Annotated in this window: 74 protein-coding genes, 1 tRNA gene and 1 pseudogene (1 of these 76 only partly in view); 36 read left to right on the forward strand and 40 right to left on the reverse strand. The window is 66.6% G+C overall.

From position 1 onward, the window contains the following. Positions 1–407, forward strand: partial view of a Smr/MutS family protein gene (locus ACQR0W_RS09875; protein WP_315716794.1) — the 3' portion only. It extends 169 nt beyond the left edge of the window; 407 of the gene's 576 nt are visible here — the last part of the coding sequence; its start codon lies off the left edge, out of view; the stop codon is at positions 405–407. A 3-nt stretch (positions 408–410) separates the two neighbouring features. On the opposite strand, the gene ACQR0W_RS09880 is transcribed toward ACQR0W_RS09875, so the two are convergent. From ACQR0W_RS09880 to hslV, 4 genes are all read right to left on the reverse strand, one after another. Beyond that, positions 411–1,532 carry a hypothetical protein gene (locus ACQR0W_RS09880; RefSeq protein WP_316169999.1) on the reverse strand — a complete coding sequence of 374 codons (1,122 nt, stop codon included), beginning with the start codon at positions 1,530–1,532 and terminating at the stop codon, positions 411–413. A gap of 234 nt (positions 1,533–1,766) precedes the next feature. Then, a complete protein-coding gene (gene hslU, locus ACQR0W_RS09885) occupies positions 1,767–3,071 on the reverse strand; it encodes an ATP-dependent protease ATPase subunit HslU (protein ID WP_315716792.1) in 1,305 nt (434 codons plus the stop codon). A 27-nt stretch (positions 3,072–3,098) separates the two neighbouring features. After that, positions 3,099–3,596, reverse strand: coding sequence for a GNAT family N-acetyltransferase (locus ACQR0W_RS09890; RefSeq protein WP_315825695.1), 498 nt, complete (start codon positions 3,594–3,596; stop codon positions 3,099–3,101). Then, positions 3,596–4,174 (reverse strand): ATP-dependent protease subunit HslV, encoded by a 579-nt coding sequence (gene hslV, locus ACQR0W_RS09895; protein WP_315825696.1) that lies wholly within the window; start codon positions 4,172–4,174, stop codon positions 3,596–3,598. The genes ACQR0W_RS09890 and hslV overlap by 1 nt, the downstream gene beginning before the upstream one ends. A 195-nt stretch (positions 4,175–4,369) precedes the next feature. Here hslV and hisB point away from each other — a divergent pair, with 195 nt between their 5' ends. From hisB to coaA, 7 genes are all read left to right on the forward strand, one after another. Beyond that, positions 4,370–4,963 (forward strand): imidazoleglycerol-phosphate dehydratase HisB, encoded by a 594-nt coding sequence (gene hisB, locus ACQR0W_RS09900; protein ID WP_315716789.1) that lies wholly within the window; start codon positions 4,370–4,372, stop codon positions 4,961–4,963. Between the two features lie 27 nt (positions 4,964–4,990). Further along, entirely contained in the window at positions 4,991–5,515 is a 525-nt protein-coding gene (locus tag ACQR0W_RS09905) for a DUF2628 domain-containing protein (RefSeq protein ID WP_316169998.1), read from the forward strand. Next, positions 5,512–6,162, forward strand: coding sequence for an imidazole glycerol phosphate synthase subunit HisH (gene hisH / locus ACQR0W_RS09910; RefSeq protein WP_316169997.1), 651 nt, complete (start codon positions 5,512–5,514; stop codon positions 6,160–6,162). Before ACQR0W_RS09905 ends, hisH begins: the two co-directional genes overlap by 4 nt. A 59-nt stretch (positions 6,163–6,221) precedes the next feature. Beyond that, positions 6,222–6,956: a 1-(5-phosphoribosyl)-5-[(5-phosphoribosylamino)methylideneamino]imidazole-4-carboxamide isomerase gene (hisA, locus tag ACQR0W_RS09915; protein ID WP_315716786.1), complete on the forward strand. Its 735-nt coding sequence runs from the start codon at positions 6,222–6,224 to the stop codon at positions 6,954–6,956. Positions 6,957–6,967: 11 nt separating this feature from the next. Then, the gene (gene hisF / locus ACQR0W_RS09920) at positions 6,968–7,744 is read left to right on the forward strand and encodes an imidazole glycerol phosphate synthase subunit HisF (RefSeq protein WP_315716785.1); all 777 of its coding nucleotides are present in this window, start codon (positions 6,968–6,970) and stop codon (positions 7,742–7,744) included. A 77-nt stretch (positions 7,745–7,821) separates the two neighbouring features. Next, positions 7,822–8,145, forward strand: a complete 324-nt coding sequence (locus ACQR0W_RS09925) for a phosphoribosyl-ATP diphosphatase (RefSeq protein WP_315716784.1) — start codon at positions 7,822–7,824, stop codon at positions 8,143–8,145. 33 nt (positions 8,146–8,178) lie between these two features. Continuing rightward, the gene (coaA, locus tag ACQR0W_RS09930; RefSeq protein ID WP_315716783.1) at positions 8,179–9,135 is read left to right on the forward strand and encodes a type I pantothenate kinase; all 957 of its coding nucleotides are present in this window, start codon (positions 8,179–8,181) and stop codon (positions 9,133–9,135) included. 49 nt (positions 9,136–9,184) lie between these two features. Here coaA and ACQR0W_RS09935 read toward each other — a convergent pair whose 3' ends face one another. The 3 genes from ACQR0W_RS09935 to ACQR0W_RS09945 all read right to left on the reverse strand — a co-directional run bounded on the left by ACQR0W_RS09935 (position 9,185) and on the right by ACQR0W_RS09945 (position 13,630). Next, positions 9,185–11,419 carry a PAS domain-containing hybrid sensor histidine kinase/response regulator gene (locus ACQR0W_RS09935; protein ID WP_316169996.1) on the reverse strand — a complete coding sequence of 745 codons (2,235 nt, stop codon included), beginning with the start codon at positions 11,417–11,419 and terminating at the stop codon, positions 9,185–9,187. A gap of 137 nt (positions 11,420–11,556) precedes the next feature. After that, positions 11,557–11,988 carry a hypothetical protein gene (locus ACQR0W_RS09940; protein ID WP_316169995.1) on the reverse strand — a complete coding sequence of 144 codons (432 nt, stop codon included), beginning with the start codon at positions 11,986–11,988 and terminating at the stop codon, positions 11,557–11,559. Positions 11,989–12,091: 103 nt separating this feature from the next. Further along, the gene (locus ACQR0W_RS09945) at positions 12,092–13,630 is read right to left on the reverse strand and encodes a YifB family Mg chelatase-like AAA ATPase (RefSeq protein ID WP_316169994.1); all 1,539 of its coding nucleotides are present in this window, start codon (positions 13,628–13,630) and stop codon (positions 12,092–12,094) included. 233 nt (positions 13,631–13,863) lie between these two features. Between ACQR0W_RS09945 and ACQR0W_RS09950 the strand changes: the two genes are divergently transcribed. Next, the gene (locus ACQR0W_RS09950; RefSeq protein WP_315825700.1) at positions 13,864–14,934 is read left to right on the forward strand and encodes a DUF2336 domain-containing protein; all 1,071 of its coding nucleotides are present in this window, start codon (positions 13,864–13,866) and stop codon (positions 14,932–14,934) included. A gap of 19 nt (positions 14,935–14,953) precedes the next feature. Here ACQR0W_RS09950 and ACQR0W_RS09955 read toward each other — a convergent pair whose 3' ends face one another. The 3 genes from ACQR0W_RS09955 to ACQR0W_RS09965 all read right to left on the reverse strand — a co-directional run bounded on the left by ACQR0W_RS09955 (position 14,954) and on the right by ACQR0W_RS09965 (position 19,609). Beyond that, positions 14,954–15,715 carry an outer membrane lipoprotein carrier protein LolA gene (locus ACQR0W_RS09955; protein WP_315716778.1) on the reverse strand — a complete coding sequence of 254 codons (762 nt, stop codon included), beginning with the start codon at positions 15,713–15,715 and terminating at the stop codon, positions 14,954–14,956. A gap of 196 nt (positions 15,716–15,911) precedes the next feature. After that, positions 15,912–18,383, reverse strand: coding sequence for a DNA translocase FtsK (locus ACQR0W_RS09960; protein WP_315716777.1), 2,472 nt, complete (start codon positions 18,381–18,383; stop codon positions 15,912–15,914). A gap of 11 nt (positions 18,384–18,394) precedes the next feature. Then, positions 18,395–19,609 carry an aminotransferase class I/II-fold pyridoxal phosphate-dependent enzyme gene (locus tag ACQR0W_RS09965; protein WP_315716776.1) on the reverse strand — a complete coding sequence of 405 codons (1,215 nt, stop codon included), beginning with the start codon at positions 19,607–19,609 and terminating at the stop codon, positions 18,395–18,397. A gap of 805 nt (positions 19,610–20,414) precedes the next feature. Here ACQR0W_RS09965 and bamA point away from each other — a divergent pair. Next, complete coding sequence (bamA, locus tag ACQR0W_RS09970; protein WP_316186432.1) at positions 20,415–22,916, forward strand: outer membrane protein assembly factor BamA; 2,502 nt, start codon at positions 20,415–20,417, stop codon at positions 22,914–22,916. 1,162 nt (positions 22,917–24,078) lie between these two features. Here the strand turns inward: bamA and ACQR0W_RS09975 are convergent. Beyond that, the gene (locus ACQR0W_RS09975; protein WP_316186431.1) at positions 24,079–24,837 is read right to left on the reverse strand and encodes an SDR family oxidoreductase; all 759 of its coding nucleotides are present in this window, start codon (positions 24,835–24,837) and stop codon (positions 24,079–24,081) included. A gap of 186 nt (positions 24,838–25,023) precedes the next feature. On the opposite strand from ACQR0W_RS09975, the gene ACQR0W_RS09980 reads away from it, so the two are divergent. After that, positions 25,024–26,550: a malonate--CoA ligase gene (locus tag ACQR0W_RS09980; RefSeq protein WP_316186430.1), complete on the forward strand. Its 1,527-nt coding sequence runs from the start codon at positions 25,024–25,026 to the stop codon at positions 26,548–26,550. A 7-nt stretch (positions 26,551–26,557) separates the two neighbouring features. On the opposite strand, the gene ACQR0W_RS09985 is transcribed toward ACQR0W_RS09980, so the two are convergent. Continuing rightward, the gene (locus ACQR0W_RS09985) at positions 26,558–26,815 is read right to left on the reverse strand and encodes a hypothetical protein (RefSeq protein ID WP_315758639.1); all 258 of its coding nucleotides are present in this window, start codon (positions 26,813–26,815) and stop codon (positions 26,558–26,560) included. Between the two features lie 555 nt (positions 26,816–27,370). Between ACQR0W_RS09985 and sdhC the strand changes: the two genes are divergently transcribed. The 10 genes from sdhC (at position 27,371) to ACQR0W_RS10035 (ending at position 39,319) form a co-directional block, all read left to right on the forward strand. Beyond that, positions 27,371–27,769, forward strand: a complete 399-nt coding sequence (gene sdhC, locus ACQR0W_RS09990; protein ID WP_315716771.1) for a succinate dehydrogenase, cytochrome b556 subunit — start codon at positions 27,371–27,373, stop codon at positions 27,767–27,769. A gap of 20 nt (positions 27,770–27,789) precedes the next feature. Then, entirely contained in the window at positions 27,790–28,164 is a 375-nt protein-coding gene (sdhD, locus tag ACQR0W_RS09995; protein WP_315716954.1) for a succinate dehydrogenase, hydrophobic membrane anchor protein, read from the forward strand. 3 nt (positions 28,165–28,167) lie between these two features. Then, positions 28,168–30,006: a succinate dehydrogenase flavoprotein subunit gene (gene sdhA, locus ACQR0W_RS10000; RefSeq protein ID WP_315716770.1), complete on the forward strand. Its 1,839-nt coding sequence runs from the start codon at positions 28,168–28,170 to the stop codon at positions 30,004–30,006. A 48-nt stretch (positions 30,007–30,054) separates the two neighbouring features. Then, the gene (locus tag ACQR0W_RS10005; protein WP_315716769.1) at positions 30,055–30,837 is read left to right on the forward strand and encodes a succinate dehydrogenase iron-sulfur subunit; all 783 of its coding nucleotides are present in this window, start codon (positions 30,055–30,057) and stop codon (positions 30,835–30,837) included. A gap of 121 nt (positions 30,838–30,958) precedes the next feature. Then, on the forward strand, positions 30,959–33,109 hold the full coding sequence (locus tag ACQR0W_RS10010; protein ID WP_315825705.1) for a hybrid sensor histidine kinase/response regulator: 2,151 nt from the start codon (positions 30,959–30,961) through the stop codon (positions 33,107–33,109). A 64-nt stretch (positions 33,110–33,173) separates the two neighbouring features. Further along, entirely contained in the window at positions 33,174–35,129 is a 1,956-nt protein-coding gene (locus tag ACQR0W_RS10015) for an ABC transporter ATP-binding protein/permease (protein ID WP_315716766.1), read from the forward strand. Positions 35,130–35,247: 118 nt separating this feature from the next. Next, positions 35,248–36,075 carry an FkbM family methyltransferase gene (locus tag ACQR0W_RS10020; RefSeq protein ID WP_315750535.1) on the forward strand — a complete coding sequence of 276 codons (828 nt, stop codon included), beginning with the start codon at positions 35,248–35,250 and terminating at the stop codon, positions 36,073–36,075. An 82-nt stretch (positions 36,076–36,157) separates the two neighbouring features. Next, positions 36,158–36,643 (forward strand): pyridoxamine 5'-phosphate oxidase family protein, encoded by a 486-nt coding sequence (locus ACQR0W_RS10025; RefSeq protein WP_315825706.1) that lies wholly within the window; start codon positions 36,158–36,160, stop codon positions 36,641–36,643. Next, a complete protein-coding gene (locus ACQR0W_RS10030) occupies positions 36,643–36,861 on the forward strand; it encodes a hypothetical protein (RefSeq protein ID WP_316169993.1) in 219 nt (72 codons plus the stop codon). The genes ACQR0W_RS10025 and ACQR0W_RS10030 overlap by 1 nt, the downstream gene beginning before the upstream one ends. A 244-nt stretch (positions 36,862–37,105) precedes the next feature. After that, positions 37,106–39,319 (forward strand): OmpA family protein, encoded by a 2,214-nt coding sequence (locus ACQR0W_RS10035; RefSeq protein ID WP_316169992.1) that lies wholly within the window; start codon positions 37,106–37,108, stop codon positions 39,317–39,319. A 242-nt stretch (positions 39,320–39,561) separates the two neighbouring features. Here the strand turns inward: ACQR0W_RS10035 and argG are convergent, their stop codons facing one another. The 5 genes from argG to ACQR0W_RS10060 form a co-directional block, all read right to left on the reverse strand. Then, a complete protein-coding gene (argG, locus tag ACQR0W_RS10040; protein WP_316169991.1) occupies positions 39,562–40,899 on the reverse strand; it encodes an argininosuccinate synthase in 1,338 nt (445 codons plus the stop codon). 112 nt (positions 40,900–41,011) lie between these two features. Then, a complete protein-coding gene (locus ACQR0W_RS10045; protein WP_315716759.1) occupies positions 41,012–41,791 on the reverse strand; it encodes a phosphatase PAP2 family protein in 780 nt (259 codons plus the stop codon). Positions 41,792–41,837: 46 nt separating this feature from the next. Then, positions 41,838–42,323 (reverse strand): hypothetical protein, encoded by a 486-nt coding sequence (locus ACQR0W_RS10050; protein ID WP_315716758.1) that lies wholly within the window; start codon positions 42,321–42,323, stop codon positions 41,838–41,840. A gap of 156 nt (positions 42,324–42,479) precedes the next feature. After that, on the reverse strand, positions 42,480–43,691 hold the full coding sequence (gene rlmN, locus ACQR0W_RS10055; protein ID WP_315750541.1) for a 23S rRNA (adenine(2503)-C(2))-methyltransferase RlmN: 1,212 nt from the start codon (positions 43,689–43,691) through the stop codon (positions 42,480–42,482). A 115-nt stretch (positions 43,692–43,806) separates the two neighbouring features. Next, positions 43,807–44,418 carry an invasion associated locus B family protein gene (locus ACQR0W_RS10060; RefSeq protein ID WP_315716756.1) on the reverse strand — a complete coding sequence of 204 codons (612 nt, stop codon included), beginning with the start codon at positions 44,416–44,418 and terminating at the stop codon, positions 43,807–43,809. A gap of 262 nt (positions 44,419–44,680) precedes the next feature. On the opposite strand from ACQR0W_RS10060, the gene ACQR0W_RS10065 reads away from it, so the two are divergent. The 3 genes from ACQR0W_RS10065 to ACQR0W_RS10075 all read left to right on the forward strand — a co-directional run bounded on the left by ACQR0W_RS10065 (position 44,681) and on the right by ACQR0W_RS10075 (position 48,512). Then, positions 44,681–45,655, forward strand: coding sequence for an NADPH:quinone oxidoreductase family protein (locus tag ACQR0W_RS10065; RefSeq protein WP_315750543.1), 975 nt, complete (start codon positions 44,681–44,683; stop codon positions 45,653–45,655). A 521-nt stretch (positions 45,656–46,176) separates the two neighbouring features. After that, positions 46,177–47,187, forward strand: coding sequence for a hypothetical protein (locus ACQR0W_RS10070; protein WP_315716754.1), 1,011 nt, complete (start codon positions 46,177–46,179; stop codon positions 47,185–47,187). A 149-nt stretch (positions 47,188–47,336) separates the two neighbouring features. Continuing rightward, complete coding sequence (locus ACQR0W_RS10075; RefSeq protein WP_315716753.1) at positions 47,337–48,512, forward strand: TAXI family TRAP transporter solute-binding subunit; 1,176 nt, start codon at positions 47,337–47,339, stop codon at positions 48,510–48,512. A gap of 119 nt (positions 48,513–48,631) precedes the next feature. Here ACQR0W_RS10075 and ACQR0W_RS10080 read toward each other — a convergent pair whose 3' ends face one another. Beyond that, positions 48,632–49,033 carry a YkvA family protein gene (locus ACQR0W_RS10080; protein ID WP_315716752.1) on the reverse strand — a complete coding sequence of 134 codons (402 nt, stop codon included), beginning with the start codon at positions 49,031–49,033 and terminating at the stop codon, positions 48,632–48,634. A 105-nt stretch (positions 49,034–49,138) separates the two neighbouring features. Beyond that, positions 49,139–49,486, reverse strand: coding sequence for a 4a-hydroxytetrahydrobiopterin dehydratase (locus ACQR0W_RS10085; protein WP_315825711.1), 348 nt, complete (start codon positions 49,484–49,486; stop codon positions 49,139–49,141). Positions 49,487–49,816: 330 nt separating this feature from the next. On the opposite strand from ACQR0W_RS10085, the gene ACQR0W_RS10090 reads away from it, so the two are divergent. Both ACQR0W_RS10090 and ACQR0W_RS10095 read left to right on the forward strand, forming a co-directional pair. Further along, positions 49,817–51,160 carry a TAXI family TRAP transporter solute-binding subunit gene (locus ACQR0W_RS10090; protein ID WP_315750546.1) on the forward strand — a complete coding sequence of 448 codons (1,344 nt, stop codon included), beginning with the start codon at positions 49,817–49,819 and terminating at the stop codon, positions 51,158–51,160. Between the two features lie 139 nt (positions 51,161–51,299). Next, positions 51,300–52,871 (forward strand): alkaline phosphatase D family protein, encoded by a 1,572-nt coding sequence (locus tag ACQR0W_RS10095; protein ID WP_315716748.1) that lies wholly within the window; start codon positions 51,300–51,302, stop codon positions 52,869–52,871. Between the two features lie 45 nt (positions 52,872–52,916). Here the strand turns inward: ACQR0W_RS10095 and ACQR0W_RS10100 are convergent, their stop codons facing one another. Beyond that, positions 52,917–53,291: a response regulator gene (locus tag ACQR0W_RS10100; protein ID WP_316169988.1), complete on the reverse strand. Its 375-nt coding sequence runs from the start codon at positions 53,289–53,291 to the stop codon at positions 52,917–52,919. 167 nt (positions 53,292–53,458) lie between these two features. On the opposite strand from ACQR0W_RS10100, the gene ACQR0W_RS10105 reads away from it, so the two are divergent. The 3 genes from ACQR0W_RS10105 (at position 53,459) to ACQR0W_RS10115 (ending at position 57,821) form a co-directional block, all read left to right on the forward strand. After that, positions 53,459–54,220, forward strand: a complete 762-nt coding sequence (locus tag ACQR0W_RS10105) for a Crp/Fnr family transcriptional regulator (RefSeq protein WP_315716746.1) — start codon at positions 53,459–53,461, stop codon at positions 54,218–54,220. A 403-nt stretch (positions 54,221–54,623) separates the two neighbouring features. Further along, positions 54,624–56,450 (forward strand): translational GTPase TypA, encoded by a 1,827-nt coding sequence (gene typA, locus ACQR0W_RS10110; RefSeq protein ID WP_315716745.1) that lies wholly within the window; start codon positions 54,624–54,626, stop codon positions 56,448–56,450. A gap of 126 nt (positions 56,451–56,576) precedes the next feature. Further along, positions 56,577–57,821, forward strand: coding sequence for a flavin monoamine oxidase family protein (locus tag ACQR0W_RS10115; RefSeq protein ID WP_316169987.1), 1,245 nt, complete (start codon positions 56,577–56,579; stop codon positions 57,819–57,821). Between the two features lie 97 nt (positions 57,822–57,918). On the opposite strand, the gene ACQR0W_RS10120 is transcribed toward ACQR0W_RS10115, so the two are convergent. From ACQR0W_RS10120 to ACQR0W_RS10145, 6 genes are all read right to left on the reverse strand, one after another. After that, positions 57,919–58,803, reverse strand: a complete 885-nt coding sequence (locus ACQR0W_RS10120) for a LysR family transcriptional regulator (protein WP_316169986.1) — start codon at positions 58,801–58,803, stop codon at positions 57,919–57,921. 7 nt (positions 58,804–58,810) lie between these two features. Next, positions 58,811–59,881 (reverse strand): YeiH family protein, encoded by a 1,071-nt coding sequence (locus ACQR0W_RS10125; RefSeq protein WP_409977905.1) that lies wholly within the window; start codon positions 59,879–59,881, stop codon positions 58,811–58,813. 132 nt (positions 59,882–60,013) lie between these two features. Beyond that, entirely contained in the window at positions 60,014–60,424 is a 411-nt protein-coding gene (locus ACQR0W_RS10130) for a thiol-disulfide oxidoreductase DCC family protein (protein WP_315750551.1), read from the reverse strand. After that, a complete protein-coding gene (locus ACQR0W_RS10135) occupies positions 60,424–61,749 on the reverse strand; it encodes an SDR family oxidoreductase (RefSeq protein ID WP_316169985.1) in 1,326 nt (441 codons plus the stop codon). Before ACQR0W_RS10135 ends, ACQR0W_RS10130 begins: the two co-directional genes overlap by 1 nt. A gap of 10 nt (positions 61,750–61,759) precedes the next feature. Continuing rightward, complete coding sequence (locus ACQR0W_RS10140) at positions 61,760–62,227, reverse strand: DUF2269 family protein (RefSeq protein WP_316169984.1); 468 nt, start codon at positions 62,225–62,227, stop codon at positions 61,760–61,762. Positions 62,228–62,236: 9 nt separating this feature from the next. Then, positions 62,237–63,139, reverse strand: a complete 903-nt coding sequence (locus tag ACQR0W_RS10145; RefSeq protein ID WP_316169983.1) for an alpha/beta hydrolase family protein — start codon at positions 63,137–63,139, stop codon at positions 62,237–62,239. A 240-nt stretch (positions 63,140–63,379) separates the two neighbouring features. Here ACQR0W_RS10145 and ACQR0W_RS10150 point away from each other — a divergent pair, with 240 nt between their 5' ends. The 3 genes from ACQR0W_RS10150 (at position 63,380) to ACQR0W_RS10160 (ending at position 66,232) form a co-directional block, all read left to right on the forward strand. Next, positions 63,380–63,889 (forward strand): GNAT family N-acetyltransferase, encoded by a 510-nt coding sequence (locus tag ACQR0W_RS10150; RefSeq protein ID WP_006611902.1) that lies wholly within the window; start codon positions 63,380–63,382, stop codon positions 63,887–63,889. Between the two features lie 198 nt (positions 63,890–64,087). Further along, positions 64,088–64,624: an inorganic diphosphatase gene (gene ppa / locus ACQR0W_RS10155; protein WP_315716738.1), complete on the forward strand. Its 537-nt coding sequence runs from the start codon at positions 64,088–64,090 to the stop codon at positions 64,622–64,624. A gap of 126 nt (positions 64,625–64,750) precedes the next feature. Continuing rightward, on the forward strand, positions 64,751–66,232 hold the full coding sequence (locus ACQR0W_RS10160) for a M20 family peptidase (RefSeq protein ID WP_315825720.1): 1,482 nt from the start codon (positions 64,751–64,753) through the stop codon (positions 66,230–66,232). 3 nt (positions 66,233–66,235) lie between these two features. Here ACQR0W_RS10160 and folD read toward each other — a convergent pair whose 3' ends face one another. From folD to ACQR0W_RS10175, 3 genes are all read right to left on the reverse strand, one after another. Next, the gene (gene folD, locus ACQR0W_RS10165) at positions 66,236–67,120 is read right to left on the reverse strand and encodes a bifunctional methylenetetrahydrofolate dehydrogenase/methenyltetrahydrofolate cyclohydrolase FolD (protein ID WP_315825721.1); all 885 of its coding nucleotides are present in this window, start codon (positions 67,118–67,120) and stop codon (positions 66,236–66,238) included. A 263-nt stretch (positions 67,121–67,383) separates the two neighbouring features. Further along, positions 67,384–67,722: a DUF167 domain-containing protein gene (locus ACQR0W_RS10170; RefSeq protein ID WP_315825722.1), complete on the reverse strand. Its 339-nt coding sequence runs from the start codon at positions 67,720–67,722 to the stop codon at positions 67,384–67,386. A gap of 93 nt (positions 67,723–67,815) precedes the next feature. After that, positions 67,816–68,106, reverse strand: a complete 291-nt coding sequence (locus ACQR0W_RS10175) for a YggT family protein (protein ID WP_315740475.1) — start codon at positions 68,104–68,106, stop codon at positions 67,816–67,818. A 181-nt stretch (positions 68,107–68,287) separates the two neighbouring features. Between ACQR0W_RS10175 and ACQR0W_RS10180 the strand changes: the two genes are divergently transcribed. After that, positions 68,288–68,363, forward strand: a tRNA-Ala gene (locus tag ACQR0W_RS10180). A gap of 149 nt (positions 68,364–68,512) precedes the next feature. Here the strand turns inward: ACQR0W_RS10180 and ACQR0W_RS10185 are convergent. The 6 genes from ACQR0W_RS10185 to ACQR0W_RS10210 all read right to left on the reverse strand — a co-directional run bounded on the left by ACQR0W_RS10185 (position 68,513) and on the right by ACQR0W_RS10210 (position 75,433). Beyond that, a complete protein-coding gene (locus ACQR0W_RS10185) occupies positions 68,513–69,319 on the reverse strand; it encodes a glutamine amidotransferase (RefSeq protein ID WP_315750557.1) in 807 nt (268 codons plus the stop codon). 80 nt (positions 69,320–69,399) lie between these two features. Then, positions 69,400–70,179, reverse strand: a complete 780-nt coding sequence (locus tag ACQR0W_RS10190) for an SDR family NAD(P)-dependent oxidoreductase (protein WP_315716732.1) — start codon at positions 70,177–70,179, stop codon at positions 69,400–69,402. Positions 70,180–70,396: 217 nt separating this feature from the next. After that, entirely contained in the window at positions 70,397–70,864 is a 468-nt protein-coding gene (locus ACQR0W_RS10195; RefSeq protein WP_315716731.1) for a TerB family tellurite resistance protein, read from the reverse strand. 126 nt (positions 70,865–70,990) lie between these two features. Beyond that, complete coding sequence (locus tag ACQR0W_RS10200) at positions 70,991–72,400, reverse strand: adenylate/guanylate cyclase domain-containing protein (protein WP_315750559.1); 1,410 nt, start codon at positions 72,398–72,400, stop codon at positions 70,991–70,993. 69 nt (positions 72,401–72,469) lie between these two features. After that, positions 72,470–73,861, reverse strand: a complete 1,392-nt coding sequence (locus ACQR0W_RS10205) for a cytochrome P450 (RefSeq protein WP_316166437.1) — start codon at positions 73,859–73,861, stop codon at positions 72,470–72,472. 201 nt (positions 73,862–74,062) lie between these two features. Further along, on the reverse strand, positions 74,063–75,433 hold the full coding sequence (locus tag ACQR0W_RS10210; RefSeq protein WP_316169981.1) for a hydrolase: 1,371 nt from the start codon (positions 75,431–75,433) through the stop codon (positions 74,063–74,065). A gap of 177 nt (positions 75,434–75,610) precedes the next feature. On the opposite strand from ACQR0W_RS10210, the gene ACQR0W_RS10215 reads away from it, so the two are divergent. Continuing rightward, on the forward strand, positions 75,611–77,293 hold the full coding sequence (locus tag ACQR0W_RS10215; RefSeq protein ID WP_316169980.1) for an MFS transporter: 1,683 nt from the start codon (positions 75,611–75,613) through the stop codon (positions 77,291–77,293). 28 nt (positions 77,294–77,321) lie between these two features. Here ACQR0W_RS10215 and ACQR0W_RS10220 read toward each other — a convergent pair whose 3' ends face one another. After that, complete coding sequence (locus ACQR0W_RS10220) at positions 77,322–77,537, reverse strand: hypothetical protein (protein ID WP_315716726.1); 216 nt, start codon at positions 77,535–77,537, stop codon at positions 77,322–77,324. Positions 77,538–77,650: 113 nt separating this feature from the next. Then, positions 77,651–77,938, reverse strand: a complete 288-nt coding sequence (locus ACQR0W_RS10225; RefSeq protein WP_316169979.1) for a hypothetical protein — start codon at positions 77,936–77,938, stop codon at positions 77,651–77,653. Positions 77,939–78,259: 321 nt separating this feature from the next. On the opposite strand from ACQR0W_RS10225, the gene ACQR0W_RS10230 reads away from it, so the two are divergent. Next, complete coding sequence (locus tag ACQR0W_RS10230; protein WP_316169978.1) at positions 78,260–79,303, forward strand: polysaccharide deacetylase family protein; 1,044 nt, start codon at positions 78,260–78,262, stop codon at positions 79,301–79,303. A gap of 79 nt (positions 79,304–79,382) precedes the next feature. Here ACQR0W_RS10230 and ACQR0W_RS10235 read toward each other — a convergent pair whose 3' ends face one another. Continuing rightward, positions 79,383–79,784 carry a hypothetical protein gene (locus ACQR0W_RS10235; protein WP_315716723.1) on the reverse strand — a complete coding sequence of 134 codons (402 nt, stop codon included), beginning with the start codon at positions 79,782–79,784 and terminating at the stop codon, positions 79,383–79,385. Positions 79,785–80,209: 425 nt separating this feature from the next. Here ACQR0W_RS10235 and ACQR0W_RS10240 point away from each other — a divergent pair, with 425 nt between their 5' ends. Further along, on the forward strand, positions 80,210–80,788 hold the full coding sequence (locus ACQR0W_RS10240) for a hypothetical protein (RefSeq protein WP_315716722.1): 579 nt from the start codon (positions 80,210–80,212) through the stop codon (positions 80,786–80,788). A 17-nt stretch (positions 80,789–80,805) separates the two neighbouring features. On the opposite strand, the gene ACQR0W_RS10245 is transcribed toward ACQR0W_RS10240, so the two are convergent. Continuing rightward, positions 80,806–82,209: a GSCFA domain-containing protein gene (locus ACQR0W_RS10245; protein ID WP_315716721.1), complete on the reverse strand. Its 1,404-nt coding sequence runs from the start codon at positions 82,207–82,209 to the stop codon at positions 80,806–80,808. 868 nt (positions 82,210–83,077) lie between these two features. Continuing rightward, positions 83,078–83,362: pseudogene (locus ACQR0W_RS10250) on the reverse strand (IS110 family transposase); the annotation flags it as partial. Positions 83,363–83,636: the final 274 nt, after the last annotated feature.

Raw genomic sequence — 83,636 nt, forward strand, 5'->3', positions numbered from 1 at the left:
CGATGATGACACCGCGGCCGGTCGCGCCGGTGGTCGTGCCCAAGCCGGCCCGGCCGGCGATCCCGCCGCTGGTCTCGCTCGGCCGCAAGGAGCGGTCCAAGCTGTCGCGCGGCCGCAGCGAGATCGATGCGCGGCTCGATCTGCACGGCATGACCCAGAGCCGGGCGCATCAGGCGCTGCATCATTTCCTGCATCGCGCCCAGCATGACGGTCTCACCTTCGTGCTGGTCATCACCGGCAAGGGCACCATCGGGGCGGATCCCGAACGCGGCGTGCTCCGGCGGCAGGTGCCGCATTGGCTCAGCCTGCCGGAATTCCGCTCGCTCATCGTCGGCTTCGAGGAGGCTCATGTCGGCCATGGCGGCGCCGGCGCGCTCTATGTCCGGATCAGGCGCGCCCGCGGCTGAGCGTCAGAACGGGCGGATGATCCCGATCCGCGGTACGGCGGTGACGATCCATCCCAGGATCGTCGTCATGCGGTCGTCGGCGTCGATCGGAGTGATCGGCTTGGTCGCAGGAAGCGTCTTCACCGCGTGCAGCATCAGTACCATGCAGACCACCCAGCTCGAGATCCAGCGCGAATAGTCGAACACCATGGCGAACATGACGAGGTAAGCGCAGCTGATCGCGATCAGAGCGGCGATGACGATCTGGCGATGGCGCTTGTCAGCCAAGGCGCCGATGAGATCCTTGAGATTCCGCCACAGCGGCGCGTGCAGCCACGGCAGCAGCGCATAGATGGGCAGGCCCAGCAGGTTCGACGGCAGCCGCGCCCAGGTGTCCTGCACCTCCTTGGCGAGCGGCTGATACCAGACATAGGCGAACTGCAAGAGCTCGGTGCGCGACGGATCGACCATGCGCGAGCGCAAGTAGGACACGAAGTCGGCCTCGGGCAGCGGCATGGTGCCGAGGAATTGCGCCGCGAGGAACAGCGCGCCGAGGCCGAGCAGCGCGCTGGCGCCGACTGCAATATCTAGGCGAGTGCGGGGACGCGTCAGGTAGTAGCGCAGCACGACGATCGCGGTGATGGTCGGCACGTACATCAGCAGATGGATGTGATGAATCAGCACGAGCAGGGCCGAAATCAATGCCGCAAGCAGCACGTAGGCCAGCGTGCGCGCCGGCACCAGCAGCAGGACGATCGCGCCGAGACAGCCATAGATGTCGAAATGGCCGAGCGTGAACAGGAAGTTCTTGAACACGAACGGTGAGCAAGCGGTGAAGATGAACAGCGGCAGCTGCGCGCGATCGAAGCCGAACGTGCGGCGGAAGAGCTGCGCGAACAGCGCGAAGGTGATGAGCCAGACGCAACCGGCCAGCGCGAACACCAGCCAGACCGGCACCTTCGCGGCGAACAGGCCGACCATGGCACCGATCAGCGCGCGCTTGATGAAGCCGAAGTGATAGTCGACCAGCAGATGGATGTACGGAATGTAGGGCGGCAGCGTGAGCTTGTGCAGGAAGACGCCGAGCATCACGGCGGCGTTGACGGCGAGCATCAGGCGCCAGTGTTTGCTGGAGGCGGCGGTCATGCGGCGTCCGAGCGGTGATAGATGGAGACGAGGTCGTCGCCCCGTCCACCACTGTCGCCCCGGCCTTGAGCCGGGACCCATAGCCGCCGCCGTTCGTGGTGAGGCAAGGCTGGAGCCGCCATCGTGAGTCACAATCAGCTTTGGTGGTTATGGGTCCCCGCGTTCGCGGGGACGACAGCGGATTTTGACGCCGCGCCGGAGCGAAGAAGCTCAGCGCTTGCTAGGCGCAGCCGACTACAAAATGAACCGGCTGAGATCCGCGTTCTTGGCGAGGTCGCCGATGTGTTGCTGCACATACGCAGCGTCGACGCGCATGGTTTCGCCGTTACGATCGGACGCCGTGAAGGAGATCTCGTCGAGCACGCGCTCCATCACCGTCTGCAGCCGGCGCGCGCCGATGTTCTCGACCGTCGAATTCACCGCGACCGCGATGTCGGCGAGCGCGTCGATCGCATCGTCGGTGATGTCGAGCGTCACGCCCTCGGTCTGCATCAGCGCGACATATTGCTTGATCAGCGATGCCTCCGGCTCGGTCAGGATGCGCCGCATGTCGTCGCGCGTCAGCGCCTGCAGCTCGACCCGGATCGGCAATCGTCCCTGCAGCTCCGGCAAGAGGTCCGAGGGCTTGGCGATGTGGAACGCGCCGGAGGCAATGAACAGGACGTGGTCGGTCTTGACCGCGCCATGCTTGGTCGAGACCGTCGTGCCCTCGATCAGCGGCAGCAGGTCACGCTGCACGCCCTCGCGCGAGACGTCGCCGCCGGCGCGGTTCTCGCGCACGCAGATCTTGTCGATCTCGTCGAGAAACACGATGCCGTTGTTCTCGACCACGCTGATTGCTTCCTGCACCAGCTGCTCGCTGTCGAGCAGCTTGTCGGATTCTTCCGCGATCAGGATGTCGTGCGAGGCCTCGACCGTCACGCGCCGCGTCTTAGTGCGGCCGCCGAGCTTGCCGAAGATGTCGCCGATCGAGATCGCGCCCATCTGGGCTCCCGGCATGCCGGGGATCTCGAACATCGGCAAGCCGCCGCCGGAGGACTGCGTCTCGATCTCGATCTCCTTGTCGTTGAGCTCGCCGGCGCGCAGCTTGCGGCGGAACGAGTCGCGCGTCGCAGCACTCGCATTGGCGCCGACCAGCGCGTCGAGGACGCGCTCCTCGGCGGCGAGCTGCGCGCGGGCGGCGACGTCCTTGCGCTTGCGCTCCCGGACCTGGGCGATCGCGACCTCGACGAGGTCGCGGATGATCTGCTCGACGTCGCGGCCGACATAGCCGACCTCGGTGAACTTGGTCGCCTCGACCTTGAGGAACGGTGCGCCCGCAAGCTTGGCCAGCCGCCGCGCGATCTCGGTCTTGCCGACGCCGGTCGGCCCGATCATCAGGATGTTCTTCGGCAGCACCTCTTCGCGCAGGCCTGCATCGAGCTGCAGCCGGCGCCAGCGGTTGCGCAAGGCAATGGACACCGCCCGCTTGGCGTCGGCCTGGCCGACGATGTAGCGGTCGAGTTCGGAGACGATTTCGCGGGGTGAAAAGTCGGTCATGGGGCTCTAGCTAGGTTTGGATCGCAATCAGGGCAAGTCGCCGGGCTGGCTCACCATCAGCAGCGCAGAGCCCTCCGGCGTTTCGACGAGCCGATCGCGTCTGAATCCGGCCTTCTCGTAGGCGCGCACGGCACGGGCGTTCGCCGGATCTGGATCGGTCACCACGCGTGGCGCGGCCGATCGCAGCAGGTCTTCGACGAACTGCCGAATGAAACGCGCCCCATGGCCGCGCCCGATCATGTCGGGCTCGCCGATGAACTGATCGATGCCACGCGTGGCGGGCGGTTGAGGCCCGAATCCATGATCCCATGCTGAGAGCGCATAGCACTGGAGATATGCGAACGGCCGGCCATCGATCGCGACGATAAATTGGTCCATGTCAGGATGAGCGAGATCGCCGCTCACCAGCGCATATTGCTCGTCGGGCTCTCCCCACCACCGCATCACGTCCGGCGTGCCAAGCCAACGGCGTATCAAGGGCAGGTCGGCGGCAGCCATTGCGCGGATGGCGTAATCCTGAGCCATTAATCCCGCACCATGGCTGAGCCGCCCTGCAAGGTCTCGATGGTGATGTTGCGGTTGGTGTAGACGCAGATGTCGGCGGCGATGTCGAGCGAGCGCCGCACGATGCTCTCGGCGTCTTTGTCGGTGTCGAGCAGGGCCCGCGCCGCGGCCAACGCGTAATTGCCGCCTGAGCCGATCGCCATCACGCCGGCCTCAGGTTCCAGCACATCGCCGGTGCCGGTCAGGACCAGCGAGACGTCCTTGTCGGCGACGATCATCATGGCTTCGAGCCGCCGCAGATAGCGGTCGGTGCGCCAGTCCTTGGCGAGCTCGACAGCGGCCCGGGTCAACTGCCCCGGATATTGCTCCAGCTTGCTCTCCAGCCGCTCGAACAGGGTGAAGGCGTCGGCGGTGGCGCCGGCGAAGCCGCCGATGACGTCGCCCTTGCCGAGCCTGCGCACCTTGCGGGCGTTGGACTTGATCACGGTCTGGCCGATCGAGACCTGGCCGTCGCCGCCGATCACCACCCTGCCCCCCTTGCGGACGGTCAGGATCGTGGTGCCGTGCCAGACGGTGGGCTCGTTCGCGGATGCGTGCATGGGGGGTCCCTGGTTGATCCTCTGATTTAGGCGTTCAGGCGTCGGGATACAATTACCGGGTCCCTGCCCTGCCCTGGCGGGCCTTGAAATCCGCTCACCATGGCCCGAGATCAAGGCCGAGGGGCGTCATCCCGCAGTAGCTAAGGTGACATCCGCCTGATAAAAGGGCCGCGTTTTCAAGGGAAAGCTGACCCCATGCGTAGCGCGACCATCAAGCGCAAGACCAAAGAGACCGAGATCGAGGTGTCCGTGAACCTCGACGGCACCGGCGTCGTGAACATCGCGACCGGGATCGGCTTCTTCGATCACATGCTGGATCTGCTGGCCCGGCATTCCCGCATCGACATGACCGTCAAGGCGGTCGGCGACCTCCATATCGATTTCCACCACACCACCGAGGATGTCGGCATCGCCCTCGGCCAGGCCGTGCGTCAGGCGCTCGGCGACATGGCCGGCATCACCCGTTACGCCTCGATCCACATGCCGATGGACGAGACCCTGACGCGCGTCGTGATCGACGTATCGGGCCGGCCGATGCTGGTATTCCGCACGACCTTTGCGCGCGACAAGATCGGCGAGTTCGACACCGAGCTGGTGCGCGAGTGGTTCAACGCCTTTGCCATGAACGCCGGCATCACCCTGCATGTCGAGACGCTGTACGGCGAGAACGCCCATCATATCGCCGAATCCTGCTTTAAGGGTCTGGCGCGGGCCCTCCGCGCAGCCCTTGCGATCGATCCTCGCAATCAGGGCGAAGTGCCATCCACCAAGGGTCAGCTCGGCGGCTGACCTCCCTCCTCCCAAGGGATTATCGACATGCCCGTCTATACGGTTCACGCTCCCCTGGCCGCCGGGGTCGATCTGCGTTCGACCGATCGCTTTGTCTTCATCCGCGACGGCTTCCATTTCTGGGCCGCCGTGCTCGGCGCCGTCTGGCTGGCCTGGCATCGTCTCTGGCTTGCGATGCTCGTCTGGGCCGTGCTGATGATCGCGCTCGACGTCGTCCTGGCGCGCGTCGGCGTCAGCGGCGGCGCGATTGCCGGCATCGATCTGTTGCTTGCGATCCTGCTCGGGCTCGAAGCCTCGAGCCTGAAGCGCTGGAGCTACTCGCGCGGCAATTGGCGCCAGATCGACGTCGTCGTCGCCGACGATCTCGATGCCGCCGAGCGCCGCTTCTTCGAGCGCTGGGCCGCCCGGCGCAGCACGCTCGGCTACGACAATCACACCGTCGATCGCGGCGCGGCGCCGCCGACACGCGACAATGGCAATGGGCAGCACCCGCCGCCGCTGCCGCATGCCAGCATCATTGGCTTGTTTCCCGAACCCGGAGGTGGACGATGAGTGTTGCGATCATCGATTACGGCTCTGGCAATCTGCATTCCGCCGCCAAGGCGTTCGAGCGCGCTGCGCGCGGCATGGCGGATCCGCAGAAGGTCGTCGTGACACGCGATCCCGATACGGTCTATCGCGCCGATCGCATCGTGTTGCCCGGCGTCGGCGCCTTCGCCGACTGCCGCCGCGGGCTCGACTCCGTCGACGGCATGCTGGAGGCGATGACCGAAGCCGTACGCCACAAGGCGCGGCCGTTCTTCGGCATCTGCGTCGGCATGCAATTGATGGCAACGCGCGGCAAGGAGCACGTCACCACCGACGGCTTCGACTGGATCTCCGGCGACGTTGAGAAGATCACGCCTCGCGACGAGAGCCTGAAGATCCCGCATATGGGCTGGAACACGCTCGATGCGCTGCAAGAGCATCCGGTGCTGGAGCGGCTGCCGCTCGGACCGAAGGGCCTGCACGCCTATTTCGTGCACTCCTATCACTTGAATGCCGTCGACGAGAGCGACGTTCTGGCACGCGCCGATTACGGCGGACCGGTCACCGCGATCGTCGGCAAGGACACCGCGATCGGCACCCAATTCCATCCCGAGAAGAGCCAGCGTTTCGGTCTCGCCCTCATTTCCAACTTCCTGAAGTGGAAGCCGTGAGCGCAGCGCGCCTGTCCGTCCAAGAGGCGGGCAGGGCGCTTGCCTGAAAGACAGCTCAGATGATTTTGTTTCCTGCCATCGATCTGAAGAACGGCCAGTGCGTGCGCCTGGAGCAGGGCGACATGGCGCGCGCCACCGTGTTCAACCTCGATCCCGCCGCGCAGGCCAAGAGCTTCGCCGACCAGGGGTTCGACTATCTCCACGTCGTGGATCTCGACGGCGCCTTCGCCGGCAAGCCGATGAATGCGCACGCCGTGGAAGCGATGTTGAAAGTCGTCAAGATGCCGGTGCAGCTCGGCGGCGGCATCCGCGATCTCAAGACGGTGGAGGCTTGGCTCAGCAAAGGCATCACCCGTGTCATCATCGGCACCGCGGCGGTGCGCGATCCCGAGCTGGTGAAGACCGCAGCCAAGGCCTTCCCCGGCCGCGTCGCCGTCGGGCTCGATGCGCGCGACGGCAAGGTCGCCGTCGAGGGCTGGGCCGAGACATCCGAAGTGACGGCGCTCGACATCGCCAAGCGATTCGAGGACGCCGGCGTCGCCGCGATCATCTTCACCGACATCGCGCGCGACGGCCTGCTCAAGGGCCTCAACCTCGACGCCACGATCGCGCTCGGCGACGCCATCTCGATTCCCGTGATTGCCTCCGGCGGCCTGGCCTCGATCGAGGACGTCAAGGCGATGCTGACACCGCGGGCGAAAAAGCTCGAAGGCGCCATCGCTGGCCGCGCGCTCTATGACGGCCGCCTCGATCCCGCGGAAGCACTGGCGCTGATCCGCGCGGCGCGTGCGTAGGAGGAAACAGGATGTTCAAGGTCCGTGTCATTCCCTGCCTCGACGTCAAGGACGGACGAGTCGTCAAGGGCGTCAACTTCGTCAATCTGCGCGATGCCGGCGATCCGGTCGAAGCCGCGATCGCCTATGACGCGGCCGGCGCCGACGAGCTGTGCTTCCTCGACATCACCGCCACCCATGAGAACCGCGGCATCATGCTGGACGTCGTCCGGCGCACGGCGGAGGCCTGCTTCATGCCGGTCACGGTCGGCGGCGGCGTGCGCACCATCGACGACATCAAGACCCTGCTGCGTTCCGGCGCCGACAAGGTTTCGATCAATTCGGCCGCGGTGAGCAGGCGCGAATTCGTCAAGGAGGCGGCCGAGAAGTTCGGCGAGCAGTGCATCGTGGTGGCGATCGACGCCAAGTCCGTGTCGCGGCCGGGCGGCGGCAGCCGCTGGGAGATCTTCACCCATGGCGGCCGCAAATCGACCGGCATCGATGCCCTGGAATACGCCCAGGAGGTGGTCGCGCTCGGTGCCGGCGAGATCCTGCTGACCTCGATGGACCGCGACGGCACCCGCCAGGGCTTCGACCTGCCGCTGACCCGGGCGGTCGCCGACAGCGTCCCGGTGCCGGTGATCGCCTCCGGCGGTGTCGGTAATCTCGATCATCTGGTGGACGGCATCCGTGAGGGCCACGCGACCGCGGTGCTGGCGGCGTCGATCTTCCATTTCGGGGAATTTACCATCCGGCAGGCCAAGGAGCACATGGTGCGCCAGGGGCTGCCGATGCGGCTCGATCCCTGACGACATTGCGTCGCAAAAATGTTAGATGAACGCTGGTCCGGCCGCCGTGGTCGGGCAGGCGTTCCGAGTACCGGCTGATGTCCCGCTTCACGCTTCACGACCTGGCTGCCATCATCGACGCGCGCGCCGCGGCGGGCGGCGAGGCGTCCTATACGCGCAAGCTGCTCGACAAGGGTCCGCCGCAATGCGCCAAGAAGATGGGCGAGGAGGCGGTCGAGACGGTCATCGCCGCACTTGGCACCGACCGTGAGCATCTGATCTCCGAAAGCGCCGACCTGCTGTTTCATCTGTTGGTGTTGTTGAAGTCGCGCGACGTCCGGCTCGAGGAGGTCGAGGCGGCGCTCGGCAAGCGGACCGGCCAATCGGGGCTGGAAGAAAAGGCGTCGCGCAAGACGGAGTAGGGCGCGACGGCGGGGGAAACGAAGGGCAGCGTCATGGACATGCGCACCACCGAACAACAATATAATCCGTACCGCGTCTTCACCCGCGAACAATGGGCCGAGCTGCGCAACGACACGCCGATGACCTTGGAGCCCGGCGAGTTCTCCAAGCTGCGGTCGATGCACGATCGTCTCGACCTTCAGGAGGTCGAGGACATCTACCTCCCGCTGTCGCGATTGCTGTCGATGTATGTCGATGCGGCGCAGCGGCTGTACTACGCGCAGCGCCAGTTTCTCGGCATCCGCGACCGCAAGATGCCCTACATCATCGGCGTCGCCGGCTCGGTGGCGGTCGGCAAGTCGACCACTGCGCGCGTGCTGCAGGCGTTGCTGACCCGCTGGTCGCCGCGGCCCAAGGTCGATCTCATCACCACCGACGGCTTCCTGTATCCGAACGCGGTGCTGGAGCGGCAGGGCCTGATGCAGAAGAAGGGCTTTCCGGAAAGCTATGACCTGCCGCGGCTGCTCGGTTTTCTCTCCGACATCAAGGCCGGCCGCCATCCAGTGCGCGCACCGGTGTATTCCCATCTGAGTTACGACATCGTCCCCAATCAGTGGGCCGAGATCGACCAGCCGGACATCCTGATCGTCGAAGGCGTCAACGTGCTGCAGACCGGACCGCTGCCGCGCGATGGCCAGGCAGTACCGGTCGTCTCCGACTTCTTCGACTTCTCGGTCTACATCGACGCCGACGAGGCGATCCTGCGCAAATGGTACGTCAAGCGCTTCCTGTCGCTGCGCGACACGGCGTTCCATGATCCGCGGTCCTACTTCAACCGCTACGCGCTGCTGTCGGACGAGGAGGCCATCGCCACCGCGATCGCGATCTGGGAGCGCACCAACCTGGCCAATCTCGAGGACAACATCCTCCCGACACGGCCGCGTGCGACCTTGATCCTGAAGAAGGGCGCGGATCACGAGATCGAGACGGTGGCGCTGCGGCGGTTGTGAGCGGGGGCCCGCGAGCGCGGCGCCGAGCTGATCCGCTCCAACTGATGACCTACGCTGGCACCTGTCGCGCCGCCGCCAGATTCGCCAGCGCCTCGTCGAGCTTGTCGCGATCGATCGGCTTGACCAGGAACCCATCCATGCCCGCCTCGAAGCAGGCGTAACGATCCTCGACCAGGGCATTGGCCGTGAGCGCCAGGATCGGGGTGCGCCCGCCGGGCTCGCTGGCCTCGATGGCGCGAATGCGCCTGGCGGCGGCAATGCCGTCGAGCTTCGGCATCTGCACGTCCATCAGGATCAGATCATAGGGCGCGCCGGCCGAGCGCGCCGCGAGCCAGGAGTCCAGCGCGGCTTCGCCATGCACGGCGATGTCGGCGTGGTGGCCGAGCTTGCTCAGCAGCGAGCGCATCAGCAGGGCGTTGATGTCGTTGTCCTCGGCGACCAGGATGGACAGTCCCGTGCCGGCCTGGGCCGCGATCGGCGGCGCGATGGTCGGGATCGGATCGTCGGCCATGACCGTGCCGTCGGTGTCGAAGCTCACGCGCGCGGCGAGCGAGGCGGCCCGCAGCGGCTTCACGAGATAGCCGTTGAATGGCGCCCCTGGCGCCAGCTCGTGGCGGCTCGCCGGTGTCACCAGCACGATCAGCCGCGTCGTATGATGTCGCGCGACCCCGCCCACACGCAGCGATTCATCGCCGCCGATGCTGTCGTCGACCAGCACGGCGTGCCAGGCGCGTTCGGGCAGCAGGGCCTCCGCCACCTCGGCCTCGGCGACCAGGCAGGTCTGCGCGCCCCAGTTCTGCAAGCGCCGCTCGATCAGCTCGGCCTGCAGCCCGGCCGGCGCCACCAGCATGATCGACCGTCCTGCGAGATCGGGGCCGCGGAAGCTGTTCTGCTCGCCGCGCTCCAGCGCCGGCGGCAGCGGCACCGACACCTCGAAGGTCGAGCCGGCGCCGAGCGCGCTCTGCAGCGCGATGCGGCCGCCCATCCGCTTGACGATCCGGTCCGAGATCGCAAGGCCAAGCCCGGTGCCGCCGAAGCTGCGCGCCACGCTGTCGTCGGCCTGCTCGAATTCGCGGAAGATGCGCTCCTGCGCGTCGGCTGCGATGCCGATGCCGGTGTCGCACACCTGGAAGCTGATCTCGTTCGGCCAGATGCCGGGCTCGGCGATCAGGGCGACGCCGCCCGTCGCGGTGAACTTGATGGCGTTGCCGGCGAGGTTGAGCAGCACCTGGCGCAGCCGCGCGGCGTCGCCCGTCACCCAGGTCGGCAGCCGCTCGTCGAGATAGGCCGCGATCTCCAGTTGCTTGGCCTGCGCCCGTGGCGCCAGCAGCTCGGTGATCTCCTCGATCAGCGCCGCCAGCGAGAACGGCTGCGCCTCGAGCGCCAGCTTGCCGGCTTCGATCTTGGAATAGTCGAGCAGCTCGTCGATCAGCGACATCAAGGCCTCACCCGAGGTGCGGACCGCCTTGGCGTAGGTCGTCTGCTCCGGCGTCAGCTGCGTCTCGAGCAAGAGTCCGCTCATGCCGAGGATGCCGTTCAGCGGCGTGCGGATCTCATGGCTCGCCATCGCCAGGAACCGCGACTTGGCGCGGTTCGCCGCGTTGGCCTGATCGCGCGCGTCCGCCAGCGCCCGCTCGGTCTCGGTGCGGTCGGTGACGTCGCGGCCGACACATTGCAGCACGGCGGGCTGGCCGGCGTCGGAACGCACCAGCGCCTCGCGCCACGCGATCCAGCGCGGCCCGATCGCGCTCTCGATACGCTGGTCGTGGACGCGCGTGCCGTTCGGCTCCAGCGCACTGTCGCCCTGCTCGATCAGCTCGAAGGTGAACGCGCTGCCGAGCAGGTTGTCGCGATCGAGCCCCGCCATCCGGCAATAGGCGTCGTTGACGAAGATGATGCTGCCGTCGCGCGCGCGCATGACGATGAGATCGCCCTGCTGCTCGAACAGATTGCGGGCGCGCTGCTCGGCTTCCTGCAGCTCCCAGTTCCGGTCGGCCAGCACCTCGTTGTGGAGCGCAATCTTGTGCATCTTCCTGGCGACGAAGCGCAGCCGCATGCTGAGCGTGGCCAGGCCGACGCAGGCGAGCGCGAACAGGAAGCTGGCGCCGATCGCGAACGTGTGCGGGTTATAGCCGGAGTTCTCGGAGATGCTGGCCTTGATGAAGCCGTACGCGCCGCCGAAGCCGGCGGAGAAGATCATCAGCGAGCGCAGGATGGCGAAGATGGTGCGGTGACGGCGCATGAACCGGCGCAGGCGCAGCCTGACGTGAAAAATCCGTCCCATCTCGATCACCCCCGACGATTTCGATCCCAATGTCATGGCCGGCCCGCACCATGCGGCGTCGGTATTGCTGAGACTTTGAAAGGTCATGCACGCGCGATGAAGCCGTGCTGAGATGGTGAACCGGGCGTTAGCCCGACTCACAGAACCGGATCGGCGGGCGGTGAGTCGTGGCCGCGGGCCGAGACGATGAGCGCGGCGGCGTGAGCATCTGCTGCACTGTCCTTGGCGAGATGGATCCGGAGCGCGCCAGGATGCGGATCGGCGGCGATCGCGACGACCGCGGTCGCGGCAGTCATGCCGCAGCCACGATCCTCCTTGGCGAGCACATCGTCGACCACGACGACATCAGCCGTCTCCGGACTGTCGGCCAGCGCCACGCGAACGGTGGCGAGCGCCGGGTCATCGGTGAAGTCGACATGGAGATCGGCGGTAAACGGCGCCGAGCCGAGCGAGATGCTGTCGGCACCGACGGCAATGCAGGGCTGCGGGGAGGGCGCCAATTCGAGTCTGGCGATGACCGCGGCCGCGATCAGCGGCACGGCCGAGACAAGGACCTTGAAACGCAACATGATACGCACCGACGCGGCAGGCCTAATGACGGAACGCGGGCCTTATGGTTGTCGGAGCGTAAAGAGAAGTCGTTACCAGAGTGTTGAGGGGGAGGGGGCGCCCTTACGCCGCGTGGCGATTGTCCTCCGCCAGCGCGCGATACGACAGCGCCTCGGCCAGATGCAGCCGGCCGATCGCATCAGTGTGGTCGAGATCGGCGAGCGTCCGCGCCACGCGCAGCACGCGGTGATAGCCGCGGGCGGACAGCCGCATCGTCTCGGCGGCTTCGCGCAGCAGCTTCTGGCCGGGCGCATCCAGCCTGGCGACCTCGTCGAGCACGGCGGCGGGGGCCTCGGCGTTGGTCCGGATGTGTGGCAGGCCGGCCTTGGCATAGCGCTCGCGCTGCAGGTCGCGTGCGGCGGCGACGCGGGCAGCGACCTCGGCCGAGCCTTCCTTCGACGGCGGCAGGATCAGGTCGGCGGCGGTCACCGCGGGCACCTCGATGCGCAGGTCGATGCGGTCCATCAGCGGGCCGGAGATGCGCATCTGGTAGTCGGCGGTGCAGCGGTCGATGCGGCCGCGCTTGCAAGCATAGCCGGGCTCGAAGGCGTTGCCGCAACGGCACGGATTCATCGCCGCGACCAGCATGAAGCGGGCAGGGTAGGTGACGCGGTGGTTGGCGCGCGAGATCGAGACCTCGCCGTTCTCGAGCGGCTGGCGCAGCGAATCCAGCACGCGCGGATCGAACTCCGGCAGTTCGTCGAGGAACAGCACGCCCTGATGCGCCAGCGAGATCTCGCCGGGTCGGGCGCGCAGGCCGCCGCCGGTCAGCGCCGCCATGCTCGCGGAATGATGCGGGCTGCGGAACGGCCGGCGCGACGTCAGCGCGCCACCCTCGATCTCGCCGGCGACCGAGGCGATCATCGAGACTTCCAAGAGCTCTGCCGGCGACAGCGGCGGCAGGATCGACGGCAGCCGCGCCGCCAGCATCGACTTGCCGGCGCCGGGCGAGCCGATCATCAGCAGATGATGCCCGCCGGCGGCCGCGATCTCGAGCGCGCGCTTGCCGCTCTCCTGGCCCTTGATGTCGCGCAGGTCGAGCAGGCTTGCGGGCGCCTCCTGGATCTTCGGTTGCGGCCGCGACAGCACCTGCGTGCCCTTGAAATGGTTGGCGATCTGGATCAGCGAGCTCGCCGCGATGATCTGCAGGTCCGGGCTCGCCCACGCCGCCTCGGCGCCGCAGGCGGCCGGGCAGATCAATCCTTCCTCGCGCGCATTGGCGCCGATCGCCGCCGGCAGCACGCCGGCGACTGGCGCGATCGAGCCGTCGAGCCCGAGCTCGCCGAGCACGGTGAAGCCGCCGAGCGCATCCGGCGGAATGGCGCCGATCGCGGCCATCAGGCCGAGCGCGATCGGCAGATCGTAATGGCTGCCTTCCTTGGGCACGTCGGCCGGGGCCAGATTGACGGTGATGCGCCGCGCCGGCAGCGCCAGGCCCGAGGCGATCAGCGCCGAGCGCACCCGCTCGCGCGCTTCCGACACCGCCTTGTCCGGCAGGCCAACGATCGCGAAGGCCGGCAGGCCGGGCGCGACCTGGACCTGCACGTCGACCGCGCGGGCCTCGATCCCCTCGAAGGCAACGGTGGAAACGCGCTGGACCATGATGCCCCTCCCGGGCAAGGAGGCTAGCGGAAGCCGGCATCGTTCGCAAGAACAATACGGGAACATTGTCGTTGCCGCGCTCTGTCGCAATCCATTAACGACAGCCGCGTGGGGTTGCAGCTCCGTCCGCTGCGCTTAACGCCCCTTTAGTCCGGCCTTCGCATTCTTCCTCAATTGATGATCGACCCGCGCCTCCGTCACAGCCGGGGGAGGCGCCCAACGAGGGACGTGTGATGCCTCCAGCGCCTGCGGCAGCTCCGACCGCCAAGACGCCCGCCGGTGATGCACGGACGGTGTCCGAGCTCGCCACCGACATGCTACGCCGGACCACCAGCCTGTTCCTGGCCGGTCCGCGGCCGGCGTCGACCGAGCAGCTCGATCTCTACGATCAGATGTTCGCCCGGCTGATGCCGCAGGTCGCGACCGAGCTGCTGGCCGAGCTGAGCATGGCGCTCGCCGGCGTCGAGCGCGCGCCTTACGCGACGGCGCGGATGCTCGCCGTTCACCCCGAATTGCGCGTCGCGGGGCCGATGCTGGCCAAGGCGGCGGTGCTGACCGAGCGCGATCTCGCCGAGTTCATCCGCACCGGCAGCCCGGCGCATCTCGTCGCGATCGCCAGCCGCAGGGGCATCGGCGACAGCCTCACGACGCAGCTAATCGCGCGCGGCTTTCCGGCGGTGCGCATGGCGCTGGCGCAGAATCTTTCCGCGCGGCTGTCCGAGGACGGCTATCGCAGCCTGTTCAAGATCGCCGAGCGCGACGAGGATCTCGCCGAGAAGCTGGCGCTGCGCACCGACCTGCCGGCCAAGCTGTCGCGGGCCTTCGTCGCCGCGGCCAGCGAGGGCGCCCGCGCCCGCTTCATCAAGGCCGCACCGCCGGCGACCCGCGCCACCCTTCAGGCGACGCCGACGCGCTCGCCCGGCGCGGCGATGCGCGCGATATGGGATTATCAGCAGGTCAAGGCCGAGGTTGCCGCCCTCAGCCGGACCGGCAAGCTCGGCGACTCCGCCGTCAACCGCTTCTGCGCCACCGGCGATTTCCCTGCCGTGATCGCAGCGCTGGCGCTGCTCTGCGTCGTTACCATCGAGACGATCGAATCGCTGCTGGAGGAGGATCGCATCACGGACCTGCTGCTGGCCTGCAAGGCCGCGCGGCTCAGCTGGGCGACGACGTCGATGATCCTGCGCGACCGGCCCGGCTGCGACGCGCTTCCGGCCGATGACCTCGAAGAGGCGCGCAAGCGCTTCGAGAAGCTCGCACTGTCAGAAGCGCAATGGAAGGTGCGCGGGCTCGAATCGCGCTGAGCGAGCGCGAGAGGCGGCGTCAGCCCGGCGGCGTGCTCGGATAGGCCGTGAAGTCGATCTTGAACATCGCCGGATCGAGCTTCTTGGTCGTATCCAGATTGTAGACGGCAATCGTGGTGTCGTAGCCCTGCGGATCGGTCACGGTCCACTGCTTGAGCTGGCCGTCCTTGGCGCCGAGCATCAGCATCAGCCGGCTGGTGCCGATCAGGGCCTGCTTCTCCTCGATCGTGATCGTGACGTAGAGGTCGTCGGCGGCGACCGCGATCACGTTGGTGTCCTTCAACAGGTCGATGCGGTCGGACAGCAGATAACGCAGCGGCGTCTGCGACAGCGGATAGACGTCCTGGGTCGCGAGCTTGCGGTCGCGCACCACCAAGGAAGAGCCGTCGGCGATGATGTCGATCGGCGTCGGCGGCTCGTATTCGAAGCGGACCTTGCCCGGCTTCTGGATGTAGAAATCGCCCTTGGTCTTGCTGCCGTCCGGGCCGACCTGGACGAAGTTCCCGACCAGGGTCTGCAGCGACGACAGATAGGCGCTGACCTTGGCCGCCTGCGCCTTCTGGTTGGCGTCGAACGAGGTGAAGATGCTGGCCGGCACGTTGCGCCGGGGATCGGGAATGACCGGGTTGGGCGGGGCCGTCTGGGTGGTCGAGGGGCTCTGGCCGGCCCGCTGCTGGTCGGAGGCGCTGAGCTGGGAGCCGCTCTTCGGGCCTGATTTCGGAGCCGGCGTGCCCTGCGCGGCGGCGTGACCGGACGCACCGGCGACAGAGCATATCGTCACGGCGCAGGCGACCAGCCAAGCGCCGATCCGGCGCCCGCGCCAAGCTGCGTGATACGAAAACGTGCTGTTCAACAAGGAGCTTTTCAAAACGACGTCCTGAGGTTTTACGCGTTCTATCCCGGTTCGGCCGGGCAGCGTGATCGTAATCGCGTGAAGATCGGGCACCGAAGCGGCGTTTCTGCGGCCATCGGGGCCGTCAGAACCCGCCTTCCTCCTCGGGCACCAGGATCTCGCGCTTGCCGGCGTGGTTGGCCTGGCCGACGATGCCTTCCTGTTCCATCCGCTCCATCAGCGAAGCGGCCTTGTTATAGCCGATCTGCAGCCGGCGTTGAATGTAGCTGGTGGAGGCCTTGCGGTCGCGCTTGACCACGGCGACCGCCTGGGAGAACAGGTCGTCGCCGCCGCCACCGCCGCCCATGCCGGTGGCATCGAACACGGCGCCATCCTCCTCGCTCGGCTCCTCGGCGGTGACCGCCTCGAGATATTCCGGCGAGCCCTGTGCCTTGAGATGCTTGACGACCTTCTCGACCTCCTCGTCGGAGCAGAACGGGCCGTGCACGCGGCTGATGCGGCCGCCGCCGGCCATGTAGAGCATGTCGCCCTGGCCGAGCAGTTGCTCGGCGCCCATCTCGCCGAGAATGGTGCGGCTGTCGATCTTGGACGTGACCTGGAAGGAGATGCGGGTCGGGAAGTTCGCCTTGATGGTGCCGGTGATGACGTCGACCGACGGGCGCTGCGTTGCCAGGATGACGTGCAGGCCGGCGGCGCGCGCCATCTGCGCGAGGCGCTGCACCGTGCCCTCGATGTCCTTGCCGGCGACCATCATCAGGTCGGCCATCTCGTCGACGATGATGACGATGTAGGGCAGGGGATCGAGGTCGAGCTTCTCTTCCTCGTAGATCGCTTTGCCGGTCTCCTTGTCGAAGCCGGTATGGACGGTGCGCGTCAGCTCCTCGCCCTTGGCGCGCGCTTCGCCCAGGCGGGCGTTGTAGCCGTCGATGTTGCGCACGCCGAGCTTGGCCATCTTCTTGTAGCGCTCCTCCATCTCGCGCACGGCCCATTTCAGCGCGACGACGGCCTTCTTCGGATCGGTCACGACCGGCGTGAGGAGATGCGGGATGCCGTCATAGACCGACAGTTCGAGCATCTTCGGGTCGACCATGATCAGCCGGCACTGGTCGGGCCTGAGGCGATAGACCAGGCTCAGGATCATGGTGTTGATGGCGACCGATTTGCCCGAGCCGGTGGTGCCGGCGATCAGCATGTGCGGGGTGCGGGCGAGGTCGATGATGATGGATTCGCCGCCGATGTTCTTGCCGAGGCACAGCGGCAGCTTGGCGACGCTCTCGGTCGCCTCCTTGGCGACGAGCAGCTCGCGCAGGTACACCTTCTCGCGGTGCGCGTTGGGCAGCTCGATGCCGATGGCATTGCGGCCGGGCACGACCGCGACGCGCGCCGACAGCGCGCTCATCGAGCGGGCGATGTCGTCGGCAAGACCGATGACGCGGGACGATTTGATGCCCGGCGCCGGCTCCAGCTCGTACAGCGTGACGACCGGGCCGGGATGCGCCTTGACGATCTCGCCGCGCACCCCGAAGTCCTGCAGCACACCTTCCAGCGCGCGCGAATTGGCCTCCAGCTCGCTCTTCGACAGCGGCTGGCGGTCGGAGGATTTCGGCGCCGCCAGCATCGAGACCGAGGGCAGATCGTATTTGTCGTTGGCCTTGCGCGCCGGCGTCTTGGCCGCGGGCTTCTTGCGGGCGCGGGGAGCGGGCTCCTCCTCCTCTTCTTCGTCCTCGCCTTCGTCGGCCTCGTCCTGGTCGCCGCCGTCCTCGTCCATCTCGGGCGCGAGCGTCGGCTTGCCGCGACCCAGGCTCGGCTCCTGCCGGCCTGCGGCGGCGGCGCGCGGCTGCGGGCCGGAGGAGACCAGCGCACGATAGGCCGTGCTCAGGAACCAGACGACCTGGGCCTTGGCGCTCATGATGGCGTGGAACACCCAGCCGAGCCGGATCGCCTTGCGGTCGTCGTCGTCCTCGGGGTCGGCCAGCGGCGTGTCGTCGTCCTCATCCGCGAGCAGGCTCGGATCGGCTTCCTTCGCGCCCATGCCGCCGGCCACCAGCAGGCAGCCGATCATCGCAACCAGAAGAAGGGCGCCGAGCACCAGCCGATAGATCACACCGGGCGGACCGAACACCACGGCCGGTGCGCGCACCAGGGCGTCGCCGACCACGCCGCCGAGACCGGTCGGCAGCGGCCAGGCGTGCGAGCGCGGCCAGCAGCTGGCAAAGCCGGCGGCGATGACGGCGCCGAGAATCCAGGCGCCGAAGCGCAGCGCCTCGCGGTCGAACGGCCGGTGCGTCATCATCCGCCAGCCGCGGATCGAAAGCGGCAGGATCGCCATGATCGAGCCGAGACCGAGGATCTGCATCAGCAGATCGGCGCTGATCGCGCCGGGATAGCCGACGATGTTGCGGATGGCGCGCGAGGTGGCGTGGCTCAGGCTGGGGTCCTGCACCGACCACGTCATCAGCGCCGCCGCGGCCACGCCGCACAGCGCGATCAGGCAGAGGCCCGCGAGCTCGCGCAGCCGTCGCACCAGCGCGTCGCGCAGCGACGTCGGCAGGTGGTTGACCAGGGGGATGACTCGTTCGATCGCCGGCATCTGCATCAGCCCCGCGATTATCCCAGGACCTCGACCAGCCGGTGCAACGCCTCACCGGTGGATCCGGCATCCGCCACCAGCGCCAGCCTGATGTAGCCCAGGCCCGGATTGAACCCGTCGGCTTGCGGCCGCGCCAGGTAGCTGCCGGGCACCACGCGCACGCCGGCGTCGCGATACAGCCGCAACGTCACGTCCTCGTCGCCGCCGCGATCAGCCACGTCGAGCCAGACGCAGAAGCCGCCATCGGGACGCTTGTAGCCATAGCGGTTGCCGATGATCTGGTCGGCGAGATCGAACTTGGCGCGGTACAGCCGCCGGTTCTCCTCGACATGCGCCTCGTCGGCATAGGCGGCGACGGCCACGTGCTGCAGCGGCACCGGCACCTGCGGCGCCGCGACGTTGCGTAGCTCGTGAAAGCCCGCGAGGAATCGGCGGTCGCCGGCGGCGAAGCCGATCCGCATGCCCGGCACGTTGGAGCGCTTCGACAGCGACTGGAACGCGACCACGTTGGTGTAGTCGGGTCCGGCATGCTCGAGCATGCTGCCGGGCGCCGCCTTCGTGTAGATCTCCGAATAGCATTCGTCGCTGAAGATCAGGAAGCCGTAGGCGTTGGCGAGCTGGACCAGCTTGCGCATGTAGTCCGCTGATGCCACCGAGCCTTGCGGGTTGGCCGGCGTCGCGAGGTAGAACGCGATCGTGCGCGCCAGGGTCGCCTCGTCGATCGCATCGAGATCGGGCAGGAAGCCGTTGTCGCGCGTGGTCGGCAGATAGATGGAGTCGCAGCCGGCGGTGCGGGCGCCGACGCCATACACCGGATAGAACGGGTTCGGCATCAGGATCGCGGGCCGTCCGCGGCGCGGGCCGACATGGCGGAGCGCCGCATGGGCGGCGAAGAACAGGCCCTCGCGGCTGCCGTTCAGGACCAGAATCTCGTGCTCGGGATCAACAGCGCGCGGCAGCGCGAATCGCCGCGCCAGCCAGCCGGCGGCCGCCTTGCGGAACGGCTCGATGCCCTTGGCGGCCGGGTAGCGGCCGAACTCGGCGATGTGCTGGGCCAATACAGGCCCGACAAAGTCCGGCACCGGATGCTGCGGCTCGCCAACGGCGAGTGTGATCATCGGCTTGCCCGGCTTGTAAGGGGCGAGCAGCTCGTTCAGCCGCGCAAACGGCGAGCGTTCGCTCTCCGAATGGCTGGCGCCAGCGGGCGCGGGGGATGAAGCGGTCATTGCCATACGTAAAACGCGCGCCAAACCAGTGGAAGCCGCCGATCGCCCATGAACCGGTGCCTGTCTGGTCACCATAGGTGGGGCGAGGTTAAGACGCGATTAACCATCGGCGCTGCCGACTGTTTTGATCGGTTTTCCCGCCCCGATCCAGAGGCAATTTCGCAACAGCGGCGGACATTGTGGTGATTCGGGTGGGGCGGCGGGAACCGTAGGAGGGGCAAGGCGGCCGCCGAAGGCGGCGGCCACCACTGCGCAGCGCATTCGCGCTCAGACCGTGGGCATGGCGCTGCCGCGACCTCGGATGGAGCCGCGGCACGACCGCCTCCGCCCATCCTACGGGCCATCGGCTCGCGCGCGAGGGAAAACGGGCGGCCCGGTGCGCCGGAATATCAATGGGAATCTACGCGCACCGGGCCTTGGCCGAACTACTTGGGGGCTTAGTTCGGATGACGATCAATTAGCACCCTCGTTTTTCCCTCGTATTGCCAATTTCCGAAGATTTGTAGAATTTGATTTCGGAAGCCACCGAATGCGGCGCGGCCGGGCCGATCGCTTAACGGAGATGTCCGTCTCAGCCGTGGCTTTCCGGTCGCAGCGCGGGCGACGCACTTATTAGCTGCTCATGCCCTCTGCCGCTCGGTTGGCCCGAGAATCTTGTCTGACCGGAAACACTCAGTCACATCCAGCATCATCAGACATTTCACGAAACGAGATCGGCGCATCGCGACCATCTTTGACGGGCATCAGCGATTCCGGTGGCGTGCCGACGAACGTCTGCGCGCCGAGGACTCTGACTTTCGAAAGAGCGTCGATGATGCGTCTGAGACTGCTGGGCGTGCTTGCCCTGATGCTGCTGGCCGTGCCCGTTTCCTCGCTGCCCCGCATGGCTGCGGCGGCACCCGCCGTCGCCAGCGCGATCACCGTCGAGGGTAACAGGCGCGTCGAATCCGACACCATCCGCTCCTACTTCAAGCCGGGTCCCGCCGGCACGCTCGATGCCGGCCAGGTCGACGACGGCCTCAAGGCCCTGGTCCAGACCGGCCTGTTCGCCGACGTGAAGATCGACCGGCAGGGCGGCCGGCTGATCGTGCGCGTGGTCGAGAATCCCGTGATCGGCCGTGTCGCCTTCGAGGGCAACAAGAAGGTCAAGGACGAACAGCTCACGGCGGAAGTGCAGTCGAAGCCGCGCGGCACGCTGTCCCGTCCGATGGTGCAGTCGGACGCGCAGCGCATCGCCGAGATCTACCGCCGCTCCGGCCGCTACGACGTCCGCGTCACGCCCGAGATCATCGAGCAGCCCAACAACCGCGTCGACCTCGTCTTCACGATCGAAGAGGGCGTCAAGACCGGTGTGAAATCGATCAGCTTCGTCGGCAACAACGCCTACTCCGCCGCGCGCCTGCGCGACGTCATCAAGACGCACGCAACGAACTGGCTGAGCTTCCTCGGCAACAACGACGTCTACGACCCCGACCGCGTCGAGGCCGATCGCGACCTGATCCGCCGCTTCTATCTGAAGAACGGCTATGCCGACGTTCAGGTCGTCGCGGCGCTCAGCGAATATGACCCGGACCAGAAGGGCTTCCTGGTCACGTTCCAGATCGAGGAGGGCCAGCAATACCGCGTCAGCTCGGTGCAGTTCCAGTCGAGCGTCGCGGCGCTCGACGCCAACACGCTGCGCGGCTATTCGCGCGTCAATGTCGGCGCGCTCTACAACGTCGAGCAGCTCGAGAAGTCGGTCGAGGAGATGCAGATCGAGGCCTCGCGTCGCGGCTTTGCCTTCGCTGTCGTGCGTCCGCGCGGCGACCGCAATCTGGAAGCGCATACGGTCGCGATCGTGTTCCAGGTCGACGAGGGCCCGCGCACCTATATCGAGCGCATCACCATCCGCGGCAACACCCGCACCCGCGAGTACGTGATCCGGCGCGAGTTCGATCTGTCCGAGGGCGACGCCTACAACCGCGCGCTGGTCGACCGCGCCGAGCGCCGGCTGAAGAATCTCGACTTCTTCAAGGACGTGAAGATCGCGGCCGAACCGGGCTCGTCGAGCGACCGCGTCATCCTCGTGGTCAATCTGGAGGAGAAGTCGACCGGCGACCTCTCCGTTTCCGGCGGCTATTCGACGACCGATGGCGCGCTGGGTGAGGTCTCGGTTTCGGAGCGCAACTTCCTCGGCCGCGGTCTGTACGCCAAGGCGTCCGTGAGCTACGGCCAATACAGCAGGGGCGTCTCGCTGTCCTTCGTCGAGCCCTATCTGCTCGACAACCGGATCGCGCTCGGCCTGGATGTCTACTACAAGCAGCAGCTGGCGAATAGCTATACGAGCTATGGTGTGACGACGATCGGCTTCAGCCCGCGGCTTGGCTTCCAGTTGCGCGAAGACCTCTCGCTCCAGTTGCGATACTCGCTGTATCGCCAGGAGATATCGCTGCCGTCCTACTACAAGAACTGCAACAACAACGCCGCCAACAGCCTGCTCGCCTTCAACCCGACCCCGGCCTACATCAAGAGCGTGCTCGGCGGCGTCGATCCGACCAATTCGACCAGCTCGGGCTACTATGGCTGGGGCTGCTACGGCGATGGCGAGTCGAGCCTGCCGGTCCGCAAGGAGCTGAGCGACGGCGCCGCGCTGACCTCTGCGCTCGGCTACACGCTCAGCTACAACACGCTCGACAACAACAAGAACCCGACCGATGGTCTGCTGATCGACTGGAAGCAGGATTTCGCCGGCGTCGGCGGCAATGTCAGCTACCTCAAGTCGGCGGTGGATGCGAAATATTACTCGCCGCTGGTGGCCGACATCGTCGGCATCATCCATCTGCAGGGCGGCATGCTGAACAAGATCGGCGACAAGGATCTGCGGATGCTCGATCACTTCCAGATGGGACCGAGCCTGGTGCGCGGCTTCGCCTCGAACGGAATCGGGGCGCGCGACATCACCTATCGCAGCCTCGGTGCCACCGGCGATGCGCTCGGCGGCACCAAATATTGGGGCGCCTCGGTCGAGCTGCAGATGCCGTTCTGGTTCCTGCCGAAGGAAGTGGGCTTGAAGGGCGCCGTCTATGCCGATGCCGGTTCGCTGTGGGGCTATCAGGGCCCGACCTCCTGGGCGGCGACCGGCGAGGTCAACACCGCGACCTGCAAATGCGGCCTGCTGTACGATGACAGCAAGGTGGTGCGCTCCTCCGTCGGCGTCGGCCTGATCTGGGCCTCGCCGTTCGGCCCGCTGCGCTTCGACTACGCGGTGCCGCTGTCCAAGGGCAAATACGACACCGTCCAGGAGTTCAGGTTCGGCGGCGGCACGTCGTTCTGAGGCGCACAGCGACTGAGCTCCCAGAAGAGGTGCGCTCACCACGCGGGCGGTGCGCTCCCCTCCCCCCTGTGGGGAGCGGGGCGGGTACACGAGTCCGCTCTCAATCGGAGTCCGAGCCCCCCAGCCAATAATCCGTCGATCGTGTTCATCGCACTTTGTTGTTCGAGGTCACGCACGCCACCGAATTCAACGCCCGCGGACCCTCAACCCCTCCGCGCAAGGGGGAGGGAGCAGACTGCTGTCGTGGTAATAGCTCGACCAGAATGATGAGGCGGCTGGGGATCATGCCGGCGGTCGATAGCGTGATGCTCGCCACCGTCATTGCGAGGAGCGAAGCGACGAAGCAATCCAGAGCTCCGGCAGGACTCTGGATTGCTTCGCTTCGCTCGCAATGACAGTGGGGCTGCCAGCATCCCTCCCATGCGCAAATTGCCCGTCGTGTTAGTTTGCCGCAGCAATAAGGCTTGCACCGTCGGGCAAATCACCTGCACATTTCCGCACGTCCCTGGTGCCGCATGAGGGGCGCTTCGCGACCGTCACGAACCGTTGGCAGTGGGATGCGATGGGCGTGTGTCGCCGCAGCGTGGATCAGTCTGCGCGGACGAACGGTGATGCACGCACGGTCAAGTCGCGCGGTCCTGATATCCCGATGCTGATGTCAACTCACGTTGAGGCTTCGCTTCGCGTGGGGATGGTGGCCAACAAGCCCGGCGCACCAGGGAGAACGCGAAGCAGCCGTTAAAACCGTTGCGCGGGGAAGGCCGGGCGTTCTCGGCCAGACTTGTGGTACCTGCCGCCTGCATTTTCTTTCGCAGGCGGGCCACGGGCGCGGCCAGCGCCCGGCCTTCCCTGCGCCCTCTGTTTGAGGGGCGACCAAATTCAGCACAGCTCGGGCGCGGATGCGTCGCGGGGTGAACACACACGTATTCAACTCTGTCTCGAAGGCAACGCTGCCAACGCCAACCTCCGCCGTCGTCCCTGCGAACGCAGGGACCCATAACCACAGGGTTCAGTTGTTTTGCACGGGACTCGCCGCCTGCCTCCTACAACAATCACGCGGTATGGGTCCCTGCGTTCGCAGGGACGACACCGGTAGCTGGGCATCACCTCGATCTTCATGACCCGCGCCGACACGATTGCCGCAACCGATATCCAGCCCCGCTCAATCCCGGTTCCCCGGCGTCTGGATAAATCCCCGATTCCACGTCGGACTGATCAGGATCTCGTTGACGCACACCCGCGGCGGCATGTTCGCCACAAAGGCGATGGTGCGGCCGAGGTCTTCCGGCTGCAGCATCCGCGCCTGCTCCTCGGCGCTCGGCACCACCGGGCGCTGCTCGAGGATCGGCGTGGCGACCTCGCCGGGCATCAGGCAGCAGGCGCGCAGGCCGTTGACGCATTCCTCCATGTTGAACGAGTGCGTCAGCGCCAGCACCGCGTGCTTGGTCGAGGTGTAGGCCGGTCCCGGCATCTTCGAGACATGACGGCCGGCCCAGGACGAGACGTTGATGATGGTGCCGTCCTGCTGCGCCCGCATCGCCGGCAGCACCGCCTTCATGCAGTAGAGCACACCGTTGAGGTTGATCTCGACCAGCTGGTTCCAGCCCTCGATCGTCATGTCGTCCCAGCGCCGCTTCGGCACGTTCACGCCGGCCGAGTTGACCAGCAGATCGATGCAGCCATGCCGCGCCAGGATGGCATCGGCCGCGGCCTGCACGTCGGCGGCCTTGGCAACGTCGAGCGCGACGGCCTCGGCCGTGCCGCCCGCCGCGGCAACCTTGGCCACCACGGCCTGGAGCGCGGCCGTGCGCCGGCCCGAGACGATCACCGTCCAGCCGTCGGCGGCGAGCGCCAGTGCGCCGGCCTCGCCGATTCCGGTGCCGCCGCCGGTGATCCACGCGATCCGTTTTCCCTTGACCATATCCCAGCGTCTCCCGTTGCCTTCGAAAGGGCGTTTTTGCTAGAGCAGCCTCGATCAGAGATGGCGACCGTGGTGATGGCGATGTCACCGGTCTTGTTCGCTGTCCCGGCCCTTTTCGTCTTCGTCGAGCATGATGTTCCGCCGGCTGGCACTGCCGGCCTGCCCATGCTCCCAGGGGAATGTTGCATGAACCAAGCCGCCAACGCCAATCTGTTCTCCCGCCTGTTCGATGGCCTCGACGATCCCAGCCGCCTGGCGATCGAGACCCATGACGGTCAGCGCATCACCTACGGCGACCTGATCGCGCGGGCAGGGCAGATGGCGAATGTGCTGGCGGCTCGCGGCGTCAAGCCGGGCGACCGGGTTGCGGCGCAGACCGAGAAGTCGGTGTCCGGCCTCGTGCTCTATCTCGCCACGGTGCGTGCAGGCGGCGTCTATCTGCCGCTCAACACCGCCTATACGCTCAACGAGCTCGACTATTTCGTCGGCGACGCCGAGCCGACCGTCGTCGTCTGCGATCCGGCCAAGGCCGAGGGCATCGGCGCGCTGGCGGCCAAGGTCGGCGCCAAGGTGGAAACGCTCGATGCGTCGGGCAGGGGCTCGCTGACCGAGGCGGCCGACAAGGCCGACAAGGCGTTCACCACCGTGCCACGTGGCGCCGATGATCTCGCCGCCATTCTCTATACGTCGGGCACCACCGGCCGCTCCAAGGGCGCGATGCTGTCTCACGACAATCTCGCCTCGAACTCGCTGACCCTGATCGACTACTGGCGCTTCACCAAGGACGACGTGCTGATCCACGCGCTGCCGATCTATCACACCCATGGTCTGTTCGTGGCCAGCAACGTCACGCTGTTTGCGCGGGCGTCGATGATCTTCCTGCCCAAGCTCGATCCGGATCTGATCATCGACCTGATGGCGCGCGCCACCGTGCTGATGGGTGTGCCGACGTTCTACACTCGGCTGTTGCAGAACCCGCGGCTGTCGAAGGAGACGACCAGCCACATGCGGCTGTTCATTTCCGGCTCGGCGCCGCTGCTCGCCGATACCCATCGCGAATGGTTCGCGCGGACCGGCCATGCCGTCCTCGAGCGCTACGGCATGACCGAGACCAACATGAACACGTCGAATCCTTACGAGGGCGAGCGCGTGCCCGGCGCGGTCGGCTTCCCGCTGCCCGGAGTCTCGGTGCGCGTCACCGATCCCGAGACGGCCAAGGAGCTCGCGCGCGACGAGATCGGCATGATCGAGGTGAAGGGCCCGAACGTGTTCAAGGGCTATTGGCGGATGCCTGAGAAGACCAAGTCGGAATTCCGCGACGATGGCTTCTTCATCACCGGCGATCTCGGCAAGATCGACAAGCAGGGCTACGTCCACATCGTCGGCCGCGGCAAGGACCTCGTGATCTCCGGCGGCTTCAACGTCTATCCGAAGGAGATCGAGAGCGAGATCGACGCGATGCCGGGCGTGGTCGAGTCCGCCGTTATCGGTGTGCCGCATCCCGATTTCGGCGAAGGTGTCACGGCGGTCGTGGTGCGCCATCCGGGGGCCGATGTCAGCGAGGCCGGCGTGCTCAAGGGTCTCGACGGCCGACTGGCGAAATTCAAGATGCCCAAGCGCGTGTTCGTGGTCGACGAGCTGCCGCGCAATGCGATGAGCAAGGTGCAGAAGAACGTGCTGCGTGATCAGTACAAGGACATCTATACGAAGTGACGGCGGCCTAGCGCCGTCGTCCGATCGCGAGGCCGGCGAGCGCGGCCAGCGGCGGCGCGGCGCAGATCAGCACGAATTCGAGCACGGCGAGCGAGGCAATCTCATGCTGGATGGCCAGCGCGAGACAGGCGGCGAACAGGCCGGCGGCGGTGAAGCCGAGCACGCAGGTCAGGGGCTCCTCGACGGGCTCGTGCGACGACACCTTGCGCGCCGGCAGTGCCGCCGGGCGTTCGGTGGTTGTCGGTCGGACCGTCGGCAGCGGCATCGAGGCTCCCTGCACCGCGTCTGTTGCACCTCGCCTCAGACTAGGCCGCTTCGCCGGGCGGCGACATGCGGCAAAATCGACCGGCGGAGGGGCCCCGTGTGGGCGAGGAACGCGGGAGATCGAGGGAGATTTGCTGCAGCGCAGGCGGTCGCAACGCAGGTTGTTGCTCCGCGAATCGCTCCGGGCAGGTTTGCAGAATCATCAGATGGCGCTGGCGCTTGCCGCGAAACCGGCTTGCTCAGGACCGTAGCTAAGCGGTGAATCAACGCTCGACAGTCGGCGCCATTTGACAGTCTCGCCGCGTTGGTTGTGGCCTTGGTGAGGAGTTAGGAATGAATAATAGTTCGCCGCATCCGGGCGCGATCGGTTTCTGGTATACCACGACGGCCATTGATCCTTTTGCGATCGGTCGCCTAGGACTGAATCCTTGTTCGGATTTGGGCGATTTGTCCGTTGCAACACCTGTTCCTTCTCCGTAAATAAAGCCCGCCTGCCGATCCACACGGCCGCAAGCCCCCCGCGTTCACGGCCCACAAGAAATCATCAAAGCAACCAATGACAGCCAGGATCGAACGACCGCTTTCGCCGCATCTGCAAACCTACCGCTGGACGCTGACGATGATCCTCTCGATCGTCCATCGCGCCACCGGGGTTGCATTATATTTCGGGACGCTGCTGCTGGCCTGGTGGTTGATCGCCGCCGCGTCCGGTCCCAGCGCCTACTCCTACGTCCAGGGCTTCATGGGCAGCTTCCTCGGCCGCCTGATCGTGTTCGGCTACACCTGGGCGCTGCTGCACCACCTGCTGTCCGGCATCCGCCACTTCGTCTGGGACCTCGGCTACGGCTTCAAGGCCAATGAGCGCGAGGCGCTCACCTGGGGCGCCCTGATCGGCGGCATCACCTTGACCGTCCTGGTGTGGATCGTGGCTTACGCAGTGGGAGGCGGCCGATGAGCAACGCACACGCGAAATCGATGCGCACCCCGCTCGGCCGGGTCCGCAACCTCGGCGCAGCGCATTCCGGCACCGGCGACTTCTGGCGCCAGCGGCTCACCGCCGTCGCCATGACCCTGCTGATCGTGCCGGTCGTCGTGGTCGTGATCATGCTGCTCGGCCGCAACCAGGCCGGCGCGGCGCAGATCCTCGGCTCGATTCCGATCGCGGTGATCATGCTGCTGTTCGTGATCGCGAGCTGCTGGCACATGAAGATCGGCATGCAGGTCGTGATCGAGGACTACGTGCACAGCGAGCCGCTCAAGCTCGTCGCGATCATGGCCAACAACTTCTTCGCGGTGACCGTGGCGCTCGCCTCGATCTACGCCCTCATCAAACTGTCCACTGGAGTCTAGCCTATGGCCGGCGGAGCAAATGGCAGCGCGAATGGCGCGCCCGCGACGAACGGAAAAGCCTATCCGATCGAGGACCACACCTATGACGTCGTCGTGGTCGGCGCCGGTGGCGCGGGCCTGCGCGCCGTCGTCGGCTGCAGCGAGGCGGGCCTGCGCACCGCCTGCATCACCAAGGTGTTCCCGACCCGCTCGCATACGGTGGCGGCGCAGGGCGGCATCTCGGCCTCGCTCGGCAACATGCACCAGGACGACTGGCGCTGGCACATGTACGACACCGTCAAGGGGTCGGATTGGCTCGGCGATCAGGACGCGATCGAATACATGGTGCGCAACGCGCCCGACGCCGTCTACGAGCTCGAGCATTGGGGCGTGCCGTTCTCGCGCACCGAGGACGGCAAGATCTACCAGCGGCCGTTCGGCGGCATGACCCTGGACTACGGCAAGGGCCAGGCGCAGCGCACCTGCGCCGCCGCCGACCGCACCGGCCACGCGATGCTGCACACGATGTATGGCCAGTCGCTGCGGCACGCCGCTGAGTTCTTCATCGAGTTCTTCGCCATCGACCTGATCATGGACGACCAGGGGGTCTGCCGTGGCGTCATCGCGCTGAAGCTCGACGACGGCACGCTGCACCGCTTCCGTGCCCAGACCACGATTCTGGCCACCGGCGGCTATGGCCGCGCCTATGCCTCCTGCACCTCGGCGCATACCTGCACCGGCGACGGCGGCGGCATGGCGCTGCGCGCCGGCCTGCCGCTGCAGGACATGGAGTTCGTGCAGTTCCACCCGACCGGCATCTACGGCTCCGGCTGTCTGGTGACCGAAGGCGCGCGCGGCGAAGGCGGCTATCTCGTCAACGCCGAAGGCGAACGCTTCATGGAGCGCTATGCGCCGTCCGCCAAGGACCTCGCCTCGCGCGACGTCGTCTCCCGTGCGATGACCATCGAGATCCGCGAAGGCCGCGGCGTCGGCCGGAAGAAGGACCACATCTTCCTGCATCTCGACCATCTTGATCCGAAGGTGCTGGCCGAGCGTCTGCCCGGCATCTCCGAATCGGCCAAGATCTTCGCCAATGTCGACGTGACGCGCGAGCCGATCCCGATCGTGCCGACCGTGCACTACAACATGGGCGGCATCCCGACCAACTATCACGCCGAGGTGCTGACCAAGAGGGATGGCGACGACAACGCGATCGTCCCCGGCCTGATGGCGGTGGGCGAGGCGGCCTGCGTCTCCGTGCACGGAGCCAACCGGCTCGGCTCGAACTCGCTGATCGACCTCGTGGTGTTCGGCCGCGCCGCCGCGCTGCGGCTGGCCGAGAAGCTGACGCCGAACGGCAAGCAGCCGGACCTACCGAAGGACTCCGCCGACAAGGCGCTGAGCCGGCTCGATCATTATCGCTACGCCTCCGGCGGCACGCCGACCGCGAAGCTGCGCGAGAGCATGCAGAACGTGATGCAGACCAACTGTGCCGTGTTCCGCACCGGCGAGGTGCTGCAGGAAGGCCATAACCTGATCCACAAGGTGTATGGCGGCATCGGCGACATCGCGGTGTCCGACAGATCGCTGGTGTGGAATTCCGACCTGATCGAGACGCTCGAATTCGACAATCTGATCGCGCAGGCAGTCGTGACGATGGACTCGGCCGTCAATCGCACCGAGAGCCGCGGCGCCCATGCGCGCGAGGATTTTCCGGATCGCGACGACAAGGACTGGATGAAGCACACGCTGGCGTGGATCGACAGCAAGGACGGCAAAACCACGATCGATTACCGCCCGGTGCACAACTACACCATGACCAACGACGTGCAGTACATCCCGCCGAAGGCGCGGGTGTACTGATCGCGTGTGACCTGAGCCCGTCCGTCAAACCCAAGAAGGCCTTCCGAAATGGCTGAGTTCGCACTTCCGAAGAATTCTCAGATCACCGGCGGCAAGACCTGGCCCAAGCCGGCCGGCGCCACCGAGGTCCGCGAGTTCAAGGTCTATCGCTGGAATCCGGACGACGGCAAGAATCCGAGCGTCGATACCTTCTACGTCGACGTCAACGATTGCGGCCCGATGGTGCTGGACGGGCTGATCTGGATCAAGAACCACATCGATCCGTCGCTCACCTTCCGCCGCTCCTGCCGCGAGGGCGTGTGCGGCTCCTGCGCGATGAATATCGACGGCCAGAACACGCTGGCCTGCACCAAGTCGATGCACGACGTGAAGGACGGCGCGGTCAAGATCAATCCGCTGCCGCATCAGCCTGTCGTGAAGGACCTGGTGCCGGACCTCACCAATTTCTACGCGCAATACGCCTCGATCGAGCCGTGGCTGAAGACGACCTCGCCGACGCCGCAGAAGGAATGGCGGCAGAGCCACGAGGATCGCGAGAAGCTCGACGGCCTTTACGAGTGCATCCTGTGCGCCTGCTGCTCGACCTCGTGCCCGAGCTACTGGTGGAACAGCGAGCGCTATCTCGGACCCGCCGCTCTGCTGCAGGCGACGCGCTGGGTCAAGGACAGCCGGGACGAAGCCACCGGCGAGCGGCTCGACAATCTCGAGGACCCGTTCCGGCTGTACCGCTGCCACACCATCATGAACTGCGCCAAGGCCTGCCCGAAGGGGCTCAACCCCGCCGAGGCGATCGCGGAACTCAAGTTCAAGCTGGTCGAGCGGCAGATCTAGCCTGACGGGCGGCTTTCGATCTCACCTTCCGCGCCCGATACCGGTGCAAGTTTCGGGCGCGGCTAGTTTGTAGCTGCCGTCGATTGCGTTAAGCTCGTGGCCCTTTGAAGCCGGAGCGACCGTGCAGACCGCACAACGCAAATCGATGACGATGCTGCGCTGGATGATGGTCGCGTCCCTCGCGCTTCCCGTCGCGCTGTTCGTGATCACGGCCTACGTATCCCACGGCACGACGTATGAGGAGGCCGATCGCGAGATCCGCCGCTCGCTCGAAATCGTCCACGAGCACGCGCTGAAGGTGTTCGAGACGATCGAGCGCAGCCTCTCGGAGATCGACGAGGTCGTCCGCGATCTGTCGGATGCCGACATCAAGGCGCGCGAGCAGGTGCTGCATGCCCGGTTGCGACAATTGTCGGACGCGCTGCCGCAGATGAAGTCCGCCTGGGTGTTCGACGCCAATGGCCGGCCGCTGGTCAACAGCATGATCTATCCGGCGCCGGACATGACGTTCCTCGACCGCGACTACTTCAGCGCCCACGTCAAGGACAGCATCGGCACCTTCATCGGCGCGCAGTTGACGCCGCGGCCGCCCTATCAAGGCGCGCCGTTCTTCAGCATCAGCCGCCGCCGCCAGAGCGACGACGGCAGCTTCACCGGTATCATCCAGGCCTCGGTGCTTCCGGATTATTTCGAGCACTTCTATGCCCGGATCGGCCGGGCGCCCGGCAGCTACTTCGCGCTGCGCCGCTTCGATGGTCTCGTTCTGGCGCGCTTCCCGGCCGGCGGGCGAAGCGCGGCTGCGGGGCCCAGCGACATCGCCGCCCGGGCCGCAGATACGGAGCAGCTCGTCACCGAGATCTCGCCGGTCGATGGCGTCGAGCGTCTCGTCGGGTATCAGCGGCTCGGCGGCTATCCCGTCTACGTCTCGGCAGGGCTTGCGACGTCGACCATCCGCAACCGCTGGCTCGGCACGATCGGCCGGCATCTCATCTTCGGCATTCCGGCAACCGCGCTGCTCATCGTCTTCCTGGCCCTTGCCCAGCGGCGGACCGAGCGCCTGCATGTCGAGGCCGCCCGCCGCCTCGAGGCCGAGGATGCGCTCAAGCACGGTCAGCGCATGGAGGCGCTCGGACAATTGACCGGCGGCGTTGCGCACGACTTCAACAATCTGCTGACCGTGATCCGGGCCTCAGCCGACCTGTTGCGCCGGCCGAATCTGGCTGATGAACGGCGGCAGCGCTATATCGACGCGATCTCGGATACGGTGGCGCGCGCATCGAAGCTCACGTCGCAGCTCCTCGCGTTCGCCCGTCGCCAGACGCTGAAGCCGGAGGTCTTCGACATCTGCCGCAGCGTCGTCACCCTGCGCGACATGACCAAGACCCTGGTCGGGTCACGCGTCGAGGTCGCGGTCTCCGTTCCCGACGAGCCGTGCTACGTCAATTCCGACGCTGGCCAGTTCGAGACGGCACTGATCAACCTGGCCGTCAATGCCCGCGATGCGATGGCCGGCCAGGGACGTCTCAGCATCACCGTCGCCCCTGCAGCGGCGCTGCCGACGCCGGCGGCGCCGCACGACCGTCCGCCGCTGGGCTATGTCGCCATCACCGTCCAGGACACCGGCGTCGGCATCCCGTCGGAGCATTTCGGACGCATCTTCGAGCCGTTCTTCACGACCAAGACCATCGGCCAGGGCACCGGCCTCGGTCTCTCGCAGGTCTTCGGCTTCGCGAAGCAGTCCGGCGGCGAAATCGGGGTCATGAGCCAGCCGGGCCGCGGCGCGACGTTCACGCTCTATCTGCCGCGCGTCGCTCCAGCCCAGGTGCAGCGCGGCGAGGACGGCAGCCATGCGGAGCCGATCGACGGTCGAGGCATGTCGGTGCTGGTGGTCGAGGACAACATCGACGTCGGCAGGTCGGCGACCGAAGCGCTGGCCGAGCTCGGCTATCGGACCACGCTGGTCGACAACGCCAGAGACGCGCTGGAGGAGCTGATCAGCGGCACCAGCCGGTTCGACGTCGTCTTCACCGATGTCGTGATGCCCGGCATGACTGGGCTGGAACTTGCCGAGGAAATCAGGCGGCTCGAGCTCAACGTGCCGGTCGTGCTCGCGAGTGGCTACAGCCATGTGCTGGCGCAGCAGGGCACGCATGGCTTCGAGCTGCTGCGCAAACCCTATTCGATCGAGGAATTGTCGCGCGTGCTGAACAAGGTCGTTCCGGTGCCGCTGTATCGCGCCCCACCAATGGCGCCGAACACGCAGGTGCCCTGAATCCGGCGCGCATTGCGCGGGAACCAAGCCGGGAACCTTCTGTTCGCACTGCTGTTATCGCGCGATGGGACAGGTTCAGGACACCGCGCGGCCGCCCGCACAGGCGCCCGAGAAGGCGCCGATCATCGAGATCGCGGCCGAGAATGGCGGCCAGGTTGAGCCGCCGCCGCCCGAACTGGTGGAGCCTGATCCGGAGCTGTCGCCCGAAGAGGCAGAGCAGCTGCGCAAGCGCTATCTGCTGACGCGGTTCTGGATCAGCGCCCGCGGTTATTGGGGCCAGAGCGGCGACCGTCTGGCGTGGGCGTTCACGATCGGGCTGCTGTTCCTGATCGTTGCGACTGTCGGATTTCAGTACGGCATCAACGTCTGGAATCGGTCGATCTTCGATGCGATCGAGAAACGCGATTCGGCGACGGTCTTTCATCTCACCGCGATCTTCTTCCCGCTCGCGATCGGCAGCGTCATTCTCGGCGTCGCCCAGGTCTATGCGCGCATGTCGATCCAGCGGCGCTGGCGGGCGTGGCTGACCAACAGCGTCGTCACCCGCTGGCTGGCCAGCGGGCGCTACTATCAGCTCAATCTCGTCAGCGGCGACCACAAGAATCCGGAATACCGGATCGCCGAGGACCTGCGCATCGCGACGGATTCGCCGGTCGACTTCATCGCCGGCGTGACCTCGGCGCTGCTGTCGGCCGCGACCTTCATCGTCGTGCTCTGGACCATTGGCGGCGCGCTGACGCTGCATCTCGGCGCCACCGAGATCACCATTCCCGGTTTTCTGGTCATTGCCGCGATCGCCTACGCCGCCATCGCCTCGGGCTCGATCATGACGATCGGCCGCCGCTTCGTGCAGGTCTCCGAGGACAAGAACCAGGCCGAGGCCGATTTCCGCTACACCCTGACCCGCGTCCGCGAAAACGGCGAGAGCATCGCCCTGCTCGGCGGCGAGACCGAAGAGCGCGCCGGCATCGACCGGACGTTCGGTAACGTGCTGCAGCAATGGGCGCGGCTCGCCGGCCAGCACATGCGCACCACCCTGGTGTCGCAGGGCTCCAGCCTCATCGCCCCTGTCGTGCCACTGCTGCTGTGCGCGCCGAAATTCCTCGACGGCAGCATGACGCTCGGGCAGGTGATGCAGGCGGCGAGCGCGTTCACGATCGTGCAGACCGCGTTCGGCTGGCTGGTCGACAACTATCCGCGGCTCGCGGATTGGAATGCTTGTGCCCGCCGCATCGCCTCGCTGATGATGTCGCTCGATGCGCTGGAACGTGCCGAGAGAGGCGACGGCATCGGCCGCATCAAGCGCGGCGAGACCACCGGCGACGCGATGCTCAGTCTGAATGATCTGCAGGTGACGCTCGACGACGGCACCGCCGTGGTCGGCGAGACCGAGGTCGTGGTCGATCCCGGCGAGCGCCTGCTCGTCGCGGGCGAATCCGGCACCGGCAAGAGCACGCTCGTGCGCGCCATCGCCGGGCTGTGGCCGTGGGGCGGCGGCAGCATCAACTTCCACCCCGACCGCAAGCTGTTCATGCTGCCGCAGCGACCCTACGTGCCATCGGGCACCCTGCGCCGGGCCGTCGCCTATCCCGGGGCTGCCGAGGATTGGAGCGTGGCGCAGGTCGGCGAAGCCCTGCACAAGGTCGGTCTCGACCATCTCAAGGACAAGATCGAGGAGGACGCGCCCTGGGATCAGACGCTCTCCGGCGGCGAGAAGCAGCGTCTCGCCTTCGCGCGCCTGCTGCTCCACAGCCCCGACATCGTCGTGCTCGATGAAGCCACCTCCGCGCTCGACGAGAAGAGCCAGGACAAGATGATGGAGATGGTGACGAGCGAGCTGCCGAAGGCGACCATCGTCAGCGTGGCGCATCGGGCGGAGCTCGAGGCCTTCCACAGCCGCAAGATCGTGCTCGAACGGCGCAAGGGCGGCGCCAAGCTCGTCAGCGACATCGATCTCATTCCGCGCAAGGGAAAGCGTCGCCTCATCGGCCGCTTCCTGCGTCAGCGCAAGGCGGCCTGAACGGCTCGGACGTTGCCTCAGCGCGGTCCTGGCGACGACACAATGCGGCCACGCCGCCTGCATTGGAGATCGCGGCGAAACCGGCTATCACACGTCGCCCTCAGCCCAGGACGCGACCTTGACGCCCGACAACGATCCTTCTCCGCCCCCCTTTGGTGCCTTTGCTCCGAATGCCGCCCAGGCGCTGGTGATCCGCATGGCGCACGGCTCCGGGCTGAAGCGCGGCGCGTTCCGGCCGATGTTGACGCGTGTCGTCAACATGCTCGGAGCAGGCCCTGTCGACGTCGGCTATCAGGGCGCCAATTTCCGCTTCTACCATCAGGTCAGTGCGACCGAGCGCGGTGCACTGTTCAATCCCGACTACAATCGCGAGGAGCTGGATTTCCTGCGCAGCCACGTTCCGCCGGGCGGCGTGGTGGTGGATGTCGGCGCCAATGTCGGAACGTTCGCCTTGCCGCTTGCCCGTCACGTCGGGCCTGATGGCCTCGTGATCGCAGTGGAGCCGCATCCGGTCACGCATGCGCGGCTGAGCTTCAACCGTGCTGCGTCCGCGCTGCCCCAGGTCAGGCTGCTCGCGGTGGCAGCGGGTGAGAGCGATGGCGAGGTGATGATCGAGACCGATGGGGACAATCTCGGCGCCAGTCACATCGTGACCGGCGAGGCCGGAGCGGAAGCGTTCAAGGTGCCGTCGTTGCGGCTGCAGACCATTCTCGCACAGGCCGGAGCGACCAGGGTTGATGCGCTGAAGATCGACGTGGAAGGTTTTGAGGACCGCGTGCTGACCGGCTTCTTCCGTGACGCGCCTGCCGCGTTATGGCCGCGTGCCGTCGTCATCGAACACCTGTCGCGCGACGAATGGCAGAACGATTGTCTCGCCGACATGCTCGGTCGCGGTTACCGTGAGAGCGGCCGCACGCGCAGCAATACGCTGCTGCTGCGCGGCTGAACGGCGTTCGCTTTCCCCGGGCGCGTCCGGAACATCGGCGCCCCACGCGGCGTTGTCGCCCCTGACATTGAGGGAGCCGACCATGAGCAATGACGACGCGCGCGACCAGGACCGCGTTTGGGACCTGATGAAGAAGATCGGCTTTGCGATGCTGGTCACCCGCGACGGTGACAGGCTGCGGGCACGGCCGATGAGCGCGTATCTCGCGCGCGGCGAGAACATGATCTATTTTCTCACTGACGCGCGGCATCACAAGGACGAGGAGATCGCGCGATCGCCGCAGGTCAATCTGTCGTTCGCGGACGCCGGCAACCAGAAGTACGTGTCGCTCACGGGTACGGCGGCCATTTCCAACGATCGCGGCAAGATCCGGGAGCTGTTCTCGACGCCGGCCAAGGCCTGGTGGGACAGCGCCGAGGATCCGAACATCCGCCTCTTGAAGATCACGCCCGACGACGCCGAATTCTGGGATTCGCCCGGCACGGTCGTGAGCTACGTCAAGATGGCGGCGGCCGCGGTGACAGGCACGCGTCCCGACCTCGGCGACAATCGAAAGGTCGCGATGTGATGCCGATCGAACCGCCAGAGATTCCGCCGGCGACGCCGGGCCGCCCGGTCGAACCGCCGCCGGAGGATCCCGTCGGCAATCCGCAGCCCGACATTCCGCCGCCGGTCTACGAACCCGATGCGCCGGAGCCGCCGCGCGAGCTGCCGGGGCAGACGCCGGACGAAATCCCCGGCCGGGGGCCGCTCGGTCCGACCACACCGAATCCGGCCACGGATTGACCGCGATTGGACGGTCATGATGATCGCCTGCCAGGGGCTTGGTCGCGGGCCGGTCCCGCAGCCCTGCGGCTGCGCCAAGCCCTTGAAAATCAAGGCTGAATAAAACCTGAATGGCGGCCCTGCGGGGGTGGCTTCGCGTCGAAATAAATCCCCCTGCGGATTTGAACTGCGCCACAATCCGGCCTAACGCATACTTGTTGATCTCTCCGTGCTTGAAAAAGATCGTTCCGGGAAAACAAGACACATGAGCAAACTTCGCGTCCTGCTGCTGGCGACGACTGCGCTGTCGGCGATGCAACTAATGAGCTCCGGCTCCCATGCGCAGGGGGCGCCGATGATCGTCGCCCAAGGCCCGGGCGGCGGCGAAGTCGGTCCAGACGGCCGGCCGAAACAGCAGCCGCAGGGGCAGCCGCAGCGACCTGGCCCAGGCGCGCCGCCACCGCATCAGGCTGCGCCTCCGCCGCCTCCCGCGCCGCCGCCGGCCGCTGCTCCACGCCCAGCGCCTCCACCGCCCGCGCCGCCACCGGCAGCGGCCCCGCGTCCCGCACCCCCTCCACCACCGCCTGCTCCGCCGCGGGCCGAGCCGCCGCGTCCGGCGCCCCCACCGCCCCCTCCGCCACGGGCCGAGCCACCACGTCCGGCTGCTCCGCCGCCGCCCCCACCGCCGCCGCGGGCTGAGCCGCCACATTCGGCACCGCCGCCTCCACGGGCTGAGCCGCCTGCACCTCCGCCGGCGCGTCCAGCGCCACCTGTTGCGGCTCCGCCGGTGCATACGCCACCGCCTCCAGCGCCTCCGCCGGGGCCGCCGCGTGAGCCGGCACGTCCTGCGACTCCGCCTGCGCCCCCGCCGACGGCTGCTCCCGCGCGTCCAACGCCGCCCACGCCGCCCGTAGCCACGCCCGCCCCGCCACCTCCGCCGAGTCCGGCACCGAACCTGCGGCCGGGAACGCCGCCGTCAGCCGTGACACCCCCGCCTTCGTCGCCAGCGGCCGGGAACGCGTCGCCGCCTGCGCACTCGCCGGCTCCGTCCGCGGCGCCGTCTCCGCAGCCGACGCCGGCTCCGACTCCTCCGGTTGGCCCCGGGCAGCGGCCGCCGACACAGCCAGGTGCCGGCGCCCCGCCGCCTGGTGCTCCCCAGGGAGCACCCCCGCCACGCGGCGCGCCGACGCCGCCGGCCGGAACCGTCGCGCCTGCTCCGGGAACTCCGCCGGCGCCACCCGCGCCTCCGGCCACCCAGACGCCGTCGCAGCAAGGCACGCCGCCCGCAGCCGGGAGCCCGCCCGGCGGACGTCCGGGGACGCCCCCAGGAGCCCCGGGTGGTCCGCCTCCGGCGGCAGGTCCTGGTGCTGCCGGACCCGGTCCGGGACCCGCCGGCGCGCCGCAGGCCGGTCCTGGCGCTGTGCCGCCCGCCGGCCCCCCGGCCATGTCCAATCGGCCGCCGCCGCAGGTCACTGCGCCCATCCCGGCGCCGCCGCCGCCGACGGCACAGCAGCTCACGCCGATCGCGCCCGGCGCGCCGTTGGCGGGGCCGCAGCGGCTGGACGATTTCCGCGGCCAGCGCCGCGAGGTCCAGGAGGGCGGTCGCACGCTGATCTACGAGCCGGGCCGCGTCATCGTGCGCGATCCGAGCGGTCAGGAGTTCGTGCGTCATGACGAGCTTGAGCGCTTCCGCTACGGCGCGCGGGATATCCGCGTCCAGCAGGAGCGGGGAGAGACGCGCACGGTGGTGATCCGTCCCGACGGTAGCCAGATCGTCACGATCACCGCGCCGGACGGCCGGCTGCTGCGCCGCATCCGCCGCGACATCGGTGGCCGCGAGATCATCATCATCGACAACACCTACCGCGATCCCCAGGCGGTCGGCGGCTTCTACGTCGACCTGCCGCCGCCGGAGATCCGCATCCCCTACAACCGCTACATCGTCGACGCGGATGAGGCCGAGCCGGATGTCATCTACGACACGCTGATCGCGCCGCCGGTGGAACGCGTCCAGCGCCGCTACTCGCTCGACGAGGTCCGCTACTCCCCATCGGTGCGACAGCTGATGCCGTCGATCGATCTCAACACGATTACCTTCGAGACCGGATCGTGGGAGATCAGTCCCGACCAGGTGGCGAAGCTGCAGGTCATCGCCGACGGCCTCAACCAGGCGATCCAGCGCAACCCGCGCGAGGTCTTCCTGATCGAGGGCCACACCGACGCGGTCGGCAACGACACCGACAATCTGTCGCTCTCGGATCGCCGAGCCGAGTCGGCCGCCACCTTGCTCACGCAGCAGTTCGGCGTGCCCGCCGAGAACCTGACCTCGCAGGGTTACGGCGCGCAGTACCTGAAGGAGCAGACGCAGGGGCCGAGCCGCATCAACCGCCGCGTCACGGTCCGCCGCATCACGCCGCTGCTCAATGGCGGCCAGGCCGCCCTGCCGCCGCCACCTCCGGGCGTCGCGCCGCCGCGGTGAGACGCGACTGAGCGAAAATGAAAATGGCCGGGAGCGATCCCGGCCATTTTTGTAAGCGGCAATCCGTTCCGTCCCGTTCGGTGTCGTCCCCGCGAACGCGGGGACCCATACTCACAGGATCCAGTTTTGCGATGGCTGGAGCCGCAGCCGGCTCTCACCGTGTCAGTCGGTGGATATGGGTCCCTGCGTTCGCAGGGACGACAGCGGTGGAGACGGCGCGGATTGCGCTCGACAGCTCCAACTCAGCCCTTGTCGTGGCCGAGCTGGAAGATCTGAGCGCCGTCCGCGCCCGACAGCAGCCCCGTGTCCGAATAGAGCTTCAGCTTGGAGCGGGTGTCGGTGATGTCGAGATTGCGCATCGTCAGCTGGCCGATGCGGTCGGCAGGCGTGAACGCGGCGTCCTCGACCTTCTCCATGCTCAGCCGCTCCGGCTGGTAGGTCAGATTGGGGCTCTCGGTGTTGAGGATCGAGTAGTCGTTGCCGCGGCGCAGCTCCAGGGTCACCTCACCGGTGACGGCGCGCGCCACCCAGCGCTGCGCGGTCTCGCGCAGCATCAGCGCCTGCGAATCGAACCACCGGCCCTGATAGAGCAGGCGACCGAGGCGCATGCCGCTGATGCGGTACTGCTCGATCGTATCCTCGTTGTGGATGCCAGTGACGAGCCGCTCATAGGCGATGTGCAGCAGCGCCATGCCCGGCGCCTCGTAGATGCCGCGGCTCTTGGCTTCGATGATGCGGTTCTCGATCTGGTCGCTCATGCCGAGACCATGACGGCCGCCGATCGCGTTCGCCTCCAGGAACAGCGCCACGGGATCGCTGAAGCTCTGGCCGTTCAGCGCGACCGGCTGACCCTCCTCGAAGCGGACCACGACCGTCTCCGGCTTCACCACGCAATCCTCGCGCCAGAACGGCACGCCCATGATCGGATTGACGATGCGGATGCCGCTGCTCAGGCTCTCGAGATCCTTGGCCTCGTGGGTGGCGCCGAGCAGATTGCTGTCGGTCGAATACGCCTTCTCGGCGCTCATCTTGTAGTCGAAGCCGTTGGCCGTGAGGAAGGCCGACATCTCGGCGCGGCCGCCGAGCTCGTCGATGAACTGCTGGTCGAGCCAGGGCTTGTAGATCTTGAGGCTCGGATTGGTCAGCAGGCCGTAGCGGTAGAAGCGCTCGATGTCGTTGCCCTTGTAGGTCGAGCCGTCGCCCCAGATGTTGACGCCATCCTCCTTCATCGCGGCGACCAGCATGGTGCCGGTGACGGCGCGGCCGAGCGGGGTGGTGTTGAAATAGGTGATGCCGCCGGTCGAGATGTGGAAGGCGCCCGACTGAATCGCGGCGATGCCCTCATGCACCAGCTGAGTGCGGCAATCCACGAGGCGCGCCTTCTCGGCCCCGAAGCTCACCGCCTTGCGCGGGATCTCGTCGTAGTCGGACTCGTCGGGTTGCCCGAGATTTGCCGTGTAGGCAAAGCAACGCGCGCCCTTCTGCTTCATCCAAAGCAGCGCGGCGCTGGTGTCGAGACCGCCGGAAAAGGCGATGCCGACCTTCTCGCCCTTGGGCAGGCTTTTCAGGATCGTGGTCATGGGAGAGTCCAACCGTGTTTGTGGCTGCGCCGTTCAGAAATTCGGGCGCGAATAACAGATTTTGCGTTGCTGGGCACGCCTTTAATGGCGACTGAGGGTGACCGGCCCGCGCTCAGGCTGCGGGGCTGGTATCCGCGGTACGGCGGCCGAACAGCCGGCGCATCAGGCGGAAGCCCGGCCAGGCGAAGCGGGTCAGGGCGGCGTCGATGCCGGCGTCGGTGAGGCGGGTGGACGGCCAGCGGTAGATGTAGCCGTGCAGCAGCCAGATCACGATGAAGGTGACGAGGCCGGCCGCGGCGATGTCGGTGAAGAAATGTCCGCCAAACGCCATCCGCAACACCGAGGTGGCGATGCCGAACAGGACGGCGGCGCCGTAGGCGACGGGCCGGATCGCGGGCGGCGTCAGCGCGGCCGGCGCCAGGGTCCAGAATGCGGTGGCTCCCTCTCCGGAGAAGAACGAGCAGTTGCGGCCGCAGCCGCCGCGCGGATCCCACCACGGCACGAACTGCATGTCGCCGCCGAACTCGGCCACGACAACCGGGCGCGGCCGGCCCCAATAGGATTTGAAGGTGAAGTTGGTGAGCACGCCGGCCGAGAGCGATAAGGTCAGCAGCAGGAACGCCACGGTGCGGCCCTTCACCAGCAGCGGCCGGTCGGGACGGACGAGCTTCACGACGAGCGCAACGATGGACGGCAGCGCGATGCCCCAGGCGACCCACATCGCGGCATCGCGCGCGAACGCAGCATAGCCGTCGAGCTTCACGGGGAAGCTGTGCGTGCGCGGATCGTAGAACAGCGCGGCCAGCTTGAGGTCGAGCTCGGGAAAGACGCCGAACAGCACGCCGATGACGAGCGCGAGCGACAATGCGATGAAGAGGCCGGTCCGGTTCATGGCGCGCGGTTTAGCGAAAGCGGATGGCGATGGAAAGGCCGGCGGCTCAACGTGGCGATCCCGACGGCAATGGCGGCGGTGGCGGCAGGCGCGGCGACGGCTCGCGCCAGCGGCCGGCGTTGCGGCCGGCAATCAGCCAATAGACCAGTCCGCCGACGATGCCGGCCCCGGTCAGGATCTCGAGATGGCGACGCACGATGCCCTCGAACCGGAAGGTCTCGGGATCGAACGGGACCAGGCCGAGATAGCAGGCTGCGCCGACCACGCCGCCGCCGATCGCGTAGGCGAGCACGCTGCGGATCGAGAAAGCCTCGGTGATCAGTGCGATCAGCAGCGCCGGGATCAGCGCGAAGCCCGACACGAAGATGAAGCCGAAGCCGATGATGACCTCGAACGCGCCCTGATCGATCGGGCCGTTGCCGAGATCGGAGAACTCCGGAAACAGGACCGCGGTCACCACGATCAGCCCCGCGAGGAAGCACGCGGCAAGAAACGCGAGCGCGATCACGACGAGACGACCGATCAGCGCCATGGCTTTAGACCCGTATTACCCAAGCGAGGCCCCGCTTTCTTCGCTCGTCATGGCCCGGCATGAGCCGGCCATCCATCTCTCGGTCGATGAATCGATGGCGCCCGGGTCAAGCCCGGGCATGACGATCTCGTTCGGAGATGCAGGCGCGATCAATCATCAATCCGTCATCGCCATCGCGCGCAGTGCCTGACGCTCCCGCGCGGACAGCTTCTCCGTCTCCGACTTCAACTGGCCGCAGGCGGCGAGGATGTCGCGGCCGCGCGGCGTGCGCACCGGCGACGAATAGCCCGCGTTGAAGACGTATTCCGAGAACTTCTCGATCTGCTCCCAGTCCGAGCACTCATACGCCGAGCCGGGCCAGGGATTGAACGGGATCAGGTTGATCTTGGCCGGAATGCCCTTCAGCAGCTTGACCAGCAGCCGGGCGTCGTCGAGCGAATCATTGACGCCCTTGAGCATCACATATTCGAAGGTGATGCGGCGCGCGTTGGATGCGCCGGGATAGTCGCGGCAGGCCTGCAGCAGCTCGGCAATCGGATATTTGCGGTTGAGCGGCACCAGCTCGTTGCGCAGTTCGTCGCGCACGGCGTGCAGTGAGATCGCCAGCATCACGCCGATCTCCTCGCCGGCGCGCTTGATGTTCGGCACCACGCCGGAGGTCGACAGCGTGATGCGGCGGCGGGAAATGCCGATGCCCTCGTTGTCCGAGACGATCAGCAGCGCGTCGCGCACCGCGTCGAAATTGTACAGCGGCTCGCCCATTCCCATCATGACGATGTTGGTGATGAGCCGGTTGCCGAGCGGGGTCTCGCGGTCGGCCCAGTCGTTCAGCCGGTCGCGCGCCACCATGACCTGGCCGACGATCTCGCCGGCCGTCAGGTTGCGCACCAGCCGCTGCGTGCCGGTGTGGCAGAACGAACAGTTGAGCGTGCAGCCGACCTGGGAGGAGACGCAGAGCGTGCCGCGATCGGTCTCGGGGATGTAGACGCACTCGACCTCGTGGGCCTTCTGCAGATTGTCGCCGCTCGGCAGCCGCAGCAGCCATTTGCGGGTGCCGTCGTTGGAGATCTGCTCGGCCACGACCTCGGGACGGTCGACCGTGAAATGTTCGGCCAGCGCGGTGCGTGTGTCCTTCGATACCGATGTCATCTCGTCGAACGACCTGGCGCCCCGGAAATAGATCCAGTGCCACAACTGCTGCACCCGCATCTTCTGCTGGCGCTCTGGCACTCCGACCTGGCCGAGCCTTGCTGCCAGCTCCGCGCGTGACAGGCCGATCAGCGAGGGCTTCGCCGGCGGGACGTAGGTTTCGAGCGGAGTCTTTTCGAGGGGCGCAGAGGAGTCGCGCAGCCCGGCAGTCGTTGCCATGTCGATGGGCCCAAAGTGCTGCCCGGCCGCGGCGGCCGAAGGCGTTCAGCGGGTTTATATAACGATCCGGCCGGCAAATGCGACCCGCCTGACGAGCGGTACCAGCGGCCGCCGTCTACCGGCGGCAATCCTGCGCGATGCGGTCGAGCGCCTGGGCGAGGCCCTTCAGTGAGAACACGTCGGTGGTCTCCGTGCCCTTGGCCGAGACGCCCTTGACCACGGCCTCGGGCGCCTTGCGCATGGCATCGACCATCCGCTCTTCCTCCGCGGCGTTCTTGATCCAAAGTCCGTCGCCCTGGGTATACATGGCATAGGAGGCTCCGCCGACCTCTACCGTGGCGTCGGATCCCGGCTTCAGCGCATAGCCGATCATGATCGAGACCTCGTTGAAGACCTTCTCGGAGGGCCGGGTCGACACGAAGGCATAGGCGGGATCGCGCGGACGGTTGGGCGGATTGGTCTTGGAGGATGTCGGCTTGGCCAGCGCGAAGCAGACCTTCTTGCCGCCGGGCATCGCGGTATAGGCGCCCCAGCCGCCGAACTGTCCGATCAGCGTCGGTTCCGCGCCGCCGATGTTGGGAACGGCCGGCTTCGATTCCGATTTCGGTGCGGCCTTCGGATGCGGAGCTGCGGCCTTTGGCGCGGCGCTCTGTGCCGCTACGAGGCTCGGAGCTCCGAACAGCAGCACGCCGCCGACCAGCGTTGTCAACAATCGCCCGAACAACATGATACGTTGAGTTCCCCCGCGACTTCGTTCCACCAATATTGTGACTGGATAATGGCCCGGAATCGCTGACCGTGGTCGCGATGGATAGCGGCTAAATGCACCGCTTGCAAAGGCCGCAGAGCCGGATTGTCCGGCGCTCCGCGTCCCTGGCGCGGCGCCGCGCAGCTGCCGCGGCCTGATGATGATTGTGGCGCGGCGGCAAATCCGGCATGACGTTCCCAAAGCCGGACCTCGATCCGGCGGCAACGACCAAGGAGCGCCTATGAAAGCCATTCTCTGCTCGCAATTCTGTCAGCCCGACGATCTCGTCCTCACCGAGGTGCCAGATCCGGTGGCCGGTCCCGGCGAGGCCGTGATTGCGATCAAGGCGGCGGCGCTGAACTTCTTCGACATCCTGATGATCCAAGGCAAGTACCAGATCAAGCCGCCGTTCCCGTTCTCGCCGGGTGCGGAGGTCGCGGGTGTCATCGAGAGCGTCGGCGATGGCGTCACCGAACTGAAGGTCGGCGACCGTGTCGTTGCCTCCTGCGGCCACAACGGCGCGCGCGAAAAGATCGCGCTGCCGGCCGCGTCGATCGTCAAGATTCCGGACAATCTCGATTTCGATCGCGCCGCCGGCATCATCATCATCTACGGCACTGCGCTGCATGCGCTGGAGGATCGTGCCAGTCCGAAACCGGGCGAGACGCTGGCCGTGCTTGGCGCCGCCGGCGGCACCGGCCTGGCGGCTTGCGAGCTCGGCAAGCTGATGGGGTTGAAGGTCATCGCCTGTGCCTCTTCGGACGAGAAGCTCGAATTTGCCAGGCAGCACGGCGCGACGCTGACGTTGAACTACGCCAAGGAGGATCTCAAGGAGGGACTGCGGCGGCTCACCGACGGCAAGGGTGCCGACATCATCTTCGATCCCGTCGGAGGCGCCTACGCCGAGGCAGCGCTGCGCTCCATCGCATGGGAGGGCCGATTCCTGGTGATCGGCTTCGCCGCCGGCGACATCCCGAAGATGCCGCTGAACCTCGCGCTTCTGAAGGGCTGTGATATCCGCGGCGTGTTCTGGGGCGCCTGGACCCGACTCAACCCCGCCAAGAACCGCGCCAACCTCGAAAAGCTCGTGCAGTGGACCGCGGAGGGCAAGCTGTCGTCGCACGTCGACCGCACCTTCCCGCTGGCTCAGACCGCCGATGCCTTGAAGGTGCTGGCCGGCCGCCAGGCGATGGGCAAGGTGATCCTGCACCCCTGAGGACGTCGCGCAATGAAGGCCCCCGGGGGGGCTGTACTCCCCGGGATAGCCTCGCCCTGATCCGTGCAACCAAACCGAGCAGTGCCCCGGCTGTTGTGCCGATGGAATGCTCGAGCCGGCCCGGCGTCGCTGTGACATCCGCGCGCTGCGCGGCGGTCGCAAATTTGTTCGGCGGGCTGCCGCGCCGGCGCCACGGATTCGCAACCGGAAGCAGAAAATCCGAAAACGAGCGTTTCTTGGTTAACGCAACCGCGCCACATTATGGCGTGGTTAATTTGAGGCTTGGCCGTTGTTATCACGATGTTTCTAGATTTGGTGCCGTGCGATGTCGCACGTGCGTTGCCACAATCAGATCAAAATGTTTCCAGAATCATGCCGGCTCTCGTCCACTTTTAGTCGGATTCAATTAGTCAATTAGTTGTCGGCAGTGGGGTGCCTCTGGCAATCGTGACGTGTCTCGAGCTTCTGACGGGCTTGGGACCAAAAGTATGTTGCGTGAAGTTGAGATGGGGATGAAGGCCATGGCTGAGCGGACGACGCGCGGGCGTTTCAACAACAGAACTCCTTCGGAGCCTGACTTCAGGCCTTTCCCCGACGAACTCCCTCAGGAGCGCCCCCCGAGCTATCGTTTCGGCCGGTCGACCCAGGATAACTATCCAAACGACGAATCGATGCCGATGTTCCTCTCTGAGTATGAGAGCGGCAACCAGATCGACAGCACGCATTTCGAGGACCAGTGGCCGGAGCGGACCCGCCGCGTCTCGGTCTCGTCCCGGATTCTTCTCGCCGTGGTGGCTGCGGCCGGCGTCGCGGTGCTCTTCGCGCTTGTCACCTCGGATGCGACGCGCGACCTGATCGCCAGTGCCAAGGCTTCCATCATCGGCGCCACGCCGGACCCGACGGCCCCGCCGCAGGCAACCAACACGCAGCTCACCGCGCGCGACATGCAGCTGAACGAGCCGGCGCGACTGCCGCCCGCCGAGCCGCCGGCTGCGGCGGCGCCGGTGCAGACGGCAGCCGTGGCCCCGACGCGTGACGACATCGCCAACGCCTACCAGACAGCGCTGCAGAATCGCAGTGTGACGCAGCCCGCGCCGGTTGCAGCACCACCAAGCTTCGCCACGGCACCGTCAGCGCCGGCCCCGAGCGCGATGGAGCCATCCTCGATCAATTCGCCGGGCGCCGGGTCGGCAATCGTCGCACCCGGCCTCGGCGCCGTGACCGCCGCTCCGCCGCCCGCGCAGGTCCGCCGGCTCGATCCCGACGAACTCGCGGGCATCATGAAACGCGCCAAGAGCCTGCTGGCCGCGGGTGACATCCCGCCGGCCCGACTGCTGCTGGAGCGCGCCGCCGAGGCGCAAGAACCGGCCGCGGCGCTGATGCTTGCCCAGACCTACGATCCCCACGTGCTGGGGACGAAGGACATCCGCAACATCAATGCCGATCCGGCTGCGGCTCGCAACTGGTACCGCCGCGCCGCCCAGCTCGGCTCGGCTGAAGCGCAGCGCAGGCTCGATCAACTGCAGAACTGAACGCTCGTGACGGCAGCGATGCCGCCTCGTTTCATTTTTTTGTTTCACGCGTGATTTTCGAGTCTGTTCATGGGCGATGCCAGGCGAGACCTGGTGCTGCCCGCGTTCCGGCTCGCAAACATGTGCCAGCCTTAGATCAAGGGGGACAGATGCGACGTCTTGTTGGAGCGGCCCTGGCCGCAATGATGATTGCGTGCGGTTTCGCTGCCCACGCCGAGGAAGGCGAGTTCGACCCCGCCAAGGTGAGCGACAGCCTCAAGGCGATCTTCCAGTTCGGCTCGGTGCAGACCAAGCAGGCGCTGAACGCCAATACGGTGACGCTCATCACCGGCACCATTGGCGGCACCTATGTGCAGTTCGGCGCCGATCTGGCCTCGCTGCTCGACGACGGCAACAATCTGCGCGTCCTGCCGATCGTCGGCCGCGGCTCGGTGCAGAGCGTGGCCGACATCCTGTTCCTGCAGGGCGTCGATCTCGGCGTCGTGCGCGCCGATACGCTCGACTACCTCGAGCGCAAGGGTTTCGCCAAGGACATCAAGCGGCAGTTCACCTACGTCACCAAGCTCTACAATGAAGAGATGCAGGTGATCGCGCCGCGCGCGGTGCGCAACCTGCGTGACCTCGAGGGCCGCCGGGTCAGCGTCGACCTGCCGAATGGCGGCACCTTCGTCACGGCGCTGACGGTGTTCGAGCGGCTTGGCCTGCGCGCCAACTTCGCCTACATCGAGCAGCGCATCGCGATGGAGAAGTTGAAGCGCGGCGAGCTCGATGCCGTCATCGTGGTCGGCGGCAAGCCCTACAAGTCGGTCTCGACCTTCGTGAACGACGGCCGCTTCCATCTCGTCAACGTCGACTACGATCGACCGCTGCAGACCGACTATCTGCCGGCGACCCTGACGGCGAAGGACTACCCGAACCTGATCGCCGAGGGCGAGAAGGTCGACACGATCGCGGTGCCGGCCGTGCTCGCCGCCTATAATTGGGCGCCGAACACCGACCGCTATCGCAAGCTCGCGACCTTCGTCGACGCCTTCTTCACCAAATTCCCGGCATTCCAGAATCCGCCGTTCCATCCGAAGTGGAAGGAGGTTTCGCTTTCGGCGCCGCTCGCCGGCTGGCAGCGGCTGCCGTCCGCGAGCAAATGGCTGGAGAGCCATGCCATGGAAGGCGCACAGCGCGACCGCTTCGATGACTTCCTGAAGCAGAGCAGCGCCGGCAGGGCGATGCCGAGCGAGGCCGACCGCGAGGCGCTGTTCAAGCAGTACCAGGCCTGGGAGGCCGAGAAGACCGGCAGCGCCCGCGCCCAGGCGCGCGGCCAGCGCTGAGCTCGTAGCGTTCGACGAAGTCCCATCAAGAGAAAAGCCCCGCGGATGCGGGGCTTTTTGCTGTTGTGCCCTTCCGAGGCGCTGATTGCGGGCGCCCGGCTTGCCGGCCGGAGCCGCCGTCAGCCGATATTCTCGCCGTCAGCGTTCTTGTCTGCCGCCAGCCGCGCGAGTACGGCGCGGGCTGCCGCATGATGGTCGGGCGTGATGTGCGAAGCGACCATGCGGATGGCGGTGGCGAGCACCGCCGCGTCGTCGGTGAAGCCGAGGATGGGCAACACGTCAGGCATGAAGTCGAACGGCACGACGAAGTAGGCGATGGCGCCGAGCAGGGCGACCTGTACGTGCCGGGGTGTCTCCTTGTCGAAGGCGCAATAATACGCTGCAAGCAGCTCCTCGGCGAATGGCAGCCGCGCGACAACCTTCTTGAACTTGATCCAGAAACGACGGCGAAGGGTCTCGCGATCCCGGGCCAGCCGCTCCGCGGGCTCGAAGCCAACGCTGTAGTCGGTCGCATCCGACATGATGTCCGATCTCCGGTTCCCGACGGCGCTGGGGGCGCGGTCCTCGCCCTCGGATGTGGTGATGGCGGCGCCGGCCGCAAGGCGCGTGCCGTCGTCGCCAAGATCTCAGCCGCGCATCGTCGCGGCGATCGCATTCATCGCCTTGGCGAGCGCGATGTCGCGCATGGTCACGCCGCCTGCGTCATGGGTCGTGAGGACCACCTCGACGGTGCGGTAGACGTTGCGCCACTCGGGATGATGGTCAGCCTTTTCAGCGACCAGGGCGACGCGGGTCATGAAGCCGAAGGCTTCGTTGAAGTCTGTGAATGTGAACGTGCGGGCGATGGCCTCACGGCCTTGCGCCTCGGACCAGCCGGGAAGCTCCCGCAAGGCGGTGGCGCGTGCCTCCGCCGACAATGGTTGCGGCATCTCGATCTCCTCTTGTGGTGCAATCGACCGGACACGCGGCGGCATCCGGGTGATTGCGGGGCTACCTCCGGCTGGATCGCGCCGGTGTCCGGTTGCCAAGACTAACCGAAAACGCATCCCGATCAGAGCCTTGTCACAGGCGCGATGCCGGAGGCGCTTGTAACTGCCCCGATCCTCCGGCGACTGGTGCGATGGTAACCATGACGCAGATGTCACCCCGGGCGGACAAGAAATTTGCTACAGTTCGGCTCTATTGAAGGACGACGTGGCCAGACGAAGCCGCCTGTGGCATCGCCCGGGCCTGGGACCACCGGAGGACGGGATCTGGTAGATACTCAGACCACGCCAGCGCAGCGCTCACGGATGCGCCCTGCCGTGTTCATCGTCATCGCCGGGATCCTTGCGGTCGTCGGCGCTTTGACGGGGGCCTACTATTTTGCGATGCGTCCCGTGGTGCTCAAGATCGCGGTCGGTCCGCCCAACAGCGACGACCTGAAGGTCGTCCAGGCCCTGACCCAGGCCTTTTCCCAGTCGCACGCCTCCGTCAGGCTGCGGCCGGTTCCGACCGAGGGCGCCGCACAGAGCGCGCAGGCGCTGGCCGCAGGCAAGGTTGATCTCGCGATCGTCCGGGGTGACCTCGAGGTCCCAAAGAACGCGCAGGCCGTGGCGACGCTGCGCAAGAACGTCGCCGTGCTCTGGGTGCCTCCGGGCGGCAAGGGCAAGGGTCGCAAGGGCGCCAAGATCACCAAGATCTCCCAGCTCGCGGGCCACAAGGTCGGCATCATCGGTCGGACCCCGGCGAACGCCAATTTGCTGAAGGTGATCCTGCATCAGTACGGCGTCGACGCCAGCAAGGTCGAGATCGTCCAAGTCCCGATCACCGAGGCCGCCGAAGCCGTGCGCAACCAGCGGGCGGACGTCTATCTTGCGGCCGGACCCATCAATAGCAAGATCACGGCGGATGCGATCGCCGCTGCTACCAAGGACGGCGGCACGCCGACCTTCCTGGCGATCGATTCGGCCGAAGCGATCGCGCAGAACCACCCCGAATATGAATCGACCGAAATTCCCGCCGGCGCGTTTGGCGGCTCGCCCGATCGTCCCGAGGACGAGGTGAAGACCATCAGCTTCAACCACCACATCGTGGCGCGCAAAGGCCTGTCGGATTCGACCGTGTCCGCGTTCACCCATCAGCTTTTTTCGGTGCGCCAGCAATTGCTGTCGGAGTTCCCGCTGGCTGCCAAGATCGAGACCCCCGACACCGACAAGGACGCCGCGATTCCGGCGCATCCCGGCGCGGCGGCGTTCATCAACGGCGAGGAGAAGACATTCCTCGACCGCTACAGCGACTACATCTGGTGGGGCCTGATGGCGCTTTCGGCGATGGGTTCGGCCGGTGCGTGGTTCGCCGGCTATCTCAAGCGCGACGAACGCACCATCAACACCTCGCTGCGCGATCGTCTGCTGGAGATGATCACGATCGCGCGCAAGAGCGATTCGACCGAGGAGCTCGACCAGCTGCAGAGCGAGGCCGACGAGATCCTGCGCAACACGCTGACCTGCTTCGAGGACGGTGCAATCGAGCACGCGGCGTTGACCGCGTTCAACATCGCGCTCGAGCAGTTCCACAACGCGGTGGCCGATCGCAAGCTCATCCTGATGAGCATGCCCGCCAATCTGCAGCGAACCGGCGCGCAGTTGCGTGCCGCCGGCACCTGAGGGCGGACGATGTTCGCCCTGCGGCCGCGTCACGCGCTGTCCACGGCGCGATTGTAATTCCAGCGTCATCAATCTTTTCTAGGTCTGCCGGGCCGTGGCTCGCGCCGGCTCCCGCGCGCGATCCGACCAGGAGATCCGCATGACGCTTCGCATTCCTCGACCGCACACCGCCCTGTCCCGCCGCCGCTTCCTGTCGACGGCCGCCGCAGCCGGCGTCACGACGCTGGCGATGCCCTATCTGAGCCGCGCCGCCGACCGGCCGCAGATCACGCATGGCGTGCAGTCCGGCGACGTCGGCATGGATGGTGGCGTGGTCTGGGCGCGCGCCGACCGGCCGTCGCAGATGCTGGTCGAGGTGGCGACCACCGAATCGTTCAAGGACGCGCGTACGCTGCCTCCGATTGCCGCGCTTCCGGAAAGCGACTTCACGGCCAAGATGCTGATCGACGGCCTTCCGAGCGGCCAGGACATCTTCTACCGTGTCAAGTTCCGCGACCTGTCGCATACCGCGGTCGAAAGCGAGGCCGTGGCCGGCCGCTTCCGCACCGCGCCAGGCAACAAGCGCGACGTCTCGTTCGTCTGGGGCGGCGACGTGGCGGGGCAGGGCTGGGGCATCAATCCCGATGATGGCGGCATGTTCACCTTCTCGACGATGAAGAAGCACCGCCCGGACTTCTTCCTGCACTCCGGCGACACCATCTACGCCGACGGTCCGATCAAGTCCGAGGTGAAGCTGCCGGACAACAAGGTGTGGAAGAACCTCACCGTGGAAGAGAAGGCCAAGGTCGCCGAGACGCTCGACGAATTTCGTGCCGCCCACAAATACAATTTCCTCGACGAGAATGTTCGCGCCTTCAATGCCGAGGTGCCGATCTTCGTGCAGTGGGACGATCACGAGGTCACCAACAACTGGTCGGCCTCCAAGGAGCTGCCCGCCGCCTACAAGGAGCGCAACATCCAGTTGCTCGCGGCCCGCGCGGCGCGCGCCTTCCACGAGATGTATCCGATGCGCGAGAGCATCATCGAGCCGGGCCGAGTCTATCGCACCATCAACTATGGCCCGCATCTCGACGTGTTCGTGCTCGACGAGCGCAGCTACCGCGGCGCCAACGGTCCCAATCTCGAGGACAAGTATGGTCCGGCGTCCTACTTCATCGGGCCGGAGCAGATGCGCTGGTTGAAGCAGGCGCTGCTCAATTCCCGCGCGACCTGGAAGGTGATCGCCTCCGACATGCCGCTCAGCATCATCGTCTATGACGACGCGGCCAACAAGAAGGGCTCGGAAGCCATCGCCCAGGGTGACGGCCCGGCGCGCGGCCGCGAGCTCGAGATTGCCGAGATCCTGCGCTTCATCAAGACGGCGCCGATCCAGAACACGGTGTGGCTGACGGCGGACGTGCATTACGCGGCCGCGCATTATTACGATCCGAACAAGGCGCAGTTTCAGGACTTCGAGCCGTTCTGGGAGTTCGTCTCCGGCCCGCTGCATGCCGGCACGTTCGGTCCGAACGAGCTCGACAACACCTTCGGCCCCGAGGTGCGCTTCATCAAGGCGCCCGGCCTCGACAAGCAGAATCTGCCGCCGTCGGCCGGCATGCAGTTCTTCGGCCACGTCAAGATCGAAGGCGCCACGGGCCAGATGACCGTGACCCTGCGGGATCGCGCCGACGTCGCGCTGTGGTCGACCACGCTCGATCCGAAGCTCGGCTGAGGTCTCGTTGTTCGGCGGCAAGACGATCGCGTGCGGCGACGGCAACTAATCGCGTCGCCGCAGCACCGCCTCCAGCGCCTCGGTCGGGCAAGGCTTCGGCAGCCGCGGCCGGTCGGCGAATGCGGCCGGCACGCGGTCGGCGCCATAGCCGGTCGAGAATGCGAAGGGAATGCCGAGCGCCGTCAGCCGCTCGGCAATCGCAAAGCTCTTTTCGCGGACCAGGCCGACATCGAGCAGCGCGAATTGCGGGACGCGCTCGGCGATCATGGCGAGGGCGGTTGCGACGTCGGCTGCGATCCTGATGTCGGGAACGCCGAGGTCGGTGATCGTGTCTTCCAGTCCGAGTGCAATGATGGGGTCGTCTTCGACGACCAGCACATGCTGATAGAACTCGGGCACGCCTGATTGCGAGCTGGTCATGGGATCTGCGGGTTCCAGGATGAGGGATGGACCCCGCGGCCGGCGCCTCCTCTCGAGCGCGCTGGCGGGTTCCTGGAACCAAGGCAGCATATCAGAGTTCCTGTGTCGGTGCACTTGTGAACACAAGGTGCACGGATCACGCACATGCGTTGCGCACGGGGATGACGATGCTGAGCCAAGGTGTGACCACGCTGAGCCGGGAGCGGCCCTACAACAACCTGCTGCGGCGGCTCAGTCCGGCCGACTACGCGCTGATCTCGCCGTATCTGGTGGAGGACGAGGCAACGCCGAACGAGCTGCTCTACAGTCCGGGTGACGACGTCCAGATCGTGCATTTTCCCTGCGGGCCGGCGCTGACGTCCTATCTCGTTCCCAATGAGGATGGCCGCGACGTCGAGACCATCCTGGTCGGCCGCGAGGGCGCCGTCGGCGGGATCGTCAGCGAAGGCTTCCTGCCGGCCTACACACGGATCGTCGTCAAGTTCGGCGGCCCGTTCGCACGGCTGCCGCTGTCCCGCCTGGCGGCCGCCAAGCTGCAATCCAAGACGCTGCGCAACGTGTTCGCGCGCTACGCCGATTGCATGCTGGCACAGATGTTCCAGTCGACCGCCTGCAACGCAATCCATTCGATCGAGCAGCGGACGGCGAAGTGGATCGTGGCCGCGATGGACCGTACCGATGGCGAGCCGATCGTGCCGCTGACGCATGAGCAGCTGGCAACGCTGCTGGGCGTCGGCCGCAGCTACGTCAGCCGGGTTGTCCAGACCTTCAGGGCCGAGGGCATTCTCGAAACCCGCCGCGGCGCCTTCATGGTGCGGGACTTCGACGCGCTGAAGCGCCGCTCCTGCCTGTGCAACGAGGCCGTGAAGACCCATTTCGAAGAGGTCCTGCGCGGCGTCTATCCGACCGAGCAGGCCGCGGCGGGCTGAGCCTGCAGGCGCCATTGACGTCCCGCGTACAGACTCCAGCCAACCGCGTTGGCTGTCAGCGCTGGTCCTCGTGGGATTGCCGGTCGGAGTGGTTGATCTTGTCTTCTCCCGCGCCTCCCGGAGGCGCGTGGCGGCGGAGGCGTTAGCCAGCCGCTCGGAAACCGCTCCCCGTTCCTGAAAGCAGTCATTGTTTTTTGGCATTTTCTGCCTATATTGCGCCGCAACGCGTGAGGTCTGCCCGGTCGATTGGCCGGGCTTCCTATTTGGGGCTGCCGGCCCCTGCCGCCGAACGAGTTTCGCGAGCGCGCGTCGCAAAGCTAACAGCTTGATTCGACTATAACAAAGCGCGCGCCCCGCCGGGGACAGAGCACGGGCTCTTGAGAAAGCTTAGAAGACACCGACCATGAATCTTCGCAACATCGCCATCATCGCCCACGTCGACCACGGCAAGACCACCCTGGTTGACCGTCTCCTGCAGCAGTCGGGTACCTTCCGCGAGAACCAGAAGGTCGCCGAGCGCGCCATGGACTCGAACGATCTGGAGCGCGAGCGCGGCATCACCATCCTGGCCAAGGCCGCCTCGGTGCAGTGGAAGGACACCCGCATCAACATCGTCGACACTCCCGGCCACGCCGATTTCGGCGGCGAGGTCGAGCGCATCCTGAACATGGTGGACGGCGCCCTGGTGCTGGTCGACGCCGCCGAGGGCCCGCTGCCGCAGACCAAGTTTGTGGTCTCCAAGGCGCTCAAGGTCGGCCTCAAGCCGATCGTCGTCATCAACAAGGTCGACCGTCCTGACGCCCGTCCGACCGAGGTCATCAACGAGGTGTTCGACCTGTTCGCCGCGCTCGACGCGTCCGAGGAGCAGCTCGACTTCCCGATCCTGTACGGCTCGGCCAAGCAGGGCTGGATGGCCGAGAGCCCGGAAGGTCCGAAGGACGCCGGGATGCAGCCGCTGTTCGACCTGGTGCTGCGCCATGTGCCGGCGCCGTCGGTCGAAGAGGGGCCGTTCCGCATGATCGGCACCATCCTGGAGGCCAACAACTTCCTGGGTCGCATCATCACCGGCCGCATCACCTCGGGCAGCATCAAGCCCAACCAGGCCGTGAAGGTGCTGAACGCCGAGGGCAAGGTCGTCGAGCAGGGCCGTATTTCCAAGATTCTCGCGTTCCGCGGCATCGAGCGCGTGCCGCTCGACGAGGCCGAGGCCGGTGACATCGTCGCCATCGCGGGCCTGACCAAGGGCACCGTCGCCGACACGTTCTGCGATCCCTCGGTCGAGACTCCGCTCCCGGCGCAGCCGATCGACCCGCCAACCGTGTCGATGTCCTTCATCGTCAACAACTCGCCGCTGGCGGGCACCGAAGGCGACAAGGTCACCAGCCGCATGATCCGCGACCGCCTGCTGCGCGAGGCCGAGGGCAATGTCGCGTTGCGCGTCGTCGAATCCGCCGACAAGGACGCCATGGAAGTGTCGGGCCGCGGCGAATTGCAGCTCGCGATCCTGATCGAGACCATGCGCCGCGAAGGCTTCGAGCTGTCGGTGTCGCGTCCGCGCGTGGTGCTGCAGAAGGACGAGGCCACCGGCGCGTGGCTGGAGCCGATCGAGGAGGTCGTGATCGACGTCGACGAGGAGCATTCCGGCGTCGTCGTGCAGAAGATGAGCGAGCGCAAGTCCGAGATGATCGAGATGCGCCCGTCCGGCGGCAACCGCCTGCGGCTGGTGTTCTACGCGCCGACCCGCGGCCTGATCGGCTATCAGGGCGAGCTGCTCACGGACACCCGCGGCACCGCGATCATGAACCGCCTGTTCCACGGCTATGCTCCGTTCAAGGGCGAGATCGCCGGCCGCCGCAACGGCGTCTTGATCTCCAATGACCAGGGCGAGGCGGTGGCCTACGCGATGTTCAAGCTGGAGGACCGCGGCCCGATGATGATCGAGCCGGGCTGGAAGGTCTATCGCGGCATGATCGTCGGCGAGCACACCCGCGACAACGATCTCGAGATCAACGTCTTGAAGGGCAAGCAGCTCACCAACATCCGCACCACGTCAAAGGACGAGGCAGTCCGCCTGACGCCGCCGATCAAGATGACGCTGGAAAAGGCGCTCGCCTATATCGAGGACGACGAGCTGGTCGAGGTCACGCCGAAGTCGATCCGGCTGCGCAAGAAGCATCTCGATCCGAACGAGCGCAAGCGCGCCGAGAAGCAGAAGGAAGCGGTGGCGTAATTTCCGCCCTCCATTCTCAAATGCGTCATGGCCGGGCTTGTCCCGGCCATCCACGTTTTGGGGCTTGCGAGGACGACGTGGATGCCCGGCACAAGGCCGGGCATGACGACGGAGTTGGATGAGCCAATGTCTTTCCCATCCTCCATCGACATCGCCATCATCGGCGCGGGTGCCGCGGGCCTCGGCGCCGCACATGCGCTGCAGGACAAGGGCGTCTCGTTCATCGTCCTGGAGGCCCGCGACCGCATCGGCGGGCGTGCCCGCACCATCATGGCTTCGCCTGATGTCACGTTCGATCTCGGCTGCGGCTGGCTTCATTCGGCCGATCGCAATTCGTTCGTCGCCATCGCCGAGCGGCTTGCTTTCACTATCGACACCAGTCGGCCGCCCTGGCGCGACCAGGCCTATGACGCGGCATTTCCGCGCGACGAGCGTGAGGAGTTCTTGCGGGCGCTGGAGGCGTTCTTTACGCGCACCGCAGAGGCCGCCAAGAGTGGCCGAGATGCCCCGGCGAGCATCTGCCTGGAGCCTGGCAATCGCTGGAACGGCATGATCGATGCGATCTGCACCTATCTCAACGGCTGCGAGCTCGACCAGATGTCGCTGCTCGACTTCGATGCCTATGAGGACACCGAGCTGAACTGGCGCGTTCGCCACGGCTATGGCGCGCTGGTCGCCGCCTATGGCGGGGGCCTGCCGATCGCCATGAGCTGCAACGTGACCCTGATCGATCACGGCGACACGCGCATCCGCCTGACGACCTCACAGGGCACGCTGACGGCCGACAAGGTCATCGTCACCGTGCCGACCAGTCTCATGGCCGACGAAACGCTCCGCTTTTCGCCGGCCCTGCCGAGCAAGGTCGAAGCCGCCGCTGGCCTGCCGCTCGGTCTCGACAACAAGGTGACGCTGGCGCTCGACGGCTGGGAGCACCTGCCGAGGGATTCGGGCATGCGCGGCCGAAGCCACACCGCGCGGGTCGGCAGCTTCCAGCTGCGCCCGTTCGGCCAGCCCTGCATCGAAGGCTTTTATGGCGGCAGCTTCGCCCGCGAGATCGAGGCGGCGGGCGAGGGGGCCTTGGCGGCGCAGGCGATCGACGACATCGCGGCCCTGCTCGGCAACGACATCCGCAACAGCCTCCGTCCGCTCGCCGAGTCCCGCTGGGGCGCCGACCCGTTCGCGCGCGGCGCCTATTCGCATGCACTGCCTGGACATGCCGACAAGCGCGCCGTGCTGGCCGCGCCGGTTGATGATCGGCTGTTCTTCGCCGGCGAGGCGACGCCCTTGGATTTCTTCTCGACCGCCCATGGCGCGCGCGACAGCGGCGAGCGCGCGGCGCGGGAAGCTCTGGCGTCATTAACCAGGCGCTAGTCCATCGATCGTCATTGCGAGCGCAGCGAAGCGGTCCAGACTGTCACCGCGGTGGGATTTCCGGATCGCTTTCGCTGCGCTCGCGATGACGTGCCGATCAATACGTCTCCTCCACCATCCGCAGAAACTCCCGTGCGGCCTGTGTCTGGTGATGCTCTTTGTGGCGCAGGCTGTAGAAGTGCCGCTTGGGCAGCTCGATGTTGGCGACGGCGAGCAGCCCGGCCTTGACGGCGCGCATGACCACGAGGCGCGACAGCACCGTGACGCCGGCGCCGGCTTCGACGGCGCCGCGCACGGCCTCGTTGGACGGCAGGTCGAACACCACATCGAGCTCGGCCGGGGTGATTCCGAAGCGGCCAAGCGCTGTTTCGAGCGCGGCGCGCGTGCCGGAGCCCTGCTCGCGCAACACCCAGCGCGCCGTCTTCAGGTCGCCGGTTGTCACTGACCTTCCGCGGCACAGCGGATGATCGATCGGACCGACCAGCACCATGTTGTCCTGCGCGACCGGCTGAACCGTGAGCACGGGATCGTCGACATCGCCCTCGATGAAGCCTAGATCGGCAGAGCCCTCGCGGACCTGGGTCGCGACCTGCTCGGTATTGCCGATCGACAGCTGCAGCCTGATCGCCGGATGCGCGGCACTGAAGCGGTGAATGAAGGCCGGCAGCCAATAGCCCGCGATGGTCTGGCTGGCCGCCAGCGCCAGCTGCCCGCGCTTCAGGCCGGCGAGATCGTTCAGCACGGTCTCGGCGGCGGCCGCGCGCGCCAGCACCGCCTTTGCTTCGACGAGAAACGCCTTCCCGGTCGCCGTGAGCACGATGCGGCGTCCGACGCGATCGAACAGCCTGGTCTCGTAGCGCGCTTCGAGCGCGGCCACGGCCGCCGATGTCGCCGACTGGGTTAAATTGAGGTCGCGCGCCGCCTGGGTGACGTGCTCGCGGGTCGCGACCGCAACGAAGATCCTGAGCTGTTCGAGCGTCACAAGCGTCCTATGTGGTGAGCTTCACCAGGGCCAGGCTGAAGCCTGCGATGAACAGGAAGGCGAGCAGGCCCAGCGCCAGCGGCCGCAGGCCCTTGGCCTTGAGCTTGGCGAAATCCGTTTCCAGTCCCATCGCGGCCAGTGCCATCGACAGCAGGAACGTGGTCGCCGTCACGATCACGGTCTTCATCTCGGCGGGAATGCTGATCACGCTGTTGAGGCCGACCAGCGCGATGAAGCCGAACACGAACCAGGGCAGTGGCGGCTGCGCATTGCCTCGGGTCTCGCCGCCATGGCGCGCACGCCGCGTTGCCAGCAGGCCGAGCGTGAGCACGACCGGCGCCAGCAGCATCACGCGGGCGAGCTTGGCGATGGTGCCGAACTCGCCGGCCTGCTGGCCCTGCTGAAACGCGGCCGCGACCACCTGGGCGATCTCGTGAATGGAGGCGCCGCTCCACAGGCCGAAGGCGTGCGCGTCGAGATGCAGCAGCGCCGGAAGCAGCGGATAGATGAACATTGCGATCGAGCCGAACACCGTGACGCAGGCCACCGCATAGGCGACGTCCTCGTCATGGGCGCGCGTGACCGTGTTGGTCGCGATCACGGCGGACGCACCGCAGATCGAGGTGCCCGCGGCGATCAGCTCCGCCAGCTTGCGATTGACGCCGAGCAGCTGTCCCATCCACACCGTGAACAGGAAGGTGCCGGTGAGGCTCAGCGCGATCACGGCGAGACCACGCGCGCCGACCTCGACGATCTGCGTCGCCGTCAGTTGCAGGCCCAGCAGGATGATCGCCAGCCGCAGTACGCGACGCATGGAGAAGGCGACGCCGGGCTTGGCCCGCGCCGGTGTGCCGACCACGTTGTGCAGCGCCATCCCTGCCACGATCGCCAGGATCATCGGGCTGAACAGGCCGAGGCCCGGCAGCAGGCGCAGCCCGAAGGCGCCGGCCGCGAGCGCCGCGGACAGCGCGAGCCCGGGCAGCAGCGTCGGTGCCGCCGGCGTCGCGGGCGCGTGCGCAGGTCGATGATGAATGGCAACGGGCGCATCGGCGATCAGATCGTGCGAGGGGGCAGCCATGGAAATCTCTCCCAAACCAAGTGCGAGGAAGAGAATTTCATGCTGCGAACAATCGATCCAACAGATTATATCGCACGTATCATTCGATTCAATCGATTAATCGCCCACTGCCGCATCTCGCCGCCGACCGGATCACGACTCCAGCACCCGCTTGCGCAGCTCGGCATCCGGCACGAAGCAGGATTCGTATTTGCCGAAGATGTGGTAGCGGTTGCGTGCGACCACGCCATAGACCGCATCGCGCAGCGGCTTCGGAATGGCGCGCAGCGCGCGCGTCCAGCCCCAGCCCGGCAGGTTCGACAATACGGTCAGCGCAGCATCGGATTTCAGATGCGCCTTGCCGCCATGCACGACCGCGTTGGTGTCGGGGTCCTGGGGATCGATGTCGAAGGCCTGTGCCAGCCGGGTGCCGTAGGGCGACTGGATCGGCGTGAAGCGGAAGCGCCTGGCGGTGTCGCGCGCGATCACGAACTGCACCCAGCGGGAGCAGAACACGCAGACGCCGTCGTAGAGGATCACGTCATCGTCGGGCCAGTTGGTCATCAGCGATTGTCCATCATGAGCAGCGCGACCAGCATCAGCACGATCGCAGGTCCCGTCTTCACCAGGGCGCCGAGCGGCTCGAGCCAGAGATCGGGCGTGAGGATCGCGCAGCCGAGCATGTAGCCGAGCGAGACGAGGATGCCGGCGGCGAGCCCGAATGTTGCGGTTCTGCGGAACGCGATCAATAGGCCGACCGAAATGTCCATCATGCTGGTGATCGCCGCGAACGGAATCGCAAAGCCTTCCGGCCAGCCGCGCGTGGTCAGGACCGCCGTGGTCGCCGGGAACGAGACGAACAGTGCAATCGACCCCGATGTGACCCAGAACAGCACGAGGCTCGCGATGATCAGTGCCTTGATCAGGAACAGCCGCGCGAACCATTTGTCCTGAATGGTGGCGCCACGCACGCCGACGGCGTCCAGCGTCGTGGGGGTGATGCCGGTTGCCGCGACCCATGGTGCGGGATCGCCGTGCACCCCGCGGCGAAGCTCGGCGATCGCGGTGGTGCGCATCGGCGGCATCCAGCCGAGCCGGCTGCAGAGGTCACCGGCGAAAGCGCCGAGATTGATCAGTGGTGCGGGCGCGGCAACGCGCGGCCAATCCGTCGTGCCGAAACTGCGCCGAAACGCATCGACGACGTCGCCAAGCGTCACCGCCTCGGGCTGCATCAGGTCCCAGCTCACCGCGCGCGTCGCCTCGTCATCGATCGGCCGCATCGCGAGCCAGGCGATGGTCGCGGCGATGTCCGCCACCGCCACCGGCTGGAACGGCGTCGCCGCATCCCTCGCCGGCAGGTCGACCGGAAGCGCCGCGAGCGCGCGGACCATCGCGCTGCCGCCATAGGCCGATGGCGCGATCACGAAGCCCGGGCGCAGGATGGCGTAGGGAATGTCTGAGGATGCAATCAACTGCTCCGCCTCGCGCTTGGTGGTGGCGAAGGCGGTGCGATCCTGATCGGCCGCGCCGGGGATCGAGATGTGGATGAAGCGCACGCGACGGCCGCAGGCCGTGATCGCTGCGAGTAGGCGCGCGACGAACTCACGATGCACGGCAGCGGTATCGCTGCCCGGACCATCCTGCAGCACGCCGAGGCAGTTGACGACGACGTCGATCTCGTGGGCGCGGATCAGGCTCGCCAAAGCCGGCGCGTCGAGCGCCATGATCGGCAGCTCGATGTCGAACGGCGACGTGCGTTGCGATGGCGAGAACGCGCGCGCGACGCCGACCGTCGCACAGCCGCGCTGGCGCAGATCGTCGGTGATGAAGCGCCCGATCAGGCCGGAGGCGCCAAGCACGAGGATGCGGGGGGTGGTCGACGTGATCATGCGCGTCTCGTCAGAGCGGCTTTGCGATCATCAGCCAGAGAATGGCCATGACCGCGCCGAAACCGGGGATGCCGCACAGGAACCAGCGGCGGAAGACGATGAAGTAGCGCGGCGGCAGCGCCTGGGCGTTGATATCAGCAGCACGGGCGAGGTCGCGCAGTTCGATCTGCATGAAGATCACGGGGACCCAGAACAGGCCGGCGACGGCGTAGAGTGCGAGCGAGGTGAGCAGCCAGCGCTCGGTCATCGCTGTCGACGACAGCCACATCAAGGTGCCGCCGGTGACTGGTTGCAGCAGCACCGCCGAGAGCGTGAACAGCATGTCGGCAATGACGACGACGCCTGCGGTGCGCGCGATGAACGCGGCCTCGCCGCTCAGATGCGCCATCAGCATGAAGAATGCGATCCCCGTGCCGGTGCCGAGAATGACGATGGCGCCGAGCACGTGGAGATATTTGACAAGGAAATACAGCGTCATCGTGTCCTGCTAGTTCGGCGGCATCGGATGCGTCGATCGACGTGTCGTTGTCAGCGCCCGCGACAGCAAATCCGCCGCCAGTGCCACGCCGTCGTCGCGCTCGATCATCCAATGCCCCTCCTCGCCGGACGCTGGCAACAGCTTGAAGTCCGCCCGGCCTCCGGCCGAGTCGTCGAAGGCCTCCGCAAGCCGACGCGAAAGCGGTGGTGGAAAGTAGCTGTCATTGGCCGCGACCAGCCACGTGACCGGCACGCGCGCGCCGCGTCCGAACGCGCGGGCCGTATCAAGCAGGCGCGCCTCTGCACAGACGCGCCCTGGCACCTCGTCGGCATGGCCGCCACGGCCGGGCGCGAACACGATGATTGCCGAGACGATCTGCGGCGGTTGATCGGCGAGTGCCAGCGCGCCCCAGCCGCCGGCCGAATGGCCGACGACGACGGCGCCGCCCTTCGCCGCGAACGGCTGCTCGCGCATGTAGGCAAGCGCGCGCGAAATCTGCGTGGCCGTGGCACGTCCCGCCTTCTCGTAGTCCGGATTTTCGCACGCGCCCTGATCCTCGACATAGGGGCCGCCGGTACGGCCATGCCCGAGCCGCTCCGGCACCAGCACCGCATAGCCGCGCGCGACCAGCTCGCTGGCCATCGCCGTGTAGCTCGGCTGCGGCAGCTGCGCGCGCCGCAACGCATTCTGTGTCGAGGCATGCGCGATCAGCGCCAGCGGAAACGGTCCGTCACCGGCAGGCCGATACAGCAGCGCATGCGCGGGGAGTCCAGGCTCGGTCGAGGGCACCAGCCATTGCTGCAGCCGGGCCGGCTCGCCTTCCGGCGAGGCCGGGCCGAATGTCTGTGCCCAGGCGTTCGATCCCGCGAGGACGAGCGCCATCAACCATGAGAGGCAGCGAAGCAGCACCATTCAGCCGGGCGGGAAGTTGTTGAGCTCCGGCCACACTAGCCGAGCCCACCGCGAGTGAGTTGCAGTTTTTAGTTCGTGGTATGAACCTGCGGTGACGGGGCACCGTCGACCCTCAACAATGTTGCGAATTTGTCCCTTTTCGGCACAGCTTTCCGCCACGGTGATGCCGAAAGTCCACAGGTTAACCGATCTTTAACGTGGCACCTTGAAGGCGGACCGCCGACTTGCTTTGATCCGCTCATGAGCACAACCCTGATCGAAGTCCGTCCGGCCAAGGCTGCAGATGCGGCTGCGGTGGCGTCAGCCCATGATGAAGCCTGGCGTTCCGCCTACCAGGGAATCATCCCTGGCGCAGAGCTGGAGAAGCTGATCAACCGGCGCGGCCCCCAATGGTGGGACAGCGCGATCCGCAAAGGCAGCCGCGTCAGCGTGCTGGTGTTCAACGACAAGGTCGCAGGCTATGCGAATTACGGCCGCAATCGCGCCCGCAGCCTGCACTTCGACGGTGAAGTCTACGAGCTTTATCTGCGACCGGAATTTCAGGGGCTGGGGTTCGGTCGCCGGCTCTTCCAGTCCGCCAAGCGCGACCTCGCGCAGAGCGGCCTGAAGAGCATGGTGGTATGGGCGTTGTCCGACAACGATCCTGCCACCGAGTTCTACCGCGCCTTGGGCGGCCGGATGGTCGCGCGGTCGTCGGAGCGCTTCGGGCCGAAGTCGCTCGACAAGGTTGCCTTTGCCTGGACCAACTGAGCCTGGGCCGGCCGTGCTCCGGGCGCGTTAAACGTTAACGCGCTGCCGAATTGAACTGGAATTGAACTGAAAGTGTTGGCTTGAGGTAGCTGTTGCGCAGCCGCGATTTTTTTGCGACTGCGAATGCCAGCGCTCGCCTGTCGAGCGTCCGACCCTCAACGTTCAAGTTCTCAAACGTTCAAGTTCTACGGAGCATCCATGCGCATCGACGCCATCCCGATCGGGAAAGATCCGCCGCGCGAGGTCAACGTCGTCATCGAAGTGCCGGTCGGCGGCGAGCCGATCAAGTACGAGCTCGACAAGGAAGCCGGCACGCTGTTCGTCGATCGCTTCCTCTATACGGCGATGCGCTACCCCGGCAATTACGGCTTCATCCCGCACACGCTGTCCAATGACGGCGACCCCTGCGACGTGCTGGTCGCCAATACGCGCGCGATCGTGCCCGGCGCGGTCATGAGCGTGCGCCCGGTCGGCGTGCTGCTGATGGAAGACGAGGCTGGCGGCGACGAGAAGATCATCGCGGTGCCGTCCTCGAAGCTGACCCAGCGCTACGACAAGGTCCGCACCTATTCGGACCTGCCGGACATCACGCTGCAGCAGATCCGGCACTTCTACGAGCACTACAAGGATCTCGAGCCCGGCAAATGGGTGAAGGTGCTGCGCTGGGGCAACGCCGACGACGCCCACCAGTTGATCGCCGAGGGCATCGCCCGCGCCAAGGCGGCGAAGAAGTAGGGCGCGCGGAAGCTCCAAACGCAGCGCTTCGCGGCTCCAGGCGATGGACTTTCGAGTCCGCTCCGAGCAGTTTCACGGCGTCGCAGATAGGATCTGCGGCGCCGTCTTGTCTTGGAGCGTTCTGCAATGCGCCGCCTGCTCAGGTCCCTTCGATACCTTGGTCTTCTCATCCTGGCGGCAGGCGCGGCGCTCGTCGCGGTCGTGCTGGTCAACATGTTCCGCCATGGCTCCCGGCAGCTCGATGTCGCGGCGCTGCCGAAGATCAGCATCGATGCCGAGGCCGCGGCGCAGCGGCTCGCGGCGGCGGTTCGTTTTCGCACGATTTCGAGCTCCGACGATCCCGAGCTGAATGCCGATGCCTTCGCGGCGCTCAAGGCCCATATCGAGGCGAGCTTCCCGGCCTTTCATGCGGCCGCGACACAGGAGGTCGTGGCCGGGCACAGCCTGCTGTACCTGTGGAAGGGCTCGGATGCGGCGGCCAGGCCGATTGCGCTGCTGGCCCATCAGGATGTGGTGCCGGTCGCGCCGGGCACCGAGCCCGACTGGGCCGTGCCGCCGTTTGCCGGCGTCGTCAAAGACGGCTTCGTCTGGGGCCGCGGCGCCTGGGACGACAAGGGCAATCTGTATGCGATGCTGGAGGCGGCCGAGGCGCTGATCAAGGCCGGCTTCAAGCCGAAGCGCACGATCTATTTCGCCTTCGGTCACGACGAGGAGGTCGGCGGCACCCGGGGCGCCAAGGCCATCTCGGCCGTCCTCGCCGCCCGCAACGTCCGGCTGGACTTCGTCATCGATGAGGGCCTGCTGATCTCGGAGGGCGGCATCAGGGGCCTCGACAGGCCGGCGGCACTGGTCGGTGTTGCCGAGAAGGGCTATGCGAGCCTGGTGCTGACGGCCAAGGCCAACCCGGGGCATTCCTCGATGCCGCCGCGGGACACCGCGATCGGCATGATGAGTGCGGCGCTGGCGAAGCTCGAGGCCAACCGGCTGCCGATGCGCATCGACGGCACGGTCGGCGAGATGTTTGATACGCTGGCGCCGGAAATGACCGGCATCAACCGCGCCGTGCTGTCCAATCTCTGGCTGACCAAACCGCTGCTGTTCGGCGAGTTCGCCAAGAGCGGTCCGGCCGAAGCGATGGTCCGTACGACGACCGCGCTGACCATCTTCAACGCGGGCGACAAGGACAACGTGCTGCCGGGCAACGCCTCCGCCACCGTGAATTTCCGGCTGCTGCCGGGGGACACCGAGGCGGGCATCATCGACCACGTCAGGCAGACCGTGGCCAACGACCGCATCTCGATCACGTCCTTGCGCGGCAACCGCGAGCCCCCGCCGGTCACCTCGACCGCCGGACCGTCCTATCAGCTCGTGAACCGGGCCATTCGCGAGATCTTCAGCGACGCGGTGGTGGCGCCCGGCCTGATGGTCGCCGGCACCGATTCGAGCCATTATGCGGGCATTGCCGACAGCATCTTCCGCTTCTCGCCGCTGCGCGCGACGACGGAGGATCTCAAGCGCTTCCACGGCACCAATGAGCGGCTGTCGGTCGAGGGCTATGCCGACATGATCCGCTTCTATCGGCGGCTGCTGGAAGCCGCCGCGGGCTAAGGCCTAGACGGCCGGCTTCGGCAGCCCGGCGATCGCGCAGGCGGCGCGCAGCGTGTTCACCAGAAGGCAGGCCACCGTCATCTGGCCGACGCCGCCGGGCACCGGCGTGATCGCGCCGGCGACCTCCGCCACCTCGGCATAGGCGACGTCGCCGACCAGCTTCGTCTTCCCCTCCGCCGTCGGAATGCGGTTGATGCCGACGTCGATCACCGTCGCGCCCGGCTTGATCCAGTCGCGCTTCACCATCTCCGGGCGACCCACGGCGGCGTAGACCAGATCGGCGCGCGCGGTCAGCGCCGGCAGGTCGCGCGAGCGCGAATGCGCGATCGTCACCGTGGCGTTCTCGTTGAGCAGGAGCTGGACCAGCGGACGGCCGACCAGGTTCGAGCGGCCGATCACGATCGCGTTCATGCCCTCCAGCGAGCCATGCACGGTCTTGCTGAGGATGATGCAGCCGAGCGGCGTGCACGGCGCCAGCGCCGGCTGGCCGCCGGCGAGCCGGCCGGCATTGTGCGGATGCAGCCCGTCGACGTCCTTGGCCGGATCGATCGCATTGATCACGACTTCGGTCTCCAGCCCCTTCGGCAGCGGCAGCTGCACCAGGATGCCGTGTACGGCGGGATCGCGGTTGAGCTTGCCGATCAAGGCCAGCAGCTCGCCCTGCGACACGTCGGCCGGCAGCTTGTGCTCGAACGAGGCCATGCCGGCCGCCTGGGTCTGGGTATGCTTGCTGCGGACATAGACCTCGGACGCCGGATCGTTGCCGACCAGCACCACGGCGAGGCCTGGTGTCAGGCCATGGTCGCGCTTGACCCGCTCGACCTCACGGGCGACCTGCGCGCGCAGGTCGGCTGCAATGATCTTTCCGTCGATGATGCGCGCGGTCATTTTGCTCTATCCTCGGTTCAAAGGCTGTTCATCGAGCAAGACGCTGGCCGCGTGCTCCCACCCTCCCCTGGAGGGGGAGGGTCGATCGCACGCGAAGCGGGCGAGCGGGGTGGGGTGAAGCCACGGATGCCGGTACCGGTGGAGAGATCACCCCACCCCGCCTCACGCTCGCTTCGCTCACCGTGAGGCGACCCTCCCCCTCCAGGGGAGGGTGAAGATCGCCGCTTGCGAAGCCGAAAGGCCTCGGCTCGCGCTTCTTGCGTCTATTCTCGTTGTTTCCGGGTCGGCTTATGGGCTGCAAGGAGGTCGCGCAAGGCCTGATCGAGCGCGGACGGATCGCCGTCGATGGCGACCTGTTTCAGCCGTGAGGTGGTGCCAGAGGTGATTCGCACCGAGGCCTTGGTGACGCCGATCGCCTTGGCGAGCAGCTCTGTCACGGCGCGATTCGCCTCGCCGCCATCGGCGATCGCGCGCACCCGGACCTTCAGCACATCGCGGCCGTCGGACAGCGTCTCGACGCCATCGAAGGCGTCCCGGCCGCCGCGTGGGGTCACCCGCAATGCGAGGGTGACGCCGCCCTTCGAACATCGCCAAGGGACCATCGATAGGGACCCTCGATCCGAATCAGCAGCAGACCTGAGTTGACGCAAGCAGCACCCTTGAATCCCGCGCGTCTACGTCAGTGCGCGCAGGCGCTAGACAAACAGACCCTGAAGCGCCGGGATGATCACGAACCGGATGAACTGGATGAGGATGAAGAGAACGAGAAACGAAAGGTCCAGCGCTCCGGCAGGAGGCACGAAGCGCCGAATCTGTCGGAGCGCGGGCTCTGTCAGAGCATCAAGCGTGTAAAGCACCTGTCGGACCAAGTCGTTCCGGACGTTGATGACGCTGAACGCGACCAGCCAGGACATGATTGCCGCAACGACCAGGATGAACACGTACAGGCCGAGAAGCCAGTCAACGAAGTCTAAGAGGCGTATCATCCGGGGTTCCTGGAACGAGATATCACCCGGTTAGATATCTGTTCCCTCCCGCGCAAACAAGGGACGGTGCCCGTCAAGGCTAACGGGCGATGTGACCGTTCTTGACTTGACCTCGGCACCCACTGTAAATGGCGCCCGATCTGCCGGCTGCCTTTTCCCAACATCGAGGCGGTCGTGTTACGGGGCCATAGCTCAGCTGGGAGAGCGCGTCGTTCGCAATGACGAGGTCGGCGGTTCGATCCCGCCTGGCTCCACCAACCTTCGCTCGCTTCGCGAGCTTCGGCTCGGCAAGCCGCTTCAGCAAATGAATAGCGAAGCGTGCGAAGGTTGCCGCGCCAGAGCCCGAAGGGCGACGGCGGGCTGAATGACAAAGATTCCCAACAATCGACTGACCAGGACGCCCGTCCTACTCCGCCGCCTCGGCCATCGCCGCCACCGGCTCGCGCATCAGCCAGCCATCCAGAAACTGCGCCAGCCACGCCCGCTCGGCCGCATCGTGCACGGCGCGGCCCTCGAAATGATGGTGGCGCAGACGGGCGCCGGGCGTGTCCAGCCGGGCATGACCGCGCGTGGTCCAGCGGCACATCATCGCGTAGGTCACGTCGGGGTGGAACTGTAGCCCGGTCGCGTTCTGGTATTGATAGGCCTGCACCGGAAAGTCGCCGCCCTCGGCAAGCAGCTCGGCGCCATCGGGCAGATCGAAGCCCTCGCGGTGCCAGTGATAGACGTGATCGGGCCAATGCGGGCACAGCTTGCGCCCGGCCCGGGTCGGGCGGATCGGATAATAGCCGATCTCGGCGCGCCCCTCTGGATGCGGCGCAACCGGGGCGCCGAGCTGGATCGCCAGCATCTGCGCGCCCAGGCAGATCCCGAGAAACGGACGCTGCTCCCGCAGCGGCACCTCGATCCAGTCGATCTCGCGGCGGACGAAGTCGTCCGGATCGTTCGCGCTCATCGGACCGCCGAAAATTACGGCACCCGCATGCCCATCGAGCGTCTCCGGCAGCGGATCGCCGAACCGCGGCCGGCGGATGTCGAGCGGATAGCCGCGGGCGCGCAGCGCATTGCCGACCCGGCCGGGGCTCGACGTTTCCTGGTGCAGGATGATGAGGACGGGCCGCTGCGGCGCAGCCGCCATGGCCGGCTTCGGATGGAGCTGCCGAACGTCGGCCTGGGGCCCGTTCGGATGGAGCGAAGGGTCTTGCCTGAGCATCACCTGGCGATCATAGCTAAGCAAAGGTTAACGGCGCGTGAGCGAGCGCACATTGCAAAGCAAGCGCCGGGCCAGCGCGATCAGGTCCGCTTCAGCTGCAGCCGGCCGACCGCGGCGAGGATGAAGCCGCGCGGGAACCAGCGCAGCATGAACGGCACGATCTTGATGCCGAGCCCGGGCAGCACCACGCGCTTGTCGGCCATCAAGCCGCGATAGCCCGCTTCCGCCACCGCCTTGGGCGAGACGTTGAGGATCACCGAATCCACGCCCGGCTTGAAGCCGGCGCGGTCCTGGAATTCCGACGGCACCGGACCGGGACACAGCACCGTGACCCGGACGCCATGCGGCGCCAGCTCCTTGCGCAGCGCCTCGGTGAACGAGATCACATACGCCTTGGAGGCGTAATAGACGGCCATGCCGGGACCCGGCAGGAACCCGGCCACAGAGCCCAGATTGAGGATGCCGCCCTTGTTGCGGATCAGCTGCTCGGAAAAGCGCAGCGACAGCTCGGTCAGGGCGCGAACGTTCACGGAAATCATGTCGAGCTGCTCGGTGCGGTCGAGCTGTACCGCCTTGCCGAACAGGCCGAAGCCGGCGTTGTTGACGAGATATTCCAGCTCCAGGCCGGCAGCCGACAGCGCAGCCTCGATGGTCGCGCCGGCGTCGGCGGAGGTGAGGTCACAGGGGATCACCAGCGGCGCCGGGCCGCCCTTGGCGGCGATCTCCTGGGCCAGCGCCGCGAGCCGGTCTTCGCGCCGGGCCGTCAATGCGAGCCGGTGCCCGTTCGCGGCAAATACGCGCGCCAACTCGCTGCCGATCCCGGCCGAGGCACCTGTTACGAGCGTGACACGTTCACCCACGATCCTGCTCTTCGATCACAATCCGCACATCATCCAATCGCGGCGGACGAGAGCATAGCGGGACGGGAACATGCAAGACACCGTGCTCCATGGCCTTGCGCGGGATTGCGGCAATAGCCTCAGATTCACATGGGTTTACATGAACGGGGGGGTTCGGAAACAAAATTAAAGTTTGTTCATCTCCGCATGAAGTCGGTTCCGCCCGGAGCCAGGCGGTTCAAGCAGGGGCGCCGGACTTCCGCGACGCCACCCGGTGCTTGAGGTCGACGCGGTCATGCGTGGAGATGCCGAGCAGCTCGGAGGCGCGCCAGACCACATTGTCCTCGAACTCCGTCACCTTGCCGTCGGCAAAGACCAGCTCCCACATCATCTCGACGATGCGCAGGCGGCCGGCTTCATCGACCTCGCGCATGATCACGCTGGTGAAGCGATAGAGATCGACGGCGTCGCCCTCCGCCAGCATGGCCTGGGCGATCAGCCGGTCGGCGCTGCCGGGGTCGAGCCCGAAGCGCAGCTCGATCAGGCCATGCAGCTTGCGCCGTTCGATCTCGCTCGGCTCGCCGTCCAGCGAGATGACGTGGATCAGCAGCGCCGTCGCCGCGAGCTGATAGCCATTGTCGTCGAACGCCGGGGTCTCGTGCGGCGAAACGACGTCGGCGATGAATTGGCGCAATCCTTCGAGCATGGCGTCCTTTCGTTGTCAGATCCGTAGTGGACCGCAAACCGGCCGGCGACTGCTCACTATATGCGAATGCCACGCTGTGCCGGCAATCCGCTGCGACCTTCGGACTGCATGACATTTCGGTAAGGCTCAGGGGATTTCGTACACCATCATGCGGTCGGCGATGCCGCGCAGCGCAGCCTGTTTCTGGATTGGCGCGATCTTCGCGCCCCGCAGGATGTCGGCGACGCCGGGGCTCTCGATCACGGGCGCGGTGAGATGGATCTCCTGCGCGGTCGACAGGCTCTGCACGCGGGCGGCGATGTTGACGGTCTGGCCGAAATAGTCCTGGCGGTCGTTCAGCATCACCGCGAGACACGGCCCCTCGTGAATGCCGATCTTGACCACGAGGTCCTCGGTGCCGCGCTCGGCATTGAGCCGCTGCATCGCCGCGCGCATGCGCAGGCCGGCGGCGAGCGCATGCTCGGGCTTGACGAAGGTTGCCATCACGGCGTCGCCGATCGTCTTCACCACCGCGCCCTTCTCGGCGTTGATGATCTCCAGCAGCGCGCGGAAATGGGCGCGCACCAGGTCGAAGGCCGCGAGATCGCCGACACGCTCATACAGCGCGGTCGAGCTCTTGAGGTCGGTGAACAGGAAGGTCAGCGAGGTGATCTTCAGCCGCTGGTCGATGTTGAGATTGTCCGCCTTGAACACGTCGCGGAAGGTCTGGTTGGATAATATGCGCTTGGCGGTCAGGAAAGGCCGGCGCTTGCCAAGGAGATGGTGGAGCGCATCGCCGGCAACGAAGACGGTCGGCAGCGTCCGTACGCCGGCCTGATTGTCGAGCGCCAGTCGCAGCGGGCCTGGACGCAACGTGATCGATCCGGTCGGAGGATGCGCCCTGTTGAATAGTAGTCCGAGCTGCTGGCGTTCCCTGGTGGGCTCGCCCTGAACGTCGATGAAATGCGCAGAATGCGTCACCGGTTCGAAGATGATGATGAAATCGGATGGGAGCTGCAGCGAGAGCACGGCCTTTTCACCGGCTGGCAGCTCGAGCGCATCAAGCGTCACTTCTTCGCTGAGCGAGGCAAAAGTCTCCCGGTCGAGGTCGATCCCGGAACTCCAGAAGACCTGCTTGTAATACTCCCAGAGCGGCAGCGTGTTCGGATCGTGAGCGGCGATGCTCCTGACCTTGGAGCTCACGGTGAAAGCAACTTCGACCTGCTCGTCGATGGAAGGCTCGTAGCCGCAAGCGCATAGTCCGCAATGGTAATCGTCATGGCGGAGAGATTTCAGCGTGGCGTGCGCATCCAGCACGCCGCTGCAGCCAGGACAGAGCACGTTCCAGGTCAGATCGAACAAGCCGATCCGTGCAGCATGCAGGAACCCGGAAATAACCCGTTCTTCATCGAGACCGGCGCGCGCCGAGAACTCCAGGGCATTGATACGGTTGAGTTCGTGATCTTCACCCGCCTCAATCAACCGTGTGATCGCGTCCGCAACGGCCGGATCGGCGGTCTGCTTCAGAACCGAAAGCTGGGCCTGGATGTCGCTCATGGCGTGCTAAGATGGTGCCTAGCAAACCCACAAGCAAGAGACGAAGCGATGGCCCGGCCGCCGCCGGGATCAGACGCCCGCCCTGGGCGTGAGCTTGAACAGCGGCGAGCGATCCGGCTGGGTCGTGACCACGCCGACCGGCATCACGGGTGCGGCGTCGAGCATTTCGATGTCGAAGGCCGCCACCAGCCGTGCCAGCGCCAGCACCGCCTCGGTCAGGGCGAAATGAGCCCCGATGCAGACCCGCGCGCCCGCTCCGAACGGCAGATAGGCGAAGCGCTCCGGCGGCGGCGCGCCCGGCATGAATCGCTCGGGCTTGAAGGCGTTGGGCGCATCCCACAGCTTCTCGTGCCGGTGCAGCAGCCACGGCGAGATCAGCACGACGTCGCCGCGCCTCACCTGGAACGCGGCGATCCGGTCGGGGCCGCTGGCTGCGCGCGCGATCAGGAACGCGGGCGGATAGAGCCGCAATGTCTCGTCCAGCACGGCGCGCGTGAACGGCAGTTGATCCGGATCGCTGAGATCGGTTGCGGCGCGGGCCTCCTGCGCGAGCTTGTCCTGATTGGCCGGGTCGAGCGCGATCAGATACAGCGCCCAGAACAGCGCCGTTGCCGTGGTCTCGTGGCCGGCGAGGATCATGGTCGCGACCTCGTCGGCGAGTTGTGCATCGGTGAACGCCGCGCCGGTCTCGGGATCGCGTGCCGCGCCCATCAGGTCGAACAGGTCGCGCGGCGGTGCGTCCTCCAGCTTGCCGGCGGCGCGGCGCTCGGCCATCAGCATGGCGACGAAACGGGTCCAGCGCTTGCGGAACCGCCGGCGCGCGAAGTCGCGCGGCGTCGGCCAGGACAGCGGCAGCACGATGTCCAGCAGATGCGGGCTGGCCAGCCGCGCGCCATACTCGTAGACGAAATCGCGCAGGGTGGCACCATGGCGGCCCATCTCGAACGAGAACATCGTGCGGCCGGCGATGTCGAGCGTCATGCGCTGCATGATCTCGCGCAGGTCGAGCGCCTGCCCGCATTGCTGCTTCAGCCTGGCGACGGTCTCGTCGCTCACCGCGACCATGTGCGGGATGAGGCCGGAAACGGCGCGTGGCGTGAACGCCGGCGCGAGCGTCCGGCGCTGGTGCTTCCACGCCTTGCCTTCCGCGATCAGCAGCCCCTCGCCGAGCACCGGACGCAGCACGCGGATGGCGCCGACGGTGCGGGCGTAGTTCTCCCAATTGTCGACCAGCACGTGCTTGATCGTGTCGGGCGTATTGAGAATGTAGCTGGAGCTGCCGAAGAAGCGGCCGCGAATGATGTCGTCCTCATAGGCGCGCTGGCTCCAGGTCGCGATCGCGTTGTCGCCCATCATCAGCACGCGGCGCAGCGCGCCCATGCTGTCAGGCGCCCGCGGCGGTGTCGGCGGTATCAGCGGCAATCGTGCCTGCGGCAGATAATGGACGTCGGCGGTACTCATTCACGGCCTCTCGACGCTGTCACGAGCCTGGAACCACCGATCGGCTGCATCGCGAGCAACCGAGCCTCGGTTGCGGGGCCGCAACGGGCCGTCGCGCAACGACGGCCTTCTGCCAGAGGTAACTCTGTCGTCCCGCTCACAAGCGAGAGGGGCGCGCTTCCGCCCTCTCCGAGGCTATGATGTATCATCATACTCCAGCAACTAATTAGTCAGCTCGATCACCGCAATCCTGCTCTCCGATGCTGGCCAAAGACGGGCGGTGATGCGTTCCTCGTTGAACAGTCCGATGACGCTGCGTCCGACGTCGCCCGCAGGCAGCCGCAATGTCGTTGCCGCATCGGTCGGTATTCCCTTCTGTACGTCGGTTGGTTCCTTGCCGTCGAGCAGCACGATGTCGCGGGGCAGGCCGAAATAGCCGCGCGGCCTGATCATGATGAGAATCGCTCCGGCGCCGGCATCGGCCTGGCCGAGCGGCCGCGCCGCGCGCAGATGCACGACGTCGGACGAGCGCGGGAACGGCGAGCGGTAGAAGTGCGTGACCGGCGCGCCCGGCGAGGTCAGGACGATCTCGAGATAGGACGTCGGATCGACCTCCGCGGGACCCCAGCGCCCGTCGGCGCCGGTCTGGCCGCGATAGACAGGCTCGCCATTGCGTGCGCCGGTCTCGCTCGAGACGCGATAGACCTCCACGCTTGCGCCCGCGACCGGGCGATTGGTCGGCGCGCCGCCCGGCGTTCCCGTCACCAGACCGCTGAGCCGCACCTGCTGCTCGGGCTGGATCGCGATCTGCGTCGGCTCACGGCCGGCGATGAATTTGTAGATCTCGCGGAACGCGCGCGGGTGGAACGCGACCTCGCGATGGTCGAGCGCGCCGATCACGAGATTGGTTGCGCCCTTCAGCGCCGGCCCTTCGGACGTGATCCCGGTCGGCACGCCGGGCTTGCCGACCAGGCGGCCGTCGGCCTGGGCGTATTTGTCGAGCCCGTCGCTGCGCAGCGTCAGGAAGGCGGTGCCCTCGGTCACCTCGGTGTCGCCGGCATTCAGTCCGCGCAGGAACGGGCCGCGGCCGTTGAACTCGCTGCCGGGACTGTCCTCCCAGTCGAACACGCCATGATTGGGCGTTCCGCACAGCACGGCGTGGCTGACATCGGCGCCGCCGCCGTTCTTCACGACGTTGCGGATCGCATTGCCGCCACGCGAGCTGCCGACCAGCGCGACGCGCGCAGCGCCCGTGCGCTCCTTCAGTGCCTTGATGGCCTCGGCGAGTTCGCGGCGCTGATCGTCGGTCGACGAGCGGTTCGGCTGCGCCACGGCATCGTCGTTGCGCGCCAGCGGGTCGGTGAAGTTGAGCGCAGCGAGACGCGTGCGCGGCACGCCGTTGGATTCCATCCGCCACAGCGTGGTCATCCACAATGCCGCGTGGTCGCCATTGCCGTGCACGAACAGGACCGGAGGAATGTCGCCCACCGTCGTTGCCGCCGCGCTCTGGGCGCGTGCCGGTAAGGGCAGACCGCTGGTGAGCAAGGGAAGGGTTCCCATTCCCTGCAGAATGTTGCGGCGCGTCAGCTTCATCGGCGGTCTCCCTTTGGTCTCATTCATTTGTGTTCGTTGGCCGCGATCCCCGATGCCGGCCTTTGCAGGCAGCACTGGACAGCGGCGGACATTCGCAGGCATCACATAGGTCCAGCTGGAATCAAGCGATAGTTCGATGCGAGCTTCAAGGCGAACTGGCGACGTGGACGGACCCGCATGAAGGCGCCGCAGAAACGTGAGCTGTTCGCCGCCGAAGGCATCGCCGCGCCGCTGCGGCACGTGGTGTTCCGCCGCATCTGGCTGGCGAGCCTGCTGTCGAACCTGGGCCTGCTGATCCAGGCGGTCGGCGCCGCCTGGGCGATGACGCAGATGACGTCGTCGGCCGACAAGGTTGCGCTGGTGCAGACCGCCTTGATGCTGCCGGTGATGTTCATCTCGATGCCGGCCGGCGCCATCGCCGACATGTATGACCGGCGCATCGTCGCGCTGGTCGCGCTCGCCGTGGCGCTCGGCGGCGCCACCACACTGACGGTGCTGGCATGGTACGGCCTGGTGACGCCGGAGCGCCTGCTCGCGCTGTGCTTCGTCATCGGCAGCGGCATGGCGCTGATGGGGCCGGCCTGGCAATCCTCCGTCAGCGAGCAGGTGCCGCCGGAGACGCTGCCGGCCGCGGTCGCGCTGAACGGCATCAGCTACAACATCGCGCGCAGCTTCGGTCCGGCGATCGGCGGCGTCGTGGTCGCGGCCGCCGGCGCGGTCGCCGCGTTCGCGGCCAATGCGCTGCTGTATCTGCCGCTGCTCGCGGCGCTGTTCCTGTGGCGGCGCGTGGTCGAGCCGAGCCGGCTGCCGCGCGAGCCGCTCAACCGCGCCATCGTCTCCGGCGTCCGCTACATCGTCCATTCGCCGTCGATCCGGATCGTGCTGATCCGCACGCTGGTCACCGGCATCATCGGCGGCTCGATCTCGGCGCTGATGCCGCTGGTCGCGCGCGACCTGCTGCATGGCGGCGCGCAGACCTACGGCATCATGCTCGGCGCCTTCGGCATGGGCGCGGTGGTCGGCGCGCTCAACATCGGCGAGATCAGGAAGCGGCTGTCTGGTGAGGCCGCGATCCGCACCTGCGCGCTCACCTTGGGCGCGGCCACCGCGGCCGTCGCGCTCAGCACCGCGCCGGTCCTGACGGCGGCGGCGCTCGTCATCGCCGGTGCGGTGTGGATGCTGGCGGTGGCGCTGTTCAACATCGGCGTGCAGCTTTCGGCACCCCGTTGGGTTGCGGGCCGCGCACTGGCGGCATTTCAGGCCGCGATCTCCGGCGGCATCGCGATCGGCAGTTGGGGCTGGGGACGTCTCACCGACGCCGCCGGCGTCGAGGTCGCGCTGCTGGCGTCGGGAGCGCTGATGATGGTGTCGCCGCTGCTCGGCCTGTGGCTGCGGATGCCGCCGATCGGGGCCCGCAACGAGGACGGCGAGACCTTGGCCGATCCGGAGGTGCAACTCGAGCTGACGCCACGCTCGGGGCCGCTGGTGGTCGAGATCGAGTACCGCGTCGCTGAAGACAATGCCCGCGCGTTTCACGACCTGATGCAGGACGTGCAGCTCAGCCGCCAGCGCAACGGCGCCTATGGCTGGTCGATCGCACGCGACATCGCCGACCCCGAATTATGGACCGAGCGCTATCACTGCCCGACCTGGATCGACTATCTGCGTCAGCGCAACCGCTCGACCCGCGCCGAGCGCGAGCTGCACAAGCGCGCGATCGACTTCCACATCGGCACCGACCCGGTGCGCATCCGCCGCATGCTGGAGCGGCCGTTCGGCTCGGTCCGCGCCAAGGAGGATATCGACCGCACCGCCGAGCAGGCGCCTGCTGTCGCCTCGGCGGCTCGCAGCGGGCCGTAGCTCCGGACCATCTGCACTGAGCAGGCGCTTACTGCCCGTGCTCGGTCAGCACCTTCTCGCAAGCCTTCGACAGCTTGGCCCGATGCTCCTTGAGACAGGCCAGCACCGCCTGATCGCCGTTGTTCATCACCGCGCGGCAATACCGCGAGACGTCGCGCGCGCACGCATCCTGGCCGGGCTGCTGCTGGGCTGAGGCCGTCGACGCCATCAGGACCAGAGGGATAATCAGAGAGAGTTTGTTCATGACTGGCGCCTCGCTCCCGGGACTGAACGTTTGGCGGCGCTTTTAGTGGTCGCAACCGGCCGTCGCAAGCGCCTCGGTCGCAGCCGGGGCGCGCAGGGGAGCCGGAAGCGCTCTCAATTGGCCTCGTTGGCATCCGCGACCTTGCCGCTGCGCTTGGACATCTCGCGGTCGAGCACGACGCGGCAGCCGGAGCTGAGCGACGACCGGTTCTTGATCATGCAGGCGGTGATCGCCGGGATGTTGGGGATCTCGCTGCTGCACAGCCGGAAGGCGTCGCCGGTGCACATCTGCTGCGCCTCGGCGCTGAAGGCGAAGCTTGCCGTCGAGGAGAAGGTCGAGACGGCTGCGACGCTGGCGGCCGCCAGAGCGGCCTTGCGCAGGAGATTGAAGGACTTCGTCATGGCTGGCTCCCATTGGCGCCGCATGTTGGCGGGGCCGTGTGTTTCAATGCGTCCATCATGGCGGGATGCCCTGTTGGCAACCGTGATGCGGGTCACGCCAGATCCAAACCTGGTCGGCAGTTTCGGCAGGCCGATGGCCGCGGCGCCATGTCGCTCCGGTGAACGGCCGCTTCGCTGCGGGCATCATCCTGGAAATCTTGTCCGATCCTGGTCGTGTTGGCACCGCGTTAAGGAATCGTTGGCACTAATGGAAGCTAATTGAAGGAGGCGGACAGCGTTGCGTCCGCCATCGAGTGTCTCGCGTTTTCGGGAAGAGTAACCATGCGTAATGCGTTAGGCTTGCTGCTGGCCACCGTCGTCGCGGCGTTGGCGATCACCGGTGTCTGGTACTACGTATCGAAGCCCAGCGCCGCCAAGGCCGCCGCGCAGAGCGCAGCGGCGAAGCCCTCCGAGCCGGCGCCGCCTCCGGCGCGCGTCGCCGCCAAGGCCAGCGCGAAGGATGATGTCGAGACCACCGGCACCATTCCCACGCGCACGGCCGCGAGCGTGCCGGCGCCGGTGCAGCCCAGATCGACCTGCGCCAATCCGGACGCGCTCGGCATCTCCCGCACCGTCATGGTCGACACCACCGGCGGCCCCGGTTTCGGTCTCGATCACTTCAAGCAGTTCGACTTCCTCGCCGACCACGAGGTGGTGCTGACCTTCGACGACGGCCCGTGGCCGGTCAACACGCCGGCGGTGCTGAAGGCGCTGGCCGACGAATGCACCACCGGCATCTTCTTCACGATCGGCAAGCATGCCACCTATCATCCGGAGATCCTGCGCCAGGTGCTGGCCGCCGGGCATGTCGTCGGCGTTCATACTTGGTCGCACGCCAATCTGAACGGCAAGAAGATGACCGACGAGACGGCCAAGGAGGAGCTCGAGAAGGGTTTCAGCGCGGTCAAGTTCGCGCTCGGCAGCAACCCGGCGCCGTTCTTCCGCTTCCCGCAACTGCAGCACCGGCCCTCTGCCGTGGCCTATCTCGGCAGCCGCAATGTCGCGATGTTCTCCTGCGACGTCGACAGCTTCGACTTCCGCTCCAAGGATGCCGACCAGGTCGTCAACACCGTGATGACCGGGCTCGACAAGAAGGGCAAGGGCATCATCCTGATGCACGACTTCCAGAAGAACACTGCGCTGGCGCTGCCGACCCTGCTGCGGCGGCTCAAGGCCGGCGGCTACAAGGTGGTCGCGATGAAGCCGAAGGGCACGCTCGACACGCTGCCGGAATATGACGCGATGATCGGCCAGGATCCGAAGCTGCCGACGACAATGACCAATGCGCGGCCGATCTCGAGCGTGATCCAGACCATCTCGCAGTGATGCCTCGCTGCAGGGTCTCCTCGCGCGAAAGGCCGGGCATTCGCCCGGCCTTCTTCGTTTGTCGCCTATTGGCGGATGCTCACCAATAGATGCCGTGGCGATGCAGCTCGCGGACGATGCGGGCTTCGGTCCAGCTCTTGCGGCGCGTCCGGTCGGAGCGCGCCGATTTCGACCGCCGCGATGATTGCTGCACAGAGCCCGGCTGCGGTGCCGGCGCCGCAGCGGCGGTGGGCTGCGGCGGCGGCGGTGCGGCGGCCGGGGCCGCTGGCGCAACCGGTTGCGCAGCGGGCTGGACCTCGGCCGCGACGGCCGGCACCGGCGCCGGGGTGACGGTGACCTCGCCGGCTTGCTGGACGTAGGTCGGACGCGGCGCCCGCGCGGCGGCGTCGTTCGACGACAGCGACAGGCTGCGTGTGCCCTCGGCCTGCGCGACTGTGGCGGATGCGAGCACCATGGCTCCGATCAGGATCATCTTGCGCATCGAGTAAGCTCCCCTTTGTTGGCTGCGGGAAGGTTTAGGCGCCGGCGCGACCGTCCGATGTGACCCCCGTCACGCTCCGCATGGCAAGCGCGAATGAAGCCGGATGCCGGCACACGGCACTGCGGATCGGTGCGCCATCTTTCTCGAAACCTTTCCGGCGCCGCGGGGACGTCCGTTCAGGACGAGGGGAGTTCTGGACGAGCCCATCCGGAAATCCACCGGCGGCAGCACGTGGGCGGTGGGCGACACGATCCGGCACACCCGACTGTTGCTACCAAATTACCGTCAAGGCGCGGTGTTTCATGCTGCCGGTGAGATCCGGGGTTGAGGTATGATCGTATGTACGTGTACTGTTCGTTGGTGCTGTTCAGAAGCTTCGCCGAATCCGATAGGGAGACCGATCGATTCGGGGGAAGGATGCGCGCATGCGCCGGGTGATCGTTGCAGTGTTCTTGGCGGCCGTGACGCTGCTGGCCGCCAGCGGGCCGGGCCGGGCGCAGTCCGGCGACGACAACGTCGAAGAGATCTACATTGCGCGGAGCGTGCGCCAGGGCCGCGTCGTGCCGTCGGATTTCTGCGCGCCGACCAAGACCGGCTTCGCGCCGGCGCTGGAGGATCAGCTCTCGATCCACTCCGTCGGGGTCCGGCCGGCTGACGGCCGCATGACCGAGACCGGCGACAAGAGCATCGGCGAGATGCGGGTCTGCGTCGGCCAGGCGATGGATCCGACCCTGCTCGGCACCTACACCGAGGGCCAGCTCAACGGCATCGCATTCACCGGCATCGGCGATTGCCGGCTGGTGCGTGGCAATCTGCCGGAGGACGGCCTGCTCACGCACCGCTGCTTCCTGGCGCTGTCGGGCCTGCCTGAGCCGTATGTCGGCGGCTTCCTGGTTTCGAGCTCGCTGTATTCGAAGACGCCGTTCGGCACTGAAAGTTCGCCGCCGGGCTACGCCCAGGCCGGCATCCTGGTCATCCGCCTCTGGAAGAAGCGGCTGCCCTGAGGCAGCCGTTCGCGCGCTCAGGCCGGCGAGAAGGTCTGCACGAAGGCGCGCACCGTCGCGGACACCTTGTCCTCCGAGACGTGCCAGGCGGCGCCGTCATCGGCGGCGAAGAAGCTGGAGGCGTTGGAGCCGGCCCAGCGGAACACCTCGAACGACGGCCAGTACCAGATGTCCTCGAGGTTCGAATTGTTGACGACCTCATGCGCGACCAGCCGCATCGTGCTCTTCGACAGGCAGTCGGCCTGCACCACCGATTCATATTCGAACGAGGTGAGCAGCGGCACCGGCGACACGGTGACGATCACCTTGATGCCAGGCCGGATGCTGCGGATGAACTCGATCAGATAGAGCACGTTGTCGACGTTCTCCTGCACGCTGGCGGTGCGGAACTTGTACTTCTCGGCCAGCGCCCGCGAGTTCAGCGCGGTCGGCCGCGGCAGCACGAAGGCGCCGGTCTCGCGGTCGAAGAACGCCGCGGCGACGCCGAGCGTCAGGATGAAGACGTCGGCCTGCTTGATGACGGCGAGCGTATTCTCCTTGCTCGATCCCGGCGGCAGCAACTCGACGATGCGCTCGCGGATCTCGGGATCGATCTGGGCGTCGCGCAGCCAGTCGACGAACACGCGGTTGGCGAAGGTCGTGTTGATGTACTCCGAGATCTCCATGTGGTGGCTGGCATAGCCGCTGTCGGTGAGGCTCTTGGAGAGGTTGCGCGCGAAGCACGAGCCCATGGTGAAGAAGCGGGTGCTCTTGTCGAGGAATTTCGGCGCGGCGGCGAGGTTCACCGCGATGTGGCTGGTGATCAGCGTCTGCAGGTCGCCGAGGAAGTCCTTGGTCTCCGGATAGCGTCCGACCTTGGCGCGGCCCTTGGCTTCCTTGGCCTTGCCCTTCTTGGCGTTCGACCGCGCGAGCTCCAGCGTCTCGCGGTTGATCGGGTTGTCATAGGCCGGGTTGAGCTTGATCGCCTTTTCCAGCGCCGCGACCGCTTCCTCGAATTCGTTGCCCTGGGTCAGGATCTCGCTGAGCGAGAAATAGTCGGCGGCCTGGTTGGAGGCTGCCGCGAGCTTGCGGAACAGCTCCATCGAGCGCGTGAACGGGCCGACATGGCTGCAGCGCACGGCGGCGCTGCGGATCAGGTGCAGATTGCCTTCGGTGGCCTGCTCAAAGATCTCAGGGTTCTCGTCGAGGATCGCCAGCATCATGTCGCGCGCTTCGGCGCGCTTCTTGTGTGAGCCGTCGTCGATCAGCTGCGCATAGATGAAGCGCGCGTTGATGTCCTTGGGGTCGAGCTCGAGCAGCTTCTGGAACGCGAGCTGGGCGCTGACGAAGTCCTTGTCCTCGATGTATTTGTAGGCGAGCGTCCGGATCTGGCCGACGATGGATTGAAACTGGGTGTGGCTGTCGAGGGCAGTCGTGCTCATGTCGCGGGTTCGCCTTTGTCTCGCGTTGCGTCTTCGGCCGTTGGTCCGGCGCCGCTGCCGGCAGCCGGTGCATCGCCAGTGCCGGTCGAATCGTCACGTGCACAGGCGCCATGCCCTTGCGAGAGACGTCCCACCATGACCTCTGGATACTGATCGCCACCGGCTTGGCCGCTGGCGTACGCCCGAGCGCAACCGGCACCTGCGGGATTCGAACGCGACGGACGCGCTCGTCCGGATCGCCGCCAGCCGCCAGTGCGGGCATTCATCCCGCCGCTCGCGCCGAACGATGGCGCGATTTGGGTTAAGCAATTCTTAACCGGCAAATGGAGCGCGGCGAGCGGGCGCGTCAGGAAAGGAGAGACGGGGACGGAAGGAGAGGCTGGTGCCGCAAGAGGGCGCCTCGCTATAGGCGCATCCTACTGACTTAGCTTATGTATTTTTGTGCGATTTCAACGAAAGCCAACGAAAAGGCCAACATTTTTCGCGGCCACGGCCGAACGATCCCGACCGCCGCGCAGATTTGTCGCTGCGCGTGCGTGTGGCGGATTGAACACCGATGCCGGGTGCGCTCCGAAGGCGAAGGCCAGACGTTCGAATCGTGTCGCGTGCGCCACTTCGGTACCAAACTGGGCCGTCTTTGCGCCCGAGGCACCGACCAGCGTGCGCAGGAGCGCGCTTTCGATCCCATGATGCGAAGCTCTTTCGCGTCCACTTCGACGCGTTGGGCGAGCGCGCGGAGGTAGTCGCGCCGGTAGCTCTTCGAGTCAGTCCTCATGCGTTTGCGGGCCTGGCTGGCGAGGTTTTGATTGCCTGGGGTGTGATGCTCGGCCCAGCCCGATCCAGCGCACCCTCAGCCTGCTCTGCGCCAGCGCGGGCTCTTGTTGCGCTGCGCCTTCAGCGCCGCCCGCACATGCTGGGTCTCCAGGCAGATCGCCGGCAGGCGAAGCTTGAGCAACTCGGGATGCAGCCACGGCAACAGCGCCCCGGCCTCGTGGCCGACCCGCCTTAAGCGGCCGAGATATGGCGCCAGTGCTCCCCTGACCGCATTCGGGTCGGTCATCACCGCGACCTCCAGCAGCACTTCGCCCTTGTCGTCGACCACGCAAATCGTGGTTCGATCCATGCCGACATCCAGCCCGCAGAAGAACTCCATTGCGCGCCTCCTGTGTGGTCGAGAGCGCTCATTCTGCATGGCCGCCGCTGTCGCGTCAGCTGACGGACGGTCAGGCCGATAACGGACGGCAGTCCTAATCGGTCGAGATCCACACCTACTCGGTCGGTAAGGTTGGGTATTGTCGATAGCGGACCAGGAGGCGGACATGGCAATGCCGACGCGAATGACCCTGGCTGTGTGAAAACGCTGCGCGGCTGTTATGATTCTCCAGTGATTCTTTTGGGGGAATCGATGAGGCGCTTCGTTGAAGAGG

Source organism: Bradyrhizobium sp. HKCCYLRH1034, from assembly GCF_051168375.1.
Lineage (GTDB): Bacteria > Pseudomonadota > Alphaproteobacteria > Rhizobiales > Xanthobacteraceae > Bradyrhizobium.

Coding starts and splice junctions, on each gene's coding strand:
- ACQR0W_RS10025 (WP_315825706.1), top strand. CDS start 36,158: ATGAGCAATGACGACGCGCGCGACCAGGACCGCGTTTGGGACCTGATG.
- ACQR0W_RS10160 (WP_315825720.1), top strand. CDS start 64,751: ATGCGCCGCCTGCTCAGGTCCCTTCGATACCTTGGTCTTCTCATCCTG.
- ACQR0W_RS10095 (WP_315716748.1), top strand. CDS start 51,300: ATGACGCTTCGCATTCCTCGACCGCACACCGCCCTGTCCCGCCGCCGC.
- rlmN (WP_315750541.1), bottom strand. CDS start 43,691: ATGGCAACGACTGCCGGGCTGCGCGACTCCTCTGCGCCCCTCGAAAAG.
- ACQR0W_RS10230 (WP_316169978.1), top strand. CDS start 78,260: ATGCGTAATGCGTTAGGCTTGCTGCTGGCCACCGTCGTCGCGGCGTTG.
- ACQR0W_RS10215 (WP_316169980.1), top strand. CDS start 75,611: ATGAAGGCGCCGCAGAAACGTGAGCTGTTCGCCGCCGAAGGCATCGCC.
- ACQR0W_RS10050 (WP_315716758.1), bottom strand. CDS start 42,323: ATGGCGCTGATCGGTCGTCTCGTCGTGATCGCGCTCGCGTTTCTTGCC.
- hisH (WP_316169997.1), top strand. CDS start 5,512: ATGAGTGTTGCGATCATCGATTACGGCTCTGGCAATCTGCATTCCGCC.
- sdhC (WP_315716771.1), top strand. CDS start 27,371: ATGACAGCCAGGATCGAACGACCGCTTTCGCCGCATCTGCAAACCTAC.
- ACQR0W_RS09905 (WP_316169998.1), top strand. CDS start 4,991: ATGCCCGTCTATACGGTTCACGCTCCCCTGGCCGCCGGGGTCGATCTG.
- ACQR0W_RS10210 (WP_316169981.1), bottom strand. CDS start 75,433: ATGAAGCTGACGCGCCGCAACATTCTGCAGGGAATGGGAACCCTTCCC.
- ACQR0W_RS10005 (WP_315716769.1), top strand. CDS start 30,055: ATGGCTGAGTTCGCACTTCCGAAGAATTCTCAGATCACCGGCGGCAAG.
- ACQR0W_RS10145 (WP_316169983.1), bottom strand. CDS start 63,139: ATGGTGCTGCTTCGCTGCCTCTCATGGTTGATGGCGCTCGTCCTCGCG.
- ACQR0W_RS10200 (WP_315750559.1), bottom strand. CDS start 72,400: ATGAGCGACATCCAGGCCCAGCTTTCGGTTCTGAAGCAGACCGCCGAT.
- ACQR0W_RS09945 (WP_316169994.1), bottom strand. CDS start 13,630: ATGGTCCAGCGCGTTTCCACCGTTGCCTTCGAGGGGATCGAGGCCCGC.
- ACQR0W_RS10185 (WP_315750557.1), bottom strand. CDS start 69,319: ATGCTCAGGCAAGACCCTTCGCTCCATCCGAACGGGCCCCAGGCCGAC.
- ACQR0W_RS10220 (WP_315716726.1), bottom strand. CDS start 77,537: ATGAACAAACTCTCTCTGATTATCCCTCTGGTCCTGATGGCGTCGACG.
- ACQR0W_RS09960 (WP_315716777.1), bottom strand. CDS start 18,383: ATGCAGATGCCGGCGATCGAACGAGTCATCCCCCTGGTCAACCACCTG.
- typA (WP_315716745.1), top strand. CDS start 54,624: ATGAATCTTCGCAACATCGCCATCATCGCCCACGTCGACCACGGCAAG.
- argG (WP_316169991.1), bottom strand. CDS start 40,899: ATGACCACGATCCTGAAAAGCCTGCCCAAGGGCGAGAAGGTCGGCATC.
- ACQR0W_RS09880 (WP_316169999.1), bottom strand. CDS start 1,532: ATGACCGCCGCCTCCAGCAAACACTGGCGCCTGATGCTCGCCGTCAAC.
- ACQR0W_RS10100 (WP_316169988.1), bottom strand. CDS start 53,291: ATGACCAGCTCGCAATCAGGCGTGCCCGAGTTCTATCAGCATGTGCTG.
- ACQR0W_RS10065 (WP_315750543.1), top strand. CDS start 44,681: ATGAAAGCCATTCTCTGCTCGCAATTCTGTCAGCCCGACGATCTCGTC.
- ACQR0W_RS10195 (WP_315716731.1), bottom strand. CDS start 70,864: ATGCTCGAAGGATTGCGCCAATTCATCGCCGACGTCGTTTCGCCGCAC.
- hslV (WP_315825696.1), bottom strand. CDS start 4,174: ATGCACGCATCCGCGAACGAGCCCACCGTCTGGCACGGCACCACGATC.
- folD (WP_315825721.1), bottom strand. CDS start 67,120: ATGACCGCGCGCATCATCGACGGAAAGATCATTGCAGCCGACCTGCGC.
- hslU (WP_315716792.1), bottom strand. CDS start 3,071: ATGACCGACTTTTCACCCCGCGAAATCGTCTCCGAACTCGACCGCTAC.
- ACQR0W_RS10135 (WP_316169985.1), bottom strand. CDS start 61,749: ATGATCACGTCGACCACCCCCCGCATCCTCGTGCTTGGCGCCTCCGGC.
- ACQR0W_RS09890 (WP_315825695.1), bottom strand. CDS start 3,596: ATGGCTCAGGATTACGCCATCCGCGCAATGGCTGCCGCCGACCTGCCC.
- ACQR0W_RS10140 (WP_316169984.1), bottom strand. CDS start 62,227: ATGACGCTGTATTTCCTTGTCAAATATCTCCACGTGCTCGGCGCCATC.
- ACQR0W_RS10245 (WP_315716721.1), bottom strand. CDS start 82,209: ATGAGCACGACTGCCCTCGACAGCCACACCCAGTTTCAATCCATCGTC.
- ACQR0W_RS10150 (WP_006611902.1), top strand. CDS start 63,380: ATGAGCACAACCCTGATCGAAGTCCGTCCGGCCAAGGCTGCAGATGCG.
- ACQR0W_RS09985 (WP_315758639.1), bottom strand. CDS start 26,815: ATGCCGCTGCCGACGGTCCGACCGACAACCACCGAACGCCCGGCGGCA.
- ACQR0W_RS09965 (WP_315716776.1), bottom strand. CDS start 19,609: ATGGCAATGACCGCTTCATCCCCCGCGCCCGCTGGCGCCAGCCATTCG.
- ACQR0W_RS09925 (WP_315716784.1), top strand. CDS start 7,822: ATGTCCCGCTTCACGCTTCACGACCTGGCTGCCATCATCGACGCGCGC.
- ACQR0W_RS10225 (WP_316169979.1), bottom strand. CDS start 77,938: ATGACGAAGTCCTTCAATCTCCTGCGCAAGGCCGCTCTGGCGGCCGCC.
- ACQR0W_RS10080 (WP_315716752.1), bottom strand. CDS start 49,033: ATGTCGGATGCGACCGACTACAGCGTTGGCTTCGAGCCCGCGGAGCGG.
- ACQR0W_RS10130 (WP_315750551.1), bottom strand. CDS start 60,424: ATGACCAACTGGCCCGACGATGACGTGATCCTCTACGACGGCGTCTGC.
- coaA (WP_315716783.1), top strand. CDS start 8,179: ATGGACATGCGCACCACCGAACAACAATATAATCCGTACCGCGTCTTC.
- ACQR0W_RS10125 (WP_409977905.1), bottom strand. CDS start 59,881: ATGGCTGCCCCCTCGCACGATCTGATCGCCGATGCGCCCGTTGCCATT.
- ACQR0W_RS10070 (WP_315716754.1), top strand. CDS start 46,177: ATGGCTGAGCGGACGACGCGCGGGCGTTTCAACAACAGAACTCCTTCG.
- ppa (WP_315716738.1), top strand. CDS start 64,088: ATGCGCATCGACGCCATCCCGATCGGGAAAGATCCGCCGCGCGAGGTC.
- ACQR0W_RS10240 (WP_315716722.1), top strand. CDS start 80,210: ATGCGCCGGGTGATCGTTGCAGTGTTCTTGGCGGCCGTGACGCTGCTG.
- ACQR0W_RS10085 (WP_315825711.1), bottom strand. CDS start 49,486: ATGCCGCCGCGTGTCCGGTCGATTGCACCACAAGAGGAGATCGAGATG.
- ACQR0W_RS10235 (WP_315716723.1), bottom strand. CDS start 79,784: ATGCGCAAGATGATCCTGATCGGAGCCATGGTGCTCGCATCCGCCACA.
- ACQR0W_RS10045 (WP_315716759.1), bottom strand. CDS start 41,791: ATGAACCGGACCGGCCTCTTCATCGCATTGTCGCTCGCGCTCGTCATC.
- hisF (WP_315716785.1), top strand. CDS start 6,968: ATGTTCAAGGTCCGTGTCATTCCCTGCCTCGACGTCAAGGACGGACGA.
- ACQR0W_RS10175 (WP_315740475.1), bottom strand. CDS start 68,106: ATGATACGCCTCTTAGACTTCGTTGACTGGCTTCTCGGCCTGTACGTG.
- ACQR0W_RS10035 (WP_316169992.1), top strand. CDS start 37,106: ATGAGCAAACTTCGCGTCCTGCTGCTGGCGACGACTGCGCTGTCGGCG.
- ACQR0W_RS10115 (WP_316169987.1), top strand. CDS start 56,577: ATGTCTTTCCCATCCTCCATCGACATCGCCATCATCGGCGCGGGTGCC.
- ACQR0W_RS09935 (WP_316169996.1), bottom strand. CDS start 11,419: ATGGGACGGATTTTTCACGTCAGGCTGCGCCTGCGCCGGTTCATGCGC.
- ACQR0W_RS09980 (WP_316186430.1), top strand. CDS start 25,024: ATGAACCAAGCCGCCAACGCCAATCTGTTCTCCCGCCTGTTCGATGGC.
- ACQR0W_RS10060 (WP_315716756.1), bottom strand. CDS start 44,418: ATGTTGTTCGGGCGATTGTTGACAACGCTGGTCGGCGGCGTGCTGCTG.
- ACQR0W_RS09940 (WP_316169995.1), bottom strand. CDS start 11,988: ATGTTGCGTTTCAAGGTCCTTGTCTCGGCCGTGCCGCTGATCGCGGCC.
- hisA (WP_315716786.1), top strand. CDS start 6,222: ATGATTTTGTTTCCTGCCATCGATCTGAAGAACGGCCAGTGCGTGCGC.
- bamA (WP_316186432.1), top strand. CDS start 20,415: ATGATGCGTCTGAGACTGCTGGGCGTGCTTGCCCTGATGCTGCTGGCC.
- sdhA (WP_315716770.1), top strand. CDS start 28,168: ATGGCCGGCGGAGCAAATGGCAGCGCGAATGGCGCGCCCGCGACGAAC.
- ACQR0W_RS10030 (WP_316169993.1), top strand. CDS start 36,643: ATGCCGATCGAACCGCCAGAGATTCCGCCGGCGACGCCGGGCCGCCCG.
- ACQR0W_RS10015 (WP_315716766.1), top strand. CDS start 33,174: ATGGGACAGGTTCAGGACACCGCGCGGCCGCCCGCACAGGCGCCCGAG.
- ACQR0W_RS10105 (WP_315716746.1), top strand. CDS start 53,459: ATGCTGAGCCAAGGTGTGACCACGCTGAGCCGGGAGCGGCCCTACAAC.
- ACQR0W_RS09950 (WP_315825700.1), top strand. CDS start 13,864: ATGCCTCCAGCGCCTGCGGCAGCTCCGACCGCCAAGACGCCCGCCGGT.
- ACQR0W_RS10205 (WP_316166437.1), bottom strand. CDS start 73,861: ATGAGTACCGCCGACGTCCATTATCTGCCGCAGGCACGATTGCCGCTG.
- hisB (WP_315716789.1), top strand. CDS start 4,370: ATGCGTAGCGCGACCATCAAGCGCAAGACCAAAGAGACCGAGATCGAG.
- ACQR0W_RS09975 (WP_316186431.1), bottom strand. CDS start 24,837: ATGGTCAAGGGAAAACGGATCGCGTGGATCACCGGCGGCGGCACCGGA.
- ACQR0W_RS10075 (WP_315716753.1), top strand. CDS start 47,337: ATGCGACGTCTTGTTGGAGCGGCCCTGGCCGCAATGATGATTGCGTGC.
- ACQR0W_RS10170 (WP_315825722.1), bottom strand. CDS start 67,722: ATGGTCCCTTGGCGATGTTCGAAGGGCGGCGTCACCCTCGCATTGCGG.
- sdhD (WP_315716954.1), top strand. CDS start 27,790: ATGCGCACCCCGCTCGGCCGGGTCCGCAACCTCGGCGCAGCGCATTCC.